At 66.3% G+C, this 109,567-nt stretch carries 93 protein-coding genes and 3 tRNA genes (1 of these 96 cut by a window edge); 40 read left to right on the plus strand and 56 right to left on the minus strand.

What is annotated here, in order from left to right:
* The 3 genes from lpdA to aceE form a co-directional block, all read right to left on the minus strand.
* Positions 1–230, minus strand: the start of a protein-coding gene (gene lpdA / locus LGM89_RS21440; RefSeq protein WP_089495162.1) for a dihydrolipoyl dehydrogenase. 1,537 nt of this gene lie to the left of the window's left edge; 230 of the gene's 1,767 nt are visible here — the first part of the coding sequence; it begins with the start codon at positions 228–230; its stop codon lies beyond the left edge, outside the window.
* 278 nt (positions 231–508) lie between these two features.
* Positions 509–2,158, minus strand: a complete 1,650-nt coding sequence (aceF, locus tag LGM89_RS21445) for a dihydrolipoyllysine-residue acetyltransferase (RefSeq protein WP_226273809.1) — start codon at positions 2,156–2,158, stop codon at positions 509–511.
* Between the two features lie 68 nt (positions 2,159–2,226).
* Positions 2,227–4,923: a pyruvate dehydrogenase (acetyl-transferring), homodimeric type gene (gene aceE, locus LGM89_RS21450; RefSeq protein WP_089495164.1), complete on the minus strand. Its 2,697-nt coding sequence runs from the start codon at positions 4,921–4,923 to the stop codon at positions 2,227–2,229.
* Between the two features lie 273 nt (positions 4,924–5,196).
* Here aceE and fixL point away from each other — a divergent pair, with 273 nt between their 5' ends.
* The 4 genes from fixL (at position 5,197) to LGM89_RS21470 (ending at position 11,782) form a co-directional block, all read left to right on the plus strand.
* A complete protein-coding gene (gene fixL / locus LGM89_RS21455; RefSeq protein ID WP_011352574.1) occupies positions 5,197–7,713 on the plus strand; it encodes an oxygen sensor histidine kinase FixL in 2,517 nt (838 codons plus the stop codon).
* Positions 7,710–8,348 (plus strand): oxygen response regulator transcription factor FixJ, encoded by a 639-nt coding sequence (gene fixJ / locus LGM89_RS21460; RefSeq protein WP_006493245.1) that lies wholly within the window; start codon positions 7,710–7,712, stop codon positions 8,346–8,348. Before fixL ends, fixJ begins: the two co-directional genes overlap by 4 nt.
* A 238-nt stretch (positions 8,349–8,586) precedes the next feature.
* Complete coding sequence (gene folD, locus LGM89_RS21465) at positions 8,587–9,447, plus strand: bifunctional methylenetetrahydrofolate dehydrogenase/methenyltetrahydrofolate cyclohydrolase FolD (RefSeq protein ID WP_226273810.1); 861 nt, start codon at positions 8,587–8,589, stop codon at positions 9,445–9,447.
* 247 nt (positions 9,448–9,694) lie between these two features.
* Complete coding sequence (locus tag LGM89_RS21470; protein WP_226273811.1) at positions 9,695–11,782, plus strand: M3 family metallopeptidase; 2,088 nt, start codon at positions 9,695–9,697, stop codon at positions 11,780–11,782.
* 61 nt (positions 11,783–11,843) lie between these two features.
* On the opposite strand, the gene dinB is transcribed toward LGM89_RS21470, so the two are convergent.
* Positions 11,844–13,007 (minus strand): DNA polymerase IV, encoded by a 1,164-nt coding sequence (gene dinB, locus LGM89_RS21475; RefSeq protein ID WP_226273812.1) that lies wholly within the window; start codon positions 13,005–13,007, stop codon positions 11,844–11,846.
* A gap of 137 nt (positions 13,008–13,144) precedes the next feature.
* Here dinB and LGM89_RS21480 point away from each other — a divergent pair, with 137 nt between their 5' ends.
* A complete protein-coding gene (locus LGM89_RS21480) occupies positions 13,145–13,837 on the plus strand; it encodes an aspartate/glutamate racemase family protein (protein ID WP_089425769.1) in 693 nt (230 codons plus the stop codon).
* A 98-nt stretch (positions 13,838–13,935) separates the two neighbouring features.
* Here the strand turns inward: LGM89_RS21480 and LGM89_RS21485 are convergent.
* Positions 13,936–14,012, minus strand: a tRNA-Met gene (locus LGM89_RS21485).
* 183 nt (positions 14,013–14,195) lie between these two features.
* Between LGM89_RS21485 and xth the strand changes: the two genes are divergently transcribed.
* The gene (xth, locus tag LGM89_RS21490) at positions 14,196–14,972 is read left to right on the plus strand and encodes an exodeoxyribonuclease III (protein WP_226207004.1); all 777 of its coding nucleotides are present in this window, start codon (positions 14,196–14,198) and stop codon (positions 14,970–14,972) included.
* Between the two features lie 23 nt (positions 14,973–14,995).
* On the opposite strand, the gene LGM89_RS21495 is transcribed toward xth, so the two are convergent.
* The 4 genes from LGM89_RS21495 to glnA all read right to left on the minus strand — a co-directional run bounded on the left by LGM89_RS21495 (position 14,996) and on the right by glnA (position 21,483).
* Positions 14,996–17,110 (minus strand): prolyl oligopeptidase family serine peptidase, encoded by a 2,115-nt coding sequence (locus LGM89_RS21495; RefSeq protein ID WP_226273813.1) that lies wholly within the window; start codon positions 17,108–17,110, stop codon positions 14,996–14,998.
* A gap of 89 nt (positions 17,111–17,199) precedes the next feature.
* Positions 17,200–18,717 carry a nitrogen regulation protein NR(I) gene (gene ntrC, locus LGM89_RS21500; protein ID WP_226273814.1) on the minus strand — a complete coding sequence of 506 codons (1,518 nt, stop codon included), beginning with the start codon at positions 18,715–18,717 and terminating at the stop codon, positions 17,200–17,202.
* A 46-nt stretch (positions 18,718–18,763) separates the two neighbouring features.
* Entirely contained in the window at positions 18,764–19,906 is a 1,143-nt protein-coding gene (glnL, locus tag LGM89_RS21505; RefSeq protein ID WP_226207007.1) for a nitrogen regulation protein NR(II), read from the minus strand.
* A gap of 161 nt (positions 19,907–20,067) precedes the next feature.
* Positions 20,068–21,483, minus strand: coding sequence for a type I glutamate--ammonia ligase (glnA, locus tag LGM89_RS21510; protein WP_226207008.1), 1,416 nt, complete (start codon positions 21,481–21,483; stop codon positions 20,068–20,070).
* 404 nt (positions 21,484–21,887) lie between these two features.
* Between glnA and LGM89_RS21515 the strand changes: the two genes are divergently transcribed.
* Positions 21,888–22,352: a rhodanese-like domain-containing protein gene (locus LGM89_RS21515; protein WP_226207009.1), complete on the plus strand. Its 465-nt coding sequence runs from the start codon at positions 21,888–21,890 to the stop codon at positions 22,350–22,352.
* 115 nt (positions 22,353–22,467) lie between these two features.
* On the opposite strand, the gene LGM89_RS21520 is transcribed toward LGM89_RS21515, so the two are convergent.
* The 5 genes from LGM89_RS21520 to hrpA form a co-directional block, all read right to left on the minus strand.
* Positions 22,468–23,283 (minus strand): competence/damage-inducible protein A, encoded by an 816-nt coding sequence (locus LGM89_RS21520; RefSeq protein ID WP_226273815.1) that lies wholly within the window; start codon positions 23,281–23,283, stop codon positions 22,468–22,470.
* Positions 23,280–24,107 (minus strand): EI24 domain-containing protein, encoded by an 828-nt coding sequence (locus LGM89_RS21525; RefSeq protein WP_089461276.1) that lies wholly within the window; start codon positions 24,105–24,107, stop codon positions 23,280–23,282. Before LGM89_RS21525 ends, LGM89_RS21520 begins: the two co-directional genes overlap by 4 nt.
* 111 nt (positions 24,108–24,218) lie before the next feature.
* Entirely contained in the window at positions 24,219–25,193 is a 975-nt protein-coding gene (locus tag LGM89_RS21530; protein WP_043190403.1) for a sterol desaturase family protein, read from the minus strand.
* Between the two features lie 16 nt (positions 25,194–25,209).
* Positions 25,210–26,199 (minus strand): beta-propeller fold lactonase family protein, encoded by a 990-nt coding sequence (locus tag LGM89_RS21535; RefSeq protein ID WP_089425787.1) that lies wholly within the window; start codon positions 26,197–26,199, stop codon positions 25,210–25,212.
* A gap of 180 nt (positions 26,200–26,379) precedes the next feature.
* The gene (gene hrpA / locus LGM89_RS21540; protein ID WP_226273816.1) at positions 26,380–30,585 is read right to left on the minus strand and encodes an ATP-dependent RNA helicase HrpA; all 4,206 of its coding nucleotides are present in this window, start codon (positions 30,583–30,585) and stop codon (positions 26,380–26,382) included.
* 23 nt (positions 30,586–30,608) lie between these two features.
* Here hrpA and argA point away from each other — a divergent pair, with 23 nt between their 5' ends.
* Entirely contained in the window at positions 30,609–31,988 is a 1,380-nt protein-coding gene (gene argA, locus LGM89_RS21545) for an amino-acid N-acetyltransferase (protein ID WP_089440565.1), read from the plus strand.
* Positions 31,989–32,037: 49 nt separating this feature from the next.
* Complete coding sequence (locus LGM89_RS21550) at positions 32,038–32,313, plus strand: oxidative damage protection protein (protein ID WP_006478357.1); 276 nt, start codon at positions 32,038–32,040, stop codon at positions 32,311–32,313.
* Between the two features lie 164 nt (positions 32,314–32,477).
* Here LGM89_RS21550 and LGM89_RS21555 read toward each other — a convergent pair whose 3' ends face one another.
* The 3 genes from LGM89_RS21555 to LGM89_RS21565 form a co-directional block, all read right to left on the minus strand.
* Positions 32,478–33,893, minus strand: a complete 1,416-nt coding sequence (locus LGM89_RS21555; protein WP_226273817.1) for an MFS transporter — start codon at positions 33,891–33,893, stop codon at positions 32,478–32,480.
* Between the two features lie 102 nt (positions 33,894–33,995).
* Positions 33,996–35,192, minus strand: a complete 1,197-nt coding sequence (locus tag LGM89_RS21560; protein ID WP_226273818.1) for a CaiB/BaiF CoA transferase family protein — start codon at positions 35,190–35,192, stop codon at positions 33,996–33,998.
* The gene (locus LGM89_RS21565) at positions 35,189–36,940 is read right to left on the minus strand and encodes an acyl-CoA dehydrogenase family protein (protein WP_226273819.1); all 1,752 of its coding nucleotides are present in this window, start codon (positions 36,938–36,940) and stop codon (positions 35,189–35,191) included. The genes LGM89_RS21560 and LGM89_RS21565 overlap by 4 nt, the downstream gene beginning before the upstream one ends.
* 173 nt (positions 36,941–37,113) lie before the next feature.
* Between LGM89_RS21565 and LGM89_RS21570 the strand changes: the two genes are divergently transcribed.
* The 4 genes from LGM89_RS21570 (at position 37,114) to LGM89_RS21585 (ending at position 38,929) form a co-directional block, all read left to right on the plus strand.
* Positions 37,114–38,016 (plus strand): LysR family transcriptional regulator, encoded by a 903-nt coding sequence (locus LGM89_RS21570; RefSeq protein WP_226273820.1) that lies wholly within the window; start codon positions 37,114–37,116, stop codon positions 38,014–38,016.
* A gap of 98 nt (positions 38,017–38,114) precedes the next feature.
* Positions 38,115–38,189 (plus strand) — tRNA-Val (locus LGM89_RS21575).
* 291 nt (positions 38,190–38,480) lie between these two features.
* Positions 38,481–38,663 carry a YodC family protein gene (locus LGM89_RS21580; RefSeq protein WP_226273821.1) on the plus strand — a complete coding sequence of 61 codons (183 nt, stop codon included), beginning with the start codon at positions 38,481–38,483 and terminating at the stop codon, positions 38,661–38,663.
* On the plus strand, positions 38,660–38,929 hold the full coding sequence (locus LGM89_RS21585) for a DUF6953 family protein (RefSeq protein ID WP_226273822.1): 270 nt from the start codon (positions 38,660–38,662) through the stop codon (positions 38,927–38,929). The genes LGM89_RS21580 and LGM89_RS21585 overlap by 4 nt, the downstream gene beginning before the upstream one ends.
* A 36-nt stretch (positions 38,930–38,965) precedes the next feature.
* Here the strand turns inward: LGM89_RS21585 and LGM89_RS21590 are convergent, their stop codons facing one another.
* A complete protein-coding gene (locus LGM89_RS21590) occupies positions 38,966–39,727 on the minus strand; it encodes a TIGR02391 family protein (RefSeq protein ID WP_226273823.1) in 762 nt (253 codons plus the stop codon).
* Between the two features lie 20 nt (positions 39,728–39,747).
* On the opposite strand from LGM89_RS21590, the gene LGM89_RS21595 reads away from it, so the two are divergent.
* Positions 39,748–40,353: a hypothetical protein gene (locus tag LGM89_RS21595; RefSeq protein WP_226273824.1), complete on the plus strand. Its 606-nt coding sequence runs from the start codon at positions 39,748–39,750 to the stop codon at positions 40,351–40,353.
* A gap of 43 nt (positions 40,354–40,396) precedes the next feature.
* On the opposite strand, the gene LGM89_RS21600 is transcribed toward LGM89_RS21595, so the two are convergent.
* From LGM89_RS21600 to hutH, 13 genes are all read right to left on the minus strand, one after another.
* Complete coding sequence (locus LGM89_RS21600) at positions 40,397–40,564, minus strand: superinfection immunity protein (RefSeq protein ID WP_226273859.1); 168 nt, start codon at positions 40,562–40,564, stop codon at positions 40,397–40,399.
* A 24-nt stretch (positions 40,565–40,588) separates the two neighbouring features.
* On the minus strand, positions 40,589–40,861 hold the full coding sequence (locus LGM89_RS21605) for a hypothetical protein (protein WP_226273825.1): 273 nt from the start codon (positions 40,859–40,861) through the stop codon (positions 40,589–40,591).
* A 116-nt stretch (positions 40,862–40,977) separates the two neighbouring features.
* Positions 40,978–41,823: a tyrosine-type recombinase/integrase gene (locus LGM89_RS21610; protein ID WP_226273826.1), complete on the minus strand. Its 846-nt coding sequence runs from the start codon at positions 41,821–41,823 to the stop codon at positions 40,978–40,980.
* 367 nt (positions 41,824–42,190) lie between these two features.
* Positions 42,191–43,585, minus strand: coding sequence for an aspartate aminotransferase family protein (locus LGM89_RS21615; protein ID WP_226273827.1), 1,395 nt, complete (start codon positions 43,583–43,585; stop codon positions 42,191–42,193).
* Between the two features lie 28 nt (positions 43,586–43,613).
* Positions 43,614–44,951, minus strand: coding sequence for a glutamine synthetase family protein (locus LGM89_RS21620; RefSeq protein WP_226273828.1), 1,338 nt, complete (start codon positions 44,949–44,951; stop codon positions 43,614–43,616).
* A 12-nt stretch (positions 44,952–44,963) separates the two neighbouring features.
* On the minus strand, positions 44,964–45,770 hold the full coding sequence (locus LGM89_RS21625; protein WP_089495180.1) for a gamma-glutamyl-gamma-aminobutyrate hydrolase family protein: 807 nt from the start codon (positions 45,768–45,770) through the stop codon (positions 44,964–44,966).
* A gap of 759 nt (positions 45,771–46,529) precedes the next feature.
* Positions 46,530–47,327: an N-formylglutamate deformylase gene (gene hutG, locus LGM89_RS21630; RefSeq protein WP_226273829.1), complete on the minus strand. Its 798-nt coding sequence runs from the start codon at positions 47,325–47,327 to the stop codon at positions 46,530–46,532.
* Positions 47,328–47,386: 59 nt separating this feature from the next.
* Positions 47,387–48,763 carry a formimidoylglutamate deiminase gene (locus LGM89_RS21635; protein WP_089425796.1) on the minus strand — a complete coding sequence of 459 codons (1,377 nt, stop codon included), beginning with the start codon at positions 48,761–48,763 and terminating at the stop codon, positions 47,387–47,389.
* Positions 48,764–48,767: 4 nt separating this feature from the next.
* On the minus strand, positions 48,768–49,991 hold the full coding sequence (hutI, locus tag LGM89_RS21640; protein WP_089495183.1) for an imidazolonepropionase: 1,224 nt from the start codon (positions 49,989–49,991) through the stop codon (positions 48,768–48,770).
* Between the two features lie 4 nt (positions 49,992–49,995).
* The gene (locus LGM89_RS21645) at positions 49,996–50,607 is read right to left on the minus strand and encodes a HutD family protein (RefSeq protein ID WP_226273830.1); all 612 of its coding nucleotides are present in this window, start codon (positions 50,605–50,607) and stop codon (positions 49,996–49,998) included.
* A gap of 2 nt (positions 50,608–50,609) precedes the next feature.
* A complete protein-coding gene (gene hutU / locus LGM89_RS21650) occupies positions 50,610–52,298 on the minus strand; it encodes a urocanate hydratase (protein ID WP_089495185.1) in 1,689 nt (562 codons plus the stop codon).
* A gap of 39 nt (positions 52,299–52,337) precedes the next feature.
* Positions 52,338–53,033: a histidine utilization repressor gene (gene hutC, locus LGM89_RS21655; protein ID WP_069248398.1), complete on the minus strand. Its 696-nt coding sequence runs from the start codon at positions 53,031–53,033 to the stop codon at positions 52,338–52,340.
* Between the two features lie 4 nt (positions 53,034–53,037).
* The gene (gene hutH / locus LGM89_RS21660; protein ID WP_226273831.1) at positions 53,038–54,561 is read right to left on the minus strand and encodes a histidine ammonia-lyase; all 1,524 of its coding nucleotides are present in this window, start codon (positions 54,559–54,561) and stop codon (positions 53,038–53,040) included.
* A gap of 213 nt (positions 54,562–54,774) precedes the next feature.
* On the opposite strand from hutH, the gene LGM89_RS21665 reads away from it, so the two are divergent.
* Positions 54,775–55,695, plus strand: a complete 921-nt coding sequence (locus LGM89_RS21665; protein ID WP_226273832.1) for a glutamate/aspartate ABC transporter substrate-binding protein — start codon at positions 54,775–54,777, stop codon at positions 55,693–55,695.
* Positions 55,696–55,716: 21 nt separating this feature from the next.
* On the opposite strand, the gene LGM89_RS21670 is transcribed toward LGM89_RS21665, so the two are convergent.
* Both LGM89_RS21670 and LGM89_RS21675 read right to left on the minus strand, forming a co-directional pair.
* Positions 55,717–56,472, minus strand: a complete 756-nt coding sequence (locus LGM89_RS21670; RefSeq protein ID WP_226207022.1) for a 4'-phosphopantetheinyl transferase family protein — start codon at positions 56,470–56,472, stop codon at positions 55,717–55,719.
* A gap of 152 nt (positions 56,473–56,624) precedes the next feature.
* Positions 56,625–57,665: an alpha/beta fold hydrolase gene (locus LGM89_RS21675; RefSeq protein ID WP_226273833.1), complete on the minus strand. Its 1,041-nt coding sequence runs from the start codon at positions 57,663–57,665 to the stop codon at positions 56,625–56,627.
* A gap of 187 nt (positions 57,666–57,852) precedes the next feature.
* On the opposite strand from LGM89_RS21675, the gene LGM89_RS21680 reads away from it, so the two are divergent.
* The 3 genes from LGM89_RS21680 to LGM89_RS37200 all read left to right on the plus strand — a co-directional run bounded on the left by LGM89_RS21680 (position 57,853) and on the right by LGM89_RS37200 (position 60,322).
* Positions 57,853–58,794, plus strand: a complete 942-nt coding sequence (locus LGM89_RS21680) for a LysR substrate-binding domain-containing protein (protein ID WP_226273834.1) — start codon at positions 57,853–57,855, stop codon at positions 58,792–58,794.
* A gap of 188 nt (positions 58,795–58,982) precedes the next feature.
* On the plus strand, positions 58,983–60,209 hold the full coding sequence (locus tag LGM89_RS21685) for an MFS transporter (protein ID WP_226273835.1): 1,227 nt from the start codon (positions 58,983–58,985) through the stop codon (positions 60,207–60,209).
* Entirely contained in the window at positions 60,200–60,322 is a 123-nt protein-coding gene (locus LGM89_RS37200; RefSeq protein WP_256989978.1) for a hypothetical protein, read from the plus strand. Before LGM89_RS21685 ends, LGM89_RS37200 begins: the two co-directional genes overlap by 10 nt.
* Positions 60,323–60,344: 22 nt before the next feature.
* On the opposite strand, the gene LGM89_RS21690 is transcribed toward LGM89_RS37200, so the two are convergent.
* Positions 60,345–61,823 carry a cryptochrome/photolyase family protein gene (locus tag LGM89_RS21690; protein ID WP_226273836.1) on the minus strand — a complete coding sequence of 493 codons (1,479 nt, stop codon included), beginning with the start codon at positions 61,821–61,823 and terminating at the stop codon, positions 60,345–60,347.
* A 356-nt stretch (positions 61,824–62,179) separates the two neighbouring features.
* Between LGM89_RS21690 and LGM89_RS21695 the strand changes: the two genes are divergently transcribed.
* Positions 62,180–62,659 carry an SRPBCC domain-containing protein gene (locus LGM89_RS21695; RefSeq protein WP_226273837.1) on the plus strand — a complete coding sequence of 160 codons (480 nt, stop codon included), beginning with the start codon at positions 62,180–62,182 and terminating at the stop codon, positions 62,657–62,659.
* A gap of 13 nt (positions 62,660–62,672) precedes the next feature.
* Positions 62,673–63,125: a nuclear transport factor 2 family protein gene (locus LGM89_RS21700; RefSeq protein WP_089495194.1), complete on the plus strand. Its 453-nt coding sequence runs from the start codon at positions 62,673–62,675 to the stop codon at positions 63,123–63,125.
* A 63-nt stretch (positions 63,126–63,188) separates the two neighbouring features.
* Here LGM89_RS21700 and LGM89_RS21705 read toward each other — a convergent pair whose 3' ends face one another.
* The 4 genes from LGM89_RS21705 to LGM89_RS21720 are packed head-to-tail and all read right to left on the minus strand — an operon-like array spanning position 63,189 to position 67,319.
* Complete coding sequence (locus LGM89_RS21705) at positions 63,189–64,169, minus strand: acetyltransferase (RefSeq protein ID WP_226273838.1); 981 nt, start codon at positions 64,167–64,169, stop codon at positions 63,189–63,191.
* A gap of 17 nt (positions 64,170–64,186) precedes the next feature.
* Positions 64,187–64,978, minus strand: a complete 792-nt coding sequence (locus LGM89_RS21710; protein ID WP_226273839.1) for an SDR family oxidoreductase — start codon at positions 64,976–64,978, stop codon at positions 64,187–64,189.
* A 41-nt stretch (positions 64,979–65,019) separates the two neighbouring features.
* Positions 65,020–66,213: a sulfotransferase family protein gene (locus LGM89_RS21715; RefSeq protein WP_226273840.1), complete on the minus strand. Its 1,194-nt coding sequence runs from the start codon at positions 66,211–66,213 to the stop codon at positions 65,020–65,022.
* On the minus strand, positions 66,210–67,319 hold the full coding sequence (locus LGM89_RS21720) for a DUF1214 domain-containing protein (protein ID WP_089495198.1): 1,110 nt from the start codon (positions 67,317–67,319) through the stop codon (positions 66,210–66,212). Before LGM89_RS21720 ends, LGM89_RS21715 begins: the two co-directional genes overlap by 4 nt.
* 130 nt (positions 67,320–67,449) lie before the next feature.
* Between LGM89_RS21720 and cysD the strand changes: the two genes are divergently transcribed.
* The 5 genes from cysD (at position 67,450) to LGM89_RS21745 (ending at position 74,377) form a co-directional block, all read left to right on the plus strand.
* Positions 67,450–68,430: a sulfate adenylyltransferase subunit CysD gene (cysD, locus tag LGM89_RS21725; RefSeq protein ID WP_226273841.1), complete on the plus strand. Its 981-nt coding sequence runs from the start codon at positions 67,450–67,452 to the stop codon at positions 68,428–68,430.
* The gene (gene cysN, locus LGM89_RS21730) at positions 68,430–70,352 is read left to right on the plus strand and encodes a sulfate adenylyltransferase subunit CysN (protein WP_226273842.1); all 1,923 of its coding nucleotides are present in this window, start codon (positions 68,430–68,432) and stop codon (positions 70,350–70,352) included. The genes cysD and cysN overlap by 1 nt, the downstream gene beginning before the upstream one ends.
* Positions 70,353–70,482: 130 nt before the next feature.
* Entirely contained in the window at positions 70,483–71,670 is a 1,188-nt protein-coding gene (locus LGM89_RS21735) for a helix-turn-helix transcriptional regulator (RefSeq protein WP_226273843.1), read from the plus strand.
* Between the two features lie 303 nt (positions 71,671–71,973).
* Positions 71,974–73,341 carry an MFS transporter gene (locus tag LGM89_RS21740; protein ID WP_226207035.1) on the plus strand — a complete coding sequence of 456 codons (1,368 nt, stop codon included), beginning with the start codon at positions 71,974–71,976 and terminating at the stop codon, positions 73,339–73,341.
* Positions 73,328–74,377: a lactonase family protein gene (locus tag LGM89_RS21745; RefSeq protein ID WP_226273844.1), complete on the plus strand. Its 1,050-nt coding sequence runs from the start codon at positions 73,328–73,330 to the stop codon at positions 74,375–74,377. The genes LGM89_RS21740 and LGM89_RS21745 overlap by 14 nt, the downstream gene beginning before the upstream one ends.
* 61 nt (positions 74,378–74,438) lie before the next feature.
* On the opposite strand, the gene LGM89_RS21750 is transcribed toward LGM89_RS21745, so the two are convergent.
* Positions 74,439–75,476 (minus strand): AraC family transcriptional regulator, encoded by a 1,038-nt coding sequence (locus LGM89_RS21750; RefSeq protein WP_226273845.1) that lies wholly within the window; start codon positions 75,474–75,476, stop codon positions 74,439–74,441.
* 205 nt (positions 75,477–75,681) lie between these two features.
* Here LGM89_RS21750 and LGM89_RS21755 point away from each other — a divergent pair, with 205 nt between their 5' ends.
* Complete coding sequence (locus LGM89_RS21755; protein WP_226273846.1) at positions 75,682–76,791, plus strand: fatty acid desaturase; 1,110 nt, start codon at positions 75,682–75,684, stop codon at positions 76,789–76,791.
* Positions 76,792–76,800: 9 nt separating this feature from the next.
* Here LGM89_RS21755 and LGM89_RS21760 read toward each other — a convergent pair whose 3' ends face one another.
* The 13 genes from LGM89_RS21760 to LGM89_RS21820 all read right to left on the minus strand — a co-directional run bounded on the left by LGM89_RS21760 (position 76,801) and on the right by LGM89_RS21820 (position 92,192).
* Positions 76,801–77,421, minus strand: a complete 621-nt coding sequence (locus LGM89_RS21760) for an HAD family hydrolase (RefSeq protein ID WP_089495207.1) — start codon at positions 77,419–77,421, stop codon at positions 76,801–76,803.
* A gap of 144 nt (positions 77,422–77,565) precedes the next feature.
* Positions 77,566–78,438 carry a hypothetical protein gene (locus tag LGM89_RS21765; protein WP_089495208.1) on the minus strand — a complete coding sequence of 291 codons (873 nt, stop codon included), beginning with the start codon at positions 78,436–78,438 and terminating at the stop codon, positions 77,566–77,568.
* 51 nt (positions 78,439–78,489) lie between these two features.
* Complete coding sequence (locus tag LGM89_RS21770) at positions 78,490–79,146, minus strand: TerD family protein (protein ID WP_089425818.1); 657 nt, start codon at positions 79,144–79,146, stop codon at positions 78,490–78,492.
* Between the two features lie 100 nt (positions 79,147–79,246).
* Entirely contained in the window at positions 79,247–80,263 is a 1,017-nt protein-coding gene (locus tag LGM89_RS21775; RefSeq protein ID WP_089445994.1) for a DUF475 domain-containing protein, read from the minus strand.
* Between the two features lie 44 nt (positions 80,264–80,307).
* On the minus strand, positions 80,308–81,054 hold the full coding sequence (locus tag LGM89_RS21780) for a VWA domain-containing protein (protein WP_226273847.1): 747 nt from the start codon (positions 81,052–81,054) through the stop codon (positions 80,308–80,310).
* 20 nt (positions 81,055–81,074) lie between these two features.
* On the minus strand, positions 81,075–82,166 hold the full coding sequence (locus tag LGM89_RS21785; RefSeq protein ID WP_089495211.1) for a toxic anion resistance protein: 1,092 nt from the start codon (positions 82,164–82,166) through the stop codon (positions 81,075–81,077).
* A 430-nt stretch (positions 82,167–82,596) separates the two neighbouring features.
* Positions 82,597–83,934, minus strand: coding sequence for a virulence factor (locus LGM89_RS21790; RefSeq protein WP_226273848.1), 1,338 nt, complete (start codon positions 83,932–83,934; stop codon positions 82,597–82,599).
* A 128-nt stretch (positions 83,935–84,062) separates the two neighbouring features.
* Entirely contained in the window at positions 84,063–84,326 is a 264-nt protein-coding gene (locus LGM89_RS21795) for a PAAR domain-containing protein (RefSeq protein ID WP_089495213.1), read from the minus strand.
* A gap of 9 nt (positions 84,327–84,335) precedes the next feature.
* On the minus strand, positions 84,336–85,814 hold the full coding sequence (locus tag LGM89_RS21800; RefSeq protein ID WP_089495214.1) for a virulence factor: 1,479 nt from the start codon (positions 85,812–85,814) through the stop codon (positions 84,336–84,338).
* Positions 85,811–88,057, minus strand: a complete 2,247-nt coding sequence (locus tag LGM89_RS21805) for a hypothetical protein (RefSeq protein ID WP_089495215.1) — start codon at positions 88,055–88,057, stop codon at positions 85,811–85,813. The genes LGM89_RS21800 and LGM89_RS21805 overlap by 4 nt, the downstream gene beginning before the upstream one ends.
* A gap of 23 nt (positions 88,058–88,080) precedes the next feature.
* Entirely contained in the window at positions 88,081–90,858 is a 2,778-nt protein-coding gene (locus LGM89_RS21810; RefSeq protein WP_226273849.1) for a type VI secretion system Vgr family protein, read from the minus strand.
* 230 nt (positions 90,859–91,088) lie between these two features.
* The gene (locus LGM89_RS21815) at positions 91,089–91,514 is read right to left on the minus strand and encodes a hypothetical protein (protein WP_226273850.1); all 426 of its coding nucleotides are present in this window, start codon (positions 91,512–91,514) and stop codon (positions 91,089–91,091) included.
* A gap of 45 nt (positions 91,515–91,559) precedes the next feature.
* Positions 91,560–92,192, minus strand: coding sequence for a LysE family translocator (locus LGM89_RS21820; protein WP_089495218.1), 633 nt, complete (start codon positions 92,190–92,192; stop codon positions 91,560–91,562).
* A gap of 186 nt (positions 92,193–92,378) precedes the next feature.
* Between LGM89_RS21820 and LGM89_RS21825 the strand changes: the two genes are divergently transcribed.
* Positions 92,379–92,469, plus strand: a tRNA-Ser gene (locus tag LGM89_RS21825).
* A gap of 680 nt (positions 92,470–93,149) precedes the next feature.
* Positions 93,150–93,725 (plus strand): hypothetical protein, encoded by a 576-nt coding sequence (locus tag LGM89_RS21830; RefSeq protein ID WP_226273851.1) that lies wholly within the window; start codon positions 93,150–93,152, stop codon positions 93,723–93,725.
* Between the two features lie 65 nt (positions 93,726–93,790).
* Here the strand turns inward: LGM89_RS21830 and LGM89_RS21835 are convergent, their stop codons facing one another.
* From LGM89_RS21835 to acs, 3 genes are all read right to left on the minus strand, one after another.
* Positions 93,791–95,806 (minus strand): sodium:solute symporter family protein, encoded by a 2,016-nt coding sequence (locus tag LGM89_RS21835; protein WP_089495220.1) that lies wholly within the window; start codon positions 95,804–95,806, stop codon positions 93,791–93,793.
* Between the two features lie 3 nt (positions 95,807–95,809).
* Positions 95,810–96,154, minus strand: a complete 345-nt coding sequence (locus LGM89_RS21840) for a DUF4212 domain-containing protein (protein ID WP_226273852.1) — start codon at positions 96,152–96,154, stop codon at positions 95,810–95,812.
* 83 nt (positions 96,155–96,237) lie between these two features.
* Positions 96,238–98,220: an acetate--CoA ligase gene (acs, locus tag LGM89_RS21845; RefSeq protein ID WP_089495221.1), complete on the minus strand. Its 1,983-nt coding sequence runs from the start codon at positions 98,218–98,220 to the stop codon at positions 96,238–96,240.
* Between the two features lie 317 nt (positions 98,221–98,537).
* Here acs and LGM89_RS21850 point away from each other — a divergent pair, with 317 nt between their 5' ends.
* The 9 genes from LGM89_RS21850 to LGM89_RS21890 all read left to right on the plus strand — a co-directional run bounded on the left by LGM89_RS21850 (position 98,538) and on the right by LGM89_RS21890 (position 105,844).
* Positions 98,538–99,431: a DMT family transporter gene (locus tag LGM89_RS21850; RefSeq protein WP_071333524.1), complete on the plus strand. Its 894-nt coding sequence runs from the start codon at positions 98,538–98,540 to the stop codon at positions 99,429–99,431.
* 113 nt (positions 99,432–99,544) lie between these two features.
* A complete protein-coding gene (locus LGM89_RS21855) occupies positions 99,545–100,168 on the plus strand; it encodes a TIGR00645 family protein (protein WP_124585982.1) in 624 nt (207 codons plus the stop codon).
* Between the two features lie 34 nt (positions 100,169–100,202).
* Positions 100,203–101,726 (plus strand): fumarate hydratase, encoded by a 1,524-nt coding sequence (locus LGM89_RS21860; protein ID WP_039370104.1) that lies wholly within the window; start codon positions 100,203–100,205, stop codon positions 101,724–101,726.
* A 194-nt stretch (positions 101,727–101,920) separates the two neighbouring features.
* Entirely contained in the window at positions 101,921–102,397 is a 477-nt protein-coding gene (bfr, locus tag LGM89_RS21865) for a bacterioferritin (RefSeq protein ID WP_011352652.1), read from the plus strand.
* A gap of 39 nt (positions 102,398–102,436) precedes the next feature.
* Entirely contained in the window at positions 102,437–103,297 is an 861-nt protein-coding gene (gene murI, locus LGM89_RS21870; protein ID WP_089495222.1) for a glutamate racemase, read from the plus strand.
* Between the two features lie 150 nt (positions 103,298–103,447).
* Entirely contained in the window at positions 103,448–103,684 is a 237-nt protein-coding gene (locus tag LGM89_RS21875; RefSeq protein WP_226273853.1) for a bacterioferritin-associated ferredoxin, read from the plus strand.
* 218 nt (positions 103,685–103,902) lie between these two features.
* Positions 103,903–104,634 carry an energy transducer TonB gene (locus LGM89_RS21880; RefSeq protein WP_226273854.1) on the plus strand — a complete coding sequence of 244 codons (732 nt, stop codon included), beginning with the start codon at positions 103,903–103,905 and terminating at the stop codon, positions 104,632–104,634.
* A 36-nt stretch (positions 104,635–104,670) separates the two neighbouring features.
* Positions 104,671–105,402 (plus strand): MotA/TolQ/ExbB proton channel family protein, encoded by a 732-nt coding sequence (locus LGM89_RS21885; RefSeq protein WP_089440626.1) that lies wholly within the window; start codon positions 104,671–104,673, stop codon positions 105,400–105,402.
* A 13-nt stretch (positions 105,403–105,415) separates the two neighbouring features.
* Positions 105,416–105,844, plus strand: a complete 429-nt coding sequence (locus LGM89_RS21890) for an ExbD/TolR family protein (RefSeq protein WP_039370086.1) — start codon at positions 105,416–105,418, stop codon at positions 105,842–105,844.
* Positions 105,845–106,262: 418 nt separating this feature from the next.
* Here LGM89_RS21890 and LGM89_RS21895 read toward each other — a convergent pair whose 3' ends face one another.
* Positions 106,263–107,237: a LysR family transcriptional regulator gene (locus tag LGM89_RS21895; RefSeq protein ID WP_089495223.1), complete on the minus strand. Its 975-nt coding sequence runs from the start codon at positions 107,235–107,237 to the stop codon at positions 106,263–106,265.
* Between the two features lie 122 nt (positions 107,238–107,359).
* Between LGM89_RS21895 and LGM89_RS21900 the strand changes: the two genes are divergently transcribed.
* The 3 genes from LGM89_RS21900 (at position 107,360) to hemP (ending at position 109,204) form a co-directional block, all read left to right on the plus strand.
* Positions 107,360–108,232, plus strand: coding sequence for a pirin family protein (locus LGM89_RS21900; protein ID WP_089495224.1), 873 nt, complete (start codon positions 107,360–107,362; stop codon positions 108,230–108,232).
* 99 nt (positions 108,233–108,331) lie between these two features.
* Complete coding sequence (locus LGM89_RS21905) at positions 108,332–108,814, plus strand: SRPBCC family protein (protein ID WP_039370078.1); 483 nt, start codon at positions 108,332–108,334, stop codon at positions 108,812–108,814.
* A gap of 138 nt (positions 108,815–108,952) precedes the next feature.
* Complete coding sequence (hemP, locus tag LGM89_RS21910; protein ID WP_089440628.1) at positions 108,953–109,204, plus strand: hemin uptake protein HemP; 252 nt, start codon at positions 108,953–108,955, stop codon at positions 109,202–109,204.
* The last annotated feature ends 363 nt before the right edge of the window (positions 109,205–109,567 follow it).

A 109,567-nucleotide genomic window follows, 5' to 3' on the forward strand; every position in this document is an offset into this window, starting at 1 on the left:
TCGACGATGGCGATGACGGTGCCTTGCGAGACTTTCTCGCCGGCCTTGACCTTGATTTCCTTGACGGTGCCGGCGACGTCGCTGGGCACTTCCATGGAGGCTTTATCGGATTCGAGCGTGATGAGCGTCTGCTCTTTTTCGATCACGTCGCCGGGTTTGACATTGACTTCGATGACATCGACGCCGCTGAAATCGCCGATATCCGGAACCTTGACTTCGATGAGACTCATTACTGTCCCCTTCTTGATTAGCTGCAGACAGAGGGGGGAGAAACCCGCAAAAGAACCCGAGACTACGGCCGGACAAGAAAACGCGAACCTGGGCAGGACCACCTTTGCCGTCCGCCCAAGGACGCGCCTTTCTTTTGGTTACTTTTCTTTGGAAGACAAAGAAAAGTGACCGCCGCCCCGCGCAGGGGCGACGCTAATAGACCGTTAGCAAAACAGGTTCAACGACAGAGCGTGGATAACCAACAAAAACCCCACGCCCCCGCGAGCCCCCCCGCTCATCAAAGAATGATGCGACGGAAATCGGCGAGCAACGCGCCGAGATACGCATTGAACCGCGCGGCTTCGGCGCCATCGATCACGCGATGGTCATACGACAGCGACAGCGGCAGCGTGAGCCGCGGCACGAACTGCTTGCCGTCCCACACCGGCTTCATCTGCCCGCGCGACAACCCGAGGATCGCCACTTCCGGCGCGTTGATGATCGGCGTGAAGTTCGTGCCGCCGATCCCGCCGAGCGACGAGATCGAGAAGCAACCGCCCTGCATCTGGTCCGGCTTCAGCTTGCCGTCGCGTGCGGCCTTCGACAGCTCGGCCATTTCCTTCGCGATGTCGACGAGACCCTTCTTGTCCGCATCGCGGATCACCGGCACGACGAGACCGTTCGGCGTGTCCGCGGCGAAACCGATGTGGTAGTACTGCTTGAACACCAGGTTGTCGCCGTCGAGGCTCGCGTTGAACGTCGGGAATTTCTTCAGCGCGGCGACGACCGCCTTGATCACGAACGCGAGCATCGTGAACTTCACGCCCGCCTTCTCGTGCTCCTTGTTCAGCTGCACGCGCAGCGCTTCGAGCTCGGTGATGTCCGCTTCGTCGTTGTTCGTGACGTGCGGGATCATCACCCAGTTGCGATGCAGGTTCGCGCCCGAGATCTTCTTGATGCGCGACAGCGGCTTCGCTTCGAACGGGCCGAACTTCGAGAAGTCGACCTTCGGCCACGGCAGCAGGTTCAGCTCGCCGCCGCCCGCCGGCGCGGCTGCCGCGGCCGGTGCTGCGCGCTGGCCGGTCATCACGCCCTTCACGAAGCCCGTGACGTCTTCCTTCGTAATGCGGCCCTTCGGACCTGAACCCTGCACGCGTGCGACTTCGACGCCGAGCTCACGTGCGAACTTGCGCACCGACGGCGATGCGTGGCTGGCGCGGTATTCGCCCGACGGTGCAGCAGCCGGCGCCGGAGCGGCAGCAGCCGGGGCCGGGGCGGCCTTCGCGGGTGCGGCGGCAGATGCCGGCGCCGGAGCGGCAGCGGCCGGAGCCGGTGCGCTCGCCTGCGGTGCGGCAGCAGCGGCACCTGCGGCTTCGAGCAGCACGATCAGCGTGCCTTCCGACACCGAATCGCCCACCTTCACCTTGATCTCTTTCACGACGCCGGCGGCCGGGCTCGGCACGTCCATCGTCGCCTTGTCCGACTCGAGCGTGACGAGCGACTGCTCCTTCTCGACCGTGTCGCCGACCTTCACGCCGATCTCGATCACCGGCACATCCTTGTAGTCGCCGATGTCGGGGACCTTCACTTCGAGCGTGCCGCCGGCTGCTGCCGGTGCGGCCGCCGGTGCTGCAGCAGCCGGTGCCGGCGCTGTCGCCGGAGCCGGAGCAGCAGCGGGCGCGACCGCGCCGTTCGCCTGCGCCGCGGCGGCGCCTTCGAGCAGGATGATCAGCGAGCCTTCCGACACGGAATCGCCCACCTTGACCTTGATTTCCTTCACGACACCGCCGACCGGGCTCGGCACGTCCATCGTCGCCTTGTCCGACTCGAGCGTGACGAGCGACTGCTCCGGCTCGACGGTATCGCCGACCTTCACGCCGATCTCGATCACCGGCACGTCCTTGTAATCGCCGATATCCGGCACCTTCACTTCGATCGCTTGACTCATCTGTTTCTGTCTCCATGGCCGCGCGCGCCCCTCGCGGGAGCGGCGCGCGGCATCACACGGCGTGTGCGTTAAACGGTCATCGGGTTGGGCTTCGACGGATCGAGGTTGTACTTGGCGATCGCATCCGCGACCACCTTGCGTTCGATCGTGCCCTCGTCGGCCAACGCGTTGAGCGCGGCGACGGTGACCCAGTGACGGTCGACTTCGAAGAAGTGACGCAGCTTCTCGCGGGTATCCGAGCGGCCGAAGCCGTCCGTGCCCAGCACGACGAAACGGCGATCGATCTGGCCGCGGATCTGGTCGACCAGCGCACGGACGTAGTCGGTCGATGCGATGACCGGGCCCTGCGTGTCCTTCAGGCACTTCTGCACGTGCGACAGACGACGCTCTTCGGTCGGATGGAGCAGGTTCCAGCGTTCGACCTGATGGCCTTCACGCGCGAGCTCGGTGAAGCTCGGCACGCTCCACAGATCGGCGGCGACACCCCAGTCGTTCTTCAGCAGGTCGGCGGCAGCGATCACTTCGTTGAAGATCGTGCCCGCGCCGAGCAGCTGGACGCGCGGCGCCTTCGCGTCGGCGTCGGCCTTCTTGAACGCGTACATGCCCTTGATGATGTCGGCCGCCACGTGCTCGCCCTGCGGAATCGCCGGGTGCTCGTAGTTCTCGTTCATCACCGTGATGTAGTAGTACACGTCTTCCTGGTCCGCCACCATGCGGCGCAGGCCGTCCTGGACGATCACGGCGAGCTCATAGCCGAAGGTCGGGTCGTAGCTCACGCAGTTCGGCACCGATGCCGCCCACAGGAGCGAGTGGCCGTCTTCGTGCTGCAGGCCTTCGCCGTTCAGCGTCGTGCGGCCCGCGGTGCCGCCCAGCAGGAAGCCGCGCGAACGCATGTCGCCCGCGGCCCATGCCAGGTCGCCGATCCGCTGGAAGCCGAACATCGAATAGAAGATGTAGAACGGCACCATGATCTCGCCGTGCGTCGAGTACGACGTCGCCGCCGCGATCCAGTCGCACATGCCGCCCGCTTCGTTGATGCCTTCCTGCAGGATCTGGCCGGTTTCCGATTCCTTGTAGAACATCAGCTGGTCGGAATCTTCCGGCACGTACTTCTGGCCCTGCTGGTTCCAGATGCCGATCTGGCGGAACAGGCCTTCCATGCCGAACGTACGCGATTCGTCCGGGACGATCGGCACGACGCGCTTGCCGAGCGCCTTGTCCTTCAGCAGGATGTTCAGGATCCGCACGAACGCCATCGTCGTCGAGATCTCGCGGCCTTCGCCCGTGCCCTTCAGCAGCGGCTCGAACGCGTCGAGCGCCGGCACCGGCAGCGACGTCGCCTTCTCGCGGCGATGCGGCAGGTAGCCGCCGAGGTCCATGCGCTGCTTGCGCATGTATTCGAGTTCCTTCGAGCCTTCCTCGAACTTCAGGTACGGCACGTCGGCGATCTGCTCGTCGGTGATCGGCAGGCGGAACTGGTCACGGAACTTCTTCAGTTGCTCGACCGGCAGCTTCTTCTGCTGGTGCGTGATGTTCATTGCCTGGCCCGACTCGCCCATCCCGTAGCCCTTGATGGTCTTCGCGAGGATGACGGTCGGCGCGCCCTTCGTGTGCGTGGCTTCGTGGAAAGCCGCGTAGATCTTGTGCGGATCGTGGCCGCCGCGGTTCAGCGCCCAGATGTCGTCGTCCGACCAGTCGGCGACGAGCGCCTTCAGTTCAGGTGTGTTGAAGAAGTGCTCGCGCACGAACGCGCCGGATTCCGACTTGTACGTCTGGTACTCGCCGTCGACGACTTCCATCATGCGGCGCATCAGCGCGCCCGACTTGTCGCGTGCGAACAGCGCATCCCAGCGGCTGCCCCAGATGACCTTGATCACGTTCCAGCCGGCACCGCGGAATTCCGATTCGAGTTCCTGGATGATCTTGCCGTTGCCGCGCACCGGGCCGTCGAGACGCTGCAGGTTGCAGTTGATCACGAACACGAGGTTGTCGAGCTTCTCGCGGCTCGCCATCCCGATCGCGCCGAGCGATTCCGGTTCGTCCGTCTCGCCGTCGCCGAGGAATGCCCACACCTTGCGGCCTTCCGTCTTCGTGATGCCGCGCGCTTCCAGGTACTTCATGAAGCGGGCCTGGTAGATCGCCATGATCGGGCCGAGGCCCATCGACACGGTCGGGAACTGCCAGAAGTCCGGCATCAGCCACGGGTGCGGGTACGACGAAATGCCGTTGCCGTCGACTTCCTGGCGGAAGTTGTCGAGCTGCTCCTCCTTCAGGCGGCCGAGCAGGAACGCGCGCGAGTAGACGCCCGGCGACGAGTGGCCCTGCACGAACACGAGATCGCCGCCGTGCTGCTCGGACGCCGCGTGCCAGAAGTGGTTGTAGCCGACGTCGTAGAGCGTCGCGGCCGATGCGAACGATGCGATGTGGCCGCCGACGTTCGTGTCCTTGCCTGCGCGCAGCACCATCGCCAGCGCGTTCCAGCGCGTGTACGAACGGATGCGGTGCTCGATGTCCTGGTCACCCGGGATCTTCGCCTGCGCGGCGACCGGGATCGTGTTGATGTACGGGGTATTCGCGGAAAACGGCAGGTGTTCGCCGTGCATGCGGGCGAATTCGATCTGCTTTTCGATCAGGTAGTGCGCGCGGCCAGTGCCCACGGAGGAGATTACGCCGTCGAGCGACTCGAGCCATTCGACGGTTTCCTGCGGGTCGTCGTCATGTTCGGCGGCGACATATTTCATCACTTCGTTCGGTACAGCGGACATTCTCGTCTCCTGGGTCCTGGAATGTGAGGATCGCTCTCGTGCAGACGACGCGACGCGACCGGCTGCGGGCAAGCTCCGACGGATTGTAATGAGCGTGCGCGGGCCTGCGCAACAAAATTTTCGAATTGTGAGATCTTTTCTCGCAATGCGGAATATTGCTGCGCTGCACCCATATTTCGGGGCTCTCCGGCGCGTCGCGGCTGAACAAATCCGTTTCCGTTCAACATATCCGGTATAGGTTTTCCATGTATTGCGCTGCGCTACAATCCTGCCATGTTGACCGATCGGCTTTTCGCACGCTCGGCGCGACCGTCGGGCCCGCCGGCGGAGTCGCAGCCGTCCCGTTGGCACCACGGACCGTGGTGGTCCAATTCCTATTTGCTGACGCCCCTGCTGTCGATCCTGGTGTTCCTGGTAGTGATGAGCCTCATCCTGTGGAGCCTCAATCGCCGCGAACAGCAGCAGCAGGAAGACACCCTCTTCCGTAACGTCGCCTGGGCGCAGCAGCAGATCCGCCTGTCGATGACGGGCGCGCAGGAACAGCTCCAGGCGCTGTCGCGCGATCTCGCCTCCGGCCGGCTCGATCAGAACGCGTTCCAGATGGCCGTCGCGGACGTGATGCAAACGCATCCGGAAATCCTCTACCTGAACTGGTACACGTCGCCCGGCGTGCAGCGCTGGCCGACCGTGCATCCGCCGCTGCTCGGCCAGCGGCTCGCGAAGCCCGGCGAAGCGCAGATGCAGGACGCCGTGCGCGGCGCGTACGACGAGGCGCGCAGCACGCGCCGCCAGGCCTATTCGCCGCTGATCTACGACGACTTCGGCAACGGCTTCATCACGCTGCAGACACCCGTGATGCGCGGCGACCGCGAGTACCTCGGCTCGATCGCCGCGGTGTTCTCGGTCGAAGGCATCCTGAAGCACGACATCCCGCAGGAGTTGTCGTCGAAGTACAAGATCTCGATCACCGACGCGAACAACCGCGAGCTGTCGTCCACGTCGACGCGCCCGCGCCTGCCGCGCGACTCGCACTACGACCTGCCGCTCGATCCGCCCGGCCAGGGGCTGACCGTGCGCGTGTACGCATTCCCGCAGCTCACGAACCTGACCAACAACACGCTCGTGTGGCTCGTCGCAGGCCTGTCGTGCTTCGTGCTGTGGAGCCTCTGGAGCCTGTGGAAGCACACGCGCCAGCGCTTCGAGGCGCAGCAGGCGCTGTACGCGGAAGCGTTCTTCCGCCGCGCGATGGAAAACTCGGTGCTGATCGGCATGCGCGTGCTCGACATGCACGGCCGCATCACGCACGTGAACCCCGCGTTCTGCCGGATGACCGGCTGGGACGAAACCGACCTCGTCGGCAAGGTCGCGCCGTTCCCGTACTGGCCGCGCGACGCGTACCCGGAAATGCAGCGCCAGCTCGACATGACGCTGCGCGGCAAGGCACCGAGCTCGGGCTTCGAGCTGCGCGTGCGGCGCAAGAACGGCACGCTGTTCCACGCGCGCCTGTACGTGTCGCCGCTGATCGACAGCTCGGGCCGCCAGACCGGCTGGATGTCGTCGATGACCGACATCACCGAGCCGAAGCGTGCGCGCGAGGAACTCGCGGCCGCGCACGAGCGGTTCACGACGGTGCTCGAAAGCCTCGACGCCGCGGTGTCGGTGCTGGCCGCCGACGAGGCCGAGCTGCTGTTCGCGAACCGCTACTACCGCCACCTGTTCGGCATTCGCCCGGACGGCCATCTCGAGCTGTCGGGCGGCGGCTTCGACCGCGCGCAGGCCTCATCCGACTCGATCGACATGGTCGACGCGTTCGCGGGCCTGCCGGCCGCCGCGCTGACGAGCAGCACGGCGGACGCGCAGGAGGTGTACGTCGAGAGCATCCAGAAGTGGTTCGAGGTGCGCCGCCAGTACATCCAGTGGGTGGACGGCCACCTCGCGCAGATGCAGATCGCGACCGACATCACGACCCGCAAGAAAGCGCAGGAACTCGCGCACCAGCAGGAAGAGAAGCTGCAGTTCACGAGCCGATTGATGACGATGGGTGAAATGGCGTCGTCGATTGCTCACGAATTGAACCAGCCGCTCGCCGCGATCAACAACTACTGCTCGGGCACGCTCGCGCTCGTGAAGAGCGGCCGCGGCACGCCGGAGACGCTGCAGCCCGCGCTGGAAAAGACCGCGCAGCAGGCGCTGCGCGCGGGGATGATCGTCAAGCGGATCCGCGAATTCGTGAAGCGCAGCGAGCCGAAGCGCCAGCCGGCGCGGGTCGCGGACATCGTCGCCGACGCGGTCGGGCTCGCCGAAATCGAGGCCAGGAAGCGCAGGATCCGGATCGTCACGGAAATCCTCGCAAGAATGCCTATTATTTATGTCGACCCCGTGCTGATCGAGCAGGTGCTCGTGAACCTGATGAAGAACGCGGCCGAAGCCATGGCCGACGTGAAGCCGGCTTCGGTGGACGGCGTGATCCGCGTCGTCGCCGACATCGAGGCGGGCTTCGTCGACATCCGCGTGATCGACCAGGGCCCGGGCGTCGACGAAGCGACCGCCGAGCGCCTGTTCGAACCGTTTTACAGCACCAAGTCCGATGGCATGGGCATGGGGCTGAATATCTGCCGTTCGATCATCGAATCGCATCGGGGGCGTCTGTGGGTGGTCAACAACGTCGAGCCGGATGGCCGCATTTCCGGCGCAACGTTCCACTGCAGCCTGCCCATTGGGGAACCCGCTGATCTCGGCCAAGGGGGGCGCGAGGCATCGGCATCACATACCGTTACGGGAGAACTATGAATAGCCCTGTCACCACCACTCAGGAAACCGTCTTTGTCGTTGACGACGACGAGGCCGTACGGGACTCGCTGCGCTGGCTGCTGGAGGCGAACGGCTATCGCGTGCAATGCTTCTCGAGCGCCGAGCAGTTCCTCGATGCCTACCAGCCTGCGCAGCAGGCCGGCCAGATCGCGTGCCTGATCCTCGACGTCCGGATGTCGGGCATGAGCGGCCTCGAACTGCAGGAGCGCCTGATTGCCGACAATGCCGCGCTGCCGATCATCTTCGTCACGGGTCACGGCGACGTGCCGATGGCCGTCTCGACGATGAAAAAGGGTGCGATGGACTTTATCGAGAAACCGTTCGACGAAGCCGAGCTGCGCAAGCTCGTCGAGCGGATGCTCGACAAGGCCCGAAGCGAAAGCAAGAGCGTCCAGGAACAGCGTGCCGCGAGCGAACGCCTGTCGAAGCTGACCGCGCGCGAGCAGCAGGTGCTCGAGCGGATCATCGCGGGCCGCCTGAACAAGCAGATCGCCGACGATCTCGGCATCAGCATCAAGACGGTCGAGGCGCACCGCGCGAACATCATGGAAAAGCTCAACGTCAACACGGTGGCCGACCTGCTGCGCCTCGCGCTGTCGAAGAAGCAGGCCTGAGCGCGCGCCGGCCGCGGCGACGCTGCCCGCCCGGCCCGCAGCCAGCCCTGGCCGCCCCGCGCGATGCGGCCCACTCGCGCGGCGGCGGCCTTTCTCCCGGCGCGCGAGCGCCGCGGCCATGACGCTTCCTGCTTATTCGCTGTCGGACGGCGGCAGGCGGTTGGTATAATCGCGTGCTTTGCTGCGACGCTTCGGGCGCCGCACGATCGCATTCCAACTTCCCGGCAGGACCACCACCATGACAGCCCTCCTCATCGACGGCAACGCCCTTTCGAAGACCCTGCGCGCGCAGGCCGCCGAACGCGCCGCCGCCCTGACCGCACGCGGCCACCAGCCCGGTCTCGCGGTGATTCTCGTCGGCGCCAACCCGGCAAGCGAAGTCTACGTGCGCAACAAGATCAAGGCGTGCGAGGACAACGGTTTCTTCTCGCTGAAGGACGCGTACCCGGACACGCTGTCGGAAGCCGACCTGCTCGCGCACATCGACGCGCTGAACCGCGATCCGAAGATCCACGGCATCCTCGTCCAGTTGCCGCTGCCCAAGCACATCGACAGCCACAAGGTGATCGAGGCGATCGCACCGGAAAAGGACGTCGACGGCTTCCACGTCGCGAACGCCGGCGCGCTGATGACCGGCAAGCCGCTGTTCCGCCCGTGCACACCGTACGGCGTGATGAAGATGTTCGAGGCGCATGACATCCAGCTGCAGGGCGCGAACGCGGTCGTGATCGGCCGCTCGAACATCGTCGGCAAGCCGATGGCGATGATGCTGCTCGACGCCGGCGCGACCGTGACGATCTGCCACAGCAAGACGCGCGACCTCGCCGCGCACACGCGGCAGGCCGACATCGTGGTCGCCGCGGTCGGCAAGCGCAACATCCTGACCGCCGACATGGTGAAGCCCGGCGCGACGGTGATCGACGTCGGGATGAACCGCGACGACGCGGGCAAGCTGTGCGGCGACGTCGACTTCGCGGGCGTGAAGGAAGTGGCCGGCCACATCACGCCGGTGCCGGGCGGTGTCGGCCCGATGACCATCACGATGCTGCTGATCAACACGATCGAAGCCGCCGAGCGCGCCGCCGACGCGGCTGCCTGAGCGCCCGCCCCATTCAGCCGGCGTGCGGTTCCGCACGCCGGCGCCTCGCCGGCCGCACCGCACCCACCGCGTCGGCCGCGCCATCAAACGCCTCCACCCCGCATCCGACCCCGCGTCAATCGCGTCGTTAGAAACTAACGATTGGAAAGCGCGCGATGCGCCCCAATAATGTCGATATCGGGCGCCGCGTTGCCTTGCGCGCCTACCCTTTTCACTCCGGTTCATCCGGCAACAGACAGGGAGTCTTATGTCCGCCAGCGCCAACACCAACCCGCTGCTCGATTTCTCGGGCCTGCCCCGCTTCGGCGAGATCCGCCCGGAACACGTGACGCCCGCGCTCGACACGCTGCTCGATGACGCCAACCGCGCGGTCGAGACGGCCAGCGCGGCCGCGACGCCGGCAACCTGGGCAACCGTCGTCGAGACGGTCGAGTGCGCGACGGAGCCGCTCGGTCGCGCGTGGGGCATCGTCGGCCACCTGAACGCGGTTGCCGATACGCCCGAACTGCGGGCCGCCTATGGCGAGAATCTGCCGCGCGTGACCGAATTCTGGTCGAGCGTCGGCCAGAACCTCGCGCTGTACGAGAAATACAAGGCGATCGCCGCAAGCGCCGAATACGCGACGCTGTCCACCGAACGCAAGAAGATTCTCGACAACGCACTGCGCGATTTCCGCCTGTCGGGCGCCGAGCTGCCCGAGGACCAGAAGCCGCGCTTCGCCGAACTGCAGGAACAGCAGGCCGCGCTGTCGAAGGCCTTCTCCGATCACGTGCTCGACGCGACCAACGCGTACGCATATTTCGTGCAGGATGAGGCCGACCTGGCCGGCCTGCCCGGCGACGCGATCGAGGCCGCCCGCGAAGCCGCGCAAAAGGATGCGAAGGAAGGCTGGAAATTCACGCTGCACTTCCCATCGTACTTCCCGGTGCTGCAATACGCGGACAACCGCGCACTGCGCGAGACGCTCTACCGCGCCTATGCGACGCGCGCGTCGGAACTCGGGCCGCAGTACGGTGACGGCAAGGCCGAATGGGACAATACGGCGATCGTCGCCGATGCGCTGAAGCTGCGCCGCGAAGAGGCGCTGATGCTCGGCTTCCGCAACTTCGCCGAAGTGTCGCTCGCGCCGAAGATGGCCGAATCGCCGCAGCAGGTGATCGCGTTCCTCGAGGATCTCGCCACGCGCGCGCGCCCGCACGCGGACAAGGACTGGGACGAGCTGCGCACGTTCGCCGCCAAGGAGCTCGGCCTCGCCGAACTCGCGCCGTGGGACGTCGCATTCGCGGCCGAAAAGCTGCGCCAGCAGCGCTACGCGTTCTCGGAAAACGAGGTCAAGCAGTACTTCCCGGAGCCGGCCGCGCTGAAGGGCCTGTTCACCGTCACCGAGACGCTGTTCGGCGTGCAGATCAAGCCGGACGACGCGCCGGTGTGGCACAAGGACGTACGTTTCTTCCGCGTCGAGAATCGCGACGGCTCGCTCGTCGCGCAGTTCTATCTCGACCTGTACGCGCGCGAAGGCAAGCGCGGCGGCGCATGGATGGACGACGCGCGTTCGCGCGCGAAGCGCGGCAGCAGCGTGCAGACGCCGGTCGCCTATCTCACCTGCAACTTCTCGGCGCCGGTCGGCGGCAAGCCCGCCTGCTTCACGCACGACGAAGTCATCACGCTGTTCCATGAGTTCGGCCATGGACTGCACCACATGCTCACGCGCGTCGACGAACTCGGCGTGTCGGGCATCAACGGCGTCGAATGGGATGCCGTCGAGCTGCCGTCGCAGTTCATGGAAAACTTCTGCTGGGAATGGGACGTGCTGTCGTCGATGTCGTCGCACGTCGACACGGGCGCCGCGCTGCCGCGCGAGCTGTTCGACAAGATGATCGCGGCGAAGAACTTCCAGAGCGGGCTCGGCACGCTGCGCCAGATCGTGTTCTCGATGTTCGACATGCTGCTGCACGTCGACTTCGACCCGGCGGGCGCCACCGGCGTGACCGCGTTCGCGCGCGAGATCAACGAGCGCTATCACGTGATCCCGCAAGCCGCGTTCTCGCGCTGGCCGAACACGTTCAGCCATATCTTCGCGGGCGGCTACGCGGCCGGTTATTACAGCTACAAGTGGGCCGAGGTGCTGTCGGCCGATGCGTACGCGGCGTTCGAGGAAGCGGCCGCCGCAAGCGGCAGCGTGCTCGACGCGGCGACCGGCACGCGCTATCGCCGCGAAATCCTCGAGGTCGGCGGCAGCCGCCCGGCGATGGATTCGTTCAAGGCGTTCCGCGGCCGCGAGCCGCAGATCGATGCGCTGCTGCGCCATAACGGGATGGCGGCGCCCACGCACTGAGCGGGCCGCCAGCGCGTTCGGTTGCATGTGAGCAAAGGCACCGCTTCGGCGGTGCCTTTTTTCATGGCGCGGGGGACTCGTCGTCGAACAGCGAGAACTGTCCGTGGCGCTCGGCGGTATCTTCGTCGATGCGTACGCCGACGCCGAGCAGCCGCACCGCCTGCGCACGCCGTTGCAGCCCCTTCGCGAGCAGCGTGACGGCCGTGTCCGCATTCGTCGCATCGGCCACGCACTCGACCGTCGTGCGCTGGAAATCGGCGAAGCGGATCTTCACGTACAGCTTGCGGATCGAGCGCGCGGCGCCCGCCCGTTCGATCCGCGCGTCGAGTTGCACGACGAGGCGGCGGATTTCCTCCGCGCACTGCTCGAGCGTCGTCAGGTCGGTCACGTAGGTCGTCTCGACGCTGACCGACTTGCGCTCCTGGTCGGCCTGCACGCGCCGCTCGTCGATCCCGCGCGACAGTTCGTACAGCCGCCGCCCGAACGCGCCGAATTCACGGTGCAGGTCGATCAGCGGCCAGTCGCGCAACTGCGCGCAGGTCTGGATGCCGAGCCGGTCGAGCCGCGTGGCCGTCACCTTGCCGACGCCGTGCAGCTTGCGCACCGGCAGCGCCGCGACGAACGCGTCGATCTCGTGCGGCCGCACGACGAACAGCCCGTCGGGCTTGTTCCAGTCGGACGCGATCTTCGCGATGAACTTGTTCGGCGCAACGCCGGCCGACACGGTCACGCCGACCGTGTCGAACACGCGCTGGCGGATCTCCCGCGCAATCAGCGTGGCACTGCCCTGGCACCGCTCCGACCCGCTGACGTCGAGGTACGCCTCGTCGAGCGACAGCGGCTCGACGTCGGGCGTGTAGTCGCGATAGATCGCCATGATCTGCCGCGACGCCGCGCGATACTTGTCCATCGCGGATGGCAGGATCAGCAGGTCCGGACACTTGCGCATCGCCAGCGCCGACGACATCGCCGAATGCACGCCGTAGCGCCGCGCCTCGTAGTTGCAGGTCGCGATCACGCCGCGCTGGTCGGGCCGGCCGCCGACCGCGAGCGGCCGGTTGCGCAGCGACGGGTCGTCGCGCATCTCGACCGACGCGTAGAAGCAGTCGCAGTCGCAGTGAATGATCTTGCGCATGCGCGGCTGCGCATCGCCCGGCGGCGGCGCGGGCGAATCGGCAGGCGGAATGATGGTCGGGTTCACGGTGCCGATACTGTACAAAAACACAGTGCCGGTTTCAACTGTCGCGTGCGGCCGGGCCCGGCGGCGCCGTACTGGCCCGCTTTGCGCGGATCGTACCGGCCGGGCACGAACAGCCGCGCCTATACTCGTCTGCCGCAAGACACGAAACGCAAAGGTGACGCATGAAGACGATCGGACTGATCGGCGGGATGAGCTGGGAATCGTCGGCCGAGTACTACCGGATGATCAATCGCCATTCGAAGGCGTTGCACGGCGGACACCACAACGCGAAGAGCGTGCTGGTCACGGTCGATTTCGCGGAGATCGAAGCGCTGCAGCGCACGCACGACTGGGCCGCGCTCGGCGAACGGATGGCCGGCGCCGCGCGACAGCTCGAGGCGGCCGGCGCCGATCTGGTCGTGCTGACCACCAATACGATGCATCGCGTATGCGATGCGATCGAAGCCGCGGTGAAGTTGCCGTTCCTGCACATCGCCGATCCGACCGGCACCGCGCTGCGCGATGCCGGCGTCGAGCGCGTCGCGCTGCTCGGCACGCGCTACACGATGGAGCTGCCGTTCTACGCGGAGCGGCTGCGGGGGAAGTTCGGGATGGAGGTGCTCGTGCCGGACGAACGCGGGCGCGACGACGTGCACCGGATCATCTACGACGAGCTGTGCCACGGCATCGTCTCGCCGGAATCGCGCGCGACGTACGTGACGATCATCGAGGAACTGGCCCGGCGCGGTGCGCAGGCCGTGATCCTCGGCTGCACGGAAATCACGCTGCTGATCGGCGCGGACGACTCGCCGCTGCCGGTGTTCGATACGACCGCGCTGCATGCGAAGGCGGCGGTCGAGTGGGCGGCGCGCTGATCATTGCCGCGCGGAAAACAAAAAACCCGGCACGGGGGCCGGGTTCCTGTCGACGAAGCGCGCATCGGTCACTTGCGCTGCACATCGTCTGGTGTGCTTGGTTGCGGGGGTAGGATTTGAACCTACGACCTTCGGGTTATGAGCCCGACGAGCTGCCAGACTGCTCCACCCCGCGTCAGAGAAATAAATTATAGGGTGAGGGAGTACTCACGTCAATACTTTTGTCACAATTTCTTCGCGGTTCATCGAAACGGCTGCGCGCGGCGCCTCCCCCGCCTCGCACGAAGCGCGCGTTCGCGCCCCGTGCTCGCGGTAAGATGGCGGCCTTCGTATTCACCCCGCACGCACACTCCCGTTCATGAAAATCGCCACCTGGAACGTCAACTCGCTCAACGTCCGCAAGCAGCACGTGCTCGACTGGCTCGCGCAAAGCGGAACCGACGTGCTGTGCCTGCAGGAACTGAAGCTGCCGGACGAGAAATTCCCGCGCGCCGAGCTCGAGGCGGTCGGCTACCGCAGCTGGTTCACCGGCCAGAAGACCTACAACGGCGTCGCGATCCTCGCGCGCGACACGCTGTCCGTCGACGAATCGGACGTCGTGCGCAACATCCCCGGTTTCGACGATCCGCAGCAGCGCGTGGTCGCCGCGACGGTCGACGGCGTGCGCATCGTGTCCGCGTATTTCCCGAACGGCCAGGCGCCCGACTCCGACAAGTTCGTCTACAAGATGCAATGGCTCGACGCGCTGCAGGCGTGGCTGCGCACCGAGCTGCAGCGCTACCCGAAGCTCGCGCTGCTCGGCGACTACAACATCGCGCCGGAAGACCGCGACGTGCACGACCCGGCGAAATGGGAAGGCCAGAACCTCGTGTCGCCGCAGGAGCGCGCCCACTTCGCGCAACTGATCGAGCTCGGCTTCGTCGATGCGTTCCGCCGCTTCGAACAGCCGGAGAAAACCTTCACGTGGTGGGACTACCGGATGATGGCGTTCCGCCGCAACGCGGGGCTGCGCATCGACCACGTGCTGCTGTCGCCGGCGCTGGCCGAAACCTGCACGTCGTGCGAAGTCGATCGCACGCCGCGCACGTGGGAACAGCCGTCCGACCACACGCCCGTCGTCGCGGTCGTCGGCTGATCTCCCGGGCAGCCCGCGCGCGTTCAGCGCCGCGCGGGCGCCGGCCCGAGATGGGCCCACAGGAACCCGAATTCGGCCGCATCGGCCTCCGCGCGTTCCAGATCGTCGGCGCTGCCGTGGCCGCCGTCGGTGTTCTCCCAGTACCACACCCGTTCATGACCGAGCGCGTGCATGCGCGCGGCCATCTTGCGTGCATGCGCGGGATGCACGCGGTCGTCGCGCGTCGACGTCGTCAGCAGCAGCGGCGGATACGCGACGCCTTCGCGCACGCGGTGATACGGCGAGTACGCGGCCAGCGCCGCACCTTCGCGCGAATCGTCCGGGTCACCGTATTCGTCGAGCCACGCGGCGCCCGCGTGCAGCTTCGGATAACGCTGCATGTCGAGCAGCGGCACGCGGCAGAGCACCGCGCCGAACAACTCCGGCCGCTGCACCATGCACGCGGCGACCAGCAGCCCGCCGTTGCTGCCGCCTTCGATGCCCAGCTGCGCGGCAGTCGTCACGCCGGTCGCGGCCAGATCCTCGGCCACCGCGATGAAATCGTCGAACGAACGCTGGCGGTGTTCGCGCTGCGCATCGACGTGCCAGCGCGGCCCGAACTCGCCGCCGCCGCGGATGTGCGCGAATGCCATCACGCCGCCGCGTTCGAGCCACCCGATACCGAACGCATCGCTGTAGCCCGGCAGGTTCGGAATCGCGAAGCCGCCATAGCCCGACAGCAGGCACGGCCGCGCGACACGCGCGGCGCCGTCGGCCACGTCGAGTGCATCGCGCGGCCCGATCAGCGTGTACGGCACGATCGTGCCGTCTTGCGAGCGTGCGCTCGCGCGGCGCACGACGAGCCCGGCCGCGTCGAACTGCACCGGCGGCCGGTCGAGCAGCACGCGGCGCGACGGCGCATCGTCCGCGCGATCCGCAAGGTCGGCCAGCCAGCATTCGGGCGGATCGAGACAGGTGTCGACGTCCACGTAAATCTCGTCGTTCAGCGTCGACTCGACAGGCTCGACGTCGATCTGCGCATCGCCCGGCCCCGGCCACTCGAACGGCCGCGCATCCCACGTCCACGTACCGTCGTCGGCCTGGCTCGGCTGCCACAGCATCGTGCGGTTGTGCACGTCGTCGAGCCAGCTCGCGATCAGCGTCGTGCGCGTGTGCGTCCACGTGCACGCGGACGTCGACGGTTGCGGCGCGAACAGCGTCGTGAGTTCGCGCGACCCGGCGAGGAACGCCTGCTCGCGGATCGCGAGCAGCGAGCCGCCCGCATGGCGCACGCCGTCGCAATCCCAGTCGAGGCGCGGCTCCAGCATGAGCCAGCCTTCCCAGAACCCGACCTCGACATGGGTCGGCACGTCGTAGCGCACCCACTCGCCCGCTTCCGTCAAGCGGTACGCATGGGCGTCGAAGAAATCGACGCTGCGCCACGCGACGTGACGGTTGTCGATCGGATCGAACCCCGCCCCCGCGCTGATGTCGTCTGGTTCGCCGCGGAAGACGACGGGCGCATCGGCCAGCGCGGTGCCACGCACCCAGCGCCGCGCTTCATACGGATAGCCGGCCGCGGTCGCATGCGCTTCGCCGCGATCCCAGCTCACGTAGACGGTATCGCGATCGATCCAGCCCACCGTGTGATGTCCCGGCTCGTCGATCGTGAAACCGCCGTCGACGAAACGGCGTTCGACGAGATCGAATTCGCGCACGACGACCGCGTCGGCGCCGCCCGGCGACAGCGACAGCAGCGCGCGATCGCCGTCCGGGTACAGGATCGCGTCCTGCTCGAACACCCACGACTCGCCCTCCTCCGCACCGAGCGCGTCGACGTCGAGCAGCGTTTCCCACGCCGGTTTTCCCGCGCGCCAGTCGTCCCAGCGCGTGCGGCGCCACAGCCCCTTCGGATGGAGATCGTCCTGCCACAGGTCGTAGGCCCAGTCGCGCCAGCGCGTCGGAATCACCGGGCGCTCGCGCGGCAGGTACGCTTTGGCGAGGCGCGCCGTCAGCGCGCGATACGCGTCGTCGTCACGCAGCGCGGCGCGCGTGCGCGCATTCTGCTCGTCGACCCATGTGCGGGCGCGCTTGCTGTCGAGCGCTTCGAGGAAACGGAACGGGTCGGCCCCGGCGGGCCAGCGGAAGGAATCGGACATTGAGGATCGGCGGAATGGCAAACGGCGTGCAAACCGCGATTATGTCCGATCGCGGCATGCGCGACGCCCGCGCATGCCGCAAATCGTGCTCAGGGCTCCAGATGGAGTTCCTGGATCTTGCGCGTAATGGTGTTGCGGCCGATGCCGAGCCGCTCCGCGGCCTCGACCTTGCGGCCGCGCGTGAAGTCGAGCGCCTCGCGGATCACGGCCGCCTCGAAGCGGCGTGCGAGTTCGTCCATCACGTCGGCCGAGTTCTCGCGCAACAGCCGTGCGACTTCGGTACGCAAGCCATGCTCCCAGACCGGATAGCCAGCCGGCGCGCCGCCGTTCGGCGCGGCCGCGACGGGCGCGGACACCGCCGGCAGCGCACCGATCGCCGGTTGCGCGAGCGCAGCCTCGCCACCGTTGCCGTGCGCATCCGTACCGTCGCCCGTCGCCGCGACCGGCGCACCGGCCGGCACGAGGTCGGGCGGCAGGTCCTTGATCTCGACCGTCTGCGCGGGCGCCATCACGGTCAGCCAGTTCGCGAGGTTCTCGAGCTGGCGCACGTTGCCGGGAAACGCCAGCGACGTCAGGTAAGCCAGCGCTTCGTCGGACACGCGCTTCGGCTCGACGCCGAGATCGCGCGCACTCTTCTGCAGGAAGTGGCGCGTGAGCAGCGCGATATCCTCGCTGCGCTCGCGCAGCGGCGGCAGGCGCAGCCGGATCACGTTGAGCCGGTGGTAAAGGTCCTCGCGGAACAGCCCCTGGCGCACGCGCGATTCGAGATTCTGGTGCGTCGCGGCGATCACGCGCACGTTCGCGCGCAGCGGGTTGTGGCCACCGACCCGATAGAACTGCCCGTCCGACAGCACGCGCAACAGGCGCGTCTGCAGGTCGAACGGCATGTCGCCGATTTCGTCGAGGAACAGCGTGCCGTTCTCGGCCTGCTCGAAGCGGCCCTGCCGCGTCGTCTGCGCGCCGGTGAACGCGCCGCGCTCATGGCCGAACAGCTCGGATTCGAGCAGGTCCTTCGGAATCGCCGCGGTGTTCAGCGCGATGAACGGCCCGTTCGCACGCGGGCTGTGACGGTGCAGCGCGCGCGCGACGAGCTCCTTGCCGGTGCCCGATTCGCCGGTGATCAGCACGGTCGCGGCCGAGTGCGACAGGCGGCCGATCGCGCGGAACATGTCCTGCATTGCGGGCGCCTGGCCGAGCATCTCGGGCGCCTCGGCCACGCGCTCGTCCTGCGGCGCACCGCCGCGCAGGCTTTCTTCCACCGCGCGGCGGATCAGCTCGACCGCCTTGTCGACGTCGAACGGCTTCGCGAGATATTCGAACGCGCCGCCCTGGAACGCCGCGACGGCGCTGTCGAGATCGGAGAACGCCGTCATGATGATGACGGGCAGGCCCGGCAGGCGCTCGTGCATCGCCTGCAGCAACTCGAGGCCCGAGCCGCCCGGCATCCGGATGTCGGATACGAGCACCTGCGGGGTCTCGTGGTCGAGCGCGGCCAGCGCGTCACGCACGTTCGCGAAGCTCTTCGTCGCGAAGCTGTCCCGGGCGAGCGCCTTTTCGAGCACCCAGCGGATCGATTGGTCGTCGTCTACTATCCAGATCGGCTTCATAGGTCGGTCAGATATGGGTAAATCCGGTGAATCGCCATGCCGCCGCTCAATGGTCGAGCGGCAGCAGGATCTGAAATTCGGTACGTCCGGGCCGGCTTTCGACCTCGATCGTCCCGTCATGCTGCTGCACGAACGTCTGCGCGAGCGTCAAGCCGAGGCCGCTGCCGTCGTCGCGCCCGGACACGAGCGGGTAGAAGATCCGGTCGCGGATTTCCTCCGGAATGCCGGGCCCGTTGTCGATCACGTGCAAGTCCAGTGCCAGCCGGTACAGGCGCTTCGCGATCGTCACCTTGCGCGCGATGCGCGTGCGCAACTCGATCTTCGCGTCGCCCTGCGCGATGCGTTCGCGCAGCGCCTGCGCGGCGTTGCGCACGATGTTGAGCAGCGCCTGGATCAGTTGCTCCTTGTCGCCGCGCAGGTCCGGCACGCTCACGTCGTAGTCGCGCTCGATCGTGAGCCCGCGCGGGAATTCCGCGAGCATCACCGCGCGCACGCGTTCGCATACTTCATGAATGTTCACGTCGCCGACGATGTGCGGGTGCCGGTGCGGCTCCAGCAACCGGTCGACGAGCGTCTGCAGGCGATCGGACTCCTTGATGATCACCTGCGTGTATTCGCGCAACTCGCCGCGCTCGCGCTCGCCGAGCTCGAATTCGAGCAGCTGGGCTGCGCCGCGAATGCCGCCGAGCGGGTTCTTGATCTCGTGCGCGAGGTTGCGGATCAACTGCTTGTTGACCGCGGTCAGGTCGTGGATGCGCTCCTCGCGATCGGTGCGCGACTGCCGCTCGTTCTCGAACAGCTCGACGAGCACGAAATCGGGCGCGGTCTCGAGAAAGCCGACGATCGCGTGCACATGCAGCGGTTCGCGGCCGGGCCGGTCGAGCACGGTATCGAGGTGCGTCGCGTGAAAGCGTTCCTCGCCGATCGCGGTGATCGTCGATGCCAGCTCGTTCGCATTCGGAAAAATCTCGCCCCATGGCCGCTGCGCGAGCTGCCGGCGCGAGATGTCGAGCATCGCCTCCGCGGACGGGTTCGCGAACGCGATCCGCAGCGTCTTGCGGTCGAGCACGATCACGACCGTCGGCAGCGCTTCCAGCCCCGCCAGCAGGCCCGAGCGTGCGAGCCGCTCGTCGTCCGTCAGTCGCTCGGGCTGCCCCGTTTTCGCCTTGATCAGATTCTTCAGAACCATCTGCGTGCTTGTCGCGCCTCAACGGGCCAGAAAAGGAAAAATCACCGGAACAAAAAAGGGACGGCTCGACGCCGCCCCTTTCAGACTCCGCCGTTCCCGCCGCAGGCCGCGCGACGGGAACGAACCGGCATGACGGCGCTGAATCGAAGCGCCATCGCCGATTAGAGCGAGTAGTACATCTCGAACTCGATCGGGTGCGTCGTCATGCGGAACTTCGCCAGCTCCTGCTCCTTCAGCGCGAGGTACGCGTCGAGCATGCCGTCCGTGAATACGCCGCCACGGGTCAGGAACTCGCGATCCTTGTCGAGCGCTTCGATTGCCTGGTCGAGGCCCGCGCAGACGGTCGGGATCTTTGCATCCTCTTCCGGCGGCAGGTCGTACAGGTTCTTGTCCGCGGCTTCGCCCGGATGGATCTTGTTCTGGATCCCGTCGAGGCCGGCCATCATCAGTGCCGAGAACAACAGGTACGGGTTCGCCATCGGATCCGGGAAGCGCGTTTCGATACGGCGGCCCTTCGGGTTCGACACGTGCGGAATGCGGATCGATGCCGAACGGTTGCGTGCCGAGTAGGCGAGCTTGACCGGTGCTTCGAAGTGCGGGACCAGACGCTTGTACGAGTTCGTCGTCGGGTTCGTGATCGCGTTCAGTGCACGGGCGTGCTTGATGATGCCGCCGATGTAGAACAACGCCAGTTCCGACAGGCCTGCGTAGCCGTTGCCCGCGAACAGGTTCTGGCCGTCCTTCCAGATCGACTGGTGAACGTGCATGCCCGAACCGTTGTCGCCGACGACCGGCTTCGGCATGAAGGTTGCCGTCTTGCCGTACGAGTGCGCGACGTTATGGATGATGTACTTCGACCATTGCGTCCAGTCGGCGCGCTGGACCAGCGTCGAGAACTTCGTGCCGATTTCGTTCTGGCCCTGGCCCGCCACTTCGTGGTGGTGCACTTCGACCGGGATGCCGAGCTGTTCGAGCAGCAGGCACATTTCCGAACGCATGTCCTGGAACGTGTCGACCGGCGCGACCGGGAAGTAGCCGCCCTTCGTGCCCGGACGGTGGCCCGTGTTGCCGCCTTCGAATTCCTTGGCCGAAGACCACGGTGCTTCTTCCGAGTTGATCTTCACGAAGCAGCCCGACATGTCCGTGTTCCACTGGACCGAGTCGAAAATGAAGAATTCCGGTTCCGGACCGAAGTAGGCCGTGTCGCCGATGCCCGTGCTCTTCAGGTACGCTTCCGCGCGCTTCGCGAGCGAACGCGGGTCGCGCTCGTAGCCCTTGCCGTCGGCCGGCTCGACCACGTCGCAGGTCAGCACCAGGGTCGACTCTTCGTAGAACGGGTCGATGAAGGCAGCGGTCGGGTCCGGCATGAGCAGCATGTCCGACGCCTCGATGCCCTTCCAGCCCGCGATCGACGAGCCGTCGAATGCATGGCCGCTTTCGAACTTGTCTTCGTCAAACGCCGAAACCGGCACCGACACGTGCTGTTCCTTGCCGCGCGTATCCGTGAAGCGGAAATCGACAAACTTGACGTCCTCGTCCTTCACGAGCTGCATGACGTCGGCGACGGTTTTACTCATAACCTCTTCTCCTGATTGAACAATTCCGGCGGACTGGGAACCGCCTCGTTTATCGAGCTGACCGGGGTCTTGCTTTGGCGCAGCGCGCCCCGATTCGACCGAATCCTATAAAGCAGCTTCCGTGCCACCTATGCGCGAGAGGGGCGCGAATCGCGCCGGCGCTCGTCGCGACGGGGCTGTGCTGCGCAATTCCGGGGCTCGGCTGCCCGCCGCCTGCCAACTGAAAGCACCTCGATGGTGCAATCGTCGCGACGCGCCCCATCCCCGGAATCATCTTGGTGCATGCGCGCCATTCTGCACTCTTTTGGTGAGCGCGTGTGGGAGCGCGCACCGTCCCCCACGCGGACATCCGTGCCGCGACGCCGCGCTAGAATGTTCGTTTGACCGATAGGAGACTCCCTGCCATGAGTACGCTCGACCAGCTTTACGCGAAGGCCGACGAACGCCGCGCACAAGCCGCGCTCAACTACGCCGGGGCGCTGCTGCCGGCCGAGGCCTTCGAACTGCTGCAGCTCGATCCGTCGGCGCGCCTCGTCGACGTGCGCACCCGCGCCGAACTCGATTGGATCGGCCGCCCGCTCGTCGGCGACGGCCAGTACCTGCACCTCGAATGGACGCGCTACCCGGGCGGCGTGCCGAACGCCGAATTCGTCAACGAACTGAAGGCGGCCCTCCCGGCCGATACGCCTATCCTGTTCCTGTGCCGCAGCGCCGCGCGCTCGAAGCTCGCCGCGATCGCCTCCACCGAGGCCGGCTTCACGAAGGCCTTCGACCTGCTCGAAGGCTTCGAGGGCGCGAAGGACGCCGAAGGCCACCGCAAGACGGTCGAAGGCTGGTGCTTCCGGAAACTGCCGTGGATCGGCGCCTGACGGCACGCCGCTCCCACCGGTCGCGACAACCCCATCGTCGAGCCGGGCGATGACATGCCGATGACGGGCCGCGTTGCGCGGCCCGTGGTTTTTGTACGGCTGATCGAGGGGCCGCTCAGGCGCGCGGCGTATCGGGTTCGACGACGTCGCCGCCGAGCAGGTGCACGCCTTCACGCAGCTTCACGTATGCGGCTGCGACAGCCTCCGGCTCACCCTTCACGCCGAGGTCGATGTGGCGGCGCGCGTAGATCCCGCCGCGCTCCGCATCGCCGACGCTCGGCAGACTGAACACGCGCACGCCCGGGAAATCGCGCTCGATGCGCTCCATCAGCGGCGTGAGCGTCGATTCCGGCAGCTCGAACACGTACAGCGAGCGCTCCGCGTGCGGCGTCGCGTGATGCAGGTGCGCGTACTTCGTGTCGAGCACCCATTCGATCATCGGCCACGCCATCACCGGGAAGCCCGGCACGAAGTGCAGGTCGCCGACCGAGAAGCCGGGAATCCGGTTGTAGCCGTTCGGGATGATCGTCGCGCCCACCGGGAACACGCCCATGTTGAAGCGGTGCAGGTTCTCCGGCGACTCGAAATCGACCGGCGTGGCCGGATCGGTATGCGTTTCGCGGATCCGCTCCGAAATCAGCACCTTCGCTTCCGGATGCAGCTCGAGCGGCACGCCGAGCGCGGCGGCCGCGCACTGGCGCGTGTGGTCATCCGGCGTCGCGCCGATGCCGCCCGTCGAGAACACGATGTCGCCCGACGCGATCGCGCGTGCGAGGGTCGCCGTGATGCGCGCCGGATCGTCGCCGACGTATTCGGCCCAGTCGAGCGTGAGGCCGCGCGCGCCGAGCAGCTCGATGACCTTCGCCAGATGCTTGTCCTGCCGGCGGCCCGAAAGGATTTCGTCGCCGATGATGATGATGCCGATGCTCATGCCTGCCCCATGTCGATTGCGGTGGCGCGCGAACTCGCACGCAGGTCCTCCAGCGCGCGCAGGCAATAGTGCCCGAACCACAGCGCCGAGAAGACGAGGATGAAAGCGTATACCCAGATCATGGCCGCCGCGACGAACGGGAACAGCACCATCATCCAGACCGACGATACCCACACGAAGGTCGGCACGGTACCGAGCAGCCCGGTCGCGACGCCGATGCCGATCAGCGGCCAGCGGTGCCGCCGCACGAGCGCCCGGCGCTCGTCGCGGCTCGCGTGCAGCGCGAGCGCGTCGTAGGTCATCACGCGGTAGGTGAGCCAGCCCCAGATCACCGGCGGCAGCAGCGCGAAGAACGGCGGAATCAGCCACAGCGGGATCGTGACGACCAGCACGACGACGCCGGCCAGCGCCGCCCCCAGCGAATTGAACACGCTGCCGAAGAAGGTGCCGCCCCGCTTCGCCTCGAGCGCCGCGAACTGCCGGTTCGCGAGGTGCTTGATCACGACCGGCATCGAAATCGTCGCGATCAGCAGCAGCACGGTCAGCACGATCAGCGGAATCGCGAGCGACACGACCACGAACGGCGCGACGACGGCATGCAGCTGCGACATGCCGATCGCGTCGAACGCGCGGTACAGCATGGCCGTCAGCACGAAGCCGTCGAGCGCGCCGCGTGCGAGGTCCAGCAGCGACTGCCACGAGAACCACAGCACGACGCCCCACAGGACGGCCGAGACGAGAAACGGCATCAGGGTGAGCCACAGCATGCGCGGATGCAGTGCGCTCGCCAATGCGCGGACGAAGGAACGCAGCAAGTCGTTCATGCGAGCCTGTATCGACGGAGAAAAACGGGGAAAGGATAAACCACGCGGCCCGCATGCGCCAAAGCACATGCGGGCCGCGTGGGAGAGCCGCTCAACGTGGGAACGGCCGGATCAGGCCGATGCCGCGCCGCGCTTGGCGGGGAACAGGCGCCGGAAGATCCGCACGAACGCGAGGCCGTGCTGCGCCCAGAAGCCTTCGCCGTAGGACACGCCCTCGACCTGGTCGCGGATGCCGGTCGGCTCGACCGTGCGGTTCCACGACGCGGTGCCGAACATCATGTCCCACCACGGAAACAGCACGCCGAAGTTGCAGCCGTACTTCGTGCCTTCGTGGCCGTAGCCGACCGCGTGGTGGCGGCGATGGAAGATCGGGCTCACGAGCAGGCGCTCGCCGAGCCAGCCGAACGGCAGCCGCGCATTCGTGTGCTGAATGCTCTGCATGAAGTTCGTGAACGCGGTCAGCACGACGAACTGCGACGGCGTCACGCCGATCACGAGCGCGATCGCCGCGAAGAAGCACGACTGGATCACGTCGTCGAGCACGTGGTTGCGGTCATCGCACCACAACGACATCTGGCGCTGGCTGTGATGCACGGCGTGCAGCTCCCACCAGATGCCGAACTTGTGCTGCCAGCGGTGATACCAGTAGCCGGCGAAATCGAGCACGACGAGATAGATCGCGAACGTGACGATCGGCTTCGAGGTCACGCCCGGCCACAGGTAGTCGAGGTTCAGGTTCGCGACGCCGTGCAGGCGCAGCCACGCCTGGAAGTTGTCGAACAGCGGCTGCAGCGCGAAGAAGAAGAACAGCGAGTAGATGCCGAGCTTCGCGATCGCCGTGTAGATCACGTCGACCCGCACGGCCCGGCGGTTCGTCCAGCGCTCGACGGGCAGCAGCGCCTCGAGCGGGCGCAGCAGCACGAACATCAGCACCATCTGCAGCGCCCCGACGATCACCCAGTACAGCGCGTCGTAGGTGTCCTCGTCATAGTCCATCAGGTTGAACTTGAAGAGGAGCGGCTGCACGACGTCGACGTACAGCCAGGTCTGGATGTCCGAGACGAATGCATCGATCAGGTGCAGCATCGTTCTCCCCTGCCCGTCACGCGCCGTTCGCGGCGCGCCACGGCGCGCGGTCGTAGAAATAGATGCCGTGCGGCGAGCGGCCGACGGCGATCGTCTGCACCAGCTTGCGCGACGCCAGGTCGATGATCCCGACCTTCTTCGCGAAGCGGAACGTCACCCACAGCGTCTTCTTGTCGGCGGACAGCTCCATGTCGTCCGGGCCCGGCAGCAGGCCGGTGATATCGCCGACGTTGGTGAGCGTGTTCTCGTCGATGATGCTGATCGTGTTCGCGACCCGGTTCGTCACCGCGACGTGCGTGCCGTCGGCGAGCGAGCGGAAGTTGTGCGCGCCCTTGCCGGTGTAGATCTGCTTGACGACCTTCTGGTTGCGCCAGTCGACCACCGCGACGTAATCCGCACCGGTCATCCCGACGAGCAGGTACTTGTCGTCCGGCGTGAGCCACAGGCCGGCCGGCACCTTGCCGACCTTCATCTTCCACTTGACCGTCTGCGTCGGCAGGTCGATCGCCGCGATCTCACCGGAGACCTGCAGCGACACGAGCAGCGTCTTGCTGTCCTTCGTGAACGCGAGGTGGCTCGGCATCACCGCGAGCGGCACGCGCTTCACGAGCTTCAGGTCGCGGCCGTCGTAGCCGTAGATGTCGACGCGGTCGAGCCGCAGGCCGGCCGCCGCGAACCATTTACGGTCGGGCGAGAAGCCGAGCTGGTAAGGATCGTCGATCCCTTCGACGGTGCGCTGCAGCTTGCCCGTCTTCGGATCGAGGAACATCAGGCTGTTCGAGACCGAATTTGCAACGATCAGCGACGAATTGTCGGGCGTCGCCATCAGGTGATGTGGTTCCTTGCCGGTCGGCATCGTGCTGACGACTTCGCGGGTCTGCTGGTCGATCAGGGACAGCGTCGCTTCGGCCGAATTGAGGATGATCACGTTATTCGCGTGTGCGGCGGGCGCCAGCACGGCGGCGGCCAGCGCGAGCGTGCGGCCGAGGGAAAGGAAAGTGCGCATGAAGACTCACGTCGAGGAACAACCGTCATTGTAAAACGTTCAACCGGGCCGGCCGGTTGACCGAAGCCGGCATTGCGCCACTTCGACGCACGCCGCGGCGGCCCGGTCGGCCGGCGCGGCAGGCGCCGCGCGGCCGGCCGGGGCCGGCCGCCGGTGCCGGCCCGGGAAACCGATGTTGCGCTAGCGCTGCATCGACTCCCAGACCTTGTGCAGACGCTTGACAGAGACAGGCATCGGCGTGCGCAGTTCCTGCGCGAACAGCGAAATCCGCAGTTCCTCGAGCAGCCAGCGGAATTCCGCGAGCCGCGCATCGGCGACGCCGCCGCGCTGCGACACCGCGCGCTGGTACTGCTGGGCAAGCGGCAACAGGTCGGCCGACTGCTTCGCGTCGCGCGCCGGGTCGGCCTTCAGCTTGTCGATCCGCAGCGCGATGCCCTTCAGGTAGCGCGGGAAGTGCGCGAGTTGCGCGTACGGCGTGTCGATCACGAAGCGTTTGCCGACCAGCGCGGCGAGCTGCTGCTGCAGGTCCGCATGCGCCTGCGCGAACGGCTTCGCCTGCGCGAGCTTCTTCACGAGCCCCGCGTATTCGGCCAGGATCTGCCCGACCAGCCGCGCGATTTCCTGCGCGAGCAGGTTCAGGCGGCTCCGGCCCTCGTCGCGGCGCGCGTGGAAGGTCGCGTCGTCGTCGGGCAGCGGATCCTGCAGGCACGCGCGGTCGAGCGCCGTGTCGATCAACTGGTCGCGCAGCTCGTCCTGCGTGCCGAGCGACATGTACTGCATCGCCATCTCGCGCAGGCCCGGCAGGTTCTTCTCGAGGAACTTGATCGGCTCCTTCAGCTGCAGCGCGAACAGCCGCCGCAGGCCAGCCCGGTGGATGCGCGCGGCCTCCTCCGGCGAATCGAACACCTCGACGTCGCAATGCGTGCCGCGATCGACGAGCGCCGGGTAGCCGTAAAGCGTCTGGCCGCGCCGGCGGATCTCCAGCAGCTCGGGTAGCTTGCCGAAATTCCACGTCGTCAGGTTCTCGTACAGCGCGGTCGCACCGGCTTCCGCCGGCGCGGCCGTCTGCGGCGCCGCGCCCTTGCCGGCCTTCGCGCCACGACCGGCGGTGCCAGTCGTCGCGACCGTGGCAGGCGCCTGGCCGATCGGCTCGCCAGCGTCGCCATCGCCGCCGGCCGCGATCGTCGACGCCGCCGCGATCTTCTGGAACTGCTGCTGCGCCTGCGCGCCCAGCTCCTGGCGCAGCTGCGCGAGATTGCGCCCCATCGCGAGCTGGCGGCCGTGCTCGTCGATCACCTTGAAGTTCATGAACAGGTGCGCGGGGAGCGTTTCCAGCTTGAAGTCGGCCGTTTTCATCGCGATTTGCGTTTCACCCCGCACGTCGGCGATCAGCGCCTCGACGAGCCCGCCCGCGCCGAAGCGCTCGCGGCCCATCCGCTCGACGAAGCCGGCCGCGTACTCGGGCAGCGGCACGCAATGCCGGCGCAGCTTCTGCGGCAGCGACTTCAGCAGCAGTTGCACCTTTTCCTTCAGCATCCCGGGCACGAGCCACTCGCAGCGGCGCGCGTCGACCTGGTTCAGCGCATACAGCGGCACCGCGAGCGTCACGCCGTCGCGCGGCGTGCCGGGCTCGAAGTGATACGTGAGCGCCATCTCGACGCCGGCCATCGTCGCCCGCTTCGGGAACAGCTCGGTCGTCACGCCGGCCGCCTCGTGGCGCATCAGGTCGTCGCGCGACAGGTACAGCAGCCGCAGCTTGTCCTCGGGCTGGCCGCCCTTCTTCACCTCGTCGCGATACCAGCGCTCGAACGCGGCGCCCGTGTGAATCCCTTCCGGAATCGCCTGGTCGTAGTACGCGTAGATCAGCTCGTCGTCGACCAGCACGTCCTGCCGGCGCGACTTGTGCTCGAGCTGCTCGATGTCGGCGAGCAGCTTGCGGTTGTGCGCGAAGAACGCGAGCTTCGTGTCGAACTCGCCCTCGACCAGCGCGCCGCGGATGAACAGCTCGCGCGCCCTCGACGGATCCTGCTTGCCGAACGCGACGCGCCGGCGGTGGTAGATCGGCAGCCCGTACAGCGTCGCGCGCTCGTACGCGCTGACCTGCGCCGGGCGCTTTTCCCAGTGCGGCTCCGACAGCGATTTCTTCAGCAAATGCGCGCCGATCTTCTCGACCCATTCGGGCTCGATCTTCGCGAGGCAGCGTGCGTACAGCCGGCTCGTCTCGACGAGCTCGGCGGCCATCACCCAGCGGCCGGCCTTCTTCGCGAGCGCGGAGCCCGGCCACAGGTAGAACTTGATCCCGCGCGCGCCGAGATAGTGCGGATCGTCGTCGGCCTTCAGGCCGAGGTTGCCGAGCAGGCCCGTCAACAGGGCCAGATGGACCTGTTCGTAGGTCGCCTCGACTTCGTTCAGCCGCCAGCCGTGCTCGCGCACGACGGTCAGCAACTGCGAATGGACGTCGCGCCACTCGCGCAGCCGCAGGTGCGACAGGAAGTTCTGCCGGCACGCGTCGATCAGCTGGCGGTTCGACTTCTTGTGCGCGACCGCCTCTTCGAACCACGCCCAGATCTTCAGCCACTGCAGGAACTCGGAACGCTCGTCGGCGAACCGGCGGTGCGCCTGGTCGGCCTGCTCCTGCGCTTCGATCGGACGGTCGCGCGGATCCTGCACGGACAGCGCGCTCGCAATGATCAGCACTTCGCGCAGCGACTGCTGGTCGCGCGCGGCAAGAATCATCCGGCCGACGCGCGGGTCGAGCGGCAGCCGCGCGAGTTCGCGGCCGAGCGGCGTCAGCGCGTTGTCGTCGTCGACCGCGCCGAGTTCGTTGAGCAGTTGGTAGCCGTCCGCGATCGCGCGGCCGGGCGGCGGCTCCAGGAACGGGAACGATTCGATCGCGGTGAGATGCAGCGACTTCATCCGCAGGATCACCGACGCGAGCGACGAGCGCAGGATTTCCGGATCGGTGAAGCGCGCACGCGCCTGGTAGTCGCTTTCCTCGTACAAGCGGATGCAGACACCGTCGGCCACGCGGCCGCAACGGCCTGCGCGCTGGTTCGCGGCCGCCTGCGAGATCGACTCGACCTGCAGCTGCTCGACCTTGTTCCGGTACGAATAGCGCTTCACGCGCGCAAGGCCCGTATCGACCACGTAACGGATGCCCGGCACCGTCAGCGAGGTTTCGGCCACGTTGGTCGCGAGCACGATCCGGCGCGCGTTCGACGCCTTGAACACCTTGTCCTGGTCGGCCGCCGAGAGCCGCGCGAACAGCGGCAGGATCTCGGTGTGCGGCGGATGGTGCTTGCGCAGCGCCTCGGCCGCTTCGCGGATCTCGCGCTCGCCGGGCAGGAACACCAGCACGTCGCCGGGGCCTTCGCGGCACAGCTCGTCGACCGCGTCGACGATCGCGTCCATCAGGTCGCGCTCGGCTTCGCGCGCGGTCTTCACGCGGTCGCGGCCGCCCGTGCCTTCGGCGTGCTTGACGGCCGGGCGATCCTCGGCCACCGGCCGGTAGCGCATCTCGACCGGATACAGCCGCCCGCTCACCTCGATCACCGGCGCGGGATGCGCGTCGGTGCCGAAATGGCGCGCGAAGCGATCGGCGTCGATCGTCGCGGACGTGACGATCAGCTTCAGGTCCGGCCGCCTCGGCAGGATTTCCTTCAGGTAGCCGAGCAGGAAGTCGATGTTCAGGCTGCGCTCGTGCGCCTCGTCGATGATCAGCGTGTCGTACGCCTTCAGCAACGGATCGGTCTGCGTCTCGGCGAGCAGGATCCCGTCCGTCATCAGCTTCACGGACGCGCCCGGCGCGAGATTGTCGGTAAAGCGCACCTTGTAGCCGACCACTTCGCCGAACGGCGTGCCGAGTTCCTCGGCGATCCGGCGGCCGGTGGACGACGCGGCGAGGCGGCGCGGCTGCGTATGGCCGATCAGGCCTGTGCCGCCGGCGCCGAGGCCGCGGCCGAGATCGAGACAGATCTTCGGCAACTGCGTGGTCTTGCCCGAGCCGGTTTCGCCGCAGACGATGACAACCTGATGACCGGCGATCGCACGCGCGATTTCGTCGCGCTTGCCCGACACGGGCAGGCTTTCGGGGTAGGTGATCGGCGGAACGGGATTCGGCGCGACGACCGCGCGCGGCGGACGCTCGCGGCGCGGCGCGCGCTCGCCCGTCACAGCGGACGCATCCTTCGCGGCCGGCTGGCGCGCGTCGCGCGATGCGTCGCCACGCGGCCCGCGCGGCCCGTGTGCAGGTTTGCCCGCCTGCTGTTCCTGCGGCCGGCGCGGCGGCTGGCCCTGCTGCTGGCGTGCATCGGCCGCACCATTTGGGTGCCGGGCCGACGGCGCTTTGGCCCGCGTCGGCGCGGGACTTTTAGGTACATTCGACATGGGGGCGCATTATAATCCCGCCCATGAATTCCCAAACCGACCTCCCTCCCGCCCAGACCGGCGCCACGACGCCGCCGGTTGCCGACGACTCGGCCGCCAGTCACGCGCAGTTCGTCGACTGGATGCGCTCCGTCGCGCCCTATATCCACAAGTTCCGCAACAGCACGTTCGTCGTGGGGTTTGGCGGCGAGGTGGTGCAGCAGGGGCTGCTGAATGCGCTCGTGTCCGACATCGCGCTGCTGCAGGCGATGGGTATCCAGATCGTGCTGGTGCACGGCTCGCGGCCGCAGGTCGAGGAGCAGCTGAGCCTGCACGGTGTCGAATCCGAGTTTTCGCACGGGCTGCGCATCACCGATGCGCGCGCGCTCGAATCCGCGAAGGAAGCGGCCGGTGAAGTGCGTCTCGACATCGAGGCCGCGATCAGCCAGGGTCTGCCGAACTCGCCGATGGCGCACGCGCACATCAGCGTCGTGTCGGGCAACTTCGTGACCGCGCGGCCGGTGGGGATTCTCGACGGGGTCGATTTCGCGCATACGGGCATCGTGCGCAAGATCGACGCCGAATCGATCCGTCATTCGCTCGCGAGCCGCAAGCTCGTGCTGCTGTCGCCGCTCGGCTTCTCGCCGACCGGCGAAGCGTTCAACCTGTCGATGGAAGATGTCGCGTCGGCCGCCGCGATCGCGCTGCGCGCCGACAAGATCATCTTCCTGACCGAAGCGCCCGGCATCGTCGACGACGAAGGCGAGCTGGTGCGTGAAATGTCGCTCGACGCGGCGGCCGAGCTGCTCGATTCCGGCAACGTCCAGGGCGACGACGCATTCTTCCTGAAGCATTCGATCCGCGCGTGCCGCGGCGGCGTGACCCGGGCGCACCTGATCCCGCAATCGCTCGACGGCAGCATGCTGCTCGAACTGTTCCTGCACGACGGCGTCGGCACGATGATCTCGTACGAGAACCTCGAGAGCCTGCGCGAAGCGACGCCGGACGACGTCGGCGGCATCCTGTCGCTGATCGAGCCGCTCGAGTCGGACGGCACGCTGGTGCGGCGCGGCCGCCACCAGATCGAACGCGACATCGACCACTTCTCGGTGATCGAGCACGATGGCGTGCTGTTCGGTTGCGCGGCGCTGTATCCGTACCAGCAGGAGAAGATCGGCGAGATGGCGTGCCTGACGGTCGCGCCGGAAGCGCAGGGCTCGGGCGACGGCGAACGCCTGCTCAAGCGCATCGAGCAGCGTGCCCGCGCGCGCGGCCTCACGCATATCTTCGTGCTCACGACGCGCACCGAGCACTGGTTCCTCAAGCGCGGCTTCGTCAAGGTCAGCGTCGACGACCTGCCGGAAGACCGCCGCAAACTCTATAACTGGCAGCGCAAGTCGCTCGTGCTGATGAAACAGCTCTGAGCGCAGGCACGACTGCCCTCCCCCAGTCCGATTACAGGAGAAGTACACGATGGCTCGAATGATCCAATGCGCGAAGCTCGGCAAGGAAGCCGAAGGCCTCGATTTCCCGCCGCTGCCGGGCGAACTCGGCAAGCGCATTTACGAGAGCGTCTCGAAGGAAGCGTGGCAAGGCTGGCTGAAGCAGCAGACGATGCTGATCAACGAAAACCGCCTGAACATGGCCGACCCGCGCGCGCGCCAGTACCTGATGAAGCAGACCGAGAAGTACTTCTTCGGCGACGGCGCGGATCAGGCGTCCGGCTACGTGCCGCCGACGGAAGGCTGACCGGCATCATTCGCGACGGCCGGCCGCGCTGGTCGCCTCGCGGGAAACGACAAACGGCACCGTGTCATCGCACGGTGCCGTTTGCTTTTGGCGCACCCGAACCGATGCGACACGGCCGGTGCTTGCGATACCGCCGGGCCGCCCGGTCACACCGACCGCCCGATTCAACCCACCGGCTTCAGCGTGCCGCGATCGTCCGGCGGCGGGACCGCACCGGCCGGGGTGTCGGCGGCGGCGCCTTCCATACCCCATTCGGCCGCGTCGCTGCGTTCGGCCGTCGACAGTTCGTCCGCGCGATACCCGGTGCGATTCAGCAGCGCCAGCATGCACACGAGCGACACGAGCGCGTAAAGCCCCGATGCGACCGCGACGCCGACGATGCTGCCGGTCGAATTGAGGATCGCCTGCGCGAGCACCGGCGTGCCGCCGCCGACGACGAGCGCGCTCAACTGGTACGCAAGCGACAGGCCCGTGTAGCGGATGTTGGCCGGAAACACGCGCGCGAGCACGCCGCCGACCGCGCCATAGAACATCGCCGACGGAATCGTCGAGATGCACATGCCCGCGACGGCCACCCAGTACGAGCGCGTTGCGAGCGCATGGAACATCACGGGCATCAGCACGATTTCCGGAATCAGGATCCAGCACATCGCGCGGCGCATGTCGACCTTCGACACGAACCATGCGCCGACCGGCTGCATCAGGAACTGCACGACGAGCGAGATCGACAGGATGCCGAGGAACGTGCCCTGCGCGTAACCGAGTTCCTTGGTCGCCCACGACAGCGCGAACGTGCTGCGGAAGTACGTGACGTTGATCACCGGCAGCGTGCCGGCCGCGAGCAGCACGACGACCCAGTGATCGCGCACGACATCGCGCAGCGGCAGCTTCACGGTGCGCTTGCGCGCGAGCACGCGCTGCATGTCGGCCGACTCTTCGAGCTTCAGCCGGATCACCATGCCGATGATCACGAGCACGGCCGACAGCAGGAACGGAATGCGCCAGCCCCACATCAGGAACGACGGGGTGGGCAGCGCGCTCAGCGCGAAGAACGCGGCCGTGGCCAGCAGGTTGCCGGTGGGCGAGCCCTGCTGCGCGAACGCCGCATACAGGATGCTGCGATGCTTCGGCGCGTTCTCGCTCGCGATCAGCACCGCGCCGCCCCACTCGCCGCCGACCGCGATGCCCTGCAGCACGCGCAGCACGACGAGGCCGGCCGGCGCCCAGACGCCGATCTGCGCATAGCCGGGCAACAGGCCGATGCCGGTCGTCGCCAGCCCCATCATCACCAGCGTGATCACGAGCGCGGTCTTGCGGCCGACGCGATCGCCGAGATGTCCGAACACGATGCCGCCGAGCGGCCGCGCGGCGAAGCCGGCCCAGAACGTGACGAACGCCAGCAGCGTCGCGACGCCGGGATCCATCGTGCTCGCAAAGAACACCTTGCCGAACACGAGCGCAGCGGCCGTGCCGTAGATGTAGAAGTCGTACCACTCGATCGTGGTGCCGACGAACGCCGCGAAGGCGGCGCGGCCGGGCCGCAGTTGCGGCGCGGCGGTCGGGGATGTCTGGCGGCTCATCGATGTCTCCATGTTGGTGTGTCGGGGGCGCGACTGTCGCGCGCCTTTCCCGGGTGGCCGGCATCGCGCCGCCGGCCGGCGGCGTCGTGTCAGTCGGGGCGCCTAGCCGGGAGCCTCCCTCAGTACGCCGGCGTCGAGCAGTTGCTGCTGGAGCGCGGGATCGACGCCAAGGCGCTCGAGCACCGCGCGCGTATCGCCGCCCAGTGCGGGCGGCGGCGAACGATAGGTGGCCGGCGTGCGCGACAGCTTCACCGGCGACGCCGTGCCGCGATAGCCGCCGATCTCGACGAACAGGTTCCGGTGCAGCGCATGCGGATCGTGCGCGACGTCGGCCACCGTGCGCACCGGCCCGCACGGCACGCCGGCCGCCATCAGGTCGCGTGCGAGCGGCTCGCAGGCGTGCTCGGCGAGCCGTGCTTCCAGTTCGGCCTTCAGCTCGGGACGGTGTGCGCAGCGGCTGCGGTTGTCGACGAAACGCGGATCGCCGGCGAGCGCCGGCACGCCGAGATGCGCGACGAGCCGCGCGAATTGCCGGTCGTTGCCGATCGCGAGGAAGATCGGCGCGGTCGCCGTACGGTAGCTGTCATACGGCGCGATGTTCGGATGCGCGTTGCCGCTGCGCGCCGGCACGCGCCCGGAACCGAAGAAGTTCGGCAGGTGCGGATGCAGCAGCGACACGCCGCAGTCGTACAGCGCGATGTCGATCGACTGCCCTTGCCCGCTCTTCTCGCGCTCCGCGAGCGCCAGCAGGATGCCGGCCAACGCGTTGAGGCCCGTGACCATGTCGACGATCGGCAGACCGATGCGCGTGGCGTCGCCGTCGCGCTCGCCGTTGACGCTCATCAGCCCCGCCATCGCCTGGATCACCGCGTCGTAGCCGGGCAGCCCGCCGAGCGGGCCGCCTTCGCCGAAGCCCGTCACCGCGCAGTGGATCAGGCGCGGGAAGCGCGGCTGCAGGTCGCGCGCGTAGTCCATCCCCCAGCGCGCGAGCGTGCCGGGCTTGAAGTTCTCGACGAGCACGTCGGCCTCTTCAAGCAGGCGCCACAGGATCGCGCGCCCCTCGTCGCGCGACAGGTCGAGCGCGAGCCCTTCCTTGTTGCGGTTCACGCCCATGAAATACCACGCGGTATCGCCGAGGAACGGCGGCCCCCAGCCGCGCGTCTCGTCGCCGTCCGGCGGCTCGATCTTGACCACCGTCGCGCCGTGGTCGGCGAGCGCCTGCGTGCAGTACGGGCCGCCGAGCACGCGGCTCAGGTCGACGACCTTCAGGCCGTCCAGTGCACCACGCGTCGTGCTCATCGTTCGACCTCCGGCAGCAGGTCGAGCGCGGTATCGAGCGCGATCGGCGTGCCGCGCAGCAGTGCGTCGTACGCGGCCGATTCGTCGTCGCGCGATGCCGGCGCGAGCGGATCGTCTGGCAGCAGCTTGTGGCGCACGACCAGATGCGCGAGCGCGAGCCGCCGGAAATCCGGCGCGAGCCGCACGCCCTCGCACGCCATCAGCACGGCCGCGCTCGCGTAGTACAGCGCGGACGCGGCCTGCCGCACGCGCGCGTCGTCGCCTTCGTCAGCGACCCGCGCGAGCGCGTCGCAGGCGCGCGCGAGGATGCGCCGCAGCGCCGCGCGGCTCGCATCGGGCAGCGGCGCCGCGCCGAGGCGGTCGCCGAGGAACGCGCGCAGCGCATCGAGCGCGTGCTCGCGCTGCGCGGCCCGCGCGACGTCGAGCGCGACGATGTTGCTCGTACCTTCCCAGATCGAGCCGAGATGCGCATCGCGCACGATGCGCGCGTCGCTCCACTCCTCGATGTAGCCAGTGCCGCCGCGCACTTCCATCGCATCGCCCGTCACGCGCCGCGCATCGCGGCACGCGCGGAACTTGATCAGCGGCGTCAGGATCCGCACGCAGCGCGCGGCCTGCTCGTCGCCCGCATCGGCCTGCGGCAGCAGCAGCGCGATCTGCATGAACATCGCGCGCGCGGCCTCGGCCGGCAGCAGCATCTTCAGCAACTGGCGCTGCATCAGCGGCATCTCGATCAGCTTGCGGCCGAAGGCCTCGCGGTGCGCGGCGACGTGCAGCGCCTCGTTCAGCGCGCGCCGCATCAGCCCCGCCGCGCGCACGCCGTTCGACAGCCGCGACATGTTGATCATGTCGGCCATCTGGTGAAAGCCGCGGCCGATCTCGCCGATCAGGTACGCCTGCGCGCCTTCGAGCGCGATCTCGCCGCTCGCCATCGAACGGCTGCCGAGCTTGTCCTTCAGGCGCACGATCCGGTAGCGGTTGCGCGTGCCGTCCGGCAGCGTCTTCGGCAGCAGGAACAGCGCCAGGCCCTTGATGCCGTCCGGCGCGCCGTCGGGCCGCGCGAGCACCATCGCGAGTTCGGCATCCGCGTTCGAGCAGAACCATTTGTCGCCGGTCAGGCGCCAGACGGTCTCGCCGTGCGCGCCGGTCTCGGGCGTCGCCCGCGTCGCGATCCGGCCGACGTCGGAGCCCGCCGCCTGTTCGGTCATGAACATCGCGCCCTGGTACAGCGTGTCGAAATCGCGTGACGCGAGCATCGGCAGGTAACGCGCGACGAGCGCCGGATCGCCGAAACGGCGCAGCGTGCGCGTCAGCGAATCGGTCATGCTGACCGGGCAGCACAGCCCGAATTCCGCCTGCACGAACAGGAACGTCAGCGCGTACTTGACGAGCGGCGGCACCGATTCGGCCCCGTGGCTCAGCGACGCAAGCCCGAGCTCGGCATACGCGACGCGTTCGAGCGCGACATACGCGGGATCCTTGTCGATCCGCTGCACGGCCTCACCGCGCCGGTTGCGATGCTCGAGCACGGGCGGGTGCTTGTCCGCGCGCGACGCCCATTCGTCGAGTTCGCCCGACACGCGTGCGCCGAGCGCGCGCAGTTGCGGCTCGAGCTCGGCATAGCGGGCCTCGCCGAGATGCAGCTTCAGCAACGCGCCGAGATCGGGATCGATGGTGAAGAAATTGATGCCCCGGCTGTCGGGGATATTGGATGCGCCGGTGTCCGGCGTGCGAGCGGTGTCGTGCATGCGTGTGTCTCCTGGGTTGCCTGCACGTCGGCTGGGCCCGGCGCCGCGGCGCCCGGCCAGTCCCGTGCAAAGCCTTCCGCAGAGCGTAGGCGTGCGATCGATAAGCGTCCAATACAGGATTTATCCGGTACGATAGATATCGCTTATCGATGCCGACGCCGCGAGGAGACACCATGGAACTGAGGCAGTTGCGCTACTTCGTGGCGGTCGCCGAGGAGCTGCATTTCGGGCGCGCGGCGAAGCGCCTGTTCATCTCGCAGCCGGCGCTGAGTTTCGACATCCGCAAGTTCGAGGATGCGCTCGGCGTGCAGTTGTTCTCGCGCACCAACAAGACCGTCGCGCTGACCAACGCGGGCGAGGTGCTGCTCGGCGAAGCGCGCCGGCTGCTGCTGCAGGCGGCCGAGGCCGAACGCCTGACGGTGCGCTCCGCGTCGGGGCTCGCGGGCCGGCTGCGGATCGGCTTCGTTCATTCGATGCTGTATCGCGGGCTGCCCGATGCCGTGCGACGCTTCGAGGCCGACTATCCCGGCGTCGAAGTCGTGCTGAGCGAAATGAACACGCAGGCGCAGGTGCAGGCGATCCAGCGCGGCCAGATCGATCTCGGCTACGCGCACTGGGGCCACTTCCCGCCCGAGGTCGAATCGACGCCCGTCTATGCGGAACCGTTCGTGTGCTGCCTGCCGGCCGCGCATCCGCTCGCGAAGCGCAGGCAGGTCGCGCTCGCCGCGCTGGCCGCGGAACCGTTCATCCTGTTCCCGCGCGAAGCGGCGCCGCACTATCACGACCTGATCATCGCGCAGTGCGTGAATGCCGGCTTCAGTCCGCTGATCCGCCACGAGGCACGGCTGTGGCAGACGATCCTGTCGATGATCGAGTTCGGAATGGGTGTCGCGCTGGTGCCGCGCGTGCTGCAGCGGGTAAAGAGCGAGCGGCTCGCGTTCCGGCCGCTGAAGGATGCGTCGCTCGAATCGCGCACGCTCGCGCTGAAGCGCAGCGGCACCATCGAGCCGGTTGCGCTGCGCTTCGCGGATTACGTGCGCGCGTCGATCGACGCGCTGCCCGCGCTCGCGGGCTGAGCGCACGGCCGGTTGGCAGGTATGCGTGGGTATCTGAAAAATATTTGCAGAAAGTGCTTTACAGACCCTCAAAGCCCTGACATAATTTCAGCTTCTTTGGGCGGTTAGCTCAGCGGTAGAGCACTGCCTTCACACGGCAGGGGTCACTGGTTCGATCCCAGTACCGCCCACCAAAGAATTCAAGGCAGAAGTGCCGGAAATTAAAGGGTTTATGCAGAGATGCGTAAGCCCTTTTTTCTTTTCCACGCCCATCTTCCAGCAGCGTCGCGGGACAGTTCGAGTCCCGCCTGCAGCCCGTCAGGTCCTGCACCTTCGGGTTGGTTACGCCTGACCGGGACCGGTCAGGCTCCGTAAGTTTACCCCGGAGGACGCGTGCGGCAGTCTCGCCGCCCTACACGGCCCGTTCCTCGACTCACAGTCACCTGTGGTGTATAAAAGTGACGGACCAAATCGGGGGAATAACAATGGCTCTCAAATTCAAGGTTGGCGACATCGTTCAACTGAAATCCGGCGGCCCGGAAATGACTGTTAAATCAACGCCTAGTCCGGCAAGCCCGCGATACTGGTGCCAGTGGTTCGCCGGCAAAAAATTGGAGTCCGGGGATTTTCCCGAAGAGTCGCTGAAATCTATCGAGAACACGCAATGACGGACGCGGCCGCAACAGCAAAGTGGATGCTCGCGCAGCTTGAGCGAGACGGCTGCATCTACCAAGATGACGTTGTTGATCATTTGGTGAAGGCAAAGACCGACGCACTTCTTCGCGAAAACGCCGATGGAAATCTGGTCGTCGGCACAGCGGTACTTAACGCCTTCAAATCCATTACCGAAACCACGGTCGTTTGGGTAAAGCCGGATCACTACTGGCGCTGGCGCGTCAAAGAAGACGAACCCGGCCGCGAGGCTCGCGGCTAACAAGGTGGTCGTTGCCGCGCTCGAATAAAGCCCTAGTCAGACCACCGATGTACGTTCGAGCGCTTTCGCCAGCATATTGATGAACAGTAGGTACTCCAGCGCCTGCTCCGGATGATCCTTCATCAACCCATGAGCACGCGGGTTGCGGATCGCGGCCATCGCCCCGGCGTACAGGTACATCATTCCCATCTGCTCGCTACGCTCGCTATCGTTCTGTTGGTCGTTGAACTTCAGTATCGGTTTATTGGAGTTGAAGACTGCCTGCATCAAACCAGTACCGCTACCGTCGTCCTTTAGAGCGCGTGTCTTGACCAATAGCTCAAGCACTTTGCACGCGGCCTCGACCGCTTCCGCGTAGTGTCCATCCTCGAAAAGCTTCGTGCAATGCAGCGCAATTTGCGGATGCCAGTTGGCCGCGCCAAACACGCGTTGCGCTTGCTCTTCGGGAGAGTCCTCCCCGTCCTGCAATCGCTCTTCGAACAGGTCGATAATCGTGTTGAGGTTCGTGCGCGCCCGATCAATGTTCTTTGCGAGACTACGCACAAGGTCGTGCCGATCGAGGTTGTACTTCATGCGGAACTCGATATCAATCAGTGCACCCGGTCGAAAGCGTTGCCACTCACCCGACGTTAGTAGTTCACTTAACGTCTGCTGCACCTTCCCCTCGACAGCCGTAATCGAAGGATCGCCAGCTTCCGTAATGGAGTTCAGGTCGATCTCATCAAGCTCTCGAATACGGCGCTTCAGTTTTTCAATTCCGCGTCGCGTCTGCTCGCGGCTAAGTGCTTTGACGGTCATAGTTTTCCAAACATGGTGGCGTGCTCGAAGTTCACTACAAAAGCGAAGCGTCAGCAAGCTCCACACCACGTATGGTGCTGAAACGTCTCGCGCCACGCTGTTGTAATGGCAAAATATTCGCCGAAAACACTAACAGCGGGGTTGCGATGGCGGGTGATCTTCAGTCGGGGTGGACTACCGTGATACAGGCGAGCGCAGCCGCGCTGACGCCGATCATCGCAATATTCGGCGGCTGGATCGCGTGGCAGCAGGTGCGCATAAACCGGAACAAGCTGAAGCTCGATCGGTTCGATAAGCGGTTCGCCGTGCACGAAGCCGCGATGACGTTTGTTGCCAGAGTCGCCACGAAGGGCAACGCGGACCTTGAGGAGATGAACGATTTCATCGCCAAGACTCGCGGAACGCGGTTTCTACTGAGTAAAGACATTGCCGACTACCTGGACGAAATATATAGAAATGCGGGCCGTCTGCGCAGCATATCTATATCGATGCAAGCATTGGTTCTATCGGACGAGTCCCGACAACAGTTCGGAGATAGGTGGCTGGAGCTGAACGAATGGTTTCAGAAGCAGTTGGACGTGATACCGGAAAAATTCTCGCCGTTCCTCTCGATCGACGATATGTGAAAATCGCCGCGCTGCGATGCATTCGGGCGCGGCCCTTACCGCCCTACTCCACTTTGCTGACGACGGTCAGCGCCCAAACGAGCGACGCGACCCAACCGACGAGCGTCCAGCCGAGACACGTGTTGAGCACCGCAATGGCATTCTGGTTATGATGACCGCGAACGATCGCGATGATGGTCGGCAGGAAGTAACAGCAAAGACCCGCAACGATGAGAAGTAAGCCTCACCCTATCTGTTACTCGAACCTAAGCGCAGCGAACTGCGCGGCAAAGCCTGCGAACATCAACCCAAGTGCCACCAGGGACATAATTTTGTAGATCAGTTTTCGCCTTAGTTTCTGCTTGTTGTGTTCGCCAACAGTTAGACCGTCAGGCATCACCGTGGCGTCGGTCGCCATTAGAAAATCGCCTTCCCGGTGATCTGGTTGAGGAAAGCCAAAAAAGAAGGCCAAGGCAACGCCCGTCATATTGGCAAACAAACCAATACCGTTGAGAAGGTGCGCGGTCATGATTGACGTCCGAGTAATGATCTTCGGTAGCTTACCTTTGCTTGCCTTTCTCGGACAGACTGAGCAGCGCGGCCAGATCGACCAGACCTGAGCCGCACAACATTTACACGACTACATCACCCCATCGCACCAACCAACTCTTCCGCCTTCAGGTGCGTATAGCGCGCCAGCATGCGAATATCCTTGTGGCCGCTGATCACCGCTAGTTGGATCGGGTTCATGCCCAGTCGGGCGTAACGCGTGATCGCCGTATGCCGGAGGTCGTGGAAGCGGAGGTTATCGAGTTCGCAGCGCTTCGTGAGCCGCGCAAACAAGTGTTTGAGCGTGTCTGAGGTTAGCCGCGAGAAAACGCGCTCCTCGTCCCGCTCGATTGACTCCAGTGCGGCAAGCGCCTTGGACGAAAGCGGTACGTCGCGCGGATGCCCGTTCTTCGCCTCCCGAATGCGGCAGACGCGCCGCTGCCGGTCGACATCCGCCCAGCGCAGACCGATGATTTCGCCAGCCCGCATAGCCGTAGCTAACGCGAACTCGATGGCCGGCGCCAAATGCGAATTCACGGACGCTCGTGCAGAAGTCAGCAGCACGACTTCCTCATCGTCTTCTAGAACGCGTTCACGGTGCGGCGGGCTTTTCGGCCGAGCCACCTTACAGTCCGGGATCGTGCAACCCCACTCCGTCCGTGCCTTATTGATCGCCGCGAACAGGAGGTTCATCTCCCGCGCGCAGGAGGCGGGCTTCACCTCCTTCAGGCGATCGTCCCGCCACGCGGCCATCATTGACGGCGACAGTTCAGCCAACGGAGTCTTCGAAAAGCTCTGCCGCAGCCAAATGTTGATTTTCAATACTTCAATCCAGCCGCCCTTGTGGTCGTTACACACCGTATCCCGGTAGCGCCGCAGAATGTCCGCGATGGTGTGCAGGCCGTCCGGCTTCGCCTTGGCAGGCGGTCGGTAGCTCCCCACGGTCGAGCGCCGCCTCAGCGGCCCGCATCCACTTCTCCGCGTCCTTTTTGTTCTGGAAGGTCTTCGACTGAGTCGGACAGTTCTTGCGGCGAATCTTCGCCTGATATGTTACGTCCGCGTTTTTGGCAACTCGTTTGACGATGGCACCCATGACTTTGCGTCCCGTATGAGTCCCTCGGGCGCAAAAACTGGCGGAGAAGACCGCCGCTATTGGGTCTAGCACTGCCTTCACACGGCAGGGGTCACTGGTTCGATCCCAGTACCGCCCACCAAAGAATTCAAGGCCCTGCGTCTCACGACGCAGGGCCTTTTCGTTTTGGCGTCGCGCTTGCTCCTCGGCGCAGCACGCGATGCTGCGCCGGCTTACTTACCCCGCGCGCCCTACCCGCTCCGCCGTTGCATCGAACGCGCGCTTTGCCTTGTCGACGATCTCATCGACCTCCGCCTCGCGAATCACGAGCGGCGGCGACAGCAGCATCCGGTCGCCGGTCGCACGCATGATCAGGTTGCCGTTGAAGCAGAAGTCACGGCAGATCGTGCCGATATCGACGTTCGCACCGAACCGCTCACGCCGCTCCCGGTCGCGCGCAAGCTGAACGCCCGCGACCAGCCCTGCTCCCGCAATCTCCCCGACGATCGGATGGTCGCCCAGCGCATCGCGCAGCCGGCGCTGGAAATACGGCCCGATATCGTTCTTCACGCGCTCGACGATCCCTTCGTCGCGCAGCAGCTTCAGGTTCGCGACCGCGACGGCCGCCGCCACCGGATGGCCCGAGTACGTGAGGCCGTGGTTGAATTCGCCGTTGTCGATGATCGGTCGCGCCACGCGTTCGTGAATGCCGACGGCCCCCATCGGCACGTAGCCCGACGTGAGGCCCTTGGCCATCGTGATGAGGTCGGGTTCGAAACCGAAGTGTTGGTGTGCGAACCATTCGCCGGTGCGGCCGAAGCCGCCGATCACTTCGTCGGCCACCAGCAGGATGTCGTACTTGCGGCAGATCCGCTGGATTTCCGGCCAGTACGTCGACGGCGGGAAGATCACGCCGCCCGCGCCCTGGAACGGCTCGCCGATGAACGCCGCGACGTTCTCCGCGCCGAGTTCGAGGATCTTCGCTTCGAGCTGCTGCGCGCGCGCCAGGCCGAATGCTTCCGGCGTTTCGCCGGCCGCTGCTTCGCCGAAGAAATACGGCTGGTCGATGTGCACGATGTGCTCGACCTTCGACGGCATCTGCTCGTGCATGTAGCCCATCCCGCCGAGCGTGCCGCCGGCGATCGTCGAGCCGTGATAGCCGTTCTTGCGCGAGATCACGTATTTCTTCTGCGGCTGGCCCTGCGCGCGCCAGTACTGGTGCACGAGGCGCAGCACGGTGTCGTTGCCTTCCGAGCCGCTGTTGCAATAGAAGAAGTGGTTGAAACCGGCCGGCGTAACTTCCGCGAGCATCGCGGAGAGCTCGATCACCGGCGGGTGCGTGGTCTTGAAGAACGTGTTGTAGAACGGCAGTTCCTGGATCTGGCGATACGCGGCGTCGGCGAGTTCCTTGCGGCCGTAGCCGACGTTCACGCACCAGAGACCGGCCATCCCGTCGATCACCTTGTTGCCGTCCGAGTCCCACAGGTAGACGCCGTCGGCCTTCACGATCACGCGGCTGCCCGCGCGGTTCAGCGCACCCATGTCGGAGAACGGGTGGATGTGGTGCGCGGCGTCGAGCGCACGATAATCCGCGGTCGATTGCGGCGATACAGCGTCATTTCTATCGGTCATGTTTCCTCCGGAAAACCGTGCCGCACGCTCAGACGTGCAGCAGCAAATGCCTGCGCTCCCACGAGCTGATCACGCGGAAGAACGCTTCGTATTCGGTGTCCTTCAGCGCCAGATAGGCCTTCACGAACTTGTCGCCGAGAATGCCGGCCAGCGGCGTGCAGGCCGCCATCAGCGAGATGCCCTCCTCGAGATTGCGCGGCAGCTGGTACGGCAGGTTATAGCCGTCCGACGCGATCGGCTCGGTCGGTGCGAGCTGCTGGATCAGGCCGAGATAGCCGGCCGCGAGCGTCGCGGCGAACGCGAGGTACGGATTGCAGTCGACGCCCGGGATCCGGTTCTCGATACGGCGCGCCGACGCGCCTGACTGCGGAATGCGGAAACCGACCGTGCGGTTGTCGTAGCCCCACTGCACGTTGATCGGCGCGGCCATGAAGCGCGACAGGCGGCGATACGAGTTGATGTACGGCGCGAAGATCGGCATCAGCGCCGGCGTGTACTTCTGCAGCCCCGCGAGATAGCTATGGAACATCGGCGACACCGTACCGTCCTCGTTGGAGAACAGGTTGCGCCCCGTGCGCGCGTCGGCCAGGCTCTGGTGGATGTGCATCGCCGAGCCCGGCTCGTCCTGCATCGGCTTCGCCATGAAGGTCGCGTACATGTTGTGGCGCAGCGCCGCCTCGCGCACGGTGCGCTTGAACAGGAACACCTGGTCGGCCAGCGACAGCGCGTCGCCATGCACGAAGTTGATTTCCATCTGCGCGGCACCGACCTCGTGAATCAGCGTCTCGATATCGAGCCCCTGCATCTCGCAGTATTCGTAGATGTCCTCGAACAGCGAATCGAACTCGTTCACGGCCTCGATCGAATACGACTGCCGGCCGGTCTCCGCACGCCCGGTGCGGCCGACGGGCGGACGCAGCGGCAAGTCGGGATCGGCGTTCATGTCGACGAGATAGAACTCGAGCTCGGGTGCAACGACCGGCTGCCAGCCCTTCGCCTTGTACAGGTCGAGCACGCGTCGCAACACATAGCGCGGCGAGATCTCGACCGGCGAGCCGTCGAAGTGCACGCAGTCGTGGATCACCTGCGCGGTCGGGTCGACGGCCCACGGAATCAGGCAGATCGTCGACGAATCGGGCACGCACACCATGTCGGGGTCGGTCACGCCGGTGAGCGTCCCGTCCTCCGGATAGTCGCCGGTGACGGTCTGCACCATCACCGCCTGCGGCAGGCGCATCGATTCGCCGGATTCGAACTTGTTGCGCGGAATGATCTTGCCGCGCGCAATGCCGGCCATGTCGGGAATGATCGCCTCGACCTCGGTGATGCGGTGCTGTCGCAGGAATTCGCTCAGTTCGGGTTGCATGATCGGCCTCTATCAGTCGACGTCGGATGCGGCCGGCGACGGCATCGCGCCGCCGGCCGCATGAATGCGATGCGTCATGCGCGCGCGGCACGCCGCGCCGAATGCCGCGAAGATGTCGCGCGACAGCGGCTGCTCCGCGTAGCGCCATTCGGGATGCCACTGCACGCCGAGCGCGAACGCGCGCGCGCCGCGCACGCTGACGGCCTCGATCAGTCCGTCGGGCGCACTGGCTTCGACGACGAGCCCCGCGCCGAGTTGCGCGATGCCCTGGTCGTGCAGCGAATTGACCGTCGCTTCGTGCGCGCCGCGCGCGACCCGCTGCAGCAGGCCGCCCGGCGCGAACCGCACGACGTGCGCCGGGCCGTACTGCCGTTCGAGCGGATCGGCGGGCCGCTCGCGGTGATCGTCGAAGCCGGTCGTCGCGTGCAGCCGCTGATGCAACGTGCCGCCGTAAGCGACGTTCAGCTCCTGCATGCCGCGACAGATCGCCAGCACGGGCACGCCCGCGTCGATCGCCGCACGGATCAGCGGCAGCGCGGTCGCATCGCGCGCGGGGTCATGCAGCGTGTCGGGCGCGCTCGCGGCGCCGCCGTAATGATGCGGCTCGACGTTCGAATAGCTGCCGGTGAACAGCAACCCGTCGACTGCCGCGACGATCGCGTCGGCCGGCTGGCGCGCGCCGAGCGCGGGCAGCACGAACGCAAGCGCACCGGCACCGTCGACGAGCGCGGCCAGGTACTTCTCCCCCGCCGTATGGTTCGGATGCACACCGCGCAGGATGCGGTCGGCGGTGACGGCTACGATCGGGCGCGCATGCATGGGCGGCTCTCCGGTAATCGCGCGCGACTCGTTCGCACGCGGGACGTTGAAGGTTCGAGCCGGCGCCGCACGCGCGCACCATGACGCGGCGCATGTCCATGCGCGATCCTGCCGCGCGGACGATGCGGCAACAGGCGGTGCGACCCGGAACGGAAACGGAAAACGACGCTAGGGCAACAACGATGCGCTGCCGTCGCACTGCACCGCGCTGAACACATGCGCGGACACGAGATTGAAGCGGCGCAGGCCGCGATGGGAAAGGGCGAAGAAACGAGGCTCGCGTAAAAAGGCGGCACACGTGCCGCGATCAGCATGCCGGGACGGCCCGGCCTGAGGCGGCGCGCCCGCCGACGGACTTCGCGTCCGGCGTATCGAAGGGCTGGCGGCTTTCACGATCGTACTCGACTGACGGATGAAGGCAGGACACGTGTCGCGATCAAGCGCATGCGGCAATGCCGCGCGGCGACACGTCGGCAAGGTGTCTCGCCGCGCATTCCGGCGCGGTGCGGCCACGATCGATGGCCCCGCCGCCGGTGCGCGCGTGACGACTTCCTGACATTCAGCTTATATCACCTAAAAATTGCGTCAAATTTTCAGGTGCCGATGACGACATCGAACAGACGAAAGCCCTACGAAAAAAAACGGCATCGATCCCGTGGATCGATGCCGTGTTGTGCACTGCATCGGTGCGGCATGCTGTGCGCCGGCGGGCCGTGACGCACCTGTTCCGCCGCGCTGCCGCATCCGTGCGGCCCGCGTTCAGCGATGCGCGAGCGCGGTTTCGACGAGCGTCTGCAATAGCGGCACGATCCGCGCCGCACGTGCTTCGTCATACGCGTAAGGACGCGTCTCTTCCATGTAGGTGATCTGCGAGAGCTCGAGCTGCACGGCCTCGACGCCGGTAGCGGGCACGCCGTAGTGACGCGTGATGTAGCCGCCCTTGAAGCGCCCGTTCGCGACCGCCGTATAGCCGCCCTGTTCGAGCACGCGCGCGGCCAGCGCCTCGGCCAGGCCCGGCGCGGCACTCGCGCCGCTCGACGTGCCGAAGTTGAAGTCGGGCAGGCGGCCGTCGAAGAAACGCGGCACGTGCGAGCGGATCGAATGCGCTTCCCACACGAGCACGCGGCCGTGCTCGCGCTTCAGTCGCGCGACCTCGCCTTGCAGCGCCTCGTGATACGGCAGCCAGTAGCGATCGCGGCGACGCATGATCTCGTCGTTGCCGGGCAGCGCGCTCGCCGGATACAGCGGCGCCTTGTCGAACGTATCGACCGGCACGAGCCCCGTCGTGTCCTGCCCCGGGTACAGGTTCTCGTTGTCGGGCGGACGGTTCAGGTCGACGACGTAACGCGCATGCGACGGTACGAGGATCGATGCGCCGAGGTCGGCCGCGAATCCATACAGCCGTTCGAGATGCCAGTCGCAATCGTCGACGAAGCGCGCGTCGGCCGTCATCGTCGCGGCGATGTCGTCGGGAATGTACGTGCCTGCGTGCGGAATCGAGATCAGCAGCGGCAGCGTGCCCTGCTTCAGCGTGAATACAGCCGGTTGTTCAGTCATGTCGCATCACCGTTGGAGGTCTGCCGGCGCACGCTTGCGGCGTGCGCCGGTTGCGCGCGTCAGCGCAGCAGTTGCGCCAGCGCGGCGCGGTAGTCGGCATACGCGACGGCTTCGTCGCGATGACGGCGGCCGCTCACGACGCGCTCGCCGCCCGTGTAGACGTCGAGCACCGGCGTGTCGCCGTGCTCCGCGAACACGATACCCGACAACCACGACGTGCTGTCGTGTTCGGCGATCGCCGGATGATCGGGATCGAGCACGAGCCAGTCGGCGCGGCACCCTTCACGCAGCGCACCGACGCGCCGCCCGCTGGCCTGCGCGCCACCGGCGAGCGACGCATCGAACAGGCGATCGGCGACATGCGCCTGCGACTCGCTCGCCAGCACGTTGCGCGCGCGGTGCACGAGCCGTTGGCCGTATTCGAGCAGGCGCAGCTCGGAGCGCCAGTCGACCGATGCGTGGCTGTCGGAGCCGACGCCGATCACGCCGCCCTGCGCGAGATAGTCGACAGCGGGGAACACGCCGTCGCCGAGGTTCGCTTCGGTCGTCAGGCACAGGCCGGCGACCGCGCGACGCTTCGCGAGCGCCGCCGTTTCGGCCGCGTCGACGTGCGTCGCGTGCACGAGACACCAGCGCGCATCGACGTCGAAGCGATCGAGCAGCCATTGCACGGGGCGCGCGCCGTACGCACGCACGCAGTCGTCGACTTCGGCCGTCTGCTCGGCGATATGGATATGCACGGGGGCATCGTCGGGCAGCCCTGCGAGCAGCACGCGCAAGCCGTTCTCGGATACCGCCCGCAGCGAGTGCGGTGCAACGCCGTAGCGCAGCCCGCCGTGCTCCGGCGCCACGCGGCGCATCGCGTCGAGCAGCTCGAGCAGGCCGTCAGGCGTATTGATGAAGCGGCGCTGGTCGTCACGCGGCGGCTTGTCACCGAAACCGGCGAACTGGTACGACACCGGCAGCATCGTGATGCCGATGCCGGCCGCGCGCGCGGCGTCGATCACGCGCGTGCCGAGCTCGGCGATCTGCGGATAGCGCGAGCCGTCCTGCGTGTGGTGCACGTAGTGGAATTCGCACACCGACGTGTAGCCGCACTTGAGCATCTCGACATACAGCCAGCGCGCGATCGCGGCGAGCGCGTCGGGCGTGATCTTCAGCGCGAAGCGGTACATCAGGTCGCGCCAGCTCCAGAAGCTGTCGGACGGATTCGCGCGATATTCGGTGAGCCCCGCCATCGCGCGCTGGAACGCGTGCGAGTGCAGGTTCGGCATGCCGGGCAGCACCGGCCCGGCCGCGCGAGCGACGCCCGCGGGTGCGTCGGTGTCGGGCGTCACGCCGGTCAGCGTGCCGGCCGCGTCCCAGCGCAGCAGGACGTTACGGCGCCAGCCATCGGGCAGGTACGCATGGTCTGCGAACAACGTGGTGTCGGTCATGAGGCTATCCATTCATCCGGCGAAACACGGTCGTGCCGCCGCGTACGACCTGCTCGCACAGCGGCCGGCCGATCCAGTAGGCGAGCTCCGCCAGCGAGCCGACCGACCACGCGGCGAAGTCGGCCTGGCGACCGACCTCGAGCGCGCCGTGGCGATCCGCGCGGCCGAGCGCCGCGGCCGCATGGCGCGTGACGCCCTGCAGCACTTCGGGCACCGTCATGCGGAACAGCGTGCAGCCCATGTTCAACGTCAGCAGCAGCGATTCGAGCGGCGACGTGCCGGGGTTGTGATCGGTCGCGAGCGCGATCGGCACGCCGTGTTTGCGCAGCAGCTCGATCGGCGGCAGTTGCGTCTCGCGGATGAAGTAGTACGCGCCGGGCAGCAGCACGGCAACCGTGCCGGCTGCCTTCATCGCCTCGATGCCGGCTTCGTCGAGAAATTCGAGGTGATCGGCGGACAGTGCGCGATAACGCGCGGCCAGCGCCGTGCCGCCCGCATTCGACAGCTGCTCCGCATGCAGCTTCACGGGCAGCCCGCGCCGCGTCGCGGCCTCGAACACGCGCTCGGTCTGCGCGAGCGAAAAGCCGATGCGTTCGCAGAACACGTCGACCGCGTCGACGAGCCCTTCGTCGGCCAGCGCCGGCAGCATCCGGTCGCACACTTCGTCGATGTACGCATCCGCACGGCCCGCATATTCGGGCGGCAGCGCGTGCGCGCCGAGGAAGGTCGTGTAGACGCTGACCGGAAAGCGTTCGCCGAGCTGGCGAGCAACGCGCAGCATCTTGCGTTCGCTCGCGAGGTCGAGCCCGTAGCCCGACTTGATCTCGATCGCGGTCACGCCTTCGGCGAGCAGCGGCTGCAGGCGGGCTGCAGCCTGCACGAACAGCGCCGTCTCGTCGGCCGCGCGCGTCGCGCGCACCGTCGACACGATCCCGCCGCCCTGCCGCGCGATTTCCTCGTAGCTCACGCCCGCGAGGCGCTGCGCGAATTCGTCGGCACGCGTGCCGCCGTACACGAGGTGCGTATGGCAGTCGACGAGGCCCGGCGTCACCCACGCGCCGTGCAGATCCTCGCGCTGCCAGTGGGCGTAACCGTGCGGCAGCGCGGACATCGCGCCGAGCCAGACGATCGTGCCGGTTTCGTCGACGGCGATCGCCGCGTCGTCGATCGTCTCGTCAGGATGGCCGTGCGGACACAGCCTCAGGTGATGCCAGACAGTCGGTTTCATGCGTTCAGTCTCGTTCGCCGATGGCGAGCGACACGGCGAGCAACGCGCCGCTCCCGCTCACGACGACGTCAAACGCACGCCGCGGCCCGTCGAGCCGCAGCGTGTCCATTTCTTCCAGGGCGTAGCGCATGCCGTCGATTTCGACGGCGGCTTCGCCGGCCGCGCAATACAGCAGCACGGTATCGGCATGCTCGATGCGGTGCGCGCCCGCGCGCCATACGTCGAGCGCGCCGCGCGCGGCCGAACGGCGCGTCATCAGGTTGAAGTCGCGCGTCGCGCCGTCGTGCAGCGTCGCGTCGATCGCCGCTTCCCCCGCAAAATCCGCGCGGGCCAGCGGTGCGTCGAGCACGTGGCGGGCGCCGCCTGCCTCGGCGAGCGTCATGCCCGCGCCGGACAGCAGCACCAGCGTGCGGTCGATCCCGTCGAAACGCGAGAACGGCCCGGCCGTGCCGACGTCGGCGACGCTCACGCGCCACGCGAACGCGTCGAGCGCGGCGCCCGGCGGGAACGCGGCGATCTCGCGCGTCACGCCGCCGCCGTTCTTCCAGGGCGACGCGACGAGATCCGCTGCGCGGATCATCGTCGCAATCGCCGGCGCCGGGTGGAGCGCCGTCATGCTCAGCGGCCGAGCATCGGCAGCTTCAGGCCGGCTTCGCGGGCCGTCTGCTGCGCGAGTTCGTAGCCGGCATCCGCATGGCGCATCACGCCCGTCGCCGGGTCGTTCAGCAGCACGCGGCCGAGGCGCTCGTGCGCTTCGGCGGTACCGTCGGCGACGATCACGACGCCCGAGTGCTGCGAGAAGCCCATGCCGACGCCGCCGCCATGGTGCAGCGACACCCACGATGCGCCGCCTGCGGTGTTCAGCAGGGCGTTCAAGAGCGGCCAGTCGCTCACGGCGTCCGAACCGTCCTTCATCGATTCCGTCTCGCGGTTCGGGCTGGCGACCGAGCCGGTGTCGAGGTGGTCGCGGCCGATCACGATCGGGGCCTTCAGTTCGCCGTTCCTGACCATCTCGTTGAACGCCTGGCCGAGGCGATAGCGATCCTTCACGCCGACCCAGCAGATCCGTGCCGGCAGGCCCTGGAACGCAATGCGCTCACGCGCCATGTCGAGCCAGTTGTGCAGGTGCGGATCGTCGGGGATCAGCTCCTTCACCTTCTGGTCGGTCTTGTAGATGTCTTCCGGATCGCCCGACAGCGCGACCCAGCGGAACGGGCCCTTGCCTTCGCAGAACAGCGGGCGGATGTAGGCCGGCACGAAGCCCGGGAAGTCGAATGCGTTCTCGACACCCATTTCCAGCGCCATCTGGCGGATGTTGTTGCCGTAGTCGAGCGTCGCCGCGCCGCGTTCCTGCAGCGCCAGCATCGCGCGCACCTGGACGGCCATCGACTGCTTCGCGACCTTCACGATGCTCTGCGGATCGACCTTCTGCGCTTCGCGCCATTGCGCGACGGTCCAGCCTTGCGGCAGGTAACCGTTGATCGGGTCGTGCGCGCTCGTCTGGTCGGTCACGCAGTCCGGCGTGATGCCGCGCGTGACGAGTTCGGCGAACACGTCGGCCGCGTTGCCGAGCAGGCCGATCGACACCGGCTTGCCAGTGCGCTTCGCTTCCTCGATCATGCCGAGCGCCTCGTCGAGCGTCGTCGCCTTCTTGTCGACGTAGCGCGTCTTCAGGCGGAAATCGATGCGGGTCTCGTCGCATTCGACCGCGATCATCGAGAAGCCGGCCATCGTCGCGGCCAGCGGCTGCGCGCCGCCCATGCCGCCCAGGCCGCCCGTCAGGATCCAGCGGCCCGACGGATCGCCGTTGAAGTGCTGGTTCGCGACCGAGAAGAACGTTTCATAGGTACCCTGAACGATGCCCTGGCTGCCGATGTAGATCCAGCTGCCGGCCGTCATCTGGCCGTACATCATCAGGCCCTTGCGATCGAGCTCGTGGAAGTGATCCCAGTTCGCCCAGTGCGGCACGAGGTTCGAGTTCGCGAGCAGCACGCGCGGCGCATCCTTGTGCGTGCGGAACACACCGACCGGCTTGCCCGACTGGATCAGCAGCGTCTCGTTCTCTTCGAGATCCTTCAGCGATGCGAGGATCTGGTCGTAGCATTCCCAGTTGCGTGCCGCGCGGCCGATGCCGCCGTACACCACGAGCGCATGCGGATGCTCGGCGACTTCCGGGTCGAGGTTGTTCTGGATCATCCGGTAGGCCGCTTCGGCCAGCCAGGTCTTGCAGACTTTCTCGCTGCCGCGCGGCGCGCGGATCGTGCGCGTCGGATCGAGACGGGGATCGATGTGTTTCGGATGGTTCATGACGACTGCTCCCGAAGGAAAATGACTATCAAATAGGAATCAGAAATGCCCGGTGAAGCGATAACGGCTGCCGGGATGCCACAGATTCGCCACCGAGGCGACGACGCCCTGCGACCAGGTGCGTCGATGTAAAACCAGACACGGCTCGACGTCGTCCATCCGCAGCTGCTCGCGCCGCTCCGGCGCCGGGGCCGCCGCTTCGATCCGGTACTCGACGCGCTGCAGCGGAGCCGCGCGCATCAGGTACAGGTTCGGCGTCGTGTTCGTGAAATCCTGCTCGGCGTAATCCGGCGCGACCGCCGGATTCACCCATCGTTCTTCGAGCTGCACGGGCTCGTCGTTCTCGAAGTGCAGCACCTGCGAATGAAACAGCTTCGTGCGCACGGCGACCTGCATCTCGTCGGCGAGCGCGTCGTCGGCGCGGATCGTGTCGAGGCCGAGCACGCTGGCGTGATACGCATGCCCGCGTGCGCCGACTTCCTCCGAGATGCTGCGGATCGCCACCAGCGTCGACTCGTACTTCGGCCGCGCGACGTAGGTGCCCGCCCCCTTCATGCGCGTGAGCACCTGCTCGGCCGTCAACTCGCGCAGCGCGCGGTTGACGGTCATGCGCGCCACCTTGAATTCGCGCGCCAGCTCGTTCTCGGACGGCACCTGATCGCCCTCCTCCCACTCGCCTGCGTGGATGCGGGCCAGGATGAAATCCTTGATCTCCTGGTAGACCGGCGCGCTCATGGGCTTACTGTTCCGACGCGAACGAGAACGGCGCGACCTTCGCGAACGCGCGCTCGCCGACCAGCTTGGCGATCACGGCGATGTCCGGTGCGAAGTAGTGGTCGAGCTCGTAGTGCGCGACCTTGCTGCGGATCGTTTCCATCACCGGCGCCAGCTTCGGGCTCGTGTGATACGGCGCGCGCAGGTCGACGCCTTGCGCGGCGGCCAGCAGCTCGATCGCGAGGATGTGCTTCGTGTTGTCCGCGATGTCGGCGAGCTTGCGCGCGGCGAACGTCGCCATCGACACGTGGTCTTCCTGGTTCGCCGAGGTCGGCAGCGAGTCGACCGACGCCGGATGCGCGAGCGTCTTGTTTTCCGACGCGAGGGCGGCCGCCGTCACGTGCGCGATCATGAAGCCCGAGTTCACGCCGCCGTCCCGCACGAGGAACGGGGGCAGGCCCGACAGCGTCGCGTCGATCAGCAGCGCGATGCGGCGTTCGGCCAGTGCGCCGATTTCCGCTGCAGCGAGCGCGAGGTTGTCGGCCGCGAACGCGACGGGTTCCGCGTGGAAGTTGCCGCCCGACAGCACTTCGCCGGTATCCGGGAAGATCAGCGGGTTGTCCGACACGGCGTTCGCTTCGACCAGCAGCACGTCGGCCGCATGGCGCATCTGGTCCAGGCACGCGCCCATCACCTGCGGCTGGCAGCGCAGGCTGTACGGGTCCTGCACCTTGTCGCAGTCGCGGTGCGACTGGTTGATCGGCGAGCCTTCGAGCAGGTCGCGATACGATGCGGCCGCGTCGATCTGGCCTTGATGGCCTCGCAGTTCATGAATGCGTGCGTCGAACGGCTTCACCGAACCGGCAGCCGCGTCGACCGACAGCGCGCCGGCGACGAGCGCGGTGCGGTACAGGTCTTCGATCGCGAACATGTTGTCGAGCGCCAGCGCGGTCGATGCCTGCGTGCCGTTCAGCAGCGCCAGGCCTTCCTTCGCCTGCAGCGTCAGCGGCGCGAGGCCCGCGACGCGCAGACCTTCGAGTGCGCTTGCACGCTCGCCGCGGATGAACACTTCGCCGACACCCAGCAGCACGGCCGACATGTGCGCAAGCGGCGCGAGGTCGCCCGATGCGCCGACCGAGCCCTTCACCGGGATCAGCGGCAGCACGTCCGCGTTGAACAGCTTGATCAGCGCGTCCATCACTTCGCGACGGATGCCCGAGTGGCCGCGGCCGAGGCTCGACAGCTTCAGCGCCATCAGCAGGCGCACCGACGAGCGTGCCATCGGCTCGCCCACGCCGACTGCGTGCGACAGCACGAGGTTCTTCTGCAGCAGTTCGAGCTGGTCGTGCGGGATGTGCGTGCTGGCCAGGCGGCCGAAGCCCGTGTTGATGCCGTAGGCCGGCTCGCCCTTCGCGGCGATGTCGGCGACGGCCTTCGCGCCCGCGTCGATCTTCGCGAAGCTGGCCGGGTCGAGCGCGAGCTGCACGGATTCGCGTGCGATCTGGCGCAGTTGCGGGAGGGTCAGATGGCCGGGGGTCAACGTAATCATGTGAGCAATCCTGTCTAGACAAGTTCGGAATGGATTGAAGTGTAGCCACGCCAACTTGTCTAGACAACCCGTTTTTCACCGATTTCGACTCGGGAGTTTCCCTGATGCCCGGCGCGGCCCGCCCCTTCAGCCCGTGTGATCCGGCTCTTAACAGTTGTTGCAATTATTTTGTCTTTGGCAACATACGGTTCATCATTCGCCACGGAGACCGCCATGTCCTTCCCGTCACGACTCGCCATCCGGTTCGGCCGCCCCCTGCTGTTCGCCGCGTGCGCACTCGCGTGCGGCGCGTCGCTCGCCGCGGAGCCGCTCTCCGGCACGCTCGAGAAGATCCGGCAGAGCAACCTGATCTCGATCGGCCACCGCGAAACGTCGGTGCCGTTTTCCTACGCCGACGCGAACGGCAAGGTCATCGGCTTCTCGCAGGACCTGTGCGACCGCGTGATCGCCGCGGTGAAGGCGCGCACCGGCAAGCCCGACCTGCAGGTGCGCTTCATTCCGGTCACGTCGCAGAACCGCATCCCGCTCGTGCAGAACGGCACCGTCGATCTCGAATGCGGCGTCACCACGAACCTCGCCGCGCGTCACGCGCAGGTCGCGTTCTCGACCACCTTCTTCGTCGCGACGACGCGCCTGCTCACGCGCACGACGTCGGGCATCCGCGACTTCCCCGATCTCGCCGGCAAGACGGTCGTGACGAATCAGGGCACGACGTCCGAGCGCCTGCTGCGCAAGATGAACGAGGAAAAGAAGATGAACATGCGGATCATCAGCGCGAAGGATTACGGCGAAGGGCGCCTCACGCTCGAATCGGGCCGCGCGGCCGCGTACATGATGGACGACGTGCTGCTCGCGGGCGTGCGCCAGCTCGCCGCGAAGCCGGCCGACTGGCAGATCGTCGGCACGCCGCAATCGTCGGAAGCCTACGGGTTCATGCTGCGCAAGGACGATCCGCCGTTCAAGGCGCTCGTCGACGGCGTGCTGGTGCAATTGATGAAGCGCGGCGAGATCGACGCGCTGTACGACAAGTGGTTCATGAAGCCGGTGCCGCCGAAGGGGCTGTCGTTCGACTTCGCGATGAGCGACGTGATCAAGGCGCGCTATGCGGCGCCGAACGACGCGCCGCTCGAATGAACGCCGCGCGCTGAGCGCGGCTCACGCACGCGTCCACGCGACGCACGCCGCATAGCCGGGCGCCGCGTCGAGCCACGCCGCATCGAACGCCGCGACGCCGGCGGCGGGCGCGGCCGGCTCGACGATCGTCGTCGCGGGGGTCGCGCCATCGCGCGGCGGCATGACCGCGAACGCGCCCAGCCCGCCGACGATGCCCGTGCCGAGCGCCTTGAGCAGCGCCTCCTTCGCACTCCAGACGCGCATGAATGCGCCGGCGCGCTCGGCCGGCGGCAGGCTGTCGAGATAGGCGGCTTCGGCGGGCGCGCACACTTCGCGCGTCAGCGCACGCCAGTCGGTCGCGCGGTTGCAGCACTCGATATCGACGCCGACGCGCCCCGCAGGAGCCCACGCAATCAACGCATGGGCGCCCGCATGCGACACGTTGAAGTCGAGCGATGCGCGATGCGCGCCGTCCAGCGACGGCCGACCCGATGCGTCGACGACGATCGCCACCGCGTGCGGCGCGATGCCGAGGGCCGTGCCGAGCACGTCGCGCAGCGCGGCACGCGTCGCGGCGCTGCGCACCGCATCCTCATGCCGCATGAAGCGTGCGGCCCGCGCGCGCTCGCCGTCGCTCAGTGCCGCATACGCGGGCGACGCAAGCGGCACGCGCCAGTCGAAATCGACGCGCGCGATCCGCACGCCGGCGCGGGCCGCGGCGGGCGGCGCGTCGAGCCGCTGCATGCGCCAGGCGCTGGGGCTTTCAGACGGGGAAACGGAATCGGGCGGGACGAGCATCGACGTGCGGCGGCCTGTGGAAGGAAACGTCCGATGTTAATCGATCAGGCGATATGGCGAACCACTGCGGCCCGCCGGCGTCGATGCCGGCACCGTGCGCTACGCCGGCGCGTGTCCTCTCGGCATGCGCGATGCATGGCGCGGCCGCGCTGTCACCCGTTCGCGGCAACGCCCGGCACGCCGCTGCCGGGTCCACGCCCGCGCGATGCCGGGTGAATCGCATGCACGTTGCCCGGCGCATCGGCCGGCAGCGCGCCGTGCTGCAGCCAGTAGAGCGCGAGCGGCCACAGCGTTTCGGTGAAGCGGCTGTGGAAAAACGCGAAATGGCCGATCGCGTCGACGCCGATGTCGGCCGGCGCGATCCGCAGATGCGTGACGTCGCTGCCCGTGTAGTAGCCGACCAGCCGCTCGATCGCCTCGACCGTGCCGAACCCGTCGTCGTCGAGGCCAATCGCCAGCATCGGCGCCGACAGCCCCGCGAAGCGGGCGGGCAGTGCGGCGCGGCTCGCGGCGGGTTCGGCGAGCGGGCCGCTCGTATAGCCGTCCTCGAAGCGTGCCTGCGAGCGCACCCACGACAACGCGACGCCGCGCGGCGTGTCCTCCATCCAGCCGAGCCGCTTCGCGGGCACGTAGCCGAACACGGCCGCGAGCACCGGCATCGCGACGTGCCACTTCCACCACATGCGGCGCCGTTCGGCCGGCTTGTAATCGCGCCAGTACGCATACTGCGCGCCGACCGTCACCGCATGCCGCACGTGGACGTTCGATGCGGCGAGCCCGAGCGCGAACCCGCCGATGCTGTGCGCGACGATGTCGATCGGCTGGCCCGGAAACGCGTCGCGTGCGTAGTGCAGCGCGGCTTCGCAATCGAGCCGCCCCCAGTCGAGCCAGTTCGCGCGCAGCTTCGCGAGCCGCGCCGGGCGCGACCCGCCGATGCCGCGATAGTCGTAGACGAGCACGTCGCGCCCCTGGGCGAACAGCCAGGCCGCGAAACGGAAGTAGTAGTCGCAACGCACCGACGTCGCGCAATTGATGACCGTCACCGGCCGCACGACACTGCCGCCGCGATGGCGCCATACATGGCCGCGCAATGTATAGCCGTCGGCCGCGCGCAGCGTCACCGGCTCGGGCGGCAATGCGTCCGCCGCGCGGGTGCCCTGCGTCATTTTGCGGCCTTCGTTCGAAATCGTCATCGTGTCTCCAGTCCCATGCCTCGCGGTCCGTCCGGGTGAGCGCGTCAGTGCCTGCCCACATCCATGCTTCGCAGCCGGCCGGGGCGTCGCCCGCCCCATCCTTCACCGCTCGCGCCAGCCTCCATTGAACTTGACGCGCCCCGCGTTCTCAACCAATCTTGCTGCTCCGTTCGCATGAGTCACGCGCATGTCAACGCCGCTCGTCCGCCTCCCGTCGCTCGACCTCGTCCGCGGTTTCGTCGCCGTCGGCCGCCGCATGAGCATCACGCTCGCCGCGCAGGACCTGTGCGTCACGCAATCGGCGGTCAGCCGCCAGGTACACGCACTCGAAGCGCATCTCGGCGTCGCATTGCTGCAGCGCGGCTACCGGAAGATCGCGTTCACGCCGGAAGGCGAGCGGCTGTTTCGCGTCGCGGATGCGGCACTGCATGGGCTGCAGGACACCGTCGCCTCGCTCGCGGCCACGCGCGAGCGCCAGCCCGTCACGATCACCGCCAGCATCGGCGTCACCGCGCTGTGGCTGCTGCCGCGGCTCGGGCGGCTGCAGGCGCGCCTGCCGGAGATCGACCTGCGCGTGGCCGCGAACGACAAGGTACTCGATTTGCGCGCCGAAGGCATCGACCTCGGGATCCGCTACTGTCCGCGCGAGCGCGCGCCGGTCGGCGCGCTGCGCCTGTTCGACGAGATCGTCGTGCCGGTCGCGCATCCGGCGCTCGCCGCGCGGCCCGTCACGAACGCGGCCGCGATCGCCGACCACGTGCTGCTCGAATTCGACGGGCCGCCGCAGCCGCAATTGCAGTGGCGCGCGCACCTGCACGCGGCCGGGCTCGGCGACGCGCGCCCGAAAGGCGTGCTGCGTTTCAACCAGTACGACCAGGTGATCCAGGCGGCGATCGCGGGCCAGGGCGTCGCGCTCGGCCGGCTCGCGCTCGTCGCGCCGATGCTCGCGGACGGGCGGCTCGCGGTGCTCGGGCCGCACACGCAGGCGCTGTCGGATGCGTACGGCTACTGGCTGTTCCAGCACGATCCGGCCCCACGCCGCGAAGTCGCCGACGTGCGCGACTGGATGCTCGCCGAAGCGGCCGATTGCGATGTCGCGATGCGTGCGCACGGCACGGCGTCGGTGTAAGCCGACGCGGCCTTTGCGTATCGACCCGACCGCTGCCGGGCACGCCCGCTCCTCCCCCGCGTGCTCCGCATCGCATTCCTGCCAAGCATGCCAACCTGACCGAATGATCGCTTGAGCGACGACGGGCCCGATCGTCTAATCGGATCGAGCGCGGCCGTCTTGCCGCGCGCCTTCATCCGGAGACACGCATGACCCCGATCGAGCAGGAAGTCCGCCGCCGCTGGCTGCCCGTCCTGGCCGGCGGCCTGATCATGGGCGCCGCGCTCGGCATCCGCCATGTGCAGGGCCTGTTCCTCGCGCCGGTGTCGCTCGACCACGGCTGGTCGCGCGAAGCATTCGGGCTCGCCCTCGCGCTGCAGAACCTGATCTGGGGCGTCGCGCAGCCGTTCACGGGGATGGTCGCCGATCGCTTCGGCTCGCTGCGCGTGATCGTCGCCGGGATGCTGCTGTATGCGGCCGGGCTCGTCACGATGGCGCATGCGGCGACGACCGGCATGTTCACGGTCGGCGCCGGGCTCGTGATCGGCATTGCGCTGTCGGGCTCGGCGTTCGCGTCGATTTATGGCGCGCTGAGCCGCCTGTTTCCGCCGGACCGGCGCGGCTGGGCGCTCGGCGTCGCGGGCGCGATCGGCGGGCTCGGCCAGTTCTGCATGGTGCCCGTCGCGCAGACGCTGATCGGCGGCATCGGCTGGCGGCACGCGTTCATCGCGCTGGCGCTCGTCGCGGCGCTGCTTGCACCGCTCGCCCTGCTGCTACGCGACCGACCCGCGCAGGCTGCCGCCGCCGGCCCCGACCAGTCGATCGGCGAAGCCGTGCGCGAGGCGTTCGCGCATCGCGGCTTCTGGCTGCTGAACGCGGGTTTCTTCGCATGCGGCTTCCAGCTCGCGTTCGTCGCGACGCACCTTCCCGCGTACCTGCTCGACCACGGGCTGCCGGCACGCCACGCGAGCGTCGCGCTCGCGCTGATCGCGCTGACCAACGTGGCCGGCACCTATGCGTGCGGCCATCTCGGCGGGCTGCTGAGGCGCAAGTACGTGCTGTCGGTGCTGTACCTCGTGCGGGCGCTCACGATGGCCGCGTTCGTCGCGGCACCCCTGTCGCCCGCGAGCGTCTACGTGTTCGCGGCCGTGATGGGGTTCACGTGGCTCGGCACCGTGCCGCTGACGAACGGCGTGATCTCGCAGGTGTTCGGCGTGCGCTACATCGCGACGCTGTTCGGCTTCGTGTTCTTCGGACACCAGCTCGGCAGCTTCTTCGGCGTCTGGCTCGGCGCGGTGGTGTACGACGCGACGCACTCATACATGCCGCTGTGGATCGGCTCGATCGCGCTCGGCGTGCTCGCGGCGTTGCTGCACCTGCCGATCAACGACGCGCGCGTCGCACGCCCGGCATCGGGCAACGCGGCATGGGCATGATCCGCGCGGCGCTGGCCGCCGGCGCGCTCGCCTTCGTCGCGTGGTGCGGCGCGGCTTATTTCAGCTCGGGCGTCGCGTACGCGCTGCTCGAACACGTCGCGTTCTGCAATTGATGCGGCCATCCGGAGCGTGCGGTCAGCGGCGCTTCGGCAATGCCGCCAGCGCATCGAGCGCGCGGGCACGCGCGGCCGCATGCTCGACGAGCGGCGCTGGATAATCGACACCGAGTCGCACGCCGGCCGCGGCAAGTTCCAGCGGCGACGCCTCCCACGGCGCGTGGATCGAGGCGTTGTCGAGACCGGCAAGCTCGGGCACCCAGCGCCGCACGTACGCGCCGTCCGGATCGAACTTCTGCCCCTGCGCGACCGGATTGAAGATGCGGAAATACGGCGCGGCGTCGGCACCGCACCCGGCCACCCACTGCCAGCTCGCCGCGTTGTTCGCGGGATCGGCGTCAACCAGCGTGTCCCAGAACCATGCTTCGCCCGCGCGCCAGTCGATCAGCAGATGCTTGATCAGGAACGACGCGACGACCATTCGCACGCGGTTGTGCATCCAGCCGGTCGTCCACAGTTCGCGCAGGCCCGCATCGACGAGCGGATAGCCGGTCAGCCCGCGCTGCCATGCGCGCAGCGCGGCGGGATCGTCACGCCACGGCATCGCGTCGAACTGCGCACGGAAGTTGTCGGTCGCGAGCGCCGGGAAGTGATACAGCAGCGTGTAGCTGAACTCGCGCCAGCCGAGTTCGCTGAGGAATTTGTCGGCGTCCGCGGCCACCGCCGCGCCGCCTGCGCTCGCGGCGCCCTGCACCGCGTGCCAGACCTGTCGCGGCGACACGTTGCCGAAGCGCAGGAACGGCGACAGCCGGCTCGTCGCGGGACGGTCGGGCAGATCGCGTGCGTCCGCATAGCCGGCGAGCGATGTCGTCAGGAACGCGTCGAGCTGCGCGTGCGCGCCGGCTTCGTCGGGCATGGGCCACGCATCGCGCAGGCCGCCGGCCCAATCGGGCGAATGCGGCCGCAACGCAAGCGCGTCGAGCGCCAGCGCGCGGTCACGCACGGCTTTCGGCCACGGATGAAACGCGATCCGCTCGGGTTCCGGCAGCGGCGCGGCGACCGTGCGATCCCGTCGCGCCGCCCGCCAGTACGCAGTGAACACCTGATACGGGGTGCCGCCGCCCGTCAGCACCTCCCAGGGCTCGTTCAGCAGGCTGCCGTTGCTGCTCTCGACCGTGACGCCGCGCGCCTTGAGCGACGCCTTCAGCGCCGCATCGGCGTCGCGCTGCGGTTGCGCGTAGCGACGGTTCCAGTACACGGCTTGCGCCCCCGTGTCGTGCACGATGCGCTCGATCTCGCGCGGCGCGTCGCCGCGCAACAGCAGTAGGCGCCCACCATGACGCGCGAGCGCCGCATCGAGCCCGGCCAGCGACCCGTGCAGCCACCAGCGCGCTGCACCACCGAGCGCGCGCCCGGCGCCGTCGCCCGTGTCGTCGACGAATACGCAAATGAGCGGCCGGCCCGATTCCACCGCGCGCGTCAGCGCGGGCTGGTCGGTCACGCGTAGATCGTCGCGGAACCAGACGATCGCGGGAGCAACGGACGACTTGGCGGACACAGGCACCTCGAAGACGAAAGCGGAAAGAGACCCGTATTGTCGCGGCTGCGCTGCGTGGTGTCGACGTTCTGCGTGCATGATGCGCCGGTGCGCCCATGCCGCCGACCGTCGCGGCGATCGCACCACCCTGCCGCCCCGGTGAAACGCCTTAGTCCATTCCGACGATTCTTCGCCGCGTGTGCCGACCTACGCTCGATGTCGGGTGCGCTGCGCGGCACGTGCCGGCGAAAACGCCCCGCACGTCCCGAGCCACACCCGTCACGCGCGCCGACCGATGCCGGCGCGGCTCCTTCCGACCGCCGCGACGCGTCCCGCCACCCGGGTCGGCGCGGTTTCATCCGATCCGATACATCGCCATGACCAAACCCTCGAATCTCGTCACCTCGATCACCGTCGACATCGACGCACCGGCTTCCGTCGTCTGGGAAGTGCTGACCGACTTCCCGCGCTACGGCGAATGGAACACGTTCTGCGTCGGCTTCGAAACGACCGGCAGGCTCGGCGATTTCGTGCACATGCAGGTGCGCATCCCGGGCACGGAGACCGTGATTCCCGTCAACGAGATCCTCGTCGCGTACGAACCCGAACGCCTGCTGTCGTGGGAGCAGCGCCCGACCGACGACAACAAGGACGCCGCGCGCCGCGACCAGTACATCGACGCGATCGGTGCGGAGCGCTGCCGCTATTTCACGACCGACCAGTTCCTCGGCGTCAACGCTGACACGATCATGCAGAACCACGGAGGGTGGGTAAAACAGGGTTTTGACCAGTGCGCGCGCGACGTGAAGCAGCGTGCCGAAGCGCTCCACGCGGCACGCCGGCGCAACGGCGCGTGACCGGGAGCCGCCGATGCCCGATCTGCAAACGCTGTCCGACCATCACGACATCCGCGAGCTGATCGTCGCGTATTCGAGCGCGATCGATACGCGCGACTTCGACGCGCTCGACGCGGTGTTCACCCCTGATGCTGCAATCGACTATCGCGCGATGGGCGGCATCGCCGGCCGCTATCCGGAGGTGAAGGCCTGGCTGCGCACCGTGTTGCCGCAGTTTCCGCAGTACCAGCACATGGTCGGCAACCTGTCGATCCGGCTCGACGGCGATACCGCACGCGGCCGCACGATCTGCTTCAATCCGATGGAAGTCGCGCTGGCGGACGGCGGCACGCAGGTGATGTTTCTCGGGCTCTGGTACGTCGACCGTTTCGCGCGCACTGTGCAAGGTTGGCGCATCGCCGAACGCGTCGAGGAACGCTGCTACGGTCACAACGTGCCGACCGTGCTCGCGGGCGCGACCGGTTGATCCATTCGCGATGCGCGCGTCGTGCGCAGGTACACGGCGCACGCACCGTCGCAGCCCGCTGCGTCAATCGAGCCTGAACGCGGCCTCGAATCGCTCGGCGAATGCGTCGAACTCGGTTTCCGGCAGATGGTTGATCCCGCCCGCGCGCTTGCGCCCGCCGCCGGTCGAAAAGCCGCGACAGAATTCGTCGGCGCCGAGCGGTCGGCCATCGGGCACGCGCACGCTGACGACGAGCCCGCCGTCCGCACGTGGCGACAGCACCGCGAGCGCCGCATGCGGCGCACTGCGCATCCGCTCGTTCGCGAGCATGCCGGTCGCTCGCCGCGCCCACGGATGATCAGGCATCCGGACCAGCGTCGCACCGGGCACCTCGCGCAGCGGCGCGAGCGCGCACGCACGCGCCATGTCGTCGCGGTAGCCGTCGCGCAGCGCGGCGAACACGGTTGTCTCGCGCACGAAATCGAGCGGGTCGACGCACGGCAGCATCGCATCGGCGAGCGCGGCCGGGTCGAAATGCAGATCGCCGACACACTCGCCGTACGCGTTGTAGTTCAGGTAGAGCCCAAGTTCGGCGAGCGTGTCGCGTTGCGCCTCGTCGATCCCGTGCTCACTCGCCAGCGCGTGGCCGAGCGCCGGCAACTCGTCGCCGAACGCCGCGACGATCGCCCAGCGCACGTGCCGGCCGTCGAGATAGCGGTTCACGATCGCGCTCGTGCAGACGTCGGCCGCCGTGTCGATATGCGCGTCGAAGCGCGGATCGTCGGGCAGTTCGCCCGCGAAGTGATGGTCGAAATAGCGGACCGTCGCGCCGTCGCGCAGCAGCCGCACGCACGCGTCGCGATTCTGGTCGTGCGACACGTCGAGCACGGTGACGATGTCGCCCGCCCGCGCGCCGATCCGCTCGAGCAGCTTGATGTCGCGTTTCACGCCGGTCACGAGCGTGCCGTGCTCGCTCTCCGCGAGCCGAAGTTGCTGAAGCGCGCACAGCCCGTCCGCGTCGCCGTTGAATGCAAAGAAGTGTCGTGTGTCGTGGTTGTCCTGCATGATCCTTTGCTCCATCGTCAGGGCATGAAATCGCCGCCATTCGCGTCGAGCGTCGCACCCGTCACCGCATTCGCATAGTCCGACGCGAGGAACAGCGCCGCGCGTGCACAGTCGTCGTCGGTCGGCAACTTCGCGAGCGCGAGATTCGACGCGATCGGCGCGATGACCTGCTCTTCCGTCATGCCGTACTCGGCAGCCGCCTGCCGGAAATACGTCTGGGTCGGCACGCCCCACATCCACCCCATGTGGATGCTGTTCGCGCGAATGCCGTGCACGCCGAGTTCGCGCGCCAGGTATTTTGCCGCAACCGCGAGCGCCCCCTTCGATACAGCGTAGCCGCCTTCCCCTGCAAACGGCTTGCGGGTCGCCTGCGTGTTGATCATCACGATCGCGCCGCGCTTGTGCCGCTTCATGTGCGGCACGACTGCCTGCGTGAGCGCCATCGTGCCGAACACGTTGGTGTCGAACACCGCGCGCCAGCCGTCGAGGTCGGCTTCCTCCACCGGTTCCGGAAACGTGCCGTGCACGAATGCGCTGTTCACGAGCGCGTCGATCCGGCCGAAGCGCTCGACGGCCTGCGTCGCGAGCTGGCGACATTGTGCACGGTCGGTGATGTCGGTCCGCACCTTCAGCACGTCGCAGTCGACGCCGAGTGCGTGGATTCGCGCTTCGGCATCGTCGAGCTTTTCCAGCCTGCGCGCCGCGACGACCACGCCGCGCGCACCCTCGCGCGCGGCCTCGACGGCGAGCTTCACACCAAGCCCCGGCCCGATCCCGGAAATCACGATGATCTTGTCCTTCAGCAACATGGTTTTCTCCTGGTTGTCGTGGATCTCGCGAGCAATGTCCGTCAGCCGGATGCCCGCAGGTGCCGCGCGCGATACGCGGCGAAGTCGCGCGCGAGCTGTGCATCGGTGAAGCCGAAGCGCGCGATCGAATAGTCGTGTGCGGCACGTTTGTCGCGGCCGTTGCGCGCCATCCAGTCCGTCATCGCCGCGCGCTGCCGCGCATCGAGCGGCATCCCGGCAAACGCGTACACGGCCTCGGCGACGCCGAGCGGATTCGACACCGTGTCCTCGAAGCGCACGTCGAGGAAGCGGTCGGCCGGCAGCGCATCGCGCGCGGTCATCGCCGCACCGATCGCGCGCGCCATCCCCGCGTTCCACTGCGCGCCGATGGTGAGCGGATCCGGATCGTCCGCATACATCTGCCACAGCGTGTGCGCCATGCTCGCCATCGACGGAATCGTCTGCGCCGGATCGCGGTGCGTGAGCACGACCTGCGCACGCGGAAACACCCGGCACAGCACGTCGAGCGCATGCAGGTGCTGCGGCGTCTTCAGCAGCCAGCGCGCGGCCGGCGCGACGCCACGCTGCGCCTTCTGCCATTGCAGGAACTGCAGCATCCGCTTCAGGTATATATAGACCGGTGTGAGATCCTGCCGCGCGAGCCATGCCGTATAGCGCGGCACGTTCGCATACGAATCCATCGCGCACACGAACGCATGCTCCATCAGCATGAACTCCTCGTCCGCGAGCATCGCATCGAGCGGATGGATCGTCAGGATCTGCGGAATGCAGTCGATCATCGTCGCGACCTCGGCCTGCGCACGCGCGATGCGCACCGTCGGCTCGGCGAGCGTCTCGCCTGCAAGCGGCGCCGGGTAGCGGGTTTCCCACCACGCCGCAGTATGGAAGCGCAGGTCGACGGCCAGCAGGCGCTGCAGCAGCGTCGTACCCGTGCGCGGCAGGCCGACGATCACGAGCGGATCGTCGATCGCGATCTCCGCGATTTCCGGATGACGCCGGAAGTAGTCCTCGATGACGAGCCGGTTCACGAGCTGGCCGACGAGCTTCTCGCGCATCATCTCCGCGCCGCGCGCGGACAGCTTCGCTTCGTCGATCAGCGACGCACACATCACGTCGAGCGCCTCGCGATACGGCCCGTCACCGAACGCGGTCAGTCCGCCCGTGCGCGACACGGCTTCGGCGATCAACCCGTCGGCCGAGAGCAGCGTGCGGATCCGGTCAAGCGGCGCGTTCATGCGGCCTCCTTCAGCGTTGCAAGCTTGACGACCCGCGTGCGCGGATGCACCGGCTGCGCGGCGCCGACCCAGCGCCAGCAGATCGTGCCGGTGCGATGCCCGGCGGTATCGAGCCAGTTCGCATGGCCGGGCCGCACGGCCGCGACGACCACCGTCACGCCGCCGTCCGCATTCAGCCGCGCGCTGTGCTTGTTCACGCAGATGTCGAAGTGCCGGTAATCGAGCGATTCCATCCAGTAGTTGTTGAGCTGCACGTTCCAGAAGTCGCAGTCGGGCACCGTGTCGACGTCGATCACGAGTGCTTCGTCATCGGCCAGCGACCAGCACGAGTGGTAGTAGTAGATGTTCGGATCGCCGCCGACCGACTGGCACAGCGCCTGGTCGGCGGGCGGCAGCGCATTCACGTGCGACCGGTAGCTCGCGGCCCAGTCAGCGAACAGCTTCGACGTCTGCTCGACGAACTGCGCCGCGCGCGTGAGGCCGCCCTGCAGCACGAGCGGGTCGAGCGGCGCCGGTCGATCGTCGGCGCCGATGCGCTCGATCTTCAGTTGTGCCGGCGTTTCCGCGCGCCGGTCGAGGAAGGTCTGGCGCACCAGCAACGCGTTGGTGCCCGGCTCCATGCGTACCCAGTTACCCGCGCGCGGCGTTTCGCTCAGCACGATCTCGACGCTGCCGTCCGGCGCGATCTCGAGCTGCTTTGCGTCGAGAAAGCCCGTCTGCAGCATCTTGCCGTCGGTCTCGTAGCCGCCCTTCTGCGTGCCGAAGCTCAGGTAGGCCACCGTGCCGCGCCGCCCCGTCACGCGATATTCGCAGCGGCCGTCGAGACGCGCGTACTGGTACAGGTTGTCGGGATTGTCGGCGCCGATCTTCGCGGTCTCGTGCGACGGCGAGAAAAAGCCGGGCCATGCACCGTCCGCGAACTCGACGTGCATCTCGAGCGCGATACGCATCAGCCGGCTCAGGTAGCGGAATCCTTCCGCGCGCGTCAGCGGATCGTCCGGCGCCTCGGCGCGCAGGATCTGTTCTCCGCTGCGTTTCAGGGTGTCGCAGAAGTCGGCCCAGGTCTGGCCCGAAAGCAATTGCGTGGCACGTGTGTCGTCCGTCATGTGTCGTCTCCGCCGATGGTCGAGCGCTCACCTTAAGCGTCGCCGTCGCGCGCCACTTCGTCCGGGTGGACTAAGGAAAGATCCGCTCCACCGCCGTGCCGCGATTTAGTCCACCCGGACGAAGAGCGGCATGCCGCTCGCCCGATACCGTCGGTGTCATGCACGAAACGCCGCACATGTCGCGCGGCGCCGGCATGAAACAAGGAGACGAACGATGTTGACCCACTTGGAGCGGCTGGAGGCCGAAAGCATCCACATCATGCGCGAGGTGGTCGCCGAGAGCGAGAACCCGGTGATGCTGTATTCGATCGGCAAGGACAGCTCGGTCATGCTGCATCTCGCGATGAAGGCGTTCTACCCGGCGAAGCCGCCCTTTCCGTTGCTGCACGTCGATACGACCTGGAAATTCCGCGAGATGATCGCGTTTCGCGACGAGACGGCCGCGCGCCTCGGCCTCGACCTGCGCGTGCACATCAACCCTGAAGGCATCGCGAACGGCATCGATCCGTTCACGCACGGCTCGGCCGTGCACACCGACGTGTGGAAGACGCAGGGGCTCAAGCAGGCGCTCGATCATTACGGCTTCGACGCCGCGTTCGGCGGCGCGCGCCGCGACGAGGAGAAGTCGCGCGCAAAGGAGCGCATCGTGTCGCTGCGCTCGGAACAGCATCGCTGGGACCCGAAGCGCCAGCGCCCCGAGCTCTGGTCGCTGTACAACGCGCGCAAGCGCAAGGGCGAAAGCCTGCGCGTGTTCCCGATCTCGAACTGGACCGAGCTCGACATCTGGCAGTACATCCAGCTTCGCGACATCCCGATCGTGCCGCTCTACTTCGCGAAGGAACGGCCCGTGGTCGAACGCGACGGCGCGCTGATCATGGTCGACGACGAACGCCTGCCGCTGCGCGACGGCGAAGTGCCGCGGATGCGCAAGGTGCGCTTTCGCACGCTCGGCTGCTATCCGTTGACGGGCGCGATCGACAGCGACGCGACGTCGCTCGACGACATCCTGCGGGAGATGCGCGAGACGCGCACGTCGGAACGGCAAGGACGACTGATCGACAGCGATTCGGCCGGTTCGATGGAAAAGAAGAAACAGGAGGGATATTTCTGATGGCACACGTTCTCACCGCGCCCGACACGCTCGCGCGCCACGCACCCGATTCACGCGCTTCCGGCGAAGCGCATGCGCCCACCCAGGACCTGCTGCGCTTCATCACGTGCGGCAGCGTCGACGACGGCAAGAGCACGCTGATCGGCCGCCTGCTCTACGAATCGAACATGCTGTTCGACGACCAGCTCACGCAGCTCGAGGCCGATTCGAGGACGGTCGGCACGCAGGGCGGCGAACTCGATTTCGCACTGCTCGTCGACGGCCTGTCGGCCGAGCGCGAGCAAGGGATCACGATCGACGTCGCGTACCGCTTCTTCGCGACCGCGCGACGCAAGTTCATCGTCGCCGATACACCCGGCCACGAGCAGTACACGCGCAACATGATCACCGGCGCGTCGACCGCCGATCTCGCCGTGATCCTGATCGATGCACGCAAGGGGGTGCTCACGCAGACGCGCCGCCACAGTCATCTCGTCGCACTGATCGGCATCAGGCGCGTGGTGCTCGCGATCAACAAGATGGATCTCGTCGACTACGACCGCGCCGTGTTCGAGCGCATCGACGCCGACTATCGCGCGTTCGCGGCCGAGCTCGGGCTGGCGGAGATCGTCAGCATCCCGATGTCGGCGCTGCGCGGCGACAACGTGATCGCGCCAAGCGCGCGGATGCCGTGGTACGCGGGCCCGACGCTGATGCAGCATCTCGACACGCTGCCGCTCGCCGCGCGCGTGACGCGCGACGAGCCGTTCCGGCTGCCGGTGCAGTGGGTCAACCGCCCGCACCTGAACTTCCGCGGTTACGCGGGCAGCATCGCATCGGGCGAGATCCGCGTCGGCGAGCGCGTGCGCGTGCTGCCGTCCGGCAAGGAGAGCCGCGTCGCGTCGGTGATCACGCAACGCGGCGAAAGCGACCTCGCGCGCGCCGGCGACGCGGTGACGCTCACGCTCGCCGACGAGATCGACATCAGCCGCGGCGACATGATCGCGCGCGCGGACGCGCCGCCTGAAGTGGCCGACCAGTTCGAGGCGACGCTCGTGTGGATGCACGACGCGCCGCTGCTGCCCGGCCGCCCGTATCTCGTGAAGCTCGGCACGCAGACGGCCGGCGCGACCTGCGCGACGCCGAAGTACAAGATCGACGTGAACACGCGCGAGCATCTCGCGGCACGCACGCTCGCGCTCAACGAGATCGGCGTGTGCAACCTGAGCCTCGACCGGCCGGTCGCGTTCGACCCATACGACCGCAACCGTCACACGGGCGGCTTCATCGTGATCGACCGCGTCACCAACGACACGGTCGGCGCCGGGATGCTGCACTTCGCGCTGCGCCGCGCGCACAACGTGCACTGGCAGACCGTCGACGTCGACCGCGCCGCGCGTGCCGCGCAAAAGGCGCAGACGCCGCGCATCGTGTGGCTGACGGGCCTGTCGGGCGCCGGCAAGTCGACGATCGCGAATCTCGTCGAGAAGCGGTTGCACGCGCTCGGCAAGCACACGTACCTGCTCGACGGCGACAACGTGCGGCACGGGCTCAATCGCGATCTCGGCTTCACCGAGGCCGATCGCGTGGAGAACATCCGGCGCGTCGCCGAAGTCGCGCGGCTGATGCTCGACGCGGGGCTCATCACGCTCGTGTCGTTCATCTCGCCGTTCCGCGCGGAGCGCGACATGGCGCGCGCGATGGCCGGCCCCGACGAGTTCGTCGAAGTATTCGTCGACACGCCGCTCGCGGTGGCCGAGGAGCGCGATCCGAAGGGCCTGTACAAGAAGGCGCGGCGCGGCGAGCTGAAGCACTTCACGGGCATCGATTCGCCGTACGAACCACCCGCCCAGCCCGAACTGCGCGTCGACACGATCACCGAGTCGCCGGAAGAAGCGGCCGACCGCATCGTCGCGTACCTGCTGCGCGAGCGCGCGGCGTAAGTGCCTCGGGCAGGCGGCCCGACGCTCGCCCGCTTGCCCGCGGCGTCTACTCCGTTCGGATGACGCGGGCCGCCAGCCGGCCGGTATGCTGGTCCGGGAACCCTTCATCCCGACCAAGGAGAACACGAGCATGCCCATCGCGCTGGCGCCCGGCGACCCGGCCGCGCACGACGGCTTCGACGACGCGGCGTGGACGGCGCGCGAACTCAGCGCGTGGCTCGGGCTCGTCTATCAGGGCCCGTCGGAGCCCACCCCGTGGGCCGGCTTCCTCGAAGCGGTCCGCGCGCGGCTCGACGCGCGCTTCACGACGCTGGTGCTGCGCAACCCCGGCGGAGCACGGCACGGGCTCATCATCAACGCGTCGGCGCATGGCCCGCTGCTGCCCGGCGAGCCGTCGTACAGCGAGCAGTTCTACGCGCTGTGCCCGTTTCTCGACCAGCCGCCCGGCCAGGTCTTCACGGCCGACCGGCTGTTCGGCGAAACCGCGTGGCGCGCGCACGATTTCTACCGGCAGTACCTGCAGCCGCTCGACCTGCGCTACATCCTCGGCGCGAACCTGCGCGGCGAACGTGGTGTCGAGTGTGCGTTCTTCGTGAGCCGCGCGCACGGCAGCCGCGATTTCGACGCCACCGAGCGCGCGCAGGTCGCGACGCTGCTGCCGCACCTGCAGCGGGCAGTCGAGCTGCACGCGGCGTTCGACGTGCTCGATGCCGAACGCGCGCTGTATGCGGGCACCGTCGACCGGCTCGACGTCGGCACCGCGATCGTCGACGAGGACGGCCGCGTGATCAAGCGCAACCGCATCGCCGAGCGGCTGATCGAGCAGCAGGACGGGCTGTGCGTGCGCCAGGAGCGGCTCCACGCATCCTGCCCGCTCGACGAACGCCGGCTGCAGAAGGCGCTGCAGGCCGCGCTCGAGCATTTCCGCGCGGGCGCACTCGCGCGCATCGAAGCCACCACGCTGTCGCGCCCCGGCGGTGCGATGCCGTTGAGCGTGCTGCTGCGCCCGCTCGCGCCCTACCGCGGTGCGGAGGACCGCCAGCACCGGCCCGCCGTCGCGGTGTTCGTCCGCGATCCGGCATCGTCGCCGCAGACGTCGCGCGACATGCTGCACCGGTTGTTCCGGCTCACGCCGATGGAAACCGAAATCGCGCTGCTGCTCGTCGACGGGCTGACGCTCGACGAAGCGGCCGCCGCGACCGGCATCACGAAGAACACCGCGCGTGCGCACCTGCGCGGCATCTTCGCGAAGACGGGCGCGACGCGGCAGGCCGTGCTCGTGAAGACGCTGCTCAACAGCGTCGTGTCGATGGCGTAGTCGCGGCGCCGGCAGCTCCCGGACGGGCTGCCCGGCCGATGCCCCCGCGCGCGCAGTGCGGGCCGCGACGGAAGACGCAGCAATCGGCACCTGCCCGCCTCATGTCATACGTCATCAGACATGAACAACCAACCAACACGCCTCACGAAATTCCCCAATATCTGAGTAATTTTCGGGTAAACCCGCGACGTCTTCATCGACACTCAGGCGTACCATGTCATACGACGACATACTACATGGACCGCCACCCGGATGCCGACGCGGGCCACCGCCCCGTCCGCCGCCGCCCGACCGGAGACACGCTTGAACCCGCCCTCGCCCGCCCTGCCCGGACGCGACCCGCTCGCGTCCGCCGTCTCGAAAGTGAAGTGGCACGTGCTGCCGCTCGTGCTGATCATGTTCATCGCGAACTACATCGACCGCGTGAACGTCGGCTTCGTCGATCGCCACCTCGAGGCGTCGATCGGCATCGGCGCGGCCGCGTACGGCCTCGGCGCCGGGCTGTTCTTCGTCGGCTACGCGCTGTTCGAGGTGCCGTCGAACCTGCTGATGCAGCGCTACGGCGCACGCATCTGGCTGGCACGGATCATGGCGACGTGGGGCATCGTCGCGGCCGCGATGGCGTTCGTGTGGAACGACACGTCGTTCTATGCGCTGCGCTTCCTGCTCGGCGCGGCCGAGGCCGGCTTCTTCCCCGGCGTCGTGCTGTACCTGTCGCAATGGCTGCCGCCGCAGGAGCGCGGCAAGGCGATGGCGATCTTCCTCGGCGGCTCCGCGTTCGCGTCGGTGCTGTCCGGGCCCGTTACCGGCGCGCTGCTGTCGATCCGCGGTTTCGGCCTCGCAGGCTGGCAATGGATGTTCCTGATCGAAGGGCTGTTCTCGGTCGCCCTGTGCGGCGCGAGCTGGCTGCTGCTGAAATCGCACATCCGCGACGCGACCTGGCTCACGGCCGAAGAACGCACGGCGCTCCAGAACGCGCTCGACGACGAGCGCGCGACGCGCGACGTCCGCTCGAACGTGCCGGTGCGCGCCACCGCGCTGCTGCGCGACCCGCAGATCATGCTGTTCTGCTTCCTGTATTTCTCGATCCAGCTGACGATCTACGCGGCCACGTTCTGGCTGCCGACGATCATCCGCAAGATGGGCGGGCTCACCGATTTCCAGGTCGGCCTGTACAACACGATTCCGTGGATGATCGCGATCGGCGCGATGTACGGCTTCGCGGTGCTGTCGTCGAAATGGAAGCATCCGCAGCGCTGGCTCGCGGTCGCGCTGGTGCTCGCCGCGTGCGGGCTGTTTGCGTCGACGTCGCACGATCCGGTATGGTCGTTCGCGTCGATCTGCTTCGCCGCACTCGGCTTCAAGGCCGCCTCGTCGCTGTTCTGGCCGATCCCGCAGGGCTATCTCGACACGCGCGTGGCCGCGGCCGTGATCGCGCTGATCAACTCGGTCGGCAACCTCGGCGGCTTCGTCGCACCGACGGCGTTCGGCTATCTGAAGCAGCATACGGGTTCGATCACGGGCGGGCTGTATGCGCTCGCGATCGCTTCGCTCGTCGCCGCGGTCGCCGCGCTGTTCGCGCGCACGCACCGGCGCAGCGATCCGCCGCGCGGCCTGCCGGCCGACGCGTCCTTCACGAACGCCTCGATGCTCCGCCATGCCGAACACTGACCGCCTGACCGTCGTCGTCTCGAATGCCGCCGACGGCGACCTCGCCACCCTCTCGCTCGCGGCCGACGGCACGCTTGCGCCGCTCACCCGCTATCCCGCGGCCGACGTCGCGATGCCGATCGCCGTGCCGGCCGACCGTGCGCGGCTCTACGTCGCGACGCGCGGCGAACAGCCGACGATCGTCGCGTTCCGCGTCGTGCCAGCCACCGGCGCGCTCGTGCGCATCGGCACCACCGCGATCGACGCGAGCCATGCGTACCTGTCGCTCGACCGCAGCGGCCGCTGGCTGCTCGGCGCATCGTATGGCGGGAATTCGCTGAGCCTCTACGACGCCGCGCGCGTGCGCGACGGCGACGGCACGCCGCTGCAGGTCACGGGCGGCATCGCGAACGCGCACGCGGTGATCGTGTCGCCGGACAACCGTTTCGCGTACGTCAGCTCGCTCGGCTCGGATCGCGTGTTCAGCTTCGCGCTCGTCGAGGACGCGGCCGGCCTGCGCGCGCTCGAACATGGCGAAACGCGCGTGCCGGCCGGGTTCGGCCCGCGTCACCTGCAATTCGCGGATGACGGCCGCACGCTCGTCGTCGTCAGCGAATTCCAGGCCACGCTTGCGACGTTCGCGCGCGACCCCGACACCGGCCGGCTCGGCGATGCGCGGGTGAGCGCGCGCCATCCGGCCGTCGCCGAACTCGCGCAAGGCCATGCGCGGCCGCCCGCGCCCACCGAACCGTCCGTCTGGGCCGCCGACCTGCACCTGACGCCCGACGAGCGTTTCGCCTACGTCAGCGAACGCACGTCGAGCCGCCTGCTCTGCTATCGCCGTAACGACGACGGCACGTTCGAACCCGCGCACGCGACCGCCACCGAAACGCAGCCGCGCGGGTTCGCGATCGACCCGTCGGGGTGCTGGCTCGTCGCCTGCGGTGAACAGTCTGAATTCGTGTCGGTGTACGCGATCGCGCCGGACGACGGCGCACTGTCGCCGCACGCACGCGTGCCGGGCGGACGCGGGGCGAACTGGGTCGCGATCGTCTGAAACAGTGATACGCGGCGCATGACGCGGCAGGCCAGCCACGCAGGCCGGTGCATAACCGCGTTCAGCGCCGCTCGCTCGGCGCGACGCCCGTCCAGCGCTTGAACGCGCGCGTGAAATTGGCGCGATCCGTATAGCCGACGCGCGCGGCGATCTCGTCGACCGGCAGCCGCGTGCCTTCGAGCAACCGCAGCGCGTCGCGCAACCGGATCTCGTCGAGCAGCGTCGAATAGGTCGCGCCGTACTCGGCGAGCTTGCGCTTGAGCGTGCGCGCCGACACATGCAGCTCGCGCGCGACGTCGTCGACCGACGGATAGCCGCCTTCGCCGCAGATCAGCAGGTTGCGCACGCGCTCGACGATGCTTTCCGCATAGCCGAGCCGCGCGAGCTCGGCCTCGCACTGCTGCACGATCATCTGCGCGGTGTGCGCGTTCGCGGTGCCGATCGGCTCGTCGAGCAACGCGGCATCGCAGCGGATGCGGTTCGCGCTCGCGTCGAAATGACAGCGCGGCAGCCGCGCGCAATAACGCTCGAACCACGGCGGCTCCGGCCATTCGAAATGGAGTTCGGCACGCGACTGCAGCGTGCGCCCCGGCACCGGATGCAGCAGCGAGTTGAACAGGATCGCCGTCTCGACCAGGAAGTTCTCGACCGCGAACTGGCGCAGCCGGCCGAGCGGAAACGCCTCGAACACGTCGATGTCGACGATTCCGTCGAGTTGCGCGAGCCGCACCGAAAAGAACGGCACGCGCGTCGGCAGATAGCGGATGCCGAGCGCGATCGCCTCGCCGAGCGTCGCGCAGCTCATCAGCCCGAAGCCGATCAGTCCCGCTTTCGTCAGGCTGCTGCGCAGGCCGATCTCGATCGCGATCGACGGGTCGTCCGTCGCGTCGAGCAGGTTGAACACGATCGCCGCCTGCTGCAGCGGCGTGATGCGCGCATCGGGCTGCGCGAGCCGGTCGCGCTCGACGCCCGAACCGGCCAGCACGCGGCCGCCGTCGATGCCGCGCTCCTCGGCCAGCATCAGCATGAACAGCGCATACGCGGACGACACCGTCGCCTTGTTCAGCTGGCGCGCGGCATCCGGGACGGACAGGACCATGCGGCGGACTCCGGAGCGGTTTCGGCGGATTGTAGCGTCGCTGGCCCGCAATGACACCGGGGCGTGACTCTAGCCGCGCCGGCCGGCCATCGTGGCCCGAAATGACACCACCATTGGCACCGGCGGCCCTCGCGTGCGGTCCGGTGCGCGCCTATGCTTGTCACATCGGCATTGCGCCCCACCCTTTCCGCAGGAATCCCGGTCAATGAGCCAACCCGCACGAACCGCCTTTCGCCACGACGCGGACAAGGTCGCGTACGTCCGCCGCGAGGTCAACGCCGCGAGCGACGCGATTCGCGCGCGCTTTCCGCTGCTCGACAACCAGAACCTCGTCGGCGCGACCGTGATGGCCGTCTCGGTGAGCGCGATGCTCGCGATCGCATGGCTGTACGCGCGCGGCGCGATCGCGTGGTACGTCGCGCTGCCGCTCGCCGCATTCGTCACGTCGCTGATCCACGAGCTCGAGCACGACCTGATCCACCTGATGTACTTCAAGAAGACGCCGTGGGCCTATCACCTGATGATGGCGCTGTGCTGGCTCACGCGGCCCGGCACGATCAACCCGTGGACGCGGCGGCGCATGCACCTGCATCACCACAAGGTGTCGGGCGGCGAATCGGATCTCGAAGAATACGGCATCACGAACGGCGAGCGCTGGGGCGTGAAGCGCCTGCTGATGATCGCGGACGGCATGCTCGCCGTCGTGCTGCGGCCCACCGCGATGCGCCGCAAGGTGAAGCAGTACGTGGCCGCGCAGCCGGTGCAGGATCCGTCCGAGCGCCTGCAGTTGCGCGTCGAGCAGGTGTCGTCGTACATGCCGGTCGGTCACGTGTATTACGTGCTGTGGCACGCGTTCATCGTCTATCACGTCGGCCTGTTCGCGCTGCACGCGTTCGGCTACGCGGTGAAGGTGCCGGCCGTCGTCGAGCGCACGATGAGCGTCGTCGATTTCCTGGCCGTGGTGTGGCTCGGGCCGAACTTCGTGCGCAGCTTCTGCATCAACTTCGTCAGCTCGAACATGCATTACTTCGGCGATATCGACTCGCGCAACGTGATCCAGCAGACGCAGGTGCTCAACCCGTGGTGGATGCTGCCGTTCCAGCTGTTCTGCTTCAACTTCGGCAGCACGCACGCGATCCATCACTTCGTGGTGCGCGACCCGTTCTACATCCGTCAGCTGACCGCACGCACCGCGCATGCGGCGCTGCGTGAAGTCGGCGTGCGCTTCAACGACGTCGGCACGTTCGCGCGGGCGAATCGCTGGGGCGGCTATCGTCCGGCGCGCGCTGCGCGCCAGGCTCAGGCCGACGCGTAACGCACCGCCTCAACCGCCGATCGGCGGCATCGGCCCTTGCCCGCGGATCCACGACCAGTTCGCGAGTTCGGCCATTTCCTTGTCGCCGCGGCTGTCGCCATACGCGAACAATTGTTTCGGCGGCCGGTCGCCCCACCACCCGCGCAGCCGCACGACCTTCTGCGGCCCCCAGCAGTTCTCGCCGTCGAGCCGACCGGCGAAGGCGCCGCGCTCGAACGCCAGCCGCGTCGCGAGCACCGCATCGAAGCCGGCCGTCTTCGCCCACTTCTCCAGATACAGCGACGGCGACGCGCTCACCAGCACGACTTCGTGCCCGCGTGCCCGATGCTCGCGGATGCGTTCGAGCATTTCTGGGCGCACGAGGTTCGGCAGATAGGTGTCGACGAACGTGCGCGCCTGTGCATCGAGCGTATCCTCGCGCACCGGCCCGAACGCGAACGACGCGAATTTCGCTTTCGCATCGCCACGCGACAGCAGCCCGGCCTTCATCGCAATGATCCACGGCAGCGCGCGCAGTCCGGCCCACGCGAAGCGCGGCGTGCCGACCGCATAGCGGACGAAATGGCGAAAGCTGTCGGTCGTCGTGATGGTGCCGTCGAAATCGAATGCGGCAACGATGCGGTCAGTCATGGAGAATCGGCGGGAAAGCGATGAGATGCCCGGGAAGATAGCAGACTCGGGCCAGCGCACGTGAAATGGCGTGACGCGACGTGGCCTGCGCAGCGAACACGCGCGCCGCAGCGCACGCGTTCGTGCCCGTCGCGCCGTGTGCTCTCAGCGCTGCGGCCGCGCCGCCAACGCCGCCGGCAGCACGACGTTCATCAGGTGATCGGCGCGCGACAGCAGATCGGTCACGCGCTCGTCGAGCCCGCGCAATTGCGCGGGTTGCATGCGGATCTGCTGCACCGCCTGCCCGACGATGTTACGGCGGTCGAACAGCGTGCGCTCGACACCCGCGTCGTCCGGCGCACGCACGACGTCCGACACCGCGCTCAGCGCCGCGAGCACGACCACGAGGTTTTCTTCCGCATGGCGGACCTTCGCAGCCAGGTCCTCGGTGCGCCGCGGGAAGAAGCCGAGCGACTGCTTCAGCGCCCCGATCGCCGCGCGATAGTCGACATGGCCTGTCGCCGCGCCGAACCAGCGTTCGAACATGCCGGCCTTGCGTGTCGCCTGCGCGAGCATGCCGGCCATCATGTCGGCCGCGCCGAGTTCGTTGAATTCGCGCGTCGTGGCCGCCACGGCTTCGACGAGGTTGCCCGCCGCCTCCAGCGCGCCGTCACCGATCGTCGCGATCGTCGCGAGCTTGAGCGGCACCAGTTGCCGGATGTGCCGCTCGATGCGCGGCGCGTAGTCGGGATAGAGATTCGGGAAGCTGGCCTGCGCGGCGCGGAAGCACGCTTCGAGCTGCGGATGGTTCGATTCGCCGAACACCGCACGGCCGACCGCCTCGGCCGGCGCCGTTCGCACGGTCTTGCCGGACGCGGGCGCCGGCCCGAAGTCGAGCGCCTGCGGCGCAGGCCGCTCGGGCCCGCGCGCAACCGGCGCCGCGGCCGCGGGCGGCGCGTCGAACGCAAGACGCCCGGGCGTGCGCTCGGGCGTCGTATCGAACTCGAGCCGCTTCGGCTCGTCGGACGGATTCGTCATCGCTGCTTCCTGCCCGGCGCGGCGGTATCCCGCCGGCCGGGCTGCCGCCAGTCAGACCGCGCCGCCGTACGCGCGCACGAAGTCGCCCAGGCCACGGTTGTAGCCGGCGCCGACCGCCTTGAACATGAAGTGGCCATCGCGGCGATAGAAGCTGCCGACCTGCACCGACGTCTCCATCGAGAAGTCTTCCTCGAGCGCGTACTTCGCGATCACCGCGCCCGACACTTCGTCGGCGATCTGGATGTAGCTGTTGCGCACCTGGCCGAAATTCTGGCGGCGCGCTTCAGCCTGGTCGATCGTCACGACCACCGAGATTTCCTCGATGTCCGCGGCCAACTTCGTCATGTCGATGAAGATCACCTCGTCGTCGCCGTCGCCGCTGCCCGTGCGATTGTCGCCGCTATGCACGACACCCAGGCACTTCGACGCAGGCATCCCGCGCTTCGGGAAATCGTCGCCCGGCTGGATGAAGGTGTCCTTGCGCTCCATCGTGCGCACTTCGCTGTTGTAGAACACGAAGTGCTGATCCGAGATCAGCTTCGGATTGCTCTGCGCGTCGTACTTGCACAGGAACACCGACACGTCGAGATCGAAGTCCGTACCCGTGTCCGTCGCGTTCGCATCCCAACCGAGACCGATGCGGAACTTCTGCGTGCCGGGCGCTTCCTTCGACAGGTTGACGCGACCGCCTTTCGACAAATTGATCATCTGAACCTCTTCTGCTGGAACCGCCGTTGTGCCGGCGGCAATGCCGGGCCGCCCTGCGCGGCCCCTCGTGGATGGTGTTCGACCCGCACGCGACGCGGGGTCACTCGCCCGCTACAGCCGTGCGGTCTTCCTTGCGTTGCACGACGATCGACGACCACACGGCCGCCGCGATCATCGCCGCACCGACCAGGCCCGTGATGACCTCGGGCACCTCGAACTTCACGCCGAGGAACATGATCGTTGCGAGCGCACCGATTGCCCAGAACGCGCCGTGTTCGAGATAACGGTATTGCGCGAGCGTGCCCTTCTTCAGCAGCACGAGCGTCATCTCCCGGATATAGGCCGCGCCGACGCCGAGGCCGAGCGCGATCAGGAAGATGTTGTTCGACAGCGCGAATGCACCGATCACGCCGTCGAAGCTGAACGACGAATCGAGCACTTCGAGATACATGAAACCCGCGACGCCTTCGCGCACCACGCGCGTGCCCGTCTCTTCGCCGCCGATCAGGTCGCCGATGCCGTGCGCGATCACGAAGCTGATCACGCCGAACGCCCCCGCGAGCAGGAAGGCCACCTGCTCGGCTGCCGGCACGTAGAGCGACGCGACGATGATGATGGCGAGCGTCAGCGCCACTTCCAGCGCCGTGATGCGGCCGAGGTGGCTCATCGGGCCTTCCAGGAAGCCGATCCAGTGTTCGTCCTTCTCGGTGTCGAGCATGAACTTGAAGAACACCATCAGCAGGAACGCGCCGCCGAATGCCGAGACCTGGTGATGCGCGGACGTGAGGATCGACGCGTACTGCGCCGGCGACTCGATCGCGAGCTTCAGCGCGTCCCACATGCCGATGTGGCCGATCACCGCGACGATCAGCAGCGGGAATACGAGCCGCATGCCGAACACGGCGACCGGCAGGCCGAACACCATGAAGCGGTTGCGCCACTTCTCCGACCAGTTCTTGAGCACCGACGCGTTGACGACCGCGTTGTCGAGCGACAACGAGATTTCGAGCACCGACAGGACCGCGACGATCAGCATGTCCTTCACGCCGCCGAGGAGATAGGCCGCGATCAGCGCGAGCACCGTGAGCGACAACGGGATCTTGAAGTCTTTCAACATGATGGGGGTAATCGAGTTCGGGATAAAAGGCGGGCGGGCTGCGCTTACTTCGCGCGCACCCAGTTGCAGAATTCCTGCGTGATCAGCTGGTCGTAGATCTGTTCGTCGCTGACGTCGAGCGATTCGAGATGCAGGAAGCCGACGTTCGGCATCTCGTCCGCGACTTCCGCGAGGAAGCCGAATTCGCTCGGATCGCCGACGCCGACGAGCGACCAGTACAGCGGGTAGTGCTGCGACTCGGCGAGCAGCTGGCGCACGCGCTTGCGGTCGTTCTTCGGGTTCTGGCCGTCGGTGACGAACAGCACCCATGCGGGCAGATGGCCGTTCACCGGCGCGGCGGCGGCCGGCGCGGGCGCCTCGTCCGCTGCGCCGAACAGCCGGCTCAGGAAGCCGCGCTTCTCTTCGCGCTTCGGCGACGGCTCCGGCGCACGGAAGAAGAAGTCGACGATGTCGTTCATCACCGGCGCGTACTGCGTGCCGCCCCACTTGTCGATCCGCGCGTTGAGCACGTGGTCGGAAATATACGAGCCGTAGTTGTCCGGCGTCGCGGTCGGCAGGCGGTCGTAGCCTTCGGTGAAGGTCCACGTATCGACTTCGCCGTTGTCGTCGAACTTCAGTGCGATGCCGAGAATCCGGTCGTGCGTGTCCTGGATCACGCCCGACTGGTACAGCGGCTTCGCGGAGCCGGAGATGTCGAGCGCCGCGCCGACGCGCACGACGGGCGGCTTCAGGATCTGGCGTTTTTCGAGGACGATCGCGACCTTCGCCGCGCGTTTCTCAAGCGTAATCATGCGGTGTTCTCTCGGTTCTTTCAGTTGTGCTTCGGAGCGAATCGGGTGATCAGGTCCTGTTCGAGCTGGCGCAGGCGCGGTGCGTCCTGCTCACGCTGGCGGCGGCCGTCGGCGATGATCTGCGTGATGTCGTCGAATGCGCCGAACAGCTGCTGCTGCGCGTATTCGAACGTGTCGGTCGAGATCACCGGGCGCTGGCCGAGCTTCGCGACTTCCTGCGCGTTCTGGCGGTTCAGGTCGGCCTGCGCGCGGATCGCCTCGTCGGCCGCGTCGTACGTCGCATTGGCGAGCGCCGCCGCGCGCTTCGTGCTGAGCTGCTCGAGGTAGAGCGCGAACGCGTTGGTCCACGCGGGGATCAGCACGGTCTTGATCGTCATGAACTTCGACGTCAGCGTGCGTTTCTGGTCCTGCTCCATCCGGATCTGCGGCGCGAGCTGCTTCGACATCAGCATCGCGCGGTCGAGGTCGTCGAGCTTGCTTTCGAGCGCGTCGACCGTGCGCTTCACGTCGAGCAGGCGCTGTGCGGCGAACGCGTCGTCCACCGGCTGCTGGCCGGCCGCGAGATGCGCCCGCAGCGCCGCGAGCGCCGCTTCGCCGTGTGCCTTCGACTGCGCGAGCGCCTGGTGCAGCGCGTAGTTGTCGTTGTACATCCGCTCGAGCTCGTCGATGCCGGCCTTCTGGCGCTGCGCATGGTTCTCGAGCTCGACGACGAGCGTGTCCATCCGCTTGCTCACCGACTCGTATTGCGACAGCAGCTTCTCCTTGGTCGAGCGGAACAGCCGCGTGACCTGCGTGAGCAGCCCGCCCTTGTCGGCGCCGCGCGGGTCGAGCCCCTTCGCGGTCGCGATCAGTTCGTTGAGCTTGTCGCCGAACTGGTCGGCATCGGACGCGCGGACGCTGGCGAGAATCTGCTGGGAGAAGGCCGCGATCCGCGTGCCCTGCGTCGCGCCGAGCTGGTCGATCTCGTCGACGGTGATCAGGCGGACGTTCTCCGCCGGGCGTGCAGCCGGCACGGCAACGGCGGCGGCGGGCACGGCGACGGGTGACGAAGACGGGGTGGAAGGACGATCGCTGACCGCATCGGAGTTCTTGTCGTCGAAGAGCGGCTTCATGTGGCTACCACGTTTCCTTTTCTGCTTTCTGCTGCGTGTTGTCATGCGCGCAAGGCGCGCATCCGCGATTGCCGCCGTGCTCTCTCACGTGCGGCAGACGGACAATAAAGGGCGACGACGCGGTGCGTCAAGAGATGCGAATCTTTCAATATCCATACGCTTCGTAATGTATGCGATGGAAGTCTCGATACGGCTCCCGGTGACGTGAGGACAAATGCCTTGATGGTGCGAGGACCTGCAATTCTCGGGAAACGTAGGTAGCGAATAACAGAAAGTATTTTGAAAGAATTGACCTCTGGCCATTCCACTGATTGTTACAGATTGCTTAATGCGCGAGAACCATTGTCGCGACGCATCAAGCGGCGGCGAGTCCGCCGAAGCCCGTCATGCAGACGCGCGATACATTGAGACAATCGTCCTGTGGCGGGCTTTACTCCGAATAGCCCTGCGACGCCGGACGTGCATCATGACGACGGCCCCACCACGGCAAGTACGCGTTGTTTTCACCGCGTGCACGGAACCAGTTCTTGCTGGTGTCGATCGGCGTCAGCTTCGACGGTGCGACCACCACCACTGCCGTCGGATGCTCGGTGTCGGTCGTTCCCGCCACGAGTACGTTTCCGCCGAGGTGCTTCGCTCGGCCGATCGCCAACGCGACATCGGTCAAGGCCGCGCCGGCACCCATGTCACCGAGCAATGCCGACGTATTGAAGGTCTGCGTGTGAAGGTCGTATCCCGGCCGCACCTCGGTCAGTGATCGCGACAACACGGCGGCCCTTGTCGATGCGGCATCGCTGCCCTTGCCTGCGTCGTGAATGACGTAATTCAGTGACGAGACCGTGACGCCTGCGTTGCTCGCCGCCGCGTCGATCGTCGATGCCCATGCCTGCACCACGCGGCTCGTACCTTGCTTCGTCTCGAAATCGTCGATGTTGCTTCGTGCGGCCTTGCCGATCCAGGCCAGTGGTTCGCGCTCGGTCTCCAGATTCGGGCCGGCGAGGAACAGCAGCACCATGTTCTCGTTGATCTGTTCATCCTGCGGCGGAAAGCTCGGCGCGTCCCAGTTCATCACCCAGACGCTTTTGTCGGGGTGAGCGGCCAGATAATCCAGTGCGGCGTTCAGCGACGTGAAGCCGGCGTTGCCTTGACCTGACGTCACGTGGACATCGGGTGGCGTATCGCGGCTCCACAGATCTTTTGCGGACGGGTTGCCGATTTCGAACATGCTTGCAATCTCGCCGCGCAAATATGACGCTGCCCGCTTGGGGTTCAGTCGATCGCCGGGAATGGCCAGCTCGACGTGTATGCCAGCCAGCTCTCTCCAATTCCATCGCCAGCGCGAGCTGACGGTATAGAAGTAGTCGCTGTTCACGAAATAGCGAATGCGAAAAAGTACCAGGAGTTCGTTGACATACTTTTCATAGAACCCGGAAAACGACTCACGGCCCCGGCTACCATCCGCGACGATGGATATCGGTTGCAAGGTCGTGTATTTCGCGGGCTTGGTCCGCACCATATCGTCGTTGCTATTTGGCTTGACCAGCCCGAGCGTCCACAGCAGTTGCCACTCGGTGGGATAGTCGCGCCGTTGCAGCGAATTGAGCCATGCAAGTCCGACGACCTGGGCCACGCACGGGACTGCGGATGCACCCTCGACGGCTTGCGTCGATGCGGCGTTCATCTCCGCACGCACCGGCAAGACCAACAGGATTGTCGCTGTCGCGATCACAACGGATTCGACGTGTCTGACAAGAGTGAGACGGGACATGAATATTCCTAATCAAGCTGGTCAGCAATACGTTGGCTGTCGACCAGCAGGCACCGGAGCCCGGCCGGAACCGGAACCCGCGTCTTCACTCCCCATGGCGAGTACGTCGTGACAATCGTCCCAACGACTCAATCCCGCCCGGACGACGCCAGACTCGAAATCAGCGTCGCGCCACACGAAGTCTTGTGACCATCGAACGCCGCGGGTTTTCCGTCGACGATCACCTGCGGATCGCCTTCGGCGATAAAGCAGGCCTGATGCCCCGAGATCGGGCAGACGCACGTGTCGCCGAGCCGGGCGACCGGCCGCCCCATCACTTCACTGACCGCGCTGCCGGTCACGACCTGGCCGCCATGGCTCGTCGCGTCACCGACCCGAATGATGCCGCGCATGCGGGCTCCTTATTCCGAATAGCCTTGCGATGCCTGACGCGCATCGTGACGGCGGCCCCACCATGGCAAATACGCATTGTTTTCACCGCGTGCACGGAACCAGTTCTTGCCTGCATCGATCGGCGTCAGTTTCGAAGGCGCGACCACCACTACCGCAGTCGGGTGCTCCGCGTCGGTCGTCCCTGCGACGAGCACGTTTCCGCCGAGGTGATTCGCCCGGCCGATGGCGAGCGCCACGTCGGTCAGCGCCGCGCCGGCACCCATGTCACCGAGCAGCGCCGCCGTATTGAAGGTCTGCGTACGGAAATCATATTCCGGCAGCACTTCCGTCAGCGTTTGCGACAGCGAGGCGATCCGTGTCGATGCTGCGTCGCTGCCCTTGCCTGCGTCGTGCACGATGTAATTCAATGACGAGACCGACACGCCCGCATTGCTCGCCGCCGTATCGATCGTCGACTTCCATGCCTGTACCGCACGGCTCGCGCCTTGCTTCGCCTCGAAATCCTTGACGTTGCCTCGTGCAGCCTTGCCGATCCAGGCAAGCGGTTCACGCTCGGTCTTCAGGTCAGGGCCCGCAAGGAACAGCACCACCATGTTCTCGTTGATCTGTCCATCACTCGGCGGGAAACTGGGTGCGTCCCAGTTCATCACCCAGACGCTTTTGTCGGGGTGTGCAGCCAGATAATCCAGCGCAGCATTCAATGACGTGAAGCCGGCATTGCCGTGTCCCGATGTCACGTGTATATCGGGCGGCGTATCGCGGCTCCAAAGATCTTTTGCGGAGGGATTCCCGATCTCGTAAGCATTGACCATTTCATCGCGCAAAAACGTTCCAGCAAGCGCCGGATCCAGACGAGCATTAGGAATGGCAAGCTCGACGCGAATACCAGCCAACTCTCGCCATTCATTTTTATTATCAGATTTAACCGTATAAAAATAATCCGAGCTTGTCACGTAACGCGTACGAAACAACACAAGCAGCTTACGAATATACTTCTTATAAAACCCCGCAAACGACTCACTGCCCCGCTGTCCGTCCGCCACAATGGAAATTGCTTGCAACGACGAATATTTTTGGGGGTTCGTTCGAACCATATCGTCGTTGCTGTTCGGCTTGACCAACCCGAGCGTCCACAACAGTTGCCACTCTGTCGGATAGTCTCTTCGATGCAGTGGATTCATCCACTCGAGACCGACCACTTGCGCCACAAAGGGTCGTGAAGACTCCGCCCCCGTGCCGACCGCCTTGTTGGCAGCCGGCGCAGCTATCGCTTTGGGCACTGCAAGAACTGTTGTCAACGCCAACACCACAATCGCCAGAAGCCCCGGCAGCAGCACCAATCGCTTCATCAACTCCCCCCAATTTGTTAACCCGCCTGTCGAATCACCGATTGAAATCAAAAGCACCAGTGAAACGATTGAGGACACGACCATCGCAACGCCGGCGATCCCTGCACGACGAGGCCATGTCGCAATCATAGCCCTCATAAGATGCCCCCGATCTTGAGGAACAATCCTCCATCGCGTTCGTCATGTATTTTCGACGGCATCATCGCATCCTTATCGACCTTCACCCAATCTTGAAGGAATAATTTCTGATATTTTCCATAAGAAAAATATTCATAGAATTTTTGGCTCGGATTACTGTCACCCAGATCCTCGACAAACCTCCAGTCCGCCTCGATACGAAGCTTGTAGAAGTCATTCTCCGTCAAATAACAAACCCCAATCGCCACATCATAGGCCAATGCATTTTCAGCATGGTCCTTGTTGGTCATGATGGTCGAATGATTGGTGGGGTTATTCTTGTCCCCGCCGTTCAGAATCTCGAAGATCTCCTTGTTCCGCCATTCGGTATAGTCAGCGCTCGCTGCGTCCGGATCGTCCTCTCCGATCACCTTTCCGTCCTTGTCGACCCAGCGGCGATTCCCCGATCTCCGCGCCTCCATCCGGAGAATGGAATGATCCTCGTATCGCTGCGCAGCCTCGGATGCTGCGTCGCCCTGCGCTTTCAGCGCGTCGCCCTCGGGCGTCGCGAATTTTTCTGACTTTTTGTCGAAGTTGTCGTATGGATCGTCATCCCGTCTGTTCTCCTTGTTGGCATCGAGCCCGGCCGACGGCGGATCATAGCCCTCGTTGAACGCTCCTTCTTCGAGCCGTTTCCCGTCCGCATCGCACGCGCCCGATGGCTTGCCATAGCGCAACGCCTTTGGAAAGAAGCGCGTTTCCTTGTCGAGCATCGGTGCGGTAATCGGGATTTCCCATTTTTCCGGCGGTAAGGCGTTGACCTCCATGTCCGACAAGTTGAACAGGTAGAGAGCCGGGCTCGTTACAAGCGTGAAAAACTTCGCGATCCACCCTTCATTGGAATGCATGCCTCGCGCAAACCCATACCGCGCGGGCGGTGATGGCGGATACCAAAAACCCTCCGTTTTGTTCTTGCTGCTACGCCAGTCATCCTCCCAATACCGGTATAGCTTGTTGTCACCGCCGACTTCGAAATTCGACGCGAACACGCGTTGCGAGAAAACACCCCACGCGTTCGTCGCACTGATCTCTTCGATACTCATCCCGCGCCAGCCGATCCCTTGAACGGTCAGGGCAGAGATGACCTGATCATGCGGGCAGCAGTACAGCGTCACTCTTCCGTAGGTGTTTGTCCCGTACAACCCATGCGCCTCCCGGTCCTTGGCTGCGCTATACGGCTTCCCCCCACACTTCGACGGTCTTGCGTTTTCCATCGCGCGATCGAGATCCTCCGCTGGCATCTCCAGGTCGGCCCGAGCGCGCAGGATATCGAAGTACTCCCTCAGCGTTTCCTTGCGTGCGACATAGGTCTCGCGCCCCACATGCCCGTTCTTGTCGCGTACCCCGCGCTGTGCCCAGGTATCGGTGAAGTTGCTCTCCACGAGGCTGTACGGCGGATTGGCGAGAACATAAGTGTCTGCGACGCAGCGTCCTGTCTTGCCCCACTGATCCGTCACCTCGGGCAACCGGTCGCCAAGGAATGCAGCGGCGAGCCCGATCATGTTTCCCTGGCTGTGGCACACGATCGTGATCGGCACGTCGGCCTGCCGCTTGCGGATCGATTCGACCAGGCGCGCAAGCCGCAGTGCACCCAGCACGCCGTAGGTACGCGGCGGCGTCGAATAGATCTTGCGATTGCCGATCGAATTCATGTGCTGGACGGTCAGCCACAGAAAAAGTCGGTCGTGCAACCCATCGTTCCACAAATCCGGCAAACTCGAACAGCCGCCCGCGAACGGCCCGCCACCCCAGTAGTTCTTCTCGTTGAGCATGATCTTGTCGCCATACTCTTTCAGCTCCTTCAAATTCGCGGAGTAGCCCCACCGAAAGTGAATGACAGGCGAAAAGGACGGGTCGGGCTTGATGTACGTCTGCGAGGACATTTCCGGATTCAAAAATCCGTCAGGCGTCAGGCTGTCGATATAAGTGACTGGCTTCATCTGCCCGGCCGACGGCCCACACTGGAACAACTGATCGTCATACCTCCCCAAGCGCCGGTTCAATCCATCGCACAGCCCTTTTTCGGCCGCAGTAAACCACTCGCCCTCCGAATTCACCCCATGAACGAAAATGACGACGCCCGGCAGCGGCATCTGCATCACGCATTGGAGGTCGTTCCGATTGAACAGCGTCGTCCCCGCTCCACCACCCACCGCCATCTTCGACGGGTCGTCCGGGTTCTGCGAAAAGTTGTAGTTGAACATGTTGTTTTTCTTGAAGACTCAGCTCAGGTTCTCGACTTGAAGAAGCGCACCGCCAATTGTTCGAACTGATCGCTGCTGACCGGCGCCAGCTTGCCTTGCGCGTCGGTCTTCCCCTTGATCAACTCGCCCGATGCCTTGCGCACCTCGGCTTCCATCCCTTCGACCGGCTGCCCGTCGGTCGCCCGAACCAGCTTCGGCACCCGCCCCAGCGAACCTTGGTCGAACTTCGGGAAATCGGTGCTCATGCTCGCCGGCCCGGCCCACGTATGCGACGCGGACTTGACGGTGAAACTCCCCGGACACCCGAGCTCGATATCTCCGCCCTGCAGCTTCAGATACGCGCCGCCCGACGTCACGAACACGACCTGCTCGCTGGCCATGCCCGCGAGCTTTCCGCCCCCCGCCGTCATCTGGATGTTTTTCGCGGAATCGATCTGCGTATCGTCGTTCTGGCTCTGCAGCGCCACCTTCCCCTGGTTGGCGATCGCCGAGACCCCTTCGCTGTGCGCGAACATCGCCACGCCGTGGCCGGCCTGCAGGTTGATCCGCTGTCCGCTCGTGTACTGCAGGTGATTCTGCGCGACGATATCGACGTTGCCGCCCGCATGGGTCGTGACAGTCTTCGGCGTCGCGATGCTGATCCCGGCCGGCGCGGTGATGCCGATCGCCGCCATCGACGCGCCCGACGATTCGCCGCCACCGGCGGCTTCCCCGTTCGGCCAGCCTTTCACCGTCGTCATCAGCACGTCGTGCGGCTGCGTATCGGGCGCCACGCCCTGATGCTGGCCCGCATAGTCGCCGAGACTCTTGAACAGCTCGACGCATTCCTGCATCAGTTGCAGGTACTCGTCCCGCGCCAGGTGGCCGTCGCTCGCGCGCAGCCGTTCCCAGGCCGAGATCAGCATCGCCTTGCCGCTGCGAATCGCCACGTGCGCATCGCTGCGCAACTCGGCGCCCTCGCCGCGCGCCGCACCCTGGCCGTTGTCGCGCGGCTGCGTCAGATAGCCGAGGTTCAGCTGGCTATGGGCATGCTCGCTCGCCAGCTGGCTGCTGATTTGCCCCGGCGTATCGTCGAAGCGGATCTGGTTGTACCGCTGCCCCTTGATTTCCTTCGTCTTCGTGCCGGACAGGTATCGGTTGCCCGGCAGCGCGCCGGTGTGGCTGAAGGTCGCCGGCATGTTGGGCCCGTTGGCCAGCACACCCATCACGACGAGCCGGTCCGGATCGCCGCCGATATGGCCGATCAGCACCTCCATGCCGACGCGCGGCAAGGTATTCGCGCCAAAGCTCGGCCCGGCGAGCGCGCAGGCGACACGCACCGGCGCGCTGTCGGTCGGCGTGCCGCTCGTGCCGGCGCCCTGCGCATGCGCGTGATCGTCCGCGTTCAGCCCCTGGATCTGCACCCGGATGCGGCCCATTTCATCGCAGAACACTTCTTCCCCGTCGGGTCCGACGACGACGGCCGTCATCGGATGCACGGCCGGCAGGTCGACATGGGGATCGTAGGCCGGGGTCAGCGGCACGCCGCGCCGCACGCACGAGAACGTGTTCTCGTAGCGCCTGTCGTTTTCATCGCCTGGCTTGCTGTTCACGTCGGTCGGCACCGCGTTGAACAGCACGCGGCTTGCCGCGAACAGCGACTGTGCGCGCTCGTTCAGTTCCTTCGGAAGGTTGTTCCGTACACGGTGATGAAGCGACGTGACGACGAACTGCCGCTGCTCGGCCGGCAATGTGTCGAGCTGCGGATGCTCGGCAAGCGCAAACCAATGGCCGACGGCCAGGTCGCGCACATTGCTCACGCCGTCGACGGATTCCGCGCGCAGTTCGTGCGCAAGCATGCGATCCTTGCCGATCCGGTCGAGATCGGCCGACGAATTTCCCGCGTGCGGAATATCGATGACACTGTCGGCCAGCAAATGCCCGAGATCGTTGCCGCCGTCGCCCTGGTCGACGATCGTCGCCTGTTCGGTTTGCGACATCCGGCCGGTCTTGTAATCCCATGTCGGCCGGACGATCTTGCCCGGAATGAGGCTTCGGCTCGTCGCCCACAGCGTGATCGAGTCGCGCTCTTCGGTGGCGGCATCACGGTGATAGCGAACGGTACCGGCAACCGTCTCGGGCAACTTCATCGAATCGTCGGCGAAGACCAGCGTATGAACCGGCGTGTCGTTCGCGTTGCCGTTCGCCCGCTCGCCGGCCTTGCCTGCCTTGACGAAGACAGTCGCGCCGTCGCGCCGCAGCAGCCGCCGGATGAAGTGCGCGTCCGACTCGTTGACCTGCCGCGTGAGTTCACGCGCCGGGTAACGTTCGCCTTGCAGGCCGGACAGGTCGAATTCGAATGCGCCCGCCAGCGCCGAACTGCGCTGGCGCCACTCCTGGAGCAGCACGCCGAGGATGTCGGGCAGGTTCTTGGTGCGGAACAGTCGCGAATTGGTTCGCCGCTCCATCACCGACAGCACGTCGCGAATCGTCAACTGGTAGCAGGTGAGCGAACCGTCCGACTGTCCGGTGCGGACGTCGGTGACGATGCCGTTGATGGTATGGAGACGCCCGCGATCGGTCGTCATCTCCACGGAAACCGGTAGCCCGATGAAGCTACGGATCGGGAGATCGGCCCGCGCGGACACGCAGGTCAGATGCCCCTCGATGCCCGTCATCAACCCTTCCCGGATATCGGCATACTGAAGCGCGAGCACCTGCTCGAGCGTCTTCTGGGCAGGCCCCCAGTTCATGCGAACCGGCCGATTGTTCTGATCGACCACCCCGGACGCAAATGTGCGTAGCAATTCGGCTGTATTCACAGCGTGACTCTCAGGATTTTGTTTTACTTCGTTGTTCACCGGGCAATCACGCCCGCTGGTCCGTCCTGGGAGTGCCGCCCGCCTGTTTTTTCGCGAGCATATCAAATTTGTCAGGCGAGTGACGAAATTTTGAAAGGTTTTAGAGCGCTTTGTGTAATGCTTCCAGCCGGATTTAAAATTTCACACTCTTTCGAATTGATCACACCTCGTCCGGCGACACCCGATCGTCGTCATGGTGCCGCGCCGACAGGCACTTGCCGCATACCTAGCCGTGGCAGCACGATCGGCACCGATCGGTCACGAATCGTGAAATCCCACCGTCCTTCGATGTCCACGAACGTCGCGCTGAAGTGGCGGTCGTCGGTCCACGTCATGTCGTCCAGATGGCACGACGCGTACATCGCGCCGACCGTGCGGCGCGCGAGTTCCTTCAACGGATCCTTCGACACGAGCGCGAACGTGACGGCCTCCTCGAACAGGCAGTCGTAGTCGGTGACGAGCAGATAGGCGTCCGGCGTCTCGAACTGGCGAAGCAGCACATAGCCGGAAACGGTGAGGCCGCAACGTTCGCCGTTCGCGAGCACGTGCGTGGGCGACGGCCACGTTTCATACGAACCGTCGTGCGTTTCGAGCGTGAAGCGCTCGATCGGCTTCATCGCCGGCCCAGTTGGCGAGAGGTATGTTCCAGATGCATCGCCGCGTCAGTTCGCGGCCTTGCGATACAGCGCGACGTAGCCCGCGAGCATCAGCAGCAGCGACCCGCTGACACGGTTCAGCCACTTCTCTCCCGCGGCCTTCCACACGCGCACCGAATGCACGCCGAGCAGTGCATAGCCGGTCATCCCGATAACGTCGATCGCGACGATCGTCGCCGCGAGGATCGCGTACTGCGGTGCGATTGCATGCGACCGGTCGACGAACTGCGGCAGCAGCGCAGACATGAACAGGTAGTATTTCGGGTTGCTCATCGCGACGAAAAAGCTCTTCAGGAACGCGGTCCGGCGATCGGGCGTCGCGTGATCGAGCGCCTGCGCAGCGGCGGTGGAGCCGCCGGACGACAGCAGCATCCGCACGCCGACGTAGGCGAGCCACGCCGCACCGGCCAGCTTCAGCGTGACGAAGGCCGTTTCCGACGCGTCGAGCAGCATCCCGAGACCGCACCCGACCAGCGCAACGAGCACGACATCGGCCGTGACAGCGCCCAGCATGCCGACCATCGCGTGACGCAATCCGTATCGCGAGCCGTTGCTCATCGCGAGCAACACCGTCGGACCGGGCGTCGCGACGCCGACGGACAGGATCAGGGCAAAAGCGAGCAAGGCGGACAGCGACATGGCGGGGCGTTCCTGTTGAACGAAGGGCTGGAACATGCAGGCGGACGGAGCATGATCGCATGATGGCGCGACCGCCCACTCGACGGTTGTCTGGCGGGCCACCGACCTCGCGCCCCGTCCGATTTGCATGGATCGTCGGACGGAGTGGCGGACTGCCCCCAGAGTTTGCTATACTCTCGGTCTTCCGGAGAGATGGATGAGTGGTTTAAGTCGCACGCCTGGAAAGCGTGTATAGGTTAATCGCCTATCGGGGGTTCGAATCCCCCTCTCTCCGCCAGTATTCAAAAATGCCCGCGCCAGCGGGCATTTTCGTTTCCGGAAAGAAGCCAGCCGGCAGGCCGGCTGGCGCGGGGGATTCGAAGGGATTCGCCTGCAAGCGAATCCGCGGCCCGCGCTCGTGTGGGCGAATCCCCGGACATCCGCAAAAACGGGCCGCTCGGCCCGTTTTTCATTTCTGCACGCTGAAGCGTCCGCGGATCGTCGGTGTGGCGACCGTTGGCCGCGCCTCCGATGCGCGCTTGCATCGTCGATTTCCCCTTGCTCCCCCGATGCGCGCTACGCAGACACGCTCGCCATCATGCACTGCGCATTGATGTCCGTCGTCAGGCATCAAGCGCGAGCGACGGCCATGCAATTCAACGCGCTTCTTATCGCTCCATTATCTTTCTCGGCCCGGCGACGCCCGTTCAGCCCGTCAGTCGAAATTGAATAACGATCGGAAATCCGCATCATGGATTCGGCTTCACAAATTTTCCGGAATACGACCGATAAACTGACTTCCGAAAAGCTCTCGAAACCGGCGACCCTGCACAGCCAGCCGCTTCCTCGTTAGAGCCGAGCATGCAGCACACCGCAACTCCCGAACACCCCACGCTAAAGAAGCGTATTCTCCTGACGATATCCAGGGTTTCATCACCGCGAGTCAGCTCCATGCGATTGAGTCCACGGTTCGCCACGATGGCTATTGCTGCGACGATGCTGTCCGCTTGCGCGACGGCATTTTCGCCCGCGTCGATCAGCACCACCGTCGCGGTAACCGCTCCCCCACCGCTCGAAAAATCGCTGCGCGACGGCGGCTCGTCGACCGACCTGTCGGTCATTGGTCAGCCCGCCTCCCCATTTCGCACGCTTCTTTCCGTTCGCGAATGCGCCGCCGGCAAATGCGCAGCGGGAATTGCCAAGCCGACGCTCGCGGTCACGGTCCAGCGCGTGTCCGAGGGACAGGCGGCGATACGCTTCTCGGTCAACGGAGAGATCGGCAGCAGCCAGACGCTGACATCGCAAGCCGGGAACGCCACGTCGGAAGTCACCATGTCGATCCCGTCCGGCGTGACACCGATCAACGATCGATTTGCCGTCGATCGGGTCGCGACGATCAAGGTTGGCGAGTTCCGCCACGTGGCCTTGCCGCACGGCATCCGTGCCTATGTCTGCGTCGCCGTCCCGAACGCGAAAGGCGTGACGGATGGAAGCTGTGATTTCAACCGGGTGCAGACGACCAAGGGAGCCGAGCTCGGCATTTCAGCGCTCTGACCCACCCGTCATGGCGCCAACACGAACGGGTCCCGGCACTTGAGCAATGCCGAACGACACTTGCGTCACGGATGCCGGATGTAATCCACCAGCGCCCGCGTATATTCATCCGGCTTTCGATCGCACAAACTCACCACGATCGCCACGGCAAAACCCGCCGGCACCCCGAACACTCCCGAGCTGATCGGCTCGATCCCGAACCACGTGCTCCCCGCGAACCCCGTCAGCTGCGTGAAGTACGGATAGGTCGACACGATGTAGTACACGCACACCGCAAGCCCGGTCACCATCCCCGCGATCGCGCCACGCGTCGTCGTGCGCTTCCAGAACACGCCGAGCACGAGCACCGGAAAGAAGCTCGACGCCGCCAGCGAAAACGCGGCGCCGACGAGAAACAGGATCTTTCCGGTATTGAGCGACGCGACATACGACGCGAACAGAGCGACCCCGAGCAGCAGCACCTTCGAGATCGTCACGCGCCGCTGGCTCGACGCATCGGGCGCGACCATGCAGTAATAGACGTCGTGCGACAGCGCGTTCGCGATCGTCAGCAGCAGCCCGTCCGCGGTCGACAGCGCCGCGGCAAGCGCACCGGCCGCGATCAGCCCCGACACGACATACGGCAGCCCGGCGATCTCCGGCGCGGCCAGCACAACCATGTCCGGCTGCATCTGGATTTCCGACCAGTGCACGATGCCGTCGCGAATCACCTCGACGACGCTGATCAGGTCGGGTTCGAAGTGATGCCATTGCGTGACCCACGCCGGCAATTCGGCGAACGGCCGCCCGACGAGGTTCGCGAGAATCTCGTACTTGATCAGCACCGCGAGCACCGGCACGCTCAGGTAGAACAGCGCGATGAAGAACAGGGTCCACCCGACCGAGCGCCGCGCCGACGCGACCGACGTGGTCGTGTTGTAGCGCGTCAGGATGTGCGGCAGGCTCGCGGTGCCGAGCGACAGGCACAGCAGCAGCGCAAGGAAATTCCGCTCGCGCGGCTTGCGTTCGTCTTCGCTCGCGGCGGGAAACGGCTCATGCATCGGCACGGGCGGCTCGGCACGCGCCAGCAGGTCGTCGCGCGCCTGCGTCCACGCGACACGCGCCGCCGCCGGATCGCGCGGGAAGTCGGCCAGCTCGCGCTCGCGCTGGCTGATCTCGCGCAGCGGCCCGTTGTGGCGCCGCAGGTCGGCCAGCTGGTCGGCGAGATGCCGGCGGGCGTCCGCATGGGATGCCGGCAGCCGGTCGAGCCGCGTCTGGATATCCGCGGCCTGCCGGCGATACGCGTCGCGCACCTGCTGCTCGTCGAACGCATCGCGCACCTGCGCCTCGCGCGCCGCGACGCGCTCCATCAGCTTGCCGTAATTGAACTGCGGCACAGGGCCGAGCCCGTTCTTCATCGCGATCAGCGACACCGGAATCAGGATCGCGCTGATCAGGATGATGTACTGCGCGACCTGCGTCCACGTGACCGCGCGCATCCCGCCGAGAAACGAACACACGAGAATGCCCGCGAGCCCGCAGAAAATCCCGATCGCGAAATCGACGCCGATGAAGCGCGTCGCGATCAGGCCGATCCCCTGGATCTGCGCGACCAGGTACACGAATGAACACAGGATCGCCGCACCGGCCGCCAGCGCGCGCACGGCCGTACTCGAAAAGCGCGTACCGAGGAAATCGGGAATCGTGTAGCGCGCAAGCTTGCGCACATACGGCGCGAGCAGGAACGCGACGAGGCAGAACCCGCCCGTCCAGCCCATCACGTACGCGAGCGCATCGTAGCCGGTCGCGTAGAGCGATCCGGCCAGGCCGATGAACGATGCGGCCGACAGCCAGTCGGCCGCGGTCGCCATCCCGTTGAAGGCAGACGGCACGCGCCGCCCGGCCACGTAGTATTCGACGAGATCGGACGTGCGCGACAGCAGCCCGATCACCGCATACACGGCGATCGGCACGAACAGGAACACGTAGCCGATCCAGACGCCGGAGCCGGTGGCACGCTCGATCCGCCACATCAGCAGCACGAACCCGAGAAACCCCAGCGTGTAGAGCGCGTAGGCGCGGATCAGTCGGCGCGTCAGCATGGATCAGCGCCCACCGTTCGCGTGGCCGGCGCGTGCCGCATGATCGTCGTACGCACGGCGCAGCGCGCGGTCCGCGCGTTGCATCAGCCCGATGTAGACGACGATCAGCACGAGGTACACCAGAATCGCGCCCTGTGCGCCGACGTAGAACGGCAGGCTGAACCCTGCGAAACGGATCCCGGCGAGCGCGGGCCCGAAGAACGGCACGATGAACGATACCGAAAAGCCGATCACCATCAGCACCGCGATCAGCGCGACGTTGAAGCGCCAGTAGCGTGCATGGGCACGCGCGAGCGGCTCGGGAACGGGAGGGGGCGCGGCAGGCGCGGGACGGGTCGGAACGGTCATGCCGTTATGTAACAAAAAGCCCCTGCGCGGGCAATCGGGATTGCCGCGCAGGGGCTCGTGCGCGTGACGCGCAACCGGTACGATCAGCGCACTTCGGCGAGCTGCTCGAGGATGGCCGGGTTCTCGAGCGTGGATGTATCCTGCGTGATCGCCTCGCCCTTCGCGAGCGAACGCAGCAGGCGCCGCATGATCTTGCCCGAGCGCGTCTTCGGCAGGTTGTCGCCGAAGCGGATGTCCTTCGGCTTCGCGATCGGCCCGATCTGCTTGCCGACCCAGTCGCGCAGCGTCTTCGCCAGCGCCGCCGCTTCCTCGCCTTCCGGACGCGAACGCTTCAGCACGACGAACGCGACCACCGCCTCGCCCGTCGTATCGTCCGGACGGCCGACCACGGCCGCCTCGGCCACGAGCTCGTGCGAGACCAGCGCCGATTCGATTTCCATCGTGCCGAGTCGGTGGCCCGACACGTTCAGCACGTCGTCGATCCGGCCCATGATCGTGAAATAGCCGGTGTCCTTGTCGCGCACGGTGCCGTCGCCGGCCAGATACAGGCGCCCGCCGAGTTCCTCGGGGTAGTAGCTCTTCTTGAAGCGCTCCGGGTCGCCCCAGATCGTGCGGATCATCGCGGGCCACGGGCGCTTGACGACGAGGATGCCGCCCTGCCCGTTCGGCACGTCCTGACCGGTTTCGTCGACCACCGCTGCCATGATGCCCGGCAGCGGCAGCGTGCACGAACCGGGCACGGTCGGCGTCGCGCCCGGCAGCGGCGTGATCATGTGGCCGCCCGTCTCGGTCTGCCACCACGTGTCGACGATCGGGCAGCGCTCCTGGCCGACGTGCTTGTGATACCACATCCATGCTTCCGGATTGATCGGCTCGCCGACGGTGCCGATGATGCGCAGGCTCGACAGGTCGTAGCTCTTCGGATGCACCTTGTCGTCGGCCTCGGCCGCCTTGATCAGCGAACGGATCGCGGTCGGCGCGGTGTAGAACACGGTGACCTTGTGGTCGCCGATCATCTTCCAGAAACGCCCGGCGTCCGGATAGGTCGGCACGCCTTCGAACACGACCTGCGTGCCGCCGCAGGCGAGCGGGCCGTACGTGATGTACGTGTGGCCGGTGACCCAGCCGATATCGGCCGTGCACCAGAACACGTCGGAGGGCTTCCAGTCGAAGGTCCACTTCATCGTCTGCGCGGCCCACAGCAGGTAGCCGCCCGTGCTGTGCTGCACGCCCTTCGGCTTGCCGGTCGAGCCCGACGTATACAGGATGAACAGCGGATGCTCGGCGCCGACCCATTCCGGCTCGCACTGGTCGGATTCGCCGGCCGTCAGTTCGTGCATCCACAGGTCGCGCTCGGCGTGCCAGTCGATCTTGCCGCCGGTGCGGCGATAGACGATCACGCTCTTCACGGCCTCGCAGCCGCCCAGCGCGATCGCTTCGTCCGCGATGCTCTTCAGCGGCAGCGTCTTGCCGCCGCGCGCCTGCTCGTCGGCCGTGACGAGCGCGGTCGCGCCGACGTCGACGAGCCGCTCGTTCAGCGACTTCGCGGAGAAGCCGCCGAACACGACCGAGTGCGTCGCGCCGATGCGCGCGCAGGCCTGCATCGCGACGATGCCTTCGATCGACATCGGGATATAGATGACGACGCGGTCGCCCTTGCCGATCCCGCGCTTCTTGAGCGCATTCGCGAACCGCGATACGCGTGCGAGGAGATCCGCATAGGTGACGCGCGTCACGGTGCCGTCGTCGGCTTCGAAGATCACCGCGACGCGCTCGCCGTTACCGGCTTCGACGTGACGGTCGAGGCAGTTGTACGACGCGTTCAGCTCGCCGTCGTCGAACCACTTGTAGAACGGCGCGTTGGACTCGTCGAGCACTTTCGTGAACGGCTTGTGCCACGCCAGACCCTCGCGCGCGAGACGCGCCCAGAATCCTTCGTAATCGTTCTCGGCTTCGGCGGCGAGCGCACGATAGGCCGGCATGCCGGAAATGGTCGCCGCCTGTTCGAGCGCCGCGGGCGGCGCAAACTGACGGGTTTCGTGAAGAACCGATTCAATCGCAGACATCGACTACCCCTTGGTGAACATGAATCCTCTGCATGGCGGCGCGATCGTGCGCGCCGCGCGTCTTGGCCGGCGCAAGCGCGCCGCTGTCTCCTACCCACCACCCGCGCACGGCCCGAAGGCCGCTGCGCGATGCTGCGCCGCACCAAGTCACACGATGGCGACCGGGCGACCCGACAGTTTCCACGATAAGCGCTCGAACTTACCCGTCACTTACGCGGCACGGCCGTTTCGCCCTTCGGGCGGCGCCCGCGTGCAGCTTTACGCTGTAACGAGCGCGACCCTACAATCCTAACTGAACTCGCCTTCCGGATTCCAGCTTGAATCGCTACGCTTTCTTTCTCGTGCTGTCGATGCTGTTCGTCGGCAGCAATGTCGGTATCGGTAAATCGATCGTCGTCTTCGTTCCCGTCGCCATCCTCGCCACGCTGCGCTTCGTAATCGCGATCGCCGTGCTGTGGCCGCTGTTCAGTCCGGTGAAAATGCGCACGGTCAAGCGCGGCGAATGGCTGAACCTGTTCCTGCAGGCGTTCTTCGGCACCTTCATGTTCACGCTGCTGATGCTGAACGGCGTGCAGCGCACGAGCGCGGTCGCGGCCGGCGTGATCACCAGCACGATCCCGGCGATCGTCGCGCTGTTCGCGTGGCTGATCCTGCGTGAAAAACCGAACGGCCGTGCGCTCGTGTCGATCGCACTCGCGATCGCCGGCGTCGTGACGATCAACCTCGCGAACGGCAGCGCGGCCGGGCACGGCACGTCGTCGCTGACCGGCAACCTGCTGATCCTCGGCGCGGTGTGCTGCGAATCGATCTACGTGATCCTGTCGCGCCGCCTCACGCAGACGCTCGCGCCGATCGACATCTGCGCGTACACGCACCTGTTCGGCCTGTGCCTGATGCTGCCGCTCGGCGCGACGGCCATGTGGCATTTCGATTACGCGAGCGTGCCGGCCGGCACCTGGGCGCTCGTCGTCTGGTATGGCCTGTCGGCCAGCATCTTCTCGTTCTGGCTGTGGATGAAAGGCATCCGGCACGTGCCGGGCAGCCTTGCCGGCGTGTTCAGCGCGGTGCTGCCGGTCGCGGCCGCCGCGTATGGCATCGCGTTCCTCGGCGAGCGCCCGACGCTCGCCCACGGCATCGCGCTCGCGTGCGTCGTCACCGGCATCGTGCTCGCCAGCCTGCGCGTGAAACGCGTGCCGGCCGCCGCCTCCTGATCCGTCCCCGGCAGCGCCGGCGCGTCACTGCAATCGCGCCGGCCGACGCGTTACAATAGCGCGCCTTTTCAAGATTACCCCCGATACCTGCGCACCGCGCCCGACTGTCCACCATGTCTGCCCCGCATTCGCCCGGCCGCCCCGCGCGTCGCCCGCTTCGCCCCCTTCCCGCGCTGATTTTCATGAGCCGCTGGCTCCAGGTTCCGCTTTACCTCGGCCTGATCGTTGCGCAAGCCGTCTACGTGTTCCTGTTTCTGAAGGAAGTCTGGCACCTGCTGTCGCATGCGACGAGCCTCGACGAAATCAGCGTGATGCTCGCGGTGCTCGGCCTGATCGACGTGGTGATGATCTCGAACCTGCTGATCATGGTGATCGTCGGCGGTTATGAGACGTTCGTGTCGCGCCTCGGCATCGAGGGGCACCCCGACGAGCCCGAATGGCTCGACCACGTGAACGCGGGCGTGCTGAAGGTCAAGCTGTCGATGGCGCTGATCAGCATTTCGTCGATCCACCTGCTGAAGACGTTCATCAACCCCGACCAGCACACGATGCACGCGATCATGTGGCAGGTGATCATCCACGTGTCGTTCCTGGTGTCGGCGCTCGTGATGGCGTGGGTCGACCGCCTGACGACGCACACGCACCCGGCCCATTTCCACGAGCCGCACGCCCACGGCGCGCACGCGAGCGCGGCGAACGAGCCCCGCAAGCCGGCCGACGCAGCCGTCAACGCATAAACGCATTCCCCACAGTCCCCACAGAGTCTCAGCCATGACCGTCATCAAACAGGAAGACCTGATCCAGAGCATCGCGGATTCGCTGCAGTACATCAGCTACTACCATCCGCTCGACTACATCCAGGCCCTCGGCCGCGCGTACGAGCTGGAAGAGAGCCCGGCCGCGAAGGATGCGATCGCGCAGATCCTCACGAACAGCCGCATGTGCGCGGAAGGCCGCCGCCCGATCTGCCAGGACACCGGCATCGTCACGATCTTCGTGAAGGTCGGCATGGACGTGCGCTGGGACGGCGCGACGATGGGCCTCACCGACATGATCAACGAAGGCGTGCGTCGCGGTTACACGCACCCGGACAACGTGCTGCGCGCGTCGATCGTCAATCCGCCGGAAGGCGCCCGCAAGAACACGAAGGACAACACGCCGGCCGTGATCCACTACGAGATCGTGCCGGGCGACAAGGTCGACGTGCAGGTCGCGGCGAAGGGCGGCGGCTCGGAGAACAAGTCGAAGTTCGTGATGCTGAACCCGTCCGACTCGATCGTCGACTGGGTGCTGAAGACGGTCCCGACGATGGGTGCGGGCTGGTGCCCGCCCGGCATGCTGGGGATCGGCATCGGCGGCACCGCCGAAAAGGCGATGCTGATGGCGAAGGAATCGCTGATGGAGCCGATCGACATCCAGGAAATCATCGCGCGCGGCCCGAAGGACTGGGTCGAGGAACTGCGCGTCGAGCTGCACGAGAAGGTCAACGCGCTCGGCATCGGCGCGCAGGGCCTCGGCGGCCTGGCAACCGTGCTCGACGTGAAGATCATGGCGGCACCGACGCACGCGGCATCGAAGCCGGTCGCACTGATCCCGAACTGCGCGGCGACGCGCCACGCGCACTTCGTGCTCGACGGCTCGGGCCCGGCCAAGCTTGAAGCGCCGTCGCTCGACGCGTGGCCGAAGGTCAACTGGGAACCGAACACGGAAACCAGCAAGCGCGTCGACCTGAACACGCTGACGCCGGAAGAAGTCGCGAGCTGGACGCCGGGCCAGACGCTGCTGCTGTCGGGCAAGATGCTCACCGGCCGCGACGCTGCGCACAAGCGCATCGCCGACATGCTCGCGAAGGGCGAGAAGCTGCCGGTCGACTTCACGAACCGCGTGATCTACTACGTCGGCCCGGTCGATCCGGTCCGCGACGAAGTGGTCGGCCCGGCAGGCCCGACGACGGCCACGCGCATGGACAAGTTCACCGAGACGATGCTCGCGCAAACCGGGCTGATCTCGATGGTCGGCAAGGCCGAGCGCGGCCCGGTCGCGATCGACGCGATCAAGAAGCACAAGGCGGCCTACCTGATGGCCGTCGGCGGCGCGGCTTACCTCGTGTCGAAGGCGATCCGCGGTGCGAAGGTGCTCGCGTTCGAAGACCTCGGCATGGAAGCGATCTACGAGTTCGACGTGCAGGACATGCCGGTGACGGTCGCCGTCGATTCGTCGGGCACGTCGGTGCACCAGACCGGTCCGAAGGAGTGGCAAGCGAAGATCGGCAAGATCCCGGTCGCAGCCGCTTAAGCGCGATCGAACGAAAGGCCGGACGCGAGTCCGGCCTTTTTACTTCTCATTCTCATTATGGTGCGTGGCCGGATATTCGAGGCTGATTCTCATTACACGCAAAAGGCAGGCCCGGCAAGGCTTCGAGGCTTGGCTTTTCTCGTTCGAGCGATTATCGTTCGGTTTCTGAAGCCCCACTGAACAAGGAACAGGCCATGCAAGGCGACAAGAAAGTCATCGAATATCTGAACGCCCAGTTGAAGAATGAACTCACGGCGATCAACCAGTACTTCCTGCATGCGCGCATGTACAAGCACTGGGGCCTCGAGAAGCTCGGCAAGCACGAGTACGACGAGTCGATCGGCGAAATGAAGCACGCCGACTGGCTGATCGAGCGCGTCTTCATGCTCGACGGCTTGCCGAACCTGCAGGATCTGCACAAGCTGCTCGTCGGCGAGGAAACCGAAGAGATCCTGAAGTGCGACCTGAAGCTCGAACAGATCTCGCAGTCCACCTGCAAGGAAGCGATCGCCTACTGCGAATCGGTGCGTGACTACGTGTCGCGCGAGATCTTCGAAAAGATCCTCGACGACACCGAAGAGCACATCGACTGGCTGGAAACGCAAATCGACCTGATCGGCAAGGTCGGCCTGCAGAACTACCAGCAAACGATGATGGGGTCGCCGGAGTAAACTCGCTCCACGCTTCCCGTTACCGCCCCCAGCCCGTTCATGTCGACACCTTCCGCTATTCCTGCGACGGCCACGACCGTCGCGCCCATCGGCATCTTCGATTCAGGGCTGGGCGGCCTGTCGGTGCTGCGCGCCGTGCGCGCGAAACTGCCCGACGAATCGTTCATCTACGTCGCCGATTCGCACCATGCGCCGTATGGTCCGCGCGACGAGGCGTTCATTACGGAACGCACGCTGGCAATCGGCGAGTGGCTGGCCCGCGAAGGGGCGAAAGCGCTCGTCATCGCGTGCAACACGGCGACCGCACGTGCGATAGCCACGGTCCGCGAACATCTGTCGATGCCGCTCGTCGGCGTCGAGCCGGGCATCAAGCCGGCCGCCGCCGTGTCCGCGAGCGGCGTCGCGGGCGTCCTGGCCACGCAGTCGACGCTGAACAGCCCGCGCTTCCAGGCGCTGCTCGACCGCTACGGCGCCGGCCGCCGCTTCATCTGCCAGCCCGGCCACGGGCTCGTCGAAGCCATCGAGCGCGGCGATACGAATTCGCCCGCGTTGCGCGCGTTGCTCGACAGCTACCTGCAACCGATGCTCGACGACGGCGCCGATACGCTGGTACTCGGCTGCACGCATTACCCGTTCTTCACGGAAACGATTCGTGACCTTGTGGGCGACCGCCTGACGCTCGTCGACACCAGCGACGCGATCGCGCGCCAGCTCGTGCGGGTGCTCGACGAACGCCACCTGCGCGCACCGGCCGGCACGCGCGCGGCACCGCCCCGCTTCTGCTCGACCAGCGACGGCCGCCAGTTGCAGGTGCTCGCCTCGACGCTGCTCGGCCTCGCTGCGCCGGTCGAATCCGTCACCATTTCCTCGCCGAACGCGCGCGCTTGCGCGACCGCCTGATACCGGCCGGTACGCCCTCTTCCGCGTGCCGCTCCACCCTCCCGACGTTTCAAGGGTCCGATGCCCTTAAAAAAAGCCTGCCCCAGGCTTGTCAACGTCCGCAAATTTAATGATAATAATTCGCATTACCGTTAGCTATCGCAACTCATCATGATCGTCTGCGTGTGCAAGTCTGTTTCCGATCGCAAGATTCGCGCGTCCCTCGCAGAGGGCGTGACCTCTTTCGATGAACTCCAGTTCGAGCTTGGCGTGGCCACGTGCTGCGGCAAGTGCGAGGAGTCCGTACGCGACCTCATGGCCGAACAAGGCGTCTGCGCGAGCCGGTGCGGTGTCGAGCATCACGCTCACCCGATCCCGGTCACGTTTTACGAACGCAAGGCCGCCTGACCGGCGCCGAGTGTGCGCATGCGGCCCAGGCCGCATTTTTTGTTTTGACCGTCAGCAAGCCACCGTCTGCGCGAGCCAGCGGCTTACCTGCCAAGGAGCCTGTCATGGAATTGCTGATCGGATTTGTGACCACCGTTTGCATCTCGCTGCTGATCTTCCGCAAGTGATGCCGATTCACCCGCCGCGCCCCGGGTGCGACATCGTTCTTTCAAGCTAACATGCAGGCTTCGCATCTCGCTCCTGCCGGCGCCGTGCCGGCTGCACCACGTATGAATCCCCGAGTGATCGTCGTCGCGGTCGGTGTGCTTGCCGCACATGCGATCATGCTGACGGCCGCCTGGCTCCATCGCAACGCGCCGCCGCCGCCGAAGGAGATCGAGGTTCAGTCGATCACCGCGCAGCTCATTCCGCCTGCCCCTCCTGCCCAGCCGGTCGCGGTCCAGTCGGCCGCGCAGCAGCCTACGCCGCCCAAGCCCACGCCGCGCGTGAAGCCGAAGGTCGAGCCGAAGCCGGTGCAGAAGGCGGTCCCGACGCCTCAACCCGTCTCGCAGGCACCATCGCCGACGCCCGCGCCGGCAGTGGCCGACCCGACACCGGCTCCGGCCGCGCCGGCGCCTGCTGCACCGGCTGCAGCACCCGGCCCGGCGCGCGAGACGATGCAGGTCAGCGCGCCGAAGAACGTGTCGGCGCTCAGCTGCAATTTCGTCAAGCCGACCTATCCGTCGATGTCGCGCCGTCGCAGCGAAACGGGCACGGCCTATGTTCACTTCATCATCGGCGTGACGGGCAAGATCGAAAGCGTCCAGCTGCAGAAGAGCAGCGGCTACCCGCGTCTCGACGAAGCCGCGCTCGAGGCGACGCGCGCGAGCACCTGCCCGCCGTATATCGAGAACGGCCAGGCGATCCGCGCCGCCCATACGCTGCCCTTCAACTTCACGCTTGACGACTAACCCGTCATATTCGGTAGATTCAAAGGAAACAAGAAAATGCAAAGCTACGGTATCGCGCACGTCTGGGCGCAAGGTGATTTCGTCACGCGCGCCATCGCGATCACGCTGCTCGTGATGTCGGTCCTGTCGTGGATCGTGATCGTCATCAAGGGCTGGAACGTGATTCGCCTGAACCGCCTGACGAAGAACGCCGAACAGGCATTCTGGCATTCGGACAACTTCGACGACGGCATCAAGAAGCTCGGCCTCGCCGCATCGACGCCGAACGACAACCCGTTCCTCGCGCTCGCGCTGTCGGGCAAGGAAGCCGCCGATCACCACCACCAGACGCAACCGCACCTGCACGATCGCATGGACGTGTCGGACTGGGTCACGCGCTGCCTGAAGGACACGATGGACGAAGGCATCTCGCGCATGCAGAGCGGTCTCGCGATCCTCGCGTCGATCGGCAGCACCGCGCCGTTCGTCGGCCTGTTCGGTACGGTCTGGGGGATCTACCACGCCCTGCTCGCAATCGGCGCATCCGGCCAGACGTCGATCGACCAGGTCGCGGGCCCGGTCGGCGAATCGCTGATCATGACCGCCTTCGGCCTGTTCGTCGCGATCCCGGCGGTGCTCGGCTACAACGCACTCACCCGCGCGAACAAGGGCGTCGTCAGCAAGCTGCGCCGCTTCGCGCACGGTCTACATGCGTATTTCGTGACGGGCGCGAGCCTGGCCTCGTCGTCGACGCGCGACGGCCTGCGTCTCGCGACGCGCGCCAGCTGAGGCGGGGTGAACCATGGCAATGAACACCGGTTTCAGCGACGATGACGACGATGCAGTGATGAGCGAGATCAACATGACGCCGCTCGTCGACGTCATGCTCGTACTCCTGATCATTTTCCTCGTGACGATCCCGGCGATGCAGCATGCGGTGAAGATCGACCTGCCGCACGCCAGCAGCCAGCCCGTCGACGAAAAGCCGCAGACGGTCGACGTCGCGATCCAGGGTGACGGCACGATCCTGTGGGACGACCACACGGTCACGCGCGCACAATTGCAGGAACGCATCGCGGAAGCGGCAAAGCGCACGCCCCAGCCGGAGTTGCACCTTCGCGCGGATCGCAAGGTCGCGTACGAACACGTCGCGGAAGTGATGTCGGATGCGCAGGCAGGCGGCCTGACGAAGCTCGGCTTCGTGACGGAGCCGGGCGCGAAAGCGAAGTAACGCGCGCACGTCTTGCGGTAACTCACCGCCGGCCGCGCATCGCCGGCCGCACCTAGCCGGCCGCGCCTAGCCGGCCGCGCCTAGCCGGCCGCGCACAAAGTAAAAGGCCTTCATCGCCAGATGAAGGCCTTTTTTCATGCGCACGCGGGCGCCTTCGGGCGGCGGGCTCTTTGGCGGTATCGGTTGCGCCTCGAGCAACGCAAATGCGACTCTGCCGTGGTCTGCACGGACTGCGCGTTCTGCCCTATCTGGCTCGCAATATATGCGGCCACCTGATTTCGCTCAGAACTTCCTTCACGAAATGGGATTTCAATATAGGCCCGCGCGCACACGCATTCAAGGTTCCGGCGATTGAAACTTGCGATTGCAGGCGACGCTTCAATGACAAAACAAATTTGCGTCGCCGTGCGCGTCGTGTTCAGGTCGCCGAAACATCGGCCGCCGCTTCCTTCTTCGCGCGTTCCGGGCACCCCGGATCCTGGTAGGCGCCATGATCGAGCTTCTCGACCAGATAGTCGACGAACGCACGCACCGCCGGCGGCATCCCCTGCCGCGACACGAACACCGCATACAGTTGCGGCACCGGCAACGTCCAGCCCGGCATCACCGGCGACAGTTGCCCCGCCCTCAGCGCGTTGCCGTACATCATCTCCGGCAATGCCGCGATGCCGAGGCCATCGAGCACGGCTTCACGGATCGTCATCAGGTCAGCCGTCACGAGCCGCGGGTCGTGCTCGTGCACGTGACGCGTTCCGTCCGGCGCGATCAGGTTGAACAGGTGCCGCCCGTCGACGCTCGGCGTATCGAGTGTCTCGAAGCCGCTCAGGTCGTCCGGTACCAGCGGCGGCGCATTCTGGCTCAGCAGGCTCGGCGCGCCGACCAGCATCTGCTCGGTGCGCCACAGCGGCCGCACGACGATGTTCGCGTTCTGCGGCGGCTCCGAGCGCACGCGCAGCGCGACGTCGATCGAATCCTCGAACAGGTCGATCACGCGATTCGTCACGCGAACGTGCACCTTCACCTCGGGATAGCGACGCAGGAATTCGGGCAGGATGCGCGACAGCATCGTCTGCGACAGCGTCACGGGCACGCTGACGCGCACCGATCCGCGCGGCGATGAGCGCAACTGCTGCACCGCGTTCATCGCCGCCTGCGCTTCGGCCAGCATCGCCTGGCAATGCTGGTAGAACAGCTCCCCCGCCTCGGTCAGCGCGAGCTTGCGGGTGGAACGCTGCAGCAGGCGCACGCCGAGCGCCGCCTCGAGTTCGGTCAGGCGCCGCGACAGGCGCGATTTCGAGATGCCCAGCACGCGCTCCGCGGCCGAGAAACCGCCATGTTCGACGACCTGCGAAAAGTACATGAGGTCGTTCAGGTTATGTGCATCGATATTCATGTCATCGTTCCAATTTCAGAACAATCCATTGCGAACCTTCGCGAATTGAACGGTAAAACGCCCAATATAATAGCGCTATGTTTCAAAAATAACGCTATTCCGTTGATTTCGAGGGTATCCGCATGACGACCGCTCGCTCGCTTGACCGCACCTACCCCGCGCTTCGCACGACCGAAGGCGGCGGCTTCGTGGTTCATCGCCCGTTCCCGACCCGGCTGCTGATGGATTTCGATCCGTTCCTGCTGCTCGACGAAATGGGCCCCGTCGACTACGCGCCCGGCGAAGCCAAGGGCGCCCCCGACCATCCGCATCGCGGCTTCGAGACCGTGACCTACGCCCTCGACGGGCGCTTCCGCCATCGCGACTCGTCCGGCCATGCCGGCACGCTCGGCCCGGGCGACGTGCAATGGATGACGGCGGGCGCCGGCGTCGTGCACAGCGAGATGCCGGATCCGGAATTCGCGCAAGCAGGCGGCCGCTCGCACGGTTTCCAGCTGTGGGTCAACCTGCCGCGCCGCGACAAGCTGATCGCGCCGCGCTACCAGGAGATCCCCGCGGATCGCATCCCGACCGCCACCTCACCTGACGGCCGCGCACGGGTGCGCGTGATCGCCGGCGAAGCGTTCGGCGTCCGCGCCGCGATCGAGACACGCACACCGATCCTCTACCAGCATTTCACGCTGCAACCAGGCGCAACGGTCACGCAGACCGTCCCGGCAGGCTATCGTGTGTTCGCCTATCCGATCGACGGAACAGGACTCTACGGGCCCGCCAGGCAGGCGGTCGACGCACGAAACATGGTCGTGTACTGCGATGACGGCGACACGGTCACGTTCGCCGCCGGCGGCACGTCGCTCGACCTGCTGCTGATCGGCGGCGTGCCACTCAACGAGCCGATCGTCCGCTACGGCCCGTTCGTGATGAACACCGAGGAAGAGATCCGGCAGGCGGTCGTCGACTACCAGACCGGTCGCATGGGGCGCATCGAAGCATGACGCACCGACGGGCGCCCAGGTGCCGCGAAACCGCGCGTTTTGCGTCACAATAACTTCTTGAACCACGTGGCCGCCCGCCACCAGAAGGAACCCGTCCCCTTGAACTTCGAACATCTGATCCAGATCAATTCCGACGATCCGGCCGTGCCGACCCTCACCCGCGACCAGCTCTGGGAAGGTCTCGTGTTGCGCGCCGAACAGCCGCAACTGTTCGTGCTCGGTCTCGACAGCTGCGTCGTCCACGAACGGACGGACACGACGCTCGAACGTGAACTGCACTACGGTCACGCGACCGTGCGCGACCACGTCACGTTCACGCCGAACCAGCAGGTTCGCTACGACATCCTCGCCGCCGATGGCGAGATCGGCGGCTCGCTGACGATGACGATCGAGGAACGCGACGACCACGAGCTGTTCCTGCGTTTCGAATACCGCACGACGCTGGTCGTCACGGACGACAGCGAAGACGCGCGTCAGACGCACGGGATCGTCAAGGAAGCGTACCGCACGTCGGATATCGACACGGTCCGCCTGATCCGCGAGTACGCGCAGGGCCGCAAGGATCCCGATCCGCTGCACTGAACTCGACGGCGGCCTGTGGGCCGCCCCTTTGACTCAAGCTATCGGGCTCACCATTTCGATCGATAAAGAGTTTTTGTAAATGGGAATAGTTATCATTTAGAATTCATTCCATCGTATCGACAGTCACCGATCAAGCGAATGACCGACACCCTGCGCCAGACCCCGACCACGCTGACCTTGCGCCGCACGACCGGCACCGCAGGCAGCAGCCGTCAGAAGACGGCAGCGGTCACCACGCCGGCGAAACCCGCCGGCAACCGCGAAGCAGGCACGCGGGTCGTCAGCAGCGATGCGCTGCTGCAAGGCCAAAGCCACGTCAGCATCGCGCATAACGGAGAGACCTATCAGTTGCGCGCCACACGGTTGGGCAAACTGATCCTGACGAAGTAAGACAGAGTATTGTGGGGACCACCTCCCTGAGAGGTGTTGGGCAGTAGCCAGCGTAACGGCTTGCACGCGAGATCTAGACCCCTTCGTGCAAACACACTCAAGCAGCCGTTGCAGCAAGCCAAGCCACTTTTTTTGGTTCTCGCACAAGGAAGAAAAAAAGCGACACGTCCTTCGACGTGTCGCTTTTTTGTTTGGGTGTGACCCGTCCTGAAATAGGTTGACACTTTTTCGCTGAAGCGAAGAGGTGCCAAATGGAGCAAGGGATCAAGCGGACGCAGCGGGACTACAGTCTGGCTTTTAAGCTGTCGGTGGTGGCCCAGGTCGAAAAGGGCGAGCTGACGTACAAAGAGGCGCAGCAGCGCT

The organism is Burkholderia sp. AU31624, from assembly GCF_020420065.1.
Lineage (GTDB): Bacteria > Pseudomonadota > Gammaproteobacteria > Burkholderiales > Burkholderiaceae > Burkholderia.

Coding starts and splice junctions, on each gene's coding strand:
- aceF (WP_226273809.1), bottom strand. CDS start 2,158: ATGAGTCAAGCGATCGAAGTGAAGGTGCCGGATATCGGCGATTACAAG.
- aceE (WP_089495164.1), bottom strand. CDS start 4,923: ATGTCCGCTGTACCGAACGAAGTGATGAAATATGTCGCCGCCGAACAT.
- fixL (WP_011352574.1), top strand. CDS start 5,197: ATGTTGACCGATCGGCTTTTCGCACGCTCGGCGCGACCGTCGGGCCCG.
- fixJ (WP_006493245.1), top strand. CDS start 7,710: ATGAATAGCCCTGTCACCACCACTCAGGAAACCGTCTTTGTCGTTGAC.
- folD (WP_226273810.1), top strand. CDS start 8,587: ATGACAGCCCTCCTCATCGACGGCAACGCCCTTTCGAAGACCCTGCGC.
- LGM89_RS21470 (WP_226273811.1), top strand. CDS start 9,695: ATGTCCGCCAGCGCCAACACCAACCCGCTGCTCGATTTCTCGGGCCTG.
- LGM89_RS21480 (WP_089425769.1), top strand. CDS start 13,145: ATGAAGACGATCGGACTGATCGGCGGGATGAGCTGGGAATCGTCGGCC.
- xth (WP_226207004.1), top strand. CDS start 14,196: ATGAAAATCGCCACCTGGAACGTCAACTCGCTCAACGTCCGCAAGCAG.
- LGM89_RS21495 (WP_226273813.1), bottom strand. CDS start 17,110: ATGTCCGATTCCTTCCGCTGGCCCGCCGGGGCCGACCCGTTCCGTTTC.
- ntrC (WP_226273814.1), bottom strand. CDS start 18,717: ATGAAGCCGATCTGGATAGTAGACGACGACCAATCGATCCGCTGGGTG.
- glnL (WP_226207007.1), bottom strand. CDS start 19,906: ATGGTTCTGAAGAATCTGATCAAGGCGAAAACGGGGCAGCCCGAGCGA.
- glnA (WP_226207008.1), bottom strand. CDS start 21,483: ATGAGTAAAACCGTCGCCGACGTCATGCAGCTCGTGAAGGACGAGGAC.
- LGM89_RS21515 (WP_226207009.1), top strand. CDS start 21,888: ATGAGTACGCTCGACCAGCTTTACGCGAAGGCCGACGAACGCCGCGCA.
- LGM89_RS21520 (WP_226273815.1), bottom strand. CDS start 23,283: ATGAGCATCGGCATCATCATCATCGGCGACGAAATCCTTTCGGGCCGC.
- LGM89_RS21525 (WP_089461276.1), bottom strand. CDS start 24,107: ATGAACGACTTGCTGCGTTCCTTCGTCCGCGCATTGGCGAGCGCACTG.
- LGM89_RS21530 (WP_043190403.1), bottom strand. CDS start 25,193: ATGCTGCACCTGATCGATGCATTCGTCTCGGACATCCAGACCTGGCTG.
- LGM89_RS21535 (WP_089425787.1), bottom strand. CDS start 26,199: ATGCGCACTTTCCTTTCCCTCGGCCGCACGCTCGCGCTGGCCGCCGCC.
- hrpA (WP_226273816.1), bottom strand. CDS start 30,585: ATGTCGAATGTACCTAAAAGTCCCGCGCCGACGCGGGCCAAAGCGCCG.
- argA (WP_089440565.1), top strand. CDS start 30,609: ATGAATTCCCAAACCGACCTCCCTCCCGCCCAGACCGGCGCCACGACG.
- LGM89_RS21550 (WP_006478357.1), top strand. CDS start 32,038: ATGGCTCGAATGATCCAATGCGCGAAGCTCGGCAAGGAAGCCGAAGGC.
- LGM89_RS21555 (WP_226273817.1), bottom strand. CDS start 33,893: ATGAGCCGCCAGACATCCCCGACCGCCGCGCCGCAACTGCGGCCCGGC.
- LGM89_RS21560 (WP_226273818.1), bottom strand. CDS start 35,192: ATGAGCACGACGCGTGGTGCACTGGACGGCCTGAAGGTCGTCGACCTG.
- LGM89_RS21565 (WP_226273819.1), bottom strand. CDS start 36,940: ATGCACGACACCGCTCGCACGCCGGACACCGGCGCATCCAATATCCCC.
- LGM89_RS21570 (WP_226273820.1), top strand. CDS start 37,114: ATGGAACTGAGGCAGTTGCGCTACTTCGTGGCGGTCGCCGAGGAGCTG.
- LGM89_RS21580 (WP_226273821.1), top strand. CDS start 38,481: ATGGCTCTCAAATTCAAGGTTGGCGACATCGTTCAACTGAAATCCGGC.
- LGM89_RS21585 (WP_226273822.1), top strand. CDS start 38,660: ATGACGGACGCGGCCGCAACAGCAAAGTGGATGCTCGCGCAGCTTGAG.
- LGM89_RS21590 (WP_226273823.1), bottom strand. CDS start 39,727: ATGACCGTCAAAGCACTTAGCCGCGAGCAGACGCGACGCGGAATTGAA.
- LGM89_RS21605 (WP_226273825.1), bottom strand. CDS start 40,861: ATGACCGCGCACCTTCTCAACGGTATTGGTTTGTTTGCCAATATGACG.
- LGM89_RS21615 (WP_226273827.1), bottom strand. CDS start 43,585: ATGACCGATAGAAATGACGCTGTATCGCCGCAATCGACCGCGGATTAT.
- LGM89_RS21620 (WP_226273828.1), bottom strand. CDS start 44,951: ATGCAACCCGAACTGAGCGAATTCCTGCGACAGCACCGCATCACCGAG.
- LGM89_RS21625 (WP_089495180.1), bottom strand. CDS start 45,770: ATGCATGCGCGCCCGATCGTAGCCGTCACCGCCGACCGCATCCTGCGC.
- hutG (WP_226273829.1), bottom strand. CDS start 47,327: ATGACTGAACAACCGGCTGTATTCACGCTGAAGCAGGGCACGCTGCCG.
- LGM89_RS21635 (WP_089425796.1), bottom strand. CDS start 48,763: ATGACCGACACCACGTTGTTCGCAGACCATGCGTACCTGCCCGATGGC.
- hutI (WP_089495183.1), bottom strand. CDS start 49,991: ATGAAACCGACTGTCTGGCATCACCTGAGGCTGTGTCCGCACGGCCAT.
- LGM89_RS21645 (WP_226273830.1), bottom strand. CDS start 50,607: ATGACGGCGCTCCACCCGGCGCCGGCGATTGCGACGATGATCCGCGCA.
- hutU (WP_089495185.1), bottom strand. CDS start 52,298: ATGAACCATCCGAAACACATCGATCCCCGTCTCGATCCGACGCGCACG.
- hutC (WP_069248398.1), bottom strand. CDS start 53,033: ATGAGCGCGCCGGTCTACCAGGAGATCAAGGATTTCATCCTGGCCCGC.
- hutH (WP_226273831.1), bottom strand. CDS start 54,561: ATGATTACGTTGACCCCCGGCCATCTGACCCTCCCGCAACTGCGCCAG.
- LGM89_RS21665 (WP_226273832.1), top strand. CDS start 54,775: ATGTCCTTCCCGTCACGACTCGCCATCCGGTTCGGCCGCCCCCTGCTG.
- LGM89_RS21670 (WP_226207022.1), bottom strand. CDS start 56,472: ATGCTCGTCCCGCCCGATTCCGTTTCCCCGTCTGAAAGCCCCAGCGCC.
- LGM89_RS21675 (WP_226273833.1), bottom strand. CDS start 57,665: ATGACGATTTCGAACGAAGGCCGCAAAATGACGCAGGGCACCCGCGCG.
- LGM89_RS21680 (WP_226273834.1), top strand. CDS start 57,853: ATGTCAACGCCGCTCGTCCGCCTCCCGTCGCTCGACCTCGTCCGCGGT.
- LGM89_RS21685 (WP_226273835.1), top strand. CDS start 58,983: ATGACCCCGATCGAGCAGGAAGTCCGCCGCCGCTGGCTGCCCGTCCTG.
- LGM89_RS37200 (WP_256989978.1), top strand. CDS start 60,200: ATGGGCATGATCCGCGCGGCGCTGGCCGCCGGCGCGCTCGCCTTCGTC.
- LGM89_RS21695 (WP_226273837.1), top strand. CDS start 62,180: ATGACCAAACCCTCGAATCTCGTCACCTCGATCACCGTCGACATCGAC.
- LGM89_RS21700 (WP_089495194.1), top strand. CDS start 62,673: ATGCCCGATCTGCAAACGCTGTCCGACCATCACGACATCCGCGAGCTG.
- LGM89_RS21705 (WP_226273838.1), bottom strand. CDS start 64,169: ATGCAGGACAACCACGACACACGACACTTCTTTGCATTCAACGGCGAC.
- LGM89_RS21710 (WP_226273839.1), bottom strand. CDS start 64,978: ATGTTGCTGAAGGACAAGATCATCGTGATTTCCGGGATCGGGCCGGGG.
- LGM89_RS21715 (WP_226273840.1), bottom strand. CDS start 66,213: ATGAACGCGCCGCTTGACCGGATCCGCACGCTGCTCTCGGCCGACGGG.
- LGM89_RS21720 (WP_089495198.1), bottom strand. CDS start 67,319: ATGACGGACGACACACGTGCCACGCAATTGCTTTCGGGCCAGACCTGG.
- cysD (WP_226273841.1), top strand. CDS start 67,450: ATGCCGCTCGCCCGATACCGTCGGTGTCATGCACGAAACGCCGCACAT.
- cysN (WP_226273842.1), top strand. CDS start 68,430: ATGGCACACGTTCTCACCGCGCCCGACACGCTCGCGCGCCACGCACCC.
- LGM89_RS21735 (WP_226273843.1), top strand. CDS start 70,483: ATGCCCATCGCGCTGGCGCCCGGCGACCCGGCCGCGCACGACGGCTTC.
- LGM89_RS21745 (WP_226273844.1), top strand. CDS start 73,328: ATGCCGAACACTGACCGCCTGACCGTCGTCGTCTCGAATGCCGCCGAC.
- LGM89_RS21750 (WP_226273845.1), bottom strand. CDS start 75,476: ATGGTCCTGTCCGTCCCGGATGCCGCGCGCCAGCTGAACAAGGCGACG.
- LGM89_RS21755 (WP_226273846.1), top strand. CDS start 75,682: ATGAGCCAACCCGCACGAACCGCCTTTCGCCACGACGCGGACAAGGTC.
- LGM89_RS21760 (WP_089495207.1), bottom strand. CDS start 77,421: ATGACTGACCGCATCGTTGCCGCATTCGATTTCGACGGCACCATCACG.
- LGM89_RS21765 (WP_089495208.1), bottom strand. CDS start 78,438: ATGACGAATCCGTCCGACGAGCCGAAGCGGCTCGAGTTCGATACGACG.
- LGM89_RS21770 (WP_089425818.1), bottom strand. CDS start 79,146: ATGATCAATTTGTCGAAAGGCGGTCGCGTCAACCTGTCGAAGGAAGCG.
- LGM89_RS21775 (WP_089445994.1), bottom strand. CDS start 80,263: ATGTTGAAAGACTTCAAGATCCCGTTGTCGCTCACGGTGCTCGCGCTG.
- LGM89_RS21780 (WP_226273847.1), bottom strand. CDS start 81,054: ATGATTACGCTTGAGAAACGCGCGGCGAAGGTCGCGATCGTCCTCGAA.
- LGM89_RS21785 (WP_089495211.1), bottom strand. CDS start 82,166: ATGAAGCCGCTCTTCGACGACAAGAACTCCGATGCGGTCAGCGATCGT.
- LGM89_RS21790 (WP_226273848.1), bottom strand. CDS start 83,934: ATGTCCCGTCTCACTCTTGTCAGACACGTCGAATCCGTTGTGATCGCG.
- LGM89_RS21795 (WP_089495213.1), bottom strand. CDS start 84,326: ATGCGCGGCATCATTCGGGTCGGTGACGCGACGAGCCATGGCGGCCAG.
- LGM89_RS21800 (WP_089495214.1), bottom strand. CDS start 85,814: ATGAGGGCTATGATTGCGACATGGCCTCGTCGTGCAGGGATCGCCGGC.
- LGM89_RS21805 (WP_089495215.1), bottom strand. CDS start 88,057: ATGTTCAACTACAACTTTTCGCAGAACCCGGACGACCCGTCGAAGATG.
- LGM89_RS21815 (WP_226273850.1), bottom strand. CDS start 91,514: ATGAAGCCGATCGAGCGCTTCACGCTCGAAACGCACGACGGTTCGTAT.
- LGM89_RS21820 (WP_089495218.1), bottom strand. CDS start 92,192: ATGTCGCTGTCCGCCTTGCTCGCTTTTGCCCTGATCCTGTCCGTCGGC.
- LGM89_RS21830 (WP_226273851.1), top strand. CDS start 93,150: ATGGCTATTGCTGCGACGATGCTGTCCGCTTGCGCGACGGCATTTTCG.
- LGM89_RS21835 (WP_089495220.1), bottom strand. CDS start 95,806: ATGCTGACGCGCCGACTGATCCGCGCCTACGCGCTCTACACGCTGGGG.
- LGM89_RS21840 (WP_226273852.1), bottom strand. CDS start 96,154: ATGACCGTTCCGACCCGTCCCGCGCCTGCCGCGCCCCCTCCCGTTCCC.
- acs (WP_089495221.1), bottom strand. CDS start 98,220: ATGTCTGCGATTGAATCGGTTCTTCACGAAACCCGTCAGTTTGCGCCG.
- LGM89_RS21855 (WP_124585982.1), top strand. CDS start 99,545: ATGTCTGCCCCGCATTCGCCCGGCCGCCCCGCGCGTCGCCCGCTTCGC.
- LGM89_RS21860 (WP_039370104.1), top strand. CDS start 100,203: ATGACCGTCATCAAACAGGAAGACCTGATCCAGAGCATCGCGGATTCG.
- bfr (WP_011352652.1), top strand. CDS start 101,921: ATGCAAGGCGACAAGAAAGTCATCGAATATCTGAACGCCCAGTTGAAG.
- murI (WP_089495222.1), top strand. CDS start 102,437: ATGTCGACACCTTCCGCTATTCCTGCGACGGCCACGACCGTCGCGCCC.
- LGM89_RS21875 (WP_226273853.1), top strand. CDS start 103,448: ATGATCGTCTGCGTGTGCAAGTCTGTTTCCGATCGCAAGATTCGCGCG.
- LGM89_RS21880 (WP_226273854.1), top strand. CDS start 103,903: ATGCAGGCTTCGCATCTCGCTCCTGCCGGCGCCGTGCCGGCTGCACCA.
- LGM89_RS21885 (WP_089440626.1), top strand. CDS start 104,671: ATGCAAAGCTACGGTATCGCGCACGTCTGGGCGCAAGGTGATTTCGTC.
- LGM89_RS21890 (WP_039370086.1), top strand. CDS start 105,416: ATGGCAATGAACACCGGTTTCAGCGACGATGACGACGATGCAGTGATG.
- LGM89_RS21895 (WP_089495223.1), bottom strand. CDS start 107,237: ATGAATATCGATGCACATAACCTGAACGACCTCATGTACTTTTCGCAG.
- LGM89_RS21900 (WP_089495224.1), top strand. CDS start 107,360: ATGACGACCGCTCGCTCGCTTGACCGCACCTACCCCGCGCTTCGCACG.
- hemP (WP_089440628.1), top strand. CDS start 108,953: ATGACCGACACCCTGCGCCAGACCCCGACCACGCTGACCTTGCGCCGC.